This window comes from Streptomyces sp. NPDC051051 (assembly GCF_040682975.1).
GTDB lineage: Bacteria > Actinomycetota > Actinomycetes > Streptomycetales > Streptomycetaceae > Streptomyces.
Genome location: NZ_JBFBCB010000036.1, coordinates 1 through 85,590 on the forward strand (window position 1 = coordinate 1; position 85,590 = coordinate 85,590).

Sequence of the window (85,590 nt, forward strand, 5' to 3'; positions counted from 1 at the left end):
TGGGTTGCTTCCGCCGGGGGGGGGGCGGCCCGATACTGGTTGTATCGGGGCGACCCCGACAACGCGGCGAGCGTGCGTGCCAGGCGTCGCCGGGCAGACGGGGCTTTCGAAACACGCCCTAACGGCTCGTCTCCTTCGAGACCAGGGCCACCGCTTCCGCCACGTCGTCCGTGACGTGGAAGAGGAGGAGGTCCTTCTCCGAGGCCTTGCCCTGGGCGATCAGGGTGTTCTCCAGCCAGTCGACCAGGCCGCCCCAGTACTCCGTGCCGAAGAGGACGATCGGGAAGCGCGTGACCTTCTGGGTCTGGACGAGGGTGAGGGCCTCGAAGAGTTCGTCCAGGGTGCCGAGACCGCCGGGCAGGACGACGAAGCCCTGCGCGTACTTCACGAACATCATCTTGCGGACGAAGAAGTACCGGAAGTTCAGGCCGATGTCGACGTAGGGGTTCAGACCCTGCTCGAAGGGCAGTTCGATGCCGAGGCCCACCGAGACGCCGCCCGCCTCGCTGGCACCCCTGTTGGCCGCCTCCATGGCGCCGGGGCCGCCGCCGGTGATGACCGCCCAGCCGGCCTCGACCAGCGCGCGTCCGAGCCGCACGCCCGCCTCGTACTCGGGGGAGGCCACCGCCGTCCGGGCGGAGCCGAAGACGCTGATGGCGGGGGGGAGTTCGGCGAGGGTGCCGAAGCCCTCGATGAACTCGGACTGGATGCGCAGGACCCGCCAGGGGTCGGTGTGGACCCAGTCGGAGGGCGCGCGCTCGTCCAGCAGCCGCTGGTCGGTGGTGCTCGTCTGCACCTGATCCCGTCGCCGGAGGACCGGTCCCAGGCGCTGTTCCTCCGGTGGCCGCCGCTTGCCCTCCGGGTTGCCTGTAGCCATGTGAACTCCCTCCGCTTGCAGTCGTTCCACCTCAGCGTAGATCTACGCGGGTTACGGGCGGGGGACGTCGGCGTGTCCGCCGCGAAGCGTCCCCGGGCACGGATGCCCCGTGATCACGCGGTCAGCCAGGCCCGCAGCCGCTCCTCCCCTGCCAGGATCTTCGCGGTCTCCACGCGCTCGTCCCGCCTGTGCGCCAAGTGCGGGTTGCCCGGGCCGTAGTTGACGGCGGGGACGCCGAGCGCCGAGAAGCGGGAGACGTCCGTCCAGCCGTACTTGGGCTGCGGGGTGCCGCCCACCGCCTCGATGAAGGCCGCCGCGGCGGGGTGCGAGAGGCCGGGCAGGGCCGCCCCGCTGTGGTCGTCGACGACGAACTCCGCCACCCCGCAGCCGGCGAACACCTCGCGGACGTGGGCGATGGCCTCCTCGGGCGTACGGTCGGGCGCGTAGCGGAAGTTGACGGTCACGACGCACTCGTCGGGGATGACGTTGCCGGCCACTCCGCCGGTGATGCCGACCGCGTTGAGGCCCTCGCGGTACTCCAGGCCGTCGATCACCGGGTGGCGCGGCTCGTACGAGGCGAGGCGGGCCAGGATCGGGGCGGCGGCGTGGATCGCATTGGAGCCCATCCAGCCGCGCGCGGAGTGCGCCCGCTCGCCGGCGGTCTTCAGCAGGACCCGCAGGGTGCCCTGGCAGCCGCCCTCGACCTGGCCGTCGGACGGCTCCAGGAGCACGGCGAAGTCGCCCTCCAGCCACTCCGGGTGCGCCTCGGCGACGTGCCTCAGCCCGTTGAGGTCGGCGGCGACCTCCTCGTTGTCGTAGAAGACGAAGGTCAGGTCGCGGTTGGGCGCGGGGACCGTCGCGGCGATGCGGAGCTGGACGGCGACGCCGGCCTTCATGTCGCAGGTGCCGCAGCCCCACAGGACGCCGTCCGCGTCCAGCCGGGACGGCACGTTGCCGGCGATCGGGACGGTGTCGAGGTGGCCGGCGAGGATCACCCGCTCCGGACGGCCGAGGCGGGTGCGGGCGATCACGTTGTTGCCGTACCGGTCGACGGTGAGGTGCGGCAGCGCGCGCAGGGCCGCCTCGACGGCGTCCGCGAGCGGCTTCTCCGTGCCGCTCTCGGAGGGGAGGTCGACGAGCTGCGCGGTGAGCAGGGCGGCGTCCAGCGTGAGGTCAAGCGGGGTCTCGGCCATGCCGTCGACCCTAACGCGCCGACCGCTCCGCCCGCCCGGACCCACCTTTCCCGGTGGCCTCCCCGGTTTCCGTACTCTCCAGTACCTTGTACGCGTGCCAGAGCCGTCAGCCTCCCCCAAGCGCCGCGGCCGCCTCCTGCGATGCGGGGCGGCCTGCGTGGTCCTGTCCGCCGTCGCGGGTTACGTCGTGGTCCAGTACGTCACCGGTGGCGCCGGAGCCCCAGGGTGCAGAGTGGTTTCCGCGGAGACGGCGGCGGCGTACGAGTTCACACCGGAGCAGGCGGTGAACGCGGCCACCATCGCCGCCGTCGGCACCAACCGGAACATGCCCCGGCGGGCCGTGACCATCGCGCTGGCGACCGCGCTCCAGGAGTCGGCGCTGCGCAACCTCGACCACGGCGACCGGGATTCGCTCGGCCTCTTCCAGCAGCGGCCCTCGCAGGGCTGGGGCAGCGCCCAGGAGGTGACGGACCCGGCCTACGCGGCGAACATCTTCTACGAGCACCTCGCCAAGGTCCCCGACTACACCGAACTGCCGCTCACCGTCGCCGCGCAGCGCGTGCAGCGCAGCGGCTACCCCGAGGCGTACGCCAAGCACGAGCCGGACGCGGCCCTGCTGGCCGCCGCGCTCACCGGGACCTCCGCGGCCTCGCTGACCTGCGACGGCCGCCCGGCCGCCGCGACGGCGGCAGCGACGGCCACCGGTCCGGACGCGGTCCGCGCCGCCCTCGTGCGGGACTTCGGGCGCGACGCGCTCCAGCAGGCGGGCGCCGAGGTGGGCGGCGTGCAGGCGTCCGCCGCCGACGGGGCCCCGCCGGTCGCCGAGACCGGCGGGCGGACCGTGACGCTGCCCGTGGCCGGGCAGACCGCAGCGGACGGGCGCGAGGCCGCCGAGCGCGGCTGGCAGCTCGCGCACTGGGCGGTCGCCAACGCCTCCGCGCTGCGCATCGAGCGCGTCACCTACGCCGGCCGGGAATGGGTCGCCGGGCACACCGGCAGCACCTGGCGGGCCACCGGCTCGACCGAGGCCGCCGGCGCCACGGGCGCGGGCGCGGGCGGCGGCACCGGGAGCGTACGGATCGTCACCGCGCAGTAGTGCGGGCTTACCCCCCGGCGGGTGACACGCGGGGCACCGGACGGCGGGGCGCTCGGGTTTTCGCGCCGTCACCGCCGAGGTCGCCCCACGCCTTGGCACCACTGGGCTCGACGGGTTTTGCGGACTTTCACATCGGGCGGTTTTCGCCCGCTTTTATCCAGATCTGATTATGCGACGCATTGCCAACTCTTTACGTCGGGCGTCCGCAACCTTCGCGGGGTTCGAGCGGTAGTCACTGCGTCCGGGCCCGGACAGATGTCACAGACCGTTCTTGTTCTCTCCCGTCGAAGGAGCATCATGTCCCTCCCCCTGACCCGCAGGATCGCCCGTGCCGCACTGCTCGTCGCCGCGGGAGCTGCTGCCGGTGTCGGTGCGGCCGGCTCCGCCAGCGCTGCCCCCGACCTGCCCGCCACCCCGAACCTCGGCGGCCTGACCGCCCTGGACGGGGCGAGCGTCGGCAACACGGTCGACAGCGCGGCTCAGAACGTCACCGGGACCGCGGGCGAGGCCGGCGGCGAGGCGGTCGAGCAGGCGGTGCCGGTCGCGGGCAAGACCGGTGGCAAGGCCGTGAAGAAGGTGACTCCGGCGGCGCAGAAGGCCGCCGGTCGGGCCGCCGGCTCCGCGGCGGGCTCCGCCGGGGACCTCCTCGGGGACACCACGTCCACGGCCGCCAAGGGTGGGCTGCCGACGGACTCGCTGACGCACGGCGGGCTGCCGGGGGCGGGGACGCTGCCGGCCAAGGGCCTGCCGCTCGGCTGAGCACCGGCTTCCGCGGCGGCGGGGTCCAGGGGTCTCCCCGGGCCCCGCCGCCCGTGTGTGCGGGTGCCCGCCCGGCAGTGGTCCGTTCCGCGGAGCTCGCCGCCCCGGCGGAACGACCGCCCGCGGCGGGGACCGCGTCAGGCCAGCCGTTCCACCGCCGCCCGCACCCGCTCGTCCGTCGCCGTCAGGGCCACGCGTACGTGCCGGGCGCCCGCCGGGCCGTAGAAGTCCCCGGGGGCCACCAGGACGCCCCGCTCCGCCAGCCGGGACACCGTGTCCCAGCAGGACTCGTCCCTCGTGGCCCAGAGGTAGAGGCTGGCCTCGCTGTGGTCGATGCGGAAGCCGTGGGCGAGGAGGGCCTCGCGCAGGAGGGTGCGGCGGGCGGCGTAGCGTTCGCGCTGCTCGCGGACGTGGGCGTCGTCGGAGAGGGCCGCCACGACCGCCGCCTGGGTGGGCGCCGACGTCATCATGCCGCCGTGCTTGCGGATCTCCAGGAGCGGGGCGAGCAACGCCGGGTCACCGGCCAGGAAGGCGGCGCGGTAGCCGGCCAGGTTGGAGCGCTTCGACAGGGAGTGGACCGAGACGATCCCGTCGTAGGAGCCGCCGTTGACGTCCGGGTGGAGGACGGAGACGGGGTCGGCCTCCCAGCCCAGTTCGAGGTAGCACTCGTCGGAGAAGAGCAGGATGCCGTGCTCGCGGGCCCAGGCCACGGTCCGGGTCAGCTCGGTCTTGGACAGGACCCTGCCGGTCGGGTTGGACGGGGAGTTCAGCCAGAGGAGCCTGAGGCCGGTGGGGTCCAGCGCGGTCGGGTCGTCGTAGGCCTCGTACGCGGCGCGGGCCAGGCGGGCGCCGACCTCGTACGTCGGGTACGCCAGGCGCGGGAAGGCGACCCTGTCGCCGGGACCGAGGCCCAGCTGGGTGGGGAGCCAGGCGACCAGTTCCTTGGAGCCGACGATCGGCAGGACGTGTCGGTGGGTGACCCCGCGGGCGCCCAGACGCCGCTCCAGCCAGCCGGTGATCGCGTCCCGCAGCGCCGGGGTGCCCCAGACCGTCGGGTATCCCGGGGAGTCCGCCGCGTCGATCAGCGCCTTCTGGATCAGCTCGGGGACCGGGTCGACCGGGGTGCCGACGGAGAGGTCGACGATCCCGCCGGGGTGCGCCTCGGCCGTCTTCTTGTACGGCTCCAGCTTGTCCCAGGGGAAGGTGGGAAGACGGTCGGAAACTGCGGACACGGTTCTCAGCTCGCTCTCTGACGGATACGGCCCATGACGGTTGCGGCCTGCGGCCGCGGCCTGCGGCGAACACGGCAAACGCCTCGGTCCCGTACGGCGATCAGGGCGATCAGGCCGTACGGGACCGAGGCGGCGCGATGAAGCGGGCCGCTCGCCCGGTTACCCGGCCTGCGGCGGCAGCGCGGCGATGAAGGGGTGGTCGCGCTCGATCAGACCCAGCTTGCTGGCGCCGCCGGGCGAGCCCAGCTCGTCGAAGAACTCGACGTTCGCCTTGTAGTAGTCCTTCCACTCCTCCGGAGTGTCGTCCTCGTAGAAGATCGCCTCGACCGGGCAGACCGGCTCACAGGCACCGCAGTCGACGCATTCGTCCGGGTGGATGTACAAGGACCGCTGGCCCTCGTAGATGCAGTCGACCGGGCACTCCTCGATGCACGCCTTGTCCTTCACGTCGACACAAGGCTGCGCGATGACGTAGGTCACGCTGTCGTTCCTCCTCGATAGGGCGCTGGCGGGCCTCCCCAGGCTCCGCCGCCTGGCGCGCGGGAGCGCGGCGTCGTCGATGCCCGCCCCTAGTATCTCCGTTCTTGGCACTGATCCGAACAGGAGGGGTGGACCGACCTGTGGAAATCTCGGCCGCCGGACGTCTCGAGGTTCGCATCACCGCCGCTGACGTGGGCAAACGTGTCTCCGTGCGGCGCTTGAGCGAGGCTGGAGCCACCGGGGGGAAATTCACCGACACGGTGGGTGTTCTCACATCATGGGACAGCGGTGTGCTGCTGATCACACGGAAGAGTGGCGAGAGCGTCCGCATCGCGGAGTCCTCCCTGGTCGCCGGGAAGGTCGTGCCGGCCGCTCCGGCCCGCCGCCGGGGACCGGCCGCCTCCTACGAGGAACTCGCCCGGGTCTCCGCGCGGGCCTGGCGGCCCGTGGAGAGCGAGCGGCTCGGCGAGTGGGAGCTGCGCGCCGCCTCCGGCTTCACCCGGCGCGCCAACTCCGTGCTGCCGCTGGGCGACCCGGGCCTGCCCCTCGACGGGGCCCTGGACGCCGTACGGCGCTGGTACGGCGAGCGGGGCCTGCCCGCCTACCTGCAGACCGCGACCGGGGCCGAGGGCACCCAGGAGCTGCTGTGCGCCGAGCTGGAGCGGCGCGGGTGGGTGCGTGAGGTGACCGCCGAGCTGTGGACCGGGGCACTGGCGCCGGTCGCCGACCGGGCGGAGGCGGAGGCCGGCCGGGTGGTGCTGGCGCGGGAGGCCGACGAGGCCTGGCTGGCCCGGTACCGGCGCAAGGGGGTCGGCGAGGTGGCGCTGAAGGTGCTGGGGTCGGGGCCGTCGGTGTGGTTCGCGTCCGTGCCGGGCGAGGGGGCTGTTCCCGCGGCCGTCGGGCGGTGTGTCGTGGACGGGCGGTGGGCCGGGTTCGCGGCGGTCGAGGTCGATCCGGCGCAGCGGCGGCGGGGGCTGGCGACGGTCGTCATGGCCGCGCTGGCGCGGCGGGCGCTGGAGGAGGGCGCGTCGGCGGCCTGGCTCCAGGTCGAGGAGGACAACGCGGGAGCGCGGGCGCTGTACGCCGGAACGGGGTTCGGGGCGCATCACGCCTACCACCACTACCGGGAGCCGGAGGCGGGTACGCCGTGACGGGACTCGAGCGCGCGGAGCTGCGGCGCCGGTTCGCCGAGGAGGCGCGGTCCGAGCGGCCCGATCTGTCGCTGCTGTGCCTGCTGGTGGGGGCGGCGGCGGACCCGACGCTGGACGAGGCCGGGCTGGACGGCGCGCAGGTCGACCTGGACTCGCTGGCGGGTCGGGTGCCGTTCCGGCCGGGCGGGCCGCTCGCGTGGGCGGTCGCGCTGCGCGAACTGCTCGGTGAACGGCTCGGTTTCGGCGGCTCCGCGGCGGACTACGAGCGGCTGGAGTCGTCCCTGCTGCATCGGGTGCTGGAGCGGCGGCGGGGGCTGCCCATCCTGCTGTCCGTGGTGTGGATCGAGGTGGCGCGGCGGGCCGGGGCGCCGGTGTACGGCGTCGCCCTGCCGGGGCACTTCGTGGTCGGCTTCGGTCCTTTGCAGGAGCAGGTGCTCGTCGATCCGTTCGACGGGGGCCGGGTGCTGACGGGGCGCGATGCCGAGCTGCTGGTGACGGGGGCGACGGGGGCCCCGCTGGAGCCCTCGATGCTGGAACCGGCCGAGACGCTGGACGTCGTACGGCGGATCCTCGACAACATCCGGGCGTGGGCCGCGCTCCGGCCGGAGCGGTCGGACGTGGCGCTGTGGGCGGTGGAGCTGGGGCTGCTGCTGCCGTCCCACCCCGCCCGGCTGCGGTACGAGCGGGGACAGCTGCTGGTGAGTCGCGGGGAGTTCGTACGGGGGGCGGAGGAGATGGAGGAGTACGCGGCGCTGGTGGAGGTGGTGGACGAGGCGCTGGCGGAGCGGGTCCGGCAGGAGGCCCGGGGAGCGCGGGCCCTGCTGAACTGAGTCCCCGGCCGCCCCCGTTCAGAGCCAGCCCTTCTCCCTCGCCGTGCGCACCGCCTCCGCCCTGTTGCGCACCGCCAGCTTCTGGATCGCCGTCGACAGGTAGTTGCGGACCGTGCCCTGGGACAGGTGCAGGGCCGCCGCCAGCTCGGCGTTGGTGGAGCCGTCCGCCGCTGCCCGGAGCACCTCGCGCTCGCGGTCCGTCAGGGGGTTGGCGCCCTCCGCGAGGGCCGCCGCCGCGAGGGTGGGGTCGATGACGCGTTCGCCGGCCAGGACCTTGCGGACCGCCTGCGCCAGCTGGGCCGCGGGGGCGTCCTTGACGAGGAAGGCGTCGGCGCCCGCCTCCATGGCGCTGCGGAGGTAGCCGGGGCGGCCGAAGGTGGTGAGGACGACCAGTTTCACCGCGGGGAGTTCGCGGTGCAGCAGGGCCGCCGCCTCGATGCCCGTCGCGCCCGGCATCTCGATGTCGAGGAGGGCCACGTCCACGTCGTGGGCCCGCGCCGCCGTGAGCACCTCGTCGCCGCGGGCCACCTGGACGACCACCTCGATGTCGTCCTCCAGGCCCAGCAGGGCGGCGAGCGCCTCGCGGACCATCGACTGGTCCTCGGCGAGGAGGACCTTGATCGTGCGGGTCATGAGCCGGATCCTACGTCGGTCACCGGGACGCGCGCGGTGAGCCGGAAGCCGCTCCTGGAGCCGCCCGCCTCCAGCGTGCCGCCCGTCTTCTCCAGGCGTTCGGTCAGGCCCGTGAGGCCGTTGCCGGGGGTCGCCGCGGGGACCGTGCCGGGGCCGCCGCGGCCGTTGTCCTCCACGGACAGCTCCAGGACGGGTCCGTCGAGGGTCCGGCGGCGCAGCACCTCGACCGTGCAGCGCCGGGCGCCGCTGTGCCGTACGACGTTGGTGACGGCCTCGCGCAGGGCCCAGGCCAGGGCCGACTCGCTGTCCTCGGGGACGCCGTCGAGATCGGGCGGGGAGGGGATCTCGGCGACGATGCCGGCCGCCGTCAACGCGGCTCGTGCTCCCGCCAGTTCGGCGGCGAGGCGCGGGCGGCGGTAGCCGGTGACGGCCTCCCGGACGTCGACCAGGGCCTGGCGGCTGACCTGCTCGATGTCGGCTACCTGCTGGGCGGCCTTGTCGGGGTGGTCGGGGAGCATCCGGCCGGCGAGTTCGCTCTTGAGAGTGATCAGGGAGAGGGAGTGGCCGAGCAGGTCGTGCAGGTCGCGGGCGAGGCGCAGCCGCTCCTCGTTGGCGGCGAGCTGGGCGACGGTGGCGCGGGCCTCGCGCAGCGCGATCGTGGTGCGGACGAGTTCGCGTACACCGGTCATGGCGAAGCCTCCCAGGAGGGCCGGGATGAGCAGTCCGGCCAGGTAGGCCCGGCCGTCCGGCACCGCGAAGGCGATCGCGGCCATCAGCGCGGACGCGGCCGGGATGGTCCAGCGGGCGAGCCGCAGCGGCAGGGCGGCGCCGGACGCGATCGACACGTAGACGAAGAGGACCAGCCACTCGCGGCCCAGGGTGAGCGCGAGGAGCGTGGACTGGGCGGCGAGGACGCCCAGCGAGCCGAGCACCAGGCGGTTGTGTTCGCCGCGGCCGGTGCGGAAGACCAGCACCATGTACCAGACGACGAAGGCGGCGAGGCCGATCCAGCCGAGGACCCGCACACCCGTGCCGTGCCCGCCGTGCAGCAGGTCGGTGACGGGAGCACTCAGGTACACCAACCAGATCCCGGTCCACAGGGACTTGACGACCCGTTGTCTGCGATTCTCCGGGCGCTGCCCGAGGCCGACGCCGCTCACGCCTTCGTGGTGTCCTTCCGGTACAGCCACGCCGCGCCGCCCGTGAACAGGACGAAGAAGGCGGCGAGGACGGCGACGTCCTGGACGTGCGGCGCCCGGTTCTGCTCGATCGCCTGTCCCAGGGCGGCGTAGGCGTGGGTGGGGACCCAGCGGGCGACGTCCTGGAGCCAGCCGGGGAAGGTGGTCGTCGGCATCCACAGGCCGCCGAGGATCGACAGCCCGAAGTAGGTGATCATCGTGATCGGGCGGACCGCGTCCCCGCTCGCGAGGTACCCGAGCGCGACGCCGAGGGCGGCGAAGACGAGGCTGCCCGCCCATATCGCGCCGGTGAGGGCGAACCACTGCCAGGCGTCCAGGCGTACGTCCTTCACCGCCGCGGCGACGACGAAGACCACGACGACGGACGGCAGACTGACGACGGCGGCGCTCGCGGTCTTGGCGAGGACGTACCCGCGGCCCGGCAGCGGGGTCAGCCGCAACTGCCGTACCCAGCCGCTCTGGCGCTCCTTGGCTATGCGTTCGCTGTTGCCCATCAGGACGGCCGTCAGGGCGCCGAAAGAGGCCATGGAGACCATCATGTAGGTCGGCAGGGTCAGGCCGGTGCCGCCGACCTCCGCGGTGGCGTCGGCGCTGCCCGCGATCAGCAGGAAGAGCACCGAGGGGTAGACCACCGAGAAGAACAGGAACTTGCGGTTGCGCAGGGCGCGGACGAGTTCGAGCCTGATCAGGGCGTTCATGCGGTGCGTGCCTCCTCGGCGGCGGTGAGGGCGACGAAGGCCTGCTCCAGGCCGAGGCCAGCGACCTCCAGGTTGCGGGGGTACAGGCCGAGTCCGTACAGCGCGTGGACGGTGGCGTCGGCGTCGGTGGACTGGATGCGGACGGTGCGGCCGGTGACCGTGAGGGCGGTGAGGAACGGCAGCTTCCGCAGGGCGCTCTCGTCGATCCCGCCGGTCGTCGAGGTCGCCGGGGTCTCGCCGTCCAGGTCGAAGGAGACACGACGGGCGCCGGCCTTCGCCTTGATCTCGGCGGCCGTGCCGTCGGCCAGCAGACGGCCGCGGTGCAGCACGACGACGCGGTCGGCGATCGCGTCGGCCTCCTCCAGGTAGTGCGTGGCGAACAGCACCGTGCGGCCCTGGTCCGCCTGTTCGCGCATGGTGTCCCAGAACGCCCGGCGGGTGGTGACGTCCATTCCGGTGGTGGGCTCGTCCAGGACGATCAGGTCGCTGTCGCCGGCGGTGGCGAGGGCGAACCGGACGCGCTGGGCCTGGCCGCCGGAGAGCTTGTCCACCTTGCGGTCGGCGATCCTGGTGATGCCGGCACGGGCCAGGACGTCCGCGGCCCGGTACGGCCGCGGGTGCAGGGCGCAGGCGAGCGCGACCAGTTCGGCGACGGTCACCTCGTCCATCAGTCCGCCGCTCTGGAGCATGGCTCCCACCCGACCGGCGACGATCGCCTCGCGGGGGCTGGTGCCGAACACGCGGACCGTGCCGCTGTCGGCCTGCTTGAGGCCGAGGAGGAGGTCCAGGGTGGTGGACTTGCCTGCTCCGTTGGGCCCCAGCAGCGCCACGGTCTCTCCCGCGTGCAGGGCGAGGCCGAGCCCGTCCACCGCCCGTACGTCCCCGTAGCCCTTGGTCACCCGGTCGAAGGTGACCACCGGTGTTGTCGTCGTCATGCGTCGATCTTCGCCGTCGGGGCGGCGCGGGCGGCAGTGCCGGCCGTCCGGTGTGCCGTATGACAGATGTCATGCGGCAGGCGGTGGGCAGCGGGCGGCGGGCGGCGGGCCGCAGGCACCACGCGACGGGCGGCGGGCCGCAGGCGCCGGGCGGCCCGGCCGGTGAACACCGAGGGCACCCGGCGCGGACGGCGCCGGGTGCCCTCGGGCGGAAGTGCCCGCCGCGCGTCAGCTCGGGTCGGTGTCGATGACCGCGAGCCGGTCCGTCGTGCTCGTCAGGGCCGGGCGCAGGGCGCTGATCACGTCCTGGACCGTGACGGGCGTCTTCTGGCCGGTGCCGCGGGTGATGAGGACACCGTCGAAGGCGCCGCCGTACAGCTCCTCCAGCGCGGCCTCGTCGTAGCTCTCGACGAGTTTGCCGTCGATGGCCTTGACGCCCAGGAACTTCCACAGGGAGTTCTTCGGGCTCATCGGCACGGAGTGCGCGGCGTCGGTCTGGACCGTGACGTTGCCGGACATCGCCGGTTCGGCGAACTCCTTCATCATCCGGTCGACCTCGGCGTCGGGCACCGTCGGCTGCTTCGTCGTCGTCGGGACCTTCACCGCGGTGGGCGTGCCGGTCTCGACCTGGCCGCGGTAGGCCTCCACGACGGCCGTCTGGGCCTTGGCCGCGTCGATGCCCTTGCCGGCCTTGCCGTAGACGGCGACGGCCTTGCCGGACTCGAACTTGATCGTGCCGTCGGTGGCCGAGCCGGAGCCGCTCGCGGCGTTCTTCAGGGCCGCCTGGAGCTTCTCCTCGTCGACCGGCATGACGGGCTCGATCTCGCGGTGCTCGCCGAACAGCGAGCCGATCACCGAGACGGGGTTGTAGTCGCTCTTGGCGGCCGCGTCGACGGTGGACTGCATGTCGAACTGCAGGCCCGCCTGCTCCGGCTTGAGGGTGACGGTGCCGCCGTCCACGGACAGCTTCAGCGCCTGGTTCACCCGGCCCTCGAAGGCGTCGTCGAGCTTCTTGACGGCGTCGTCGCGGGTGCCGCCGCCGATGTCCACGCCGAGCACGGTGGTGCCCTTGGGCACGTCGGAGTGGTTCATCAGCAGTCCGGCTCCGTAGGCGCCGGCCGCGGCGACCACCACCAGGCTGCCGAGCAGGACCAGCTTGCTGCGGCCCTTCTTCTTCTTTTTCTGCTTCGAGCCGGCCGCGGGCGCGTTCTGCGCGACGGGCTCGGGCGCCTGCGGCGGGGTGTGCGGCAGCGGCCCGTCGGGGTGGCCGCCGGGTGCGAACGGTCCGCCCGGCCCGGGGCCCTGACCGGTCGCGGGGACGACCGGGATACCGCTGGTGACGGTCTGTCCGGAGACGTTGTCGTGCCGGCCGTAGCCGCCGGGGCCGGGCTCGGAGAACGGCTGCTGCGGGGTGAGGATCGCGGTGTCGTCGCTGAGGCCGCCGCCGGGGTGGCGGACGGCGGCCGCGGCGGAGCCCGGAGCCGCGCCGGGGGCTCCGCCGTTCATCGGCGGCACCATCGGGCCGTCGCCGGTCACCGGGCCGCCGGTGGGCCCGGCGGGGCCCTGCGGGCCGCCCCGGCCGGCACGGCCGGCGGGGCCTTCCGGTCCGCTGAAGTCGTAGGCGGCACCGGGGCCGCCGGCGTCGGCGGCCGGTCCGCTCGGGCCGGGATAGCCGACCTGGCCGCTCCCGTTCCCGCTCCCGTTTCCGTTTCCGGCGAAGTACGGCAGGTCGTCGCGGCGCGGCTCGGGGCCGCCGCCCTGCGCCGGGCCGCCCTGTATTGGACCACCGCCCTGCGTGGGACCGCCGCCCTGCGTGGGACGGGTGCCGTTGCCGAGGGGACCCGCGGCGAGCGCCTCGGTGACGTCGAAGGAGCCGGTGCCGCCGCCGTGCCCGGGGGCCACCGGACCGCCGGTGGCGCCGGACATGCCGGCGCCGTTGGTGCCGCCGGAACGGGCGGCGCCCGGTGCGCTCGGGGAGCCGGGCGCACCGCCGGGCCGCCCGGCCCCCGGACGCACGCCGCCGGGCGCACCGGCGCCCACGCCGGGCGCGGGCGGGGCGGAGGGGGCGCCGGGACCCGAAGCGGGCGCCGGGTCGCCGCCGTTGGCGGGGCCACTGCCCTGACCGGCCCTGGCGGGACCGGACTTGCGGGGTGCGAACCAGTCGCTGGGCGTCTTCTCCTCGGCCGTCGGCGCGTGGTCGCCGGGTGCCTCGGCGCTGCCGCCGGCTCCCGGCCGTCCGGCGGCCCCCGCCGTGGGGGCGCCGCCCGCGGCGCCGGAGGGGCCCGCGCCCTGCGCGTCGGCACCGCCGTCGTCGCCTGCGTCGTCCGCGTCGTTGACGGGCTTGCGCACGACGACCGGCGGGATGGGCCGCGACCCGGGGATGTTGATCCGGATCCGGGTCGTCAGCGTGGTCTCGGTCTTGCGTTCCTCCGGCCGTGCGGCCGAACGGCCCGCGTCCGGGCCGCCGTCGGACACCATCGGGGTGCCGTAGGGCGGCGTGCCCGAGGGGTATGCGGCTCCGCCGCGCCCGTTGGACCCGTTGGGCCCGGAGGACGGACTGTCAGTTTCACGACTCAAGGCAGGTTCTCCAGGTTGGCTCCGCCGCCCGCCACGACCTCACGGGCAGCTCGGCGGCGCGCACCACCATACTGGCCACTTCTGGCCGGTATCCCATGACCGCCGTCGAAAACGTCACGGGACTCGCACGCCCTTGCCGCGGCGAAGTGGTACGTCACTTGCCAAGTCGGACGCCGTCGCCGACCGGTTGCCGCCCCCAGCCGATGGTGGCGCAGATCACAGCGAGTGCCATGCCGCCGAGCAGGAAGAGGTAGGAACCGCCTCCCGCGCCGAACAGGAAGTCGCCCTCGGGGCGACCGGCGGTGAGCAGGACGACGGTGATCATCCAGCCGACAGCGGGCGCGACGGCCCCGGCCCGGCTGCCGACGGCCCGTGCGCCGCCGAGGAACAACCCGGCGGCGCCCGCGAGCGCGAGCAGCAGCCCGCCGGGGAACCAGCCGGCCTGCAGGAGCGCCCCGGCCAGCGCGGTGAGCGCGCCGAGCAGCAGGAGCCCGAGGTAGGCGGCGATCCGTGCGGCGGGGGGCCGTTGGAGGGGCTGGGCGAGCAGGGAACCGTGGTCGGGCATCAGAGTGCCTCCTCGACACCGGCACCGTCGACACCGGCGAACAGGTCGGTCTCCCGCTCCCGGGGCCGCCGCCCGCGGACGAGTTCGTAGTACTCGGTGGTGAACAGGGGCTGGGCCAGTTCGTTGGAGAGCGCGAAGTGCCTGCCGTCGGGGGCGACCTCGATCTGGGTGGCGTGCGCGCGCATCGCGGCGGCCTTGGCGGTGGCGTACGCGCCGCCGTCGATCTCGGTGGTGATCCGCTCGTCGTCCACGACACCGGGTACGTCCGCCACGGCGGCGCTCCTGTCGAAGGGCAGGCCGGGCAGCTCCTGCCCGAGCCGGGCGAAGGCGGCCTCGGCGACGGAACGCGGGACGCGGTTCCAGTACACCTTGGGCACGCTCCAGCCGGCCCGGTCGGCCAGCTCGACGGCCCGCATGGCGACGCGGTGGGCCTGGATGTGGTCGGGGTGGCCGTAGCCGCCCAGGTCGTCGTAGGTGACGAGGACCTGGGGGCGCAGGGCGAGGATCACCTCGACCAGCGATCCGGCGGCGGCGTCGACGTCGGCCTGCCAGAAGGCGGTGGCGTCGTCGTTGTCGGGCAGGCCCATCATCCCGGAGTCGGTGTACCGCCCGGCGCCGCCGAGCAGCCGGACGTCGCCGACGCCCAGTTCGCCCACGGCGGCGGTGAGTTCGCGCAGGCGCCACTCGCCGAGGGCGGCACCGGTGAGGTGCCGCAGCTGCGGCGGGATGACCTCGCCACGCTCACCGAGGGTGCAGGTGACCAGAGCCACCCGGGCACCCTCGGCCGCGTACCTGGCCATGGTCGCGCCGTTGTTGATCGACTCGTCGTCCGGGTGCGCGTGCACCAGCAGCAGACGCCGGGCTGGCAGTTCCGTCATGGGGCAACCCTACGAGGCGGGCATGCATCCGTGCCGCAGGGGCAGACGCATACACGGACGCAGGGTCACGCCGGTCAGAACTTGATGCTGCCGATCATGCTCGCGACGCTCGTCGTCAGGTCGTTGATCGTCCCCGCCATCGTGGAGGAGGCGAGGTAGAAGCCGAGCAGGATGCAGACAACCGCGTGACCGCCCTTCAGTCCGGACTTCTTGATCAACAAGAAGACGATGATCGCCAGCAGCACCACCGCCGAAATCGAGAGTGCCACGGCGGCTCACCTCCAAGTACCCGGTTACGTGGGGGACGACAAAGCTAGGGAACCTGTAAATCCATACATCAGCCAGCAGGTTCATACCCACACAGCGCTAGTGATCATAACTGTGGGTACGTGCGCATCTCTCGGCGCACAGCCGCACAAGGGGGCGCATGGCCAATATGGTCGGGGCATGACGACCGAGTCCGACTCCTTCCCCCGCCGGCACGCCCGGACCCAGCGGTTCACGCTCGGCGCGCCGCGTTCGTTCACGGTGGCGCCCGACGGCTCCCGTGTCGCGTTCCTGCGCTCCTTCGCCGGTGACGACCGCAGCAACGCGCTGTGGGTCCTCGACCCGGCGGACGGCCGGGAGCGCGTGGTCGCGGACCCGCGCGCCCTCCTCGGCGGCGCCCCGGAGGCCCTCTCGCCCGAGGAACGGGCGCGCCGCGAGCGCAGCCGCGAAGGGGGCGCCGGGATCGTCGGGTACGCCACCGACGCGGCCGTCGAGCTGGCGTCTTTCACCTTGTCGGGGCGGCTCTTCACGGCTGAGCTGCGCGCCGGTACGGCGCGCGGGATCCGCGTTCCCGGGCCGGTGATCGACCCTCGTCCCTCCCCCGACGGGCGGCTCGTCGCGTACGTCGCGCGGGGCGCCCTGCGGGTCGTGGGCGCCGAGGGCGAGGGCGACGTGGCGCTCGCCGAACCGGAGTCGGAGAGGGTTTCGTACGGATTGGCCGAGTTCATCGCGGCGGAGGAGATGGGCCGTTCGCGGGGGTTCTGGTGGGCCCCGGAGTCCGACCGGCTGCTGGTGGCGAGGGTGGACGACACGCCGGTGGAGCGGTGGTGGATCTCCGATCCGGCCCAGCCGAAACGTGACCCACAACACGTCGCGTATCCGGCTGCCGGGACGGCCAACGCCGACGTGCGGTTGTTCGTGCTCGACCTCGATGGGGTGCGCACGGAGGTCGTCTGGGACCGGGCGCGCTACCCCTATCTGGCGCGAGTGCACTGGTCAGCGGCGGGTGCTCCGCTGCTGCTCGTACAGGCGCGCGACCAGCGCAGTCAGCTGTACCTGGCGGTCGACACCACCTCCGGGGCGACCCGGATGGTGCACGCCGACGAAGACCCGATTTGGCTTGATCTTTTCCCCGGAGTGCCCTGCTGGAGCCCCTCCGGGCAGCTGGTGCGCATCGCCGACGAGGGCGGTGCGCGGGTCCTCGCGGTCGGCGAACGTCCGCTGACCGGAGCGCAGTTGCAGGTCCGCGCGGTGCTGGACGTGACGGCCGACGACGTGCTGGTCTCGGCCTCGGCCGGCGAGTCGGCGGAGAGCCCCGAGATCGGCGAGGTGCACGTCTACCGCGTCAACGAACTCGGCGTGGAACGCGTGTCCGACGAGCCCGGCGTGCACTCGGCGGTGCGGGCCGGCGGCGTGACCGTCCTGGTCTCGGCGACCCTGGACCGGCCCGGGAGCCGGGTGCGGGTGCTGCGGAACGGCGACCGGAAGGAAACGAAGGTCTCGCCGACGGGAGGGCGGGCGCCGGCGGTCACGGTCCGGTCGTACGCGGAGGATCCCGGCCTCTCGCCCCGCGTGACACTCACCCAGGGGGGCGCACGGCGAATCCCGTGCGCCGTGCTTATGCCTACGGACTACCCCGGTGACACCTCGCTCCCGGTCCTGCTGGACCCCTACGGCGGCCCGCACGGGGCCAGGGTGCTCGCCGCGCACAACGCCCACCTCACCTCGCAGTGGTTCGCCGACCAGGGGTTCGCGGTGGTCGTCGCCGACGGCCGGGGCACTCCGGGGCGCTCACCTGCCTGGGAGAAGGCGGTCAGGGACGATCTGGCGGCCGTCGTGCTCCAGGACCAGGTCGACGCCCTCCAGGCGCTCGCCGCCGACTTCCCGCTCGATCTGAGCCGGGTCGCCGTCCGCGGCTGGTCCTTCGGCGGTTACCTGGCGGCCCTCGCGGTGCTGCGCCGCCCGGACGTGTTCCACGCGGCGGTGGTCGGCGCCCCGGTCACCGACCTGCGCCTGTACGACACGCACTACCAGGAGCGCTACCTCGGACACCCCGGGCAGCAGCCGGAGGTCTACCGGCGGAACTCACTGGTGGACGACGCGGGACTGGTCGACGCCGCCGAACCGGCCCGCCCGATGATGATCATCCACGGCCTCGCCGACGACAACGTGGTGGTCGCCCACTCCCTGCGGCTCTCCTCGGCCCTGCTCGCCGCCGGCCGCCCGCACGAGGTCCTGCCGCTGGCCGGCGTGACGCACATGACCCCCCAGGAGACGGTCGCCGAGAACCTGCTCCGCCTCCAACTGGACTTCCTGCGGCGCGCTCTGGGGCTGCGCGAGAGCGACTCCCCGCAGAGCGCCGCAACCAGCGATTGAGGAACCACGACGAGGCCCCAGCCGCCTCCGCGAGAGCGGCGCCGGCTCAGGCGCAAAAAACGGGCCGGGAGACATGGCGCTCCCGGCCCGTTCACGGCACCCGCACGGCCGTACGCTGTTCAGCCTGACGCGTCCGTATATCGGAAACGCGTCGGCCAAGTTGCCTGCGTGTTAACGCGATTGCGGCGCAAATGTGCGCCTACGCCCCCTCGCTTCCATGATCTTCGCGGGTTTCCTCGGGCGGCACCACCTGCTTCTCCTCCGCGAAGTGGCAGGCGGAGTCGTGGGCCGCGGGGCCGCCGGTGCGGCGGAACTCCGCCGGGACGGCGAGGGCCGGCACCTCCACGGCGCACCGTTCCCGCGCCTTCCAGCAGCGGGTGCGGAAGCGGCAGCCGGAGGGGATGTTCGTCGGCGAGGGCACGTCCCCGGAGAGGATGATCCGCTCCCGGTGCTCACGCGCCTCCGGGTCCGGCACGGGCACCGCGGAGAGCAGCGCCTGGGTGTACGGGTGGGTGGGGTGGTCGTAGATCTCGGCGTCCCGGCCGGTCTCCACGATCCGTCCGAGGTACATCACCCCGACCCGGTCGGAGATGTGCCGGACGATCGACAGGTCGTGCGCGATGAAGACGTACGAGAGGTCGAACTCGCTCTGGAGACCCGCCAGCAGGTTGATGACCTGTGCCTGCACGGACACGTCGAGCGCGGACACCGGCTCGTCGGCGACGATCACCTCGGGGCGCAGGGCGAGCCCCCGCGCGATGCCGATGCGCTGGCGCTGGCCGCCGGAGAACTGGTGCGGGTAGCGGTTGATGTACTCGGGGTTGAGGCCGACCACGTCCAGCAGGTCCTGGACCTTCCTGCGCCGATCGCCCTTGGGCGCCACCTCGGGATGGATCTCGTACGGCTCCCCGATGATGTCGCCCACCGTCATGCGGGGGTTGAGGGAGGTGTACGGGTCCTGGAAGACCATCTGGATGTTGCGGCGGACCGCCCGCAGGGCCTTCCCCGACAGTTTGGTGATGTCGTCGCCCTTGTAGCGGATCGTCCCGCCCGTCGGCCTCTCCAGGTTGACCAGCATCTTGGCGACCGTGGACTTGCCGCAGCCGGACTCCCCCACGATGCCGAGGGTCTCGCCGCGGCGGAGGGTGAAGTCGACGCCGTCGACGGCCTTGACCGCGCCGACCTGCTTCTTGAAGAGGATGCCCCGGGTGAGCGGGTAGTGCTTGACGAGCCCGGTCACCTCGAGGATCGGCTCGGCCGCCGCGGGGACCGGGGCGGTCGTGTCAGCCGGGGTACTGGCCATGCAGGCACTCCCTCCAGAAGTGGCAGGCGCTGCCGCGCTCCTCGTCCACCTCGTACAGCGGCGGCTCGTCGGTGCGGCACACGTCCTGGGCCATCGGGCAGCGCGGGTGGAAGGCGCAGCCCGGCGGGATGTGCATGAGGTTGGGCGGCAGGCCCTTGATGGCGTACAGCTCCCGGCCCTTCTGGTCCAGGCGCGGGATGGAGTCGAGCAGGCCGCGGGTGTAGGGGTGGGCGGGCGCCTTGTAGATGTCGTGGACGGGCGCCGACTCCACGATCCGGCCCGCGTACATCACGGCGATGCGGTCGGCGACGTCGGCGACCACGCCGAGGTCGTGGGTGATCAGGATGAGCCCCATGCGCAGCTCGCGCTGCAGCTCCGCGAGCAGGTCCATGACCTGGGCCTGGACGGTGACGTCGAGCGCGGTGGTCGGCTCGTCCGCGATGATCAGCGCGGGTTCCAGGGCCATCGCCATCGCGATCATGATGCGCTGGCGCATGCCGCCGGAGAACTGGTGCGGGTACTGCCGGACCCGTTCCTTCGCCGCCGGGATGCGGACCCGGTCCATCAGCTCGACGGCCTTGGCGCGGGCGTCCTTCCTCGACATGCCGCGGTGCACGACGAACATCTCGCCGAGCTGGTCGCCCACGGGGAGCACGGGGTTGAGCGAGGACAGCGCGTCCTGGAAGATCATCGCCATCCCGGCGCCCCGGACCTTGCGGCGCTCCTCCTCCTTGAGGGTCAGCAGGTCCCGGTCCTGGAAGAGGATCTCCCCTCCGGTGATCCGGCCGGGCGGGACGTCCAGGATGCCCATGACGGCCTGGGCGGTGACGGACTTGCCGGAGCCGGACTCCCCCAGCACGGCGAGGGTCTCGCCCGCGTCGACGCCGTAGGTGACGCCGTTGACGGCCTTGGCGATCCCGTCGCGGGTGCGGAACTCCACGTGCAGGTCGCGCACTTCGAGCAGCATCGGGACGTCACCTCAGCTTCGGGTCGAGGGCGTCGCGCACCGCGTCGCCGAGCATGATGAACGCCAGCACGGTGAGCGCCAGGGCGCCGGAGGGCCACAGCAGCGCGTGCGGCGCGTTGCGGATGTACGGCGAGGCGGCGGAGATGTCGATGCCCCAGGAGACGGTCGGCGGCTTCAGGCCGACGCCGAGGTAGGACAGGGTGGCCTCCAGGGCGATGTACGTGCCGAGCGCGATGGTGGCCACGACGATCACGGGGGCGACGGCGTTGGGCGTGATGTGCCGCAGCAGCATGCGGGAGTTGGAGGCGCCGAGCGCCCGCGCGGCCTGGACGTAGTCGTTCTGCTTGGCGGTGATGACCGAGCCGCGGGCGATGCGGGAGATCTGCGGCCAGCCGAGCAGCACCATGAACCCGATGACGGGCCAGACGGTGTTGCTGGTCACCACGGAGAGCAGCACCAGGCCGCCGAGGACGACCGGGATCGCGAAGAAGACGTCGGTGATCCGGGACAGGACGGAGTCCCACGTCCCGCCGAAGAAGCCGGCGAGCCCGCCCAGGACGCTGCCGAACAGGGCGACGCCGAGCGTGGCCAGGACGCCGACCGTGACGGACGTACGGGCGCCGTAGACGGTGCGGGTGTACACGTTGCAGCCCTGGCCGTCGTAGCCGAACGGGGCGCCCTGCTGGGAGCCCTCCTGGGCCTTGGCGAGGTCGCACGTGAGGGGGGAGCCGGAGGCGATCGCCGAGGGCCACAGGGAGATGAAGACCAGGAAGAGGATGACCAGGGCGGAGATGATGAAGACCGGGTTGCGGCGCAGGTCGCGCCAGGCGTCGGACCACAGGGAACGCGCCTTCTCGCCGGGGCCGGTGCCGTCCGGGCCGGGCGCCTTCTCCAGGGTCTCGCCCTCGGAGGTGGCGAGGTCCATCGCGCCGCCCATGCCCGTCGCGGCGACGGCGCCGTCCTCCTCCGGGACGCGGCCCCCGCCGGAGGGAGGGCGGGGCTCCGGCGGCATCGGTTCAGGCATAGCGGATCCTCGGGTCGAGTACGGCGTACAGGAGGTCGACGAGCAGGTTGGCCACCAGGAAGACCAGGACGAGGACGGTCACGAAGCCGACGACGGTCTGGGTGTTCTGGCGGAGGATGCCCTGGTAGAGCTGGAAGCCGACGCCGTGGATGTTGAAGATGCGCTCGGTGACGATCGCGCCGCCCATCAGGGCGCCGATGTCGGTGCCGATGAAGGTGACGACCGGGATGAGCGAGTTGCGCAGCAGGTGGCGGGTCACGACGCGGCGCCTGGGCAGGCCCTTGGCGACGGCCGTACGGACGTAGTCTGACCGCTTGTTCTCCGCGATGGAGGTGCGGGTCAGGCGGGTGACGTAGGCCAGGGAGACGCTCGCCAGCACCAGGCCCGGCACGATCAGCTCGCCGAACGCGGCGTCCGGTGACACCGACGGTTTGATCCAGCCCCACTCGACGCCGAGCAGCAGCTGGAGCAGCAGGCCGGTGACGAAGGTGGGGACGGAGATCACGACGAGGGTGCCGAGCAGGACGCCGGTGTCGACGGGGCGGCCGCGGCGCAGGCCGGTGACGACTCCGAGGGTGATGCCGATGACGATCTCGAAGAGGATCGCGACGATCGTCAGCCGGATGGTGACGGGGAACGCCGAGGCCATCAGCTCGGTGACCGGCTGGCCGTTGAACGCCGTCCCGAAGTCACCGGTGAAGATGTTGCCCAAGTAGGTCAGGTACTGCTGCCAGACCGGCTTGTCGAGGCCGAACTCCTTCTTCAGCTGGGCGGCGGTGGCGGGGTCGCACTGCCGGTCGCCGCAGAGGCCCGCGATGGGGTCGCCCATCACGTTGACCATCAGGAAGATCAGCAGCGTGGCCCCGATGAACACCGGGATCATCTGGAGGAGGCGCCGGATCACGTACCGCCCCATGGCGGGTCAGCTGACCTTGATCTCGTTGTAGACCGGGACGGAGAACGGGTTGAGCTTGACGCCCGAGAGGCGCTCCGAGTAGCCGGCGCTGCCGTTCTGGTACCAGAGCGGGATGGCGGCCATGTTGTCCCGGACGACCTCCTCGGCCTGCTGGAACGTCTCGACGGCCTTGGCGGTGTCGGTCTCGGCGTTGGCCTTGTTCACGAGGTCGTCGAACTCCTTGTTCGACCACTTGCCGTCGTTGGAGGAGGCGTTGGTGTAGTAGAGCGGCTGGAGGAAGTTCTGGATGAGCGGGTAGTCCATCTGCCAGCCCGCCCGGAACGGGCCGGCCATCTTCCGGTCGCCGATCTGGCTGCGGAAGTCGGCGAAGGTGCCGACGGGGTTGCCGACGCAGGCCTTCTCGTTGCCGAGGGCGTTGTTGATGGAGTTGCAGACGGCGTCGACCCACTGCTTGTGGGAGCCGGTGTCCGCGTTGTAGGTGATCTTGACCTGGCCGCCGGGGAGGCCGCCGCCCTCCTGGATGAGCTTCTTGGCCTCGGCCGGGTCGTAGTCGCAGGCGTCCCCGCACAGGCCTTCCTTGAAGCCGCCGTCCGCGCCGAGCACCGGGGAGGTCCAGTCGGTGGCGGGGGTGCGGGTCTTCTGGAAGATCGTCTCGGTGATCTGCTCGCGGTCGATGGCCCGGGACAGGCCGGTGCGGACCTTGTCCGAGCCGCTCTTGTTCCACTTCGGGTCGTAGAACGGGAAGGCGAGGGTCTGGAGGATGCCGGCGGGGGTGTTGAGGTAGCGGTCGCCCAGGTCGTTCTTGACGTTCTTGAGCTGGGCCGCCGGCACGTCGTCGACCAGGTCGAGGTTGCCGGCCAGCAGGTCGGTGTAGGCGGTGTTGTTGTCGGTGTAGACCTTCAGGTCCACGCCGCCGTTCTCCGCCGCGTCGTCGCCGGGGTAGTCCGCCCACTTGCGCAGGCTCATCTGGGAGCCCTTGGTGTAGGAGTCGACGGCGTAGGGCCCGTTGCCGACCGGCTTGGCCAGCCAGCCGGCGTGGTCGGTGAAGAAGGCCTGGGGCAGGGGTGCGTAGGCGGGGTAGCCGAGGACGTCGGGGAAGGTCGAGAACTTCTGGTTGAGCTTGACGGTGAAGGTCTTGTCGTCGACGACCTTCAGCCCCGAGAGGGTCTCGGCGGTCTGCTTGCTCCCGTCCTCGGGGTGCGTCTTGTCGTAGCCCTCGATGTAGCCGAAGAAGTAGGCGTTCTTCTGGTTGTTCTTCAGGCCGGCGCCGTAGTTCCAGGCGTCCACGAAGGACCTGGCGGTGACCTTCTCGCCGTTGCTGAAGGTCCAGCCGTCCTTGATCGTGACGGTGAAGTTCTGCGAGTCCGAGGTCTCGATCTTCTCGGCGAGCATGTCCTCGGCCTTGCCGGTCTCCGGGTCGTACTTCTTCAGGCTCCGGAAGATCATGTCGAGGACCTTGCCGCCCTGCACCTCGTTGGTGTTGGCCGGCTCCAGCGGGTTCTGCGGGTCACCCCACGAGGAGCTGAGCACCGCGCCGGTGTCGCCCCCGCTGTCGCCCCCGCCCCCGCAGGCCGTCGCCGTGAGGGCCGCGGCCGCCGCGCATGCGGCCCACTTGGCGTGCGTGGCTCCACGCATGGATGCCTCCTCTTGACCGCGCCTCACCTGAGCGCTGTGCCGTCGGTGTCGACGTCCGCATCGACCTACTGATTCCTTATCAGCAAATATCAACGCAAAAGGTGCATAACGCACACGGGTGCCACCCGTCCGGGTGCCGAACCCCCGGGAACCGCGGGTCCCGTCGCCACTCTCCCGCAGAAGGTCCCCGGCGTTCGAACCGGCCCGTGGCACCCGCCGCGTCGAGCGGTACGAGCGCCGCTTCCCGCGACCGCTCGGCGGCGCGTCCTGGGCCGACGGGAGGCGCGGGGTGCGGTTCTGCCGCGCGGCCGTGCGCAGCGCCGCGACGACGGCCGTGGTCGCCGGGTTCGCGGTCTCGGTGTGACGTGCCGCGGCGAACAGCGGGCGCGGGATCGGGCGGTCGTGGAGGGGCGCCGTGCGAATGTGCCGGGCGTGTCCGGGTCGACGGCGGTCCGGAGGGCGGGCGCGGTGGCGAGCCCGGCCCGTACGAGGGTGAGCCGGGCGGCGATGCCGGCGGTGACGCAGCGCGTCGCGGGTGTGAAGCCGCCTGGCGGCAGGCGTGCAGGACGGCCTGTCCGTGGTCGACGGCGGCCCGGCGAGGCTGTGCGTCGCCGGTTCCGGCAGCGCGACGGGCCGCCCGTCGGTACGGCCCCGTGCCGCGGATCCCCGTACGGCGGGAACACCGTGGCGCCTGCCACCTGGCGGCGGTGCGCCCGAGCGGGCCGGGCGCCCGGGCGGCCACGGTCGTCGACCTCGGCGTCGAGCAGGCGACCCGCTCTCGAACGGTTGCGGGCCCTGCCGGGTCCTGGCCGGGCAGCGACGGCCACCCGTCTCGTCCGGCACCGCCTGCCGTACCCCCGCCGCCTGTCAGCCGGGACGGCAGGTGCCGCACTCCGCGGCCTTCCAGGAGTTCCGGCACGACGGGCCCGGCACCCACCTGTCCGGACGGCGCACCGGGAGGTGCAGCCGGGTGGCATCGCGCGAGGCGGGCCGGGTACGCGTCGGGGGCGGGAGCGCGGGCTCCCACCCCCTGTCGGTGTCTCGACGCGCGTGGCGGAGCTACTCCTTGGCGGCCGATTCCTCCAGCGCCTTGAGCGCCGGGTCGAGGACGACGTCCTCGTCGCGGGCCTCGGTGGTCGGGTCCTCCGGGAAGTGGCAGGCCGTCAGGTGGCCGGCCCGGTTGCCGGAGAGCTGGACCAGCGGCGGCTCCTCCGTCGCGCACTTGTCCTGCGCCTTCCAGCAACGGGTGCGGAAGCGGCAGCCGGACGGCGGGTGGATCGGCGAGGGCACGTCACCGGAGAGCCGGATCCGCTCCCGGGCGGGACCCTCGTCCTCGATCTCGACCTCGGGGACGGCGGAGAGGAGGGCGTGGGTGTACGGGTGCCGGGGCCGGTTGTAGAGGGAGTCGCGGTCGCCGACCTCGACGATCTTGCCGAGGTACATCACCGCGAGGCGCTGCGAGAAGTGGCGCACGACCGCCAGGTCGTGGGCGATGAAGAGGAAGGCGATGCCCATCTCCTCCTGGACCTTCTGCAGCAGGTTGACCACCTGCGCCTGGATCGACACGTCCAGCGCCGAGACCGGCTCGTCGGCGACGATCAGCTTCGGGTTCAGGGAGAGCGCGCGGGCCACCCCGATGCGCTGCCGCTGACCGCCGGAGAACTCGTGCGGGAAGCGGTTGTAGTGCTCGGGGTTGAGGCCGACCAGCTCCAGCAGCTCCCGGACCTTCTTCTCCCGGCCTCCCGGCGGGTTGATCCCGTTGACCTCCATCGGCGACTTGATGATCGTGCCGACGGTCTGCCGCGGGTTCAGCGAGGAGTACGGGTCCTGGAAGATCATCTGGATCTCGGACCGCACGGGCGCGATCTGCCGCCGGGAGGCGTGCGTGATGTCCTGCCCGGCGTACGTGATCTTCCCGCCGGTCGGTTCCAGCAGCCGGGTGATGAGCCGGCCCGTGGTCGACTTGCCGCAGCCCGACTCGCCGACCAGGCCGACGCTCTCGCCGACGCCGACGGTCAGGTCGACCCCGTCGACGGCCTGGACCGCGCCGACCTTGCGCTTGATCGGGAAGCCGCCGTAGATCGGGAAGTGCTTGGTCAGACCCTCGACCTGCAGCAGCGTCTCGGCGGACGGCGTGTCGGTCGGTCCCTGCTGTGTGGGGAGGGTGAGGTTGTCGCTCATGTCTCGGTTCTCCCTAGCGCAGCCGGGGCTGGATCTTGTCGATGAAGATGGACTGCTTCTGCTCGGCCGTCAGGTGACAGGCGGCCGCGCGTCCTTCGCCCAGCAGCGGACGCTCGTCCGAGCACGCGGTGCCGGGCACCTCGGACCGGAAGGCGCAGCGCGGGTGGAAGGGGCAGCCCGAGGGCGGGTTGAGCAGGCTGGGCGGGTTGCCGGGGATCGGCGTGAGCGCCTCCGAGGTGTCACCGCCCAGACGCGGCATCGAGCTCAGCAGCCCCCAGGTGTACGGGTGCTGCGGGTTGCGCAGCACCTCACGGACGCTGCCGCGCTCGACCGCCCGGCCCGAGTACATCACCAGCAGGTCGTCGGCCATGTGCGAGATGACGCCGAGGTCGTGGGTGATGAAGATGATCGCCGAACCGAACTCCTGCTGGAGGTCCTTGAGCAGGTCGAGGATCTGCGCCTGCACGGTGACGTCCAGGGCGGTGGTCGGCTCGTCGGCGATCAGCAGGTCGGGGTTGCAGACCAGCGCCATGGCGATCATCGCGCGCTGGCGCATACCACCGGAGAACTGGTGCGGATAGTCGTCGACGCGCGTCTTGGGCTGCGGGATGCCGACCTTGGTCAGCATCTCCACGGCCCGGTCCTTCGCCTCCTTCTTGGAGGCGCCCATGTGCTTCATGAACGGCTCGGCGATCTGCCGGCCCACCGTGTAGTACGGCGAGAGCGCGGTGAGCGGGTCCTGGAAGATCATCGCGACCTTGTTGCCGCGCAGCTTCTCCATCTCCCGCTCGGTCGCCGTCACCAGCTCCTTGCCGTCCAGGACGATCTCGCCCTCGACGGTGGAGCTCATGGGGTTGTGCAGACCGAGGACGGTCAGGTTGGTCACGGACTTGCCCGAGCCGGACTCGCCCACGATGCCGAGGGTCTTTCCCCGCTCGACGTCGAAGGAGAGCCCGTCGACCGCCTTGACGATGCCGTCCTCGGTGGAGAACCGCACCCGCAGATCACGGACCGACAGGAAGGCCTCGGGCCCGGTCGGAGCCTGGGCGCCTTCGGACTTGGTCAGTGTGGTCACGGTATTTCTCCTAGGCGAGGCGCACGCGCGGGTCGATGTAGGCGTAGGCGAGGTCCACGATGATGTTCAGGACGAGGATGAAGAACGCCCCGAACAGCATGACGCCCATCGTGAGGGGCAGGTCCTTGGTCAGCGAGGACTCGACCGCGAGACGGCCGATGCCGGCCAGGTCGAAGGTGAACTCGGTGACCACCGCGCCCGCGAGGAGCCCGCTGAGGTCCATACCGATGATGGTGACGATCGGGATCAGCGACCCGCGCCAGGCGTAGCGGAAGAAGACGTATCCGCGCTTCATGCCCTTCGCCCGGGCTGTGCGGACGTGCTCCTCCTGCAACTGCTCGATCATCGTGGAACGCGCCATACGCGTGTACTGCGCCGTGAAGATCGTGGACATCACGAGCCAGGGGATCAGCATGCCCAGGAACCAGTTGCCCGGGTTGTCCGTGAACGGCACGTACCTGGGGTTGTCCATCCAGCCCGTGCTGTAGACGAGGAAGCCGAGGACGATCGGGCCGAGGAAGTAGATCTGGAACGAGCTCAGCACCATGGACGCGCCGCTGACGACCTTGTCGACGACCGTGCCGCGCTTCCAGGCGGCGAGCAGACCCGTACCGAGACCGAACAGCAGGAAGATCACCAGGCCGCCGACGGTCAGCGACAGCGTCAGCGGGAAGCGGTCCATGATGGAGTCCCAGACGAAGTCACCGCTGCTGAAGGAGACACCCAGGCACGGCGCGGGGCAGTGCCCCTGCGGGAAGTCCCGGCCGGTCACGATGCCCACCATGAAGTCCCAGAACTGCGCGGTGATGGGCTTGTCCAGACCGAGGTTCTCGCGGATCACGGCGATGTTCTCGGGGGTGCAGTTCTTGCCGCAGGACAGTTCGGCGAAGTCCTGGGGGATTGTGTAGAACAGGAAGAAGGTGAAGGCGCCGATCAGGAACAGGATCACGACGGCGCCGGTCAGCCTGCGGAGAAGGAACTGAAGCATGGCGGATAGATGCTCTCTTCGAAAAGCGGCGGTCTGAGGGGTACCGACCGCGGGGGTGCGCTCCGCCTGGCGCGCACCCCCGCGGGTCAGCCGAGCTGACCGGTTACGGCTGCTTCAGGAACAGGTCGTTGATGTCGATGTAGCTCGACTCGGTGCTGTAGCGGGCACCGCCGATGTTCGAACCGAAGAGCTGGATCTGCTTGGAGTAGTACACCGGGGCGGCCGGGTTGACCTTCTCCACGATGAGGTGGTGGGCCTTCTCCCAGGTCTTGGCGGCCTCGGCCGGCTGCTCGGTCAGCGCCTTCTGGATGAGGGCGTCGACCTCGGGGTCCTTGATGTGCGAGTAGTTCGAGGCGCCGTCGGCGACCTGGGTGCCGTCATAGACCGGGGTGATGACGGTGGACGGGGAGGACCAGTCCTGGCCCCAGCCGGTCATGTACAGGTCGTACGGGTTGGCCAGCTTGCCGATCTGCTCGTAGAACGAGGCGCGGTCGATCTCCTTGGCCTGGACGTTGAAGCCGATCTTGTTCAGGGCGTCCTTGACGATGACCATCTGGGCCTGGCCGCGGGGGCTGTTGGAGTAGGCGTAGGTGAGCTTCGTGCCCTCCTTGACACCCGCCTCCTTCAGCAGCTCCTTCGCCTTCGCCGGGTCACCGTTCGGCTTCTTCAGCTTGCCGAACGGGTCGTAGCTCGGGTCGAAGCCCGGCAGGGTCGGGGCCATCAGACCGCCGGCGACCTCGCCGCCGTAGCGGCCACCGTCCGCCTGGACCATGGCCTGGCTCGGGAGAGCGTAGGCGATCGCGTCGCGGACCTTCTTGTCCTTCATCCGGTCCAGGTTGAAGGACATCTGCCACACGTAGGGCTGGTAGCCCTGGATCGTGCGCTTCTTGGCGGCGGCGTTGCCGATGACCGTGGAGAGCTGGGCCGGATCCACCGAGTCCGTGAACTGGATGGCGTTCTTGGCGTCGCCCTGGTCGGCGATCAGACGCTTGGTCTGGCTGGCCTGGTCGATCGTGGTGGTGAAGTTGTAGCCGTTGACGTACTGGTGGCGCACCGAGTCCGTCTTCGGGTCCCACTGGTCGTTCTTGACCAGGGTCAGCGACTTGCCGGACTTGTAGTCGGAGATCTTGTACGGGCCGAGCGAGGCGGGGGCCTTGTCGTAGCCCTCCTTCGTGTCCCGCTTCGCCGGCACGATGCCGTAACCGGCCATGGCCAGGGCCTGCGGGAGGTCCGGGCGCGGCTTGTCGAAGTGGAAGACGACCGTCTTCGCGTCCGGGGTCTCCAGGACGGTGTCCGGTAGGTGCTTGCCCTTGTACGGGCCGTCCGGCAGCGCCTTGCGGTAGTCCGCACCCGACAGCCAGTTCTGGAGGTAGGTCGGGCCGTCGAAGATGACCTTCGAGTACAGCCGCTCGACGGTGTGGCGGACGTCGGCGGACGTGATCACGTTGCCCTGGTCGTCCTTGACGCCGTCCTTGAGGGTGTACGTCCAGGTCTTGCCGCCGTCGGTGGACTTGCCGGAGTCGGTGGCGATGTCACCGACGACCGTCAGGTTGCCCTTGTCGTCCTCCTCGTAGTTCGTCAGACCGCGGTGGATCAGGTTGGCGAACTGGCCGGCGTCGCTCACGTAGATCTGACCCGGGTCCATGTGGCTCAGGTCCGACTGCATGTACACGTTGATCGTGCCGCCGGGCTTCGCCCCGGCCACTTCCTCGGCCGGACCCGTGGAGGCCTTCGCGTCACCGTAGGCGACAGGCTTCGACTGCGCGGCGGCGTCGTCCTTGGACTTGGACGTGTCCTTGGCGTTGTTCTTTCCGTTGTCGGAGCAGCCGGTCAGGACCAGCGATCCGGCCACGAGGGCCACGGCTATGGCGCGCGCCTGGCGCGTTCTGATGGGCGTCATCATCCCGATGCACCTGCCTGTCGATAGTTGTCCACGAGTACTGCCTGACGGTCCGGGAGGCCCGGATCGGGGGTGGCAGTCCCCCCACCACCAACGGACGGATCAGCGTCCGGTCTTGGGGTCGAATGCGTCCCGGACGGAGTCTCCGAGAAGGTTGAACGCCAGCACGAAGACCACCATCGCCACGCCCGGGAAGACCATGAACATGGGGTCCTGCTCGTAGACCTTGGAACCGATGGCGAACATACGGCCCCAGTCCGGCGTCGGCTCGACGAAGCCGACACCGACGTACGAGAGGAAGGCGATGGAGAGGATCGTGCTCGGCAGAAGGTAGGTGCCCTGCACCAGGATCGGCGTGACGATGTTGGGCAGGATCTCCTTGCGCACGATGCGCCAGGGAGAGGCGCCCGACACCTTGGCGGCCTCGACGAACTCGCGCTCCCGCAGGGAGAGCACGGAGCTGCGCACCAGACGGGCGATGCCCATCCAGCCGAGGAACCACATCACGAGGATGATGGCGACGGCCCGCAGGTAGGTGGGGGTCTCGTCCCGCGGGGAAACGAACATCGCCGTGACGACGGGCATGAAGGCGATGAAGAACAGCTGGCTCGGGAACGCGAGGAAGAAGTCGGTGACCCGGCCCGTCCAGTAGTCGACCCTGCCGCCGAAGTAGCCGCCCACCATGCCGATGAGCACGCCGGTGACGACGCTGGCCACCGTCACGATCACCGCCATGTACAGCGAGGTGCGCATGCCGTACAGCAGCATGGTCATCACGTCACGGCCGAGCCGGGGTTCGACACCGAACCAGAAATCTCCCGACATGCCGCCGAAGGAACCGGTCGGCATGGCGAAGTCGTCGAGCAGGAAGGGGTAGTCCGGCTCCTGCGCGTACAGCGTGTACGGGTCCTTGCCGTACAGCTTGGAGACGACCGGGGCGAGCGCGGACACGGCGAAGAAGAAAATCACTACGCACGCGGAGACGACACCGGTACGGTCACGCTTGAAGCGCTGCCACATCAACTGGCCGGGAGAACGACCCTCCAGCTTCGCCTCACCCTTGTCGGGCTCAGGTGTCGACTCGAGCTGGGGGTCCAAGGCGATCGCGGGCCCGGAGCCTTCAGCCTTGGCTGGACTGGTCATGTGAGTACTTCCCCCGGGGGGTTGGAGAGTTGAGCGCAGCACAGATACCGGCAGGTTCTGTGGTTTGGGGGAACTTTCGCCAAAGTGTTCAACGCGCGTCAAGGGCGAATGACATAGGGATCTCCCTACCGCCGATATTTTGAGGAAAAATTGCAAAGATCGACACCTGCGCGCGCTTGACAGGTGAGACAATGAACGGTCATTTCGGACATACATTGACTATTTTTTGTTTACATGTCCGAAACGCGTTGGCTGGTTAACCGATAAACGGACGGCCACTCCTGTGACGCGGACAGCGGGCTCACAGGCTTCCCGCCGCGCGTTCCGGCGCACCCTCGCGGACACCCCTCCGGCCTCGCGGAAGCCGGCACCCCACCCCGCCGCACCCCATCCCGCCCCGCCGCGCGGGCACGCCGAAGTCCCGGCCCTCCGCCGAGGAGGTCCGGGACTTCGGCGTCAGGAACGTCAGCCGTGCTTGGCGCGGCTCGCGGTGCGGGCGCGGTCGCGCTGGTCGAGCACGACCTTGCGGATGCGAACCGCCTCCGGGGTCACCTCGACGCACTCGTCGTCGCGGCAGAACTCCAACGACTGCTCCAGCGACAGCTTGCGCGGCGGCACGATCGCCTCGAACGAGTCGGCCGAGGAGGACCGCATGTTCGTGAGCTTCTTCTCCTTCGTGATGTTCACGTCCATGTCGTCGGCGCGCGAGTTCTCGCCGACGATCATGCCCTCGTACACCTCGGTACCGGGCTCGGTGAACAGCACGCCGCGCTCCTGGAGGTTCGTCATCGCGAACGCGGTGACGGCACCGGCGCGGTCGGCGACCAGCGAGCCGTTGTTACGGGTCGTCAGCGTGCCGAACCACGGCTCGTGGCCCTCGTGGATGGAGTGGGCGATGCCCGTGCCGCGCGTGCCCGTCAGGAACTCGGTGCGGAAGCCGATGAGGCCGCGGGAGGGGACCACGAACTCCATGCGGACCCAGCCGGAGCCGTGGTTGGACATGTTGTCCATCCGGCCCTTGCGGACGCCCATGAGCTGCGTGACGGCGCCCATGTGCTCCTCGGGCACGTCGATCGTCATGCGCTCGACCGGCTCGTAGACCTTGCCGTCGACGAGCTTGGTGACGACCTGCGGCTTGCCGATGGTCAGCTCGAAGCCCTCGCGGCGCATCTGCTCGACCAGGATGGCCAGCGCCAGCTCGCCGCGGCCCTGCACCTCCCAGGCGTCGGGGCGCTCGGTGTCCAGGACGCGGAGGCTGACGTTACCGATCAGCTCGCGGTCGAGGCGGTCCTTGACCTGACGGGCGGTCACCTTGCGGTCCTTGACCGCGGCCTTGTTGTCGGCGCCCTTGCCGGTGCCGCCACGGCCGACCAGCGGCGAGGTGTTGGTGCCGATGGTCATCGAGATGGCCGGCTCGTCGACCGTGATGAGCGGCAGCGCGACCGGGTTCTCGGGGTCGGCGAGGGTCTCGCCGATCATGATGTCCGCGATGCCGGCGACGGCGCAGATGTCGCCCGGGCCGGCCTTCTCGGCGGGCTTGCGGGTGAGCGCCTCGGTCATCAGCAGCTCGGTGATGCGCACGTTGGCCATCGTGCCGTCACGCTTGATCCAGGTGACGGTCTGGCCCTTGCGCAGCTCGCCCTGCTCGACGCGCAGCAGCGCGATGCGGCCGAGGAAGTTGTCGGCGTCCAGGTTGGTGACGTGCGCCTGGAGCGGAGCCTCCTCGTCGTACTCCGGAGCCGGGACGTGCGACAGGATCGTGGTGAAGAACGGCTCCAGGTTGTCGCTGTCCTTCGGGACCGTGCCGTCCTCCGGCTTGGTCAGCGAGGCGACGCCGTCCCGCGCGCAGGCGTAGACGATCGGGAACTCGATCTGGTCCTCGTCGGCGTCGAGGTCGAGGAAGAGGTCGTAGGCCTCGTTGACGACCTCGTCGATGCGCGAGTCGGGGCGGTCCGTCTTGTTGATGCACAGGATGACGGGCAGGCGGGCCTGGAGGGCCTTGCGGAGCACGAAGCGGGTCTGCGGCAGCGGGCCCTCGGAGGCGTCCACCAGCAGGACGACGGCGTCGACCATCGACAGACCACGCTCGACCTCACCGCCGAAGTCGGCGTGACCGGGGGTGTCGATGATGTTGATGGTCACGACGTCCCCCCCGTCCTTGGGGTGGTACTTCACCGCCGTGTTCTTGGCGAGGATCGTGATGCCCTTCTCACGCTCCAGGTCGTTCGAGTCCATCATGCGGTCGTCGAGCGACTCTGCGGCGTGCGCGGCGAAGGCGCCGGCCTGCTTGAGCATGGCGTCGACCAGAGTCGTCTTGCCGTGGTCGACGTGGGCGACGATGGCTACGTTGCGAATGTCGTGGCGCGTGGCCATAAAGCGGCGATCTCCCGGAGTGTGAGGGCGGCCCTGCTGCGTACGTCTGTGTTACGCGGGCCCTGCCGGGCTTGACACGCCACGGCCTCACCCCATCGTACGTGGCTCGGCGGGGGACGGCCTCCGCAGGGCCGAACGGTTCATCCGGCGATCACCGCGCGCTCACTTCTGCGAAGGGCTCGCGGAGACCTTCGCGCCCTTCTTCAGGAAGCCCATGTCCTCGTAGACGGGGGTCTGGAAGCCGAAGGCACCGGCGTTGACCACGGTCTTCCGTACGGCCGTGAGCTGGGGGCGCTGGTAGAGGGGAATCGATCCGGCAGCCGCCCAGATGCGGGCGTCGGCCTTGCGGATCAGGGACCGGCCCTCCTTCTCGTCCAGGGTCGAGACCGCCTGGTCGAACAGTTGATCGATCTGGTCGGTGCCGATCCTCGTGTAGTTCTGCTCGACCCTCAGCGACCCGTCGGCGCCCGGCACCGGCTTGGCGTAGATCGGGCGGGCGTCGGTGGCCGGGAAGACGGAGGCGGGCCAGGAGTACAGGGCCAGGTCGTACTCGCCGGAGGCGATGTGGTCCTTGAAGTAGCTCTCGTCGGAGACCTTGGTGGTCTCGGTGCGGATGCCCACCTTCTCCAGCATCCGCGTGATCCGCCCGGCCACCAGGTGCAGGGACTCCGCGCCGGGGCCGGTCGGCAGCACGAACCGCAGGGTGAGCGCCTTGCCGTCCTTGGCCAGCGTCTCGCGCGCGGCACCGGCCGGGGCGGCGGTGCCCCCGGGGGCGTAGGCACCGGGCACGCCGGGCCGGTTGAGGTACTGCTTGCCGTCCTGGACGGGCCGCCTGCCGTGGTCCTCGTGGTCGCGGCGGTGGTCCGCGGGCGCCTTGCCGTCCTGACCGACGATGTACGTGCCCTCGTCGCCGCCCTCGGACTTGTCGTCGCGGTCGGACTCCTTGCCGCCCCCCGACTTCTTCTCGCCCTCGGACCCGGCGGCCTTCTCGCCCTTCTCCCCCTTGTCGACCGGGCCGCCGGCCACCCAGCCGGCGTCCGCGAGCAGCGCCTGCGCCTCCTCGGTGTCCTGGCCGCCGAGGGTGCCGCTGTTGTCGGCGTACGCGGCCTGCCCGGCGAGCGCCAGGTGGCTGCCGACCGGCTCGGCGGGCAGGCCGAGCGGCTTCAGCACCACCTTCGCCAGCTCCTTGCGGTCGATCGCCCTGGCCACCGCCCGGCGCACCCGCTCGTCGGCGAGGGGCCCGTCGGCGCCGTTGAGGGCCAGCTGTGTGTAGGCGGGCTCCAGCGACCTGCGCACCTCGTAGTCGCGCAGCTCCTTCCGCTGCCGTTCCCGGGCGGCGACGGCCCCGCGGAGCTTCTCGCGGGCGTGGACCTCCTCGTCGGACGCGTCCTCGTCGGCGCCGTCGGCGACGGCCCGGGAGCGCAGTGCCTTCGCCGCGGTGCGGCCGGTGCCGGGCCCCGAGAGCGGTCCGGCGGCGCCCGTCGCGCTGTCGATGGCGCGGGCGGCGGCCGGGTCGATCTCGGCCAGGTCGAGATCGCCGTCGGCGAGCCGGGCGGCCCGCTCGTCGTGCGGTACGGCGGTCAGCTCGATCTCGGTGAGCTTGGCGGGCCGGCCCCACCAGCGCGGGTTGCGGGTGAGCCGGATCCGGTCGTTCTCGCGGTCGACCTCCTTGACGGCGAACGGCCCGGCGGTGACCTTCAGCTTGCGCCGCGCCCCGTCGTTGAAGGCGTCGGGGGTGCCCATGACGTCCTTCGGGTACAGCGGGGAGAACAGCGACCGCCAGTCGGCGTAGGGGCGGGCGAAGGTGACCCGGACCTCCAGGTCGTTGGCGCCCCGCTCGATCTTCTCGATGCGGTCGTAGCCGGCGTTGCGGGCGGTCCAGTAGGCGCTGTCCTTGCCGGACAGGGCGCGCCACTGGGCGGCGAAGTCGGCGGCGCCGATCTCGCGGCCGTCGCTCCACACGGCCTGCTGGGCGAGCCGGTACAGGACGACCTGCTTGGGCTCGGTGTCGACGACCTCGGCGGACTCCAGGAAGTCCGGGTTCGGCCGGGGCCGCCCGGTCGCGTCGAGCCGGTACATCGACGGCAGGACGGCCTGGGCGACCCGGGTGGTGGTGGCGTCGGCGTCCGACTGGAAGGCGTTGAAGGTCTCGGGTACGGCGTCCACGGCCCAGCGCAGGGTGCCGCCGTCGGTGATCCGGTCGCGGGCGGCGGGGGCGATGTCCTGGGCCGCCGGAGGCTTGACGGCCTCGTCCTCGGAGGAGCAGCCGGACAGCAGGGAAACCGCGAGCGCGCCCGCGGTGAGGAAGGCGACCGAGCGCATGACCGCGCGGGGTCCGGGGCCGTCGTGGGACATCTCTGCTTACCTCCGGGAGCCGCGGGCGCGATGATCACTTCTGGCGGTATATGGAGCTGATCACATCTATGCGGCCACTGAAGAGGAAAGGATTCGGCAGCGGTCGACGACACGGCGACGGCGGCCGGGAAGCCCACTCGTGCGGCGCAACGCGCCCGGGACGCACCCGAGCGTCCCGGACACTCGGGTGCGTGTTCCTTCGGGTCGGCCGGCGTGCCGCGCGGCGCGCCGGCGCATGACCGTCGCCCCCGGGGCCCCTCGGCCGACGGAGGCGAGGTACGTCCTGTGCGTGCACGGCGAGCCGAGGCCGGTGCGGCGCCGGCGCGACGACCCGCCCCGGTCGGTCGGGCGCCCGGAGCGGCGGACGGGCGGCGGCGGGCTCGACGTGCGCCGCCCGTACGACCCGCCCGTACGACCCGCGCGTACGACCCGCGCGTACGACCCGCGCGTACGACCCGCCGACAGGGTCAGACGGAGGCCCGCAGATACCCCGAGTGCGCCACGCTCCCGAGGAACGTGAACCGGGTGTCGCCGGCCATGTGCTTGTCGAACGCCTCCTTGATGCCGGGCCACTTGGGGTGTCCGAAGTCGTCCAGCACGACGATGCCGCCCGGCGCGACGATCCGCTCGGCCCACTCCAGGTCCGCCGCGACACCGGCGGCGGAGTGGTCGCCGTCGACGACGATCACGCCGTAGGAGCGGTCGGAGACCAGGGCGCGCACCTCGGGGTCCTCGGAGAAGCCCTGCTGGATCCGGGTCGCGGCGCCGGCCGCGCCCGCCAGGGAGAGGTTGGTGCGCACGGCGGCCTCCCGCACCGGGGTGCCCGAGGCGTCGTCCGACATGGTGGCGCCCGGCTGCAACTGCGTGCCGGCGAGCGGGTCGACGATCGTCAGGCGGGGGTCGCGGCCGGCGCGCTCCATCATGCGGACGAGGGCCGCGCCGAACATCCCGTACAGGGTGCCGATCTCCAGCATGTCGTCGTTCGGCGGATCGAGCAGCGGTACCGCGGACAGCTTGCCGACGATGTTCATCGTGCCGCCGGCGATCCGGCCCACGCCGAGCGCCTCCAGGGCGAGGAGCAGCCGGAACGCCTGGGCGGCACTGCGCTCGGCCTCGTCCCGGTTCCCGGTCACCGCGGCCAGCTCGTCGACCAGCTGGTCCAGGTGGGTCGCGGACGGCATGCGCGCCATGCCGCGTCCGGTGCCGTCGAAGAAGAGTTCCAGGGGGCGCTGCCGGTTGCGGAGCGCCTGGAGTTCGTGCCGCATCGCGTCGAGGGAGGCGTCGGCGGTGGCGCGCCCGTTGTCGCGGACGGCGCGGCGCACCTGACGCTCGATGCGCTGGTCGATGAGTTCGGCCACCGGGCGCAGGGCCCGGCGGACGGCCTTACGGGTGAGGAGCGATCGCATCAGAGTGTGGCCCTTACAGGGATGGGAGATGTGGACGCTAGGGCGCTCACAGCCCCCGCACAACCAACGCGGGTGGCCCCGGAGGCGAAGGCCGCATGACGTCCGGGCGACGCTCCGATGGCGTCGCAGGTGGCGCGGCGACGGCCGCGCCCCACGGCACGGCGGCCCGGTCGCCGGCGCCGGGTGTCAGCGCACCCACCCGTCGCGGTACGCTGTCCAGTCCGCCTCCTCGGCCGCGAAGTCCACGTACAGCGCGACCCCGAAGTTCGCGCGGTCGGCGTCCGTGCGGGACAGGCCGAGGCGGACGCCCCGGACTCCGGCGGGGACGGTCTCGGCGTGGTTCCAGTGGCCGAACCGGTTCTCGTGGTAGAAGGGCAGGCCCATCAGCAGGTCGGTGGTGGGCGGGGTGACCTCCAACGCCAAGGAGGTCTGCTGGGCGACGTAGCCGCCGTAGGTGCTCTCCAGCGGCTGGATGGTGTCGTACGACATGACGGCGATCTGGTCGACGCGGCGGGCCACCTCGCCGAAGAACTTCTGCGACCACCACTTCGGGTGGCCGGTGGTCGTGCCCCAGAAGGAGTGGAAGCCGGGCACCGGGTCGATCTGGTGGGCGGCGACGGACAGGGGCGCGTCCTGGGCGGCGGTGACGCGGTGCAGGGCGTCGAGGAGGGTCAGGTAGTTCCGGTCGCCGGAGTGCAGGGGCTCCAGGTCGAAGTGGACCCCGTCGAATCCGGTGGCGAGGATCTCGCGCGTGGACCGTACGACGGCCGCGCGCGTCGCCGTGCGCTCCAGCCGCATGCCGTGCGGGCTCTCGCTGGCGAGCACGTCACCGAGCCAGGCCTGGACCCGGACCTCCGGCATCTCCCGGTGGACGGCGGCGATGAACCAACGGGCGTTCGGGTACGACGACCCGGGAAGCGTCCCGTCGTGCTCCAGGGGCCCGGAGTGGACGTACAGGTCGCGGATGCCGGTGTCCTTCAGACGGTCGGCCAGGGCGGTGACGTAGGCGTCCTTCTTGCGGCCGTCCACCCAGGCGTGGCCGAGCCAGAGGGCGTCCTTGCCGCGGGTGTACGTGCCGTCGGCCGGGTCGCCCGTGTAGTTGACGCGCAGGGCGGCGAGGGCGACGAGGACCGGGAGCACGAGGAGGAGGAGCGGGACGGCCAGGGCGATGCGCACCGTCCGGCGCCTCCGCCGGCGCCGGCGGAGGGCCGCCGCCTCGGCGGCCTCGTCGACCCCGGTGATCGTGTCGGTCTCGGTGGTCGTGTCGGTCTCGGTGGCCTTGTCCGCCTCGGTGGTCGGCGCGTCCGTGTCGGGCGTGGCCTCCGCGTCCGTACCGGTCGAGTGATCCGTCACCTGTTCCCTCTCCGTGTCGCCCGCCCCACGTGCCCGTCCCGGTGCATCCCGGTCGCGTGGCCGCATGGGCGGTCATACGCTCCCGAATGTGACGTCGTCCAAGCTCCGGAGCCGGCCGCGGCGGGCCGGTGCGCGGGTGTCCGTGCGGGTGCTGCACGCCGTGCTGGGCGGAGCGACGGGCATCGTGTGGCTGGTGTTGCCGGGGATGACGACACGAACGGACGTTCCGGTTGCGATCACCCGCCCCGCCGCTTCCACCGCGTCCGGCGTCTCCGCCCCGGCCGCCGCGACCGCGGAGGACGGGACGTCCACCGCCGACCTGGTCCTGCCGCTCGTCGCGGTCGGCGCGGCCGGGGCCCTCGCGGGGTACGGCTACCTGCGCCGCGTCCGCCGCGCCCGCACCCGGACGACCCCGGGCGGCGGCGCCACCCCCTCCCCGCACGCGGAGACCGACGTACCCGACGAACGGGTCCGCGCGGCCCTCGTCGCGGCCGACGACCGCGTCCGCGCCGCCCGCGACGAACTCGGCTTCGTGCGCGAGCTGTTCGGTCCGGAGGCGGTGGCGCCCTTCACCGACGCCCTGCGGGAGGCCGAGACGGAACTGGCGGCGGCCTTCCGGATGCGGCAGCGCCACGACGACGGCGTACCGCGGGACGCGGCGGCCCGGCGGCAGGCGCGGGCCGGGATCGTCGGGCGGTGCGCGGAGGCGGTGCGGCGGCTGGACGCGGCGGCCGACGGCTTCCGGCGGCTGCGGGGGCTGGAGCGGGGAGTGGGTGGGGCGCTGGGGGTCGCGGAGGCACGGTTCCGGGAGCTGACCGGTCGGACGGCGGCGGAGGCGGTCCTCGACGACGTGCGGGCGGCGTACGCGGTCACGGCGAGCGCGTCCGTCGTCGGGTACGTCGAACAGGCCAAGGACCGGCTGGTGTTCGCCACCGTCCGGCTCAACCAGGCCCGTCAGGCGGACGACTCGGGCCGTCCCGGGGAGGCGGCCCGGCACCTGCGCGCCGCCGAGGGCGCCGTCGCCCAGGCCGCCGTCCTCGTCGAGGCGGTGGAACGGACGGCCGCCGAACTGCGGGAGGCGGCCGGCCTGGTCCCGGCCGCGCTGACGGACGCGGAGGCGCGACTGGCCCCGCTGCGGGACACGGCCGGCCCCGGCGACGAGGCCTCCGCCCACCTGCTGCACGCCGACGCGGTCCTGTCCTCCGTGCGCCGGGAACTGACCTCGGACCGACCGCACGATCCCCTCGGCATGCTCCGCCGCATCACGACCGCCACCTCGCGAGCGGCCTCCGGCCGAACCGACGCCCCCACGGGCCCGGTGCCGGCCGGAGGACAACCCGACGCGCCCCCGAAGCCGGCGCCGGGCGCAGGACGTCCCGAGGCGCCCCCGAACCCGTCGTCGGCCCCGGAGCGGGCCGGCGTGGCCGGGGTCGTCGGCCGGCTCGTCGCGCGCAGTGCCACCGCCGCGGCGGACGACTTCGTCGCGACGCACCGGGGGGCGGTCGGCGCCGCCCCCCGTACCCGCCTCGCGGAGGCCCGTCGTCTGCTGGCCGCGGGCGACGGCACGGGGGCCGACGCCCTGGCGCTGGAGGCCCTCGCCCTGGCCGAACAGGACGTGCGGGTCCGGGGCAACCCGTATACCGCGCCACCGTCCGCCCCCGACGCGGCCCGCCCGGCGCCCACGGCCGGTACGGCCGGTACGGCCGGTGCCGTCCTGGGCGGCATCCTCCCCGCCGACGACCCGGAGAACGCCGATCCGGCGGGCTTCGCGGGACGAACGCCCCCGACACCGCCCGGGTAGGGGCGACGCGCCGGGACGGTCCGGCGGGACCGCCCGTCAGAACAGACTCAGCAACGCCTCCGCCGGGTCCGCGAGGCCCGTCTCGCCGCCGGGCAGCGGGAGTTCGAACCAGACCGTCTTGCCCCGGGGGGTACGGCGGGAGCCCCAGGCCGCGGAGAGCAGGCCGACGAGCTGGAGGCCCCGGCCGCCCTCGTCGGTGTCGCGGGCGCGACGGCGGCGCGGCTGGACGAGGCCCGCGTCCCACACCTCGCAGACCAGCGTGCGGTCCAGCAGCAGCCGCAGTCTGATCTCGCCCTCGCCGTAGCGGAGCGCGTTCGTCACGAGTTCGCTGACGAGGAGTTCCGCGGTGTCGACCAGCGGTTCCATGTCCCAGCCGATCAGCTGTCCGCGGGCGTACTCGCGGGCCCGGCCCACGCTGCGCGGCTCGCGCGGCAGGGTCCAGTCGCCGACGGACTCGGCGGGCAGGCCCTGGACGCGGGCCATCAGCAGCGCGATGTCGTCCTCGCCGTGGTGGGTGTCGAGGGTGCTGAGGACGTGGTCGCAGACGTCCTCCAGGGGGCTCGCGGGGTCCGTCAGGGCGCCCACGAAGGCCTGGAGGCCCTCGTCGAGGGGGTGGTCGCGGGATTCGACGAGTCCGTCCGTGTAGAGGGCGAGCAGCGCGCCCTCGGGGAGTTCGACCTCGACCTCCTCGAAGGGCTCCCCGCCGACGCCGAGCGGCATGCCGGGCGGCACGTCGAGCATCAGCGCGGCCTCGCCGGGTTCGACCAGCACGGGCGGCAGATGGCCCGCGTTGGCGAAGGTGCACCTGCGGGTCACCGAGTCGTACACGGCGTACACGCAGGTCGCCAGGTACACCTCGGACAGGTCGGCCTCGCGGGGCCGGCGGGCGGCGCGGGTGGCCTGCTGGACGCCGCCGGGGGCGCCGAGGCCGCGCGCGATCTCGTCCAACGCGGAGAGCACCTCGGCCGGTTCCAGGTCGAGGAGGGCGAGGGTCCGTACGGCGGTGCGGAGTTCTCCCATCGCGACCGCCGCCCGCAGTCCGCGCCCCATCACGTCCCCGACGACCAACGCCGTACGGTGGCCGGGGAGTTCGATGACGTCGAACCAGTCGCCGCCGACCTCGCTGGGGCGGCCCGAGGCGACGCTGCCGGGCAGGTAGCGGCAGGCGATGTCCAGGCCGGAGGCGACCGGGTCGCCCGGCGGCAGCAGCGACCGCTGGAGCATCAGGGCCCGCTCGTGCTCACGCCGGTACAGCCGCGCGTTGTCGATGCAGACCGCCGCCCGCGCCGCCAGTTCCACCGCGAGGTCCCGGTCCCGGTCCCCGAAGGGCTCGCTGCCCTTCGTCCGCGAGAACTGCGCGAGGCCCACGACCGTGTCGTGCGCGACCATCGGAACGGCGAGGGTGGACTGCACGAGGCCGCCCTCCTCGCCGGGGATGGTCCCGGGACGTGCGGTGCGCAGGGCGTCCGCGCAGGGCGAGTTGAACGGGAAGTGGTGGACCGCGCCGACCGCGACGGCCGTACCGCTGCCGGGGAACGGCGCGTCGGACACGGCGGACGAGAAGGCGACGCGGCGCAGTTCGGCGCTGCCGTCGGCGAGGCCGGGCGGGGTCTCGTCGCCGGCGAGGAGCCCCTGGTAGAGGTCGACGGTGGCCAGGTCGCAGAACCCGGGCACGACGACGTCGAGGAGTTCGCGCGCGGTGGTCTCGAGATCGAGGGAGTTCCCTATGCGGGCCCCCGCCTCGTTGAGCAGGGCGAGATTGCGCCGTGCGGCGGCGGCCTCGCGGGCGGCCGCGCGGCGGGCGGTGATGTCGACGCCGAGCCAGGCGACGCCGATCGGCCGGCCGGAACCGCTGTGCACGCGGTACAGGTTGATGGACCAGTGCCGGCGTTCCTCGGAGTCCGGCACGAAGCCCGTGACGTGCATGTCCGTGATGGAGTCGCCGGTCTCCAGCACCCGGCGCAGCACGGCGCTGACCCGCTCTGCCTCGGGCCTCGGCAGATAGTCCTGAACGCCCTTGCCGCGGTGGTCGTCGGGGGTGCCGCCGAAGATGGACGCGAACCGCTCGTTGGCCCGGCGGACCCGCAGTTCGGGGTCGATCAGCAGGAAGCCGAACGGGGATTGACCGAATATGGCCTGCGAGGCGGCCAGGTCGGTCTCGATGCTGCGCAGGGTGCGGACGTCGACGACGATGCAGACGGCGGCCTTCTCGCCCTCCTGGGTGCGCGTCGGCATGACGTACACCTCGGCCAGGCCCTGTTCGCGGCGCGCCCCGTCCCCGGTGGCGGGCAGCCGGAAGGGGACGACACCGGTCCACTCGCGGCCGTCGAGGATCTCGGCCATCTTCCGCTGGCCGCGCTCGCGCTGGCCGGCGTCGATGAACGCGTCGATCGGGTCCATGCCGACGGCCCGGCCGGCGGGGATGCCGAAGATCTGCTCGGCGCGCAGACTCCACTGGTCGACGAGTCCGTCGGGGCCGATCGAGAAGGAGGCGACCTTGATGTAGTCGTAGATGGAGCCGGGCGGACTGCTCTGCCACACCGCGTCACCGGCCGGCGTCTCGCCCTCGCCGTCGGCAGGGGTGCGTCCGGCGTCGCCCGCGCGCGCACCCGCGGTCCTCGCCCTCGCGCCGTCCGACGGGTCCTCGGACTCCGTGGCCTTCGCTGGTATCTCGCTCACGCGAACCGTCCCCTCCAGCTCACCGCGCCCGGCACCGGTCACCGGTTGCGGCTGCCCGCAGTATCCAGCACTACGGCGCCGCACGACACGGTGTTCACGATCACAGCACGGTCCAGGCTTTTTTCGGACCGTCCCGCGACAACACTCCCAGTCTTCTAACCAGCGGACACGTCGTCGAACCACCCCGGACCGCATGGTTCGCCGGACTGGTGTCCGGGCGGTCGCCGGCGGGACCGCGAAAGCCCGGATTCCCGGCCCGGATCGGGCCTCGAAACGGGCCCGGTCCGGGCATCGCTCCCGGCCTCCGGATCCGTGCGGGCGCGTACGTCAGCCGGGGACCGCCAGTTCGAACCACACCGTCTTGCCCGTGCCGCCGGGCCGGCTCCCCCAGCGGCGCGAGGAGGAGGCGACCAGTTGCAGTCCGCGGCCGCTCTCGTCCTCGGGCCGGGCGGCACGCTCGCGGGGCGGGTCCGGCACCGGGTCGGAGACCTCCACGAGCAGCACCTCGGGGAGACCGGCGGGCCGCACCAGGCGGACTCCGATGGGACCGGTGGCGTGCCGCAGGGCGTTCGTCACGAGCTCGCTGACCAGCAGGGCGGCGATGTCACCGAGGCTGTCGAGGCCCCAGCGGCACAACTGCCCCCGTACCGCGGCCCGGGCGGCGCGCACCGCACCGGCTTCCGCGGGGAACGTCCACCCGGCGCAGTCGCCTTCGGTGTCGATCACGCCGATCACTTCCCGGGCCGGCGAAGCACACCCGCATCCGATTAAGGGGCGTCGATGGCGATATACCCGTTATGCGGCACGAAGTACCGCGCAGGACGGCGCAGGGTGGCGCCGAGGGTGCGAGGAGAGCGCGCGGGAGGGAGTGACGACGATGGGGTGACGGTGATGGGGTGCGGGCGGCGACGGAGCGGCGGCGATCAGCGCGGGTCGGCCGCCGTCTCCGGCGGCTCCCCGGCTCCGGCGCCCAGCCGCGCGGCCACCTCCCGTACCGCCGGGAGGTCCTGGTCGAGCCAGTCGACGTCCCAGATCTCCTCCGGCGCGAGCCAGCGCAGGCCGTCGTGGTCCTGGAGGGGGGCGGGAGGGGCGGAGGCGGGCTCCAGACGGGCGGTCCACACCTGCAGGGCGTAGGGCGGCCTCAGCGGCCACTCCCCCGGGACGCGCTCCAGGGCTCTTGCGTCGACGCCGAGTTCCTCGCGCAGTTCGCGGACGAGGGCCTCCTCGGGCCGCTCGCCCGGCTCCACCTTGCCGCCGGGCAGTTCCCAGCGCCCGGAGAGTTCGGGGGGTGCGCTGCGGCGTGCGGCGAGCAGGCGGCCGCCGTCGAGGAGGGCGGCTCCGACCACCACGATCCGTTCCGTCATGCGCGGGAGCCTACGGGAGCGGTCGGGGCGTCGGTTCCGTGCGCCGTTGCCGCGCTAGGCGATGTGTTCGACCCAGTAGAGCTGCTTGTGGCCGCGGCTGTCGAGGCTGTCCGCGATCTTCTGGGCCTCGGCGCGGGTCGCGTACCGGCCGACGCGGTAGCGATTGCCGTTGTCGTCCTGGCGTATGACGAGCCAGGGCAGAGAGACCGTGCCGTCGTTCATCGCGCCCCACGCCCCCTTCTCGCCCCGGCCGGGTCGGATCCCGTCCGTGGCGCGACCCGCGTCCCGCCCTGTGAGGAAACCGCAATCCGCATATGCCCGAGCGTACGCCCAACCTTTACGGAGCGAATACGGCTTTTCACAAACAGGTACGCAACCAGCCAACGCGCAGGGGGCGCACGGGACCGAACGCGCCGCCCGCCCACCGCGATGTCTCCGGTCGGCGCGCTGCCGGGCACCGGCGGTCGACCTGCGGGAACGTGCGAGAACGACCGGATTCCGACGGCCCGCGGACGGCCACGCGGCGGGCCGTTTCCGGGGGCAACTGCCAGGGGGGTGTGCGCTGTCACCGCAGAGGCGTGCGTCACTTCACCCCGCACCCGGGCGGCGCCCGCCGGCACACCGGGACGGGGCGGGCGGCTATCTCACCGGCAGGTGGTAGGAGACCCGGTAGCGGTCGGCGGGGATGACCACGTCCGCCGTCTCGACCGCGCGGCCGGAGGCGTAGTAGGTGCGCTGGACGACCAGGACGACGTGCCCCGGCACGCCGCCCAGGGCGAGGAGTTCCTCCGCGAGGCCGGGACGGGCGCCGACGTCCTCGGTGACGTTGTCCACGACGACGTCGATGGCGCGCATGCGCTCGACCACGCCCATGCCGCCGAGCGGTCCCTCCTCGGGCAGCAGGACGGGCGTGCGGCCGGTGACCGCGAGGGGCTCCCAGGAGGTGGAGAGCATCATCGCCTCACCGGCCTCCCGGAACACGTACTTGGTGCGCATCACGCGGTCGCCGGGCTTGATGCCGAGCCGCTCCGCCACGGCCCGGCCGGCCTCCACCTGCTCACTGCCGGACTGCCAGGTGCCGCGCGCCCGGGCGTCCGCCTGCTCCTGCCGGAACGGGGTCGCGCCGGACTCCGGGCGGTACCCGGAGCGGGCGATCCGGCGCGGCACCGGACGCTCGCGCACGTACGTCCCCGAACCGGAGCGGCCCTCGACCAGGCCCTCCGCCATCAGCACCTTGCGCGCCTCCAGCGCGACGGTGTCGGAGACGCCGTACTCCTCGCGGATGCGGGCCTGGGACGGGAGGCGGGCGTGCGGTGGCAGCGAGCCGTCGACGATCTGCTTGCGGAGATCGCCCGCGACCCGCAGGTACGCAGGCTGCTCACCGAATGTCACTGGCCGCTCCCATCAGATTGTACAGACAGCAACAGCGTGGCAACCATCAGTTGTCCCGTGCAAGCAAAGGCCAGAGAATCACTCGATGTGATGACTTATCCCGGGGAGGGGCTTTACGCAGGCGGTTTCTCCCCGCTATGGACGCGATCACACATCCAGGCCGCCGTCGCTTTCCCCGGTGCTCCCGCCCTCGCCGTCCTCCTCGTACGCGGGCGGCCTGGTGACCAGCCCCAGAGCATTGCGGGCGGTGACGGTCGCGGCGCCGTCGACGTACGAGTAGGCGGTTTCGTAGTGCTCGTAGAAGGTGTCCACGTCGGCCGCGGTCGATGCCGCCGTCCACTCCTTGCCCGCCTTGCCCATCTCCTCGACCAGGGCGGCGACGGGCTCGTCGGCGCCGGTTCGCCAGGTGTGCCCGTCCAGCACCGCGGCCTGCTCGGCGGTCACGTCGGCGACGTCGCCGGCCCAGGCCCTGTTGGCGTCCAGGTCCTCCTCGGCGTAGTCCTCGGGCTCCTCGTAGAGCGCGTCGTCGAGGGCGTTCATCGCCTCGAGGAAGGCCAGTTGGTCGGCGGTCAGGGTCGTGGCGTCGGAGCGCAGCGAGCCGGTCAGCGGGGACCGCTCGTCGGTGTGGGTGAAGACGCAGACGATCTGGCGGTCGCCCCACTCCCAGCTCTCACGGGTGGGCGTGAGGTGGTAGACGTCGATCTCCTCGGTCAGCGCCCAGGTGTCCATCGTGTACTCGGTCTCGAGGGTGTGGCACTCGTCCTCGGCCTCGTCCGCCACGCGGTCGTCGCCCGGGTAACTCCCGCCGGTCAGCGGGACGGTGCCGAACACCTCGCCCTCGTGCTCCCCGGCGCAGTCCACCGTGTCGACGTCGTAGACGTCCCCGCCGACGGAGTCGCCCGGCACGTCGAAGCAGTCGCCTTTGACCAGGGAGAGGCTGGAGTTGCCTCGCGCGCCCTCCTTGAAGCCCTCCCAGAACGAGGAGGCGCCCCCCGTGGCGAGCGCCAGCACCCACAGCGCGAGCCCGAGCGAGGACAGCACGGCCCCGCCGATCGCCATGCCCGAGCCGCGCTCCCCGCGCTTCCTGATCTGCACCAGCGCGACGATCCCGAGCACCAGGCCGACGGCCGGCAGGAAGCACAGCACGCCGAGGACGAGCGCGGCGATCGCGACCCCGTTGACCGGCGCGGGCCGATTGAGGGGCAGGTACCCCTGCCCCCAGACCGCGTACGGCGCCCCCGCGTACGGCCCCTGGGGCGCCTGCGGGCCGTACGGCTGCTGCGGGTACGGGCCCGGCCCCTGCGGCTGCGGAGGCCCGTACGGGTCCTGAGGCTGCTGGGGCCCGGAGGGCGGGGGTATGGACACGAGTACCGTGCTCCTGGATCGGACGGGGCGGGCGGGTCGGGCAGGGCGGGCCGCGCGGGCTGCACGCCGTGATGCAGAACTGACGTACGACTGCGCATGGTAAGCGCGGTGCGGGCGGGGGCGGTACGGGGGTCACGAATACGACGATCCGGGCGGTGAACGCGCTTGCCGCCCGATGACGGCGGCGGCCGGGGACCACCCGGTCTCCCCGGCCGGGCGCGGCTCCGGGCCGAAGGCGCTCGACGGCACCGACACGCCGTCCGTCCGCCGCTCGCCGAACGGAACACGACCGCGGACCAGGTGCCGGACGGCCGGACGCACCCTCGTCCGCCGCTCCCCGGTCGGACGACCCGTCAGAAAGCCCGGCACCGTCCCGGCGGGGGAAACGGCAAAGGGCCGGCTCCCGAAAGAGCCGGCCCCGGTGCCACTTCACCCGCTCACACGTTGAAGCGGGATTCCCCCACAAGGCTCTGACCTGCGGGTATGCGGGCGCATCCCAACACCATCCCAGCACGGGAACCGCGACAAAGTACAAGAAGATTCGGAGCGCCAAGACTACGCACCAACGATGCAGGCTACACAGAACCCCAGCGATGTAATAGTTCCTGTACTAGACTCGCGTCATGAAGTCACCCCGCCCCGGCGGCACGGAGAACATCTCCGTCTCGATGCCTTCGGAACTCCTCGGTGCTCTGCGTACGCGTACCGGCAAGCGCGGCGTGTCCGCGTACGTGACAGCGGCGGTCCGGCATCAGCTGGCGATGGACGGCCTCGCCGAGATCGTGGCCGCCTACGAAGCCGAGCACGAACCGCTGAGCGAGGCCGAGATCCAGGCCGCGCAGCGCGAGTTGTTCGGTGACGCACCGGCGCCGTACGCGTCGAACGACAGCGCCGCATGAAGGAGCCCGCGGCCAGATCCCTGGTTCTGGACTCCCAGGCGTTGTCGCTGCTCCTGCGCAACGACCGCCAGATGGTCACCCGGATCGAGGCCGCTCGGCGCATAGGCGTGCCCGTCCTCGTCTCGGCTCTGACGGTGGTCGAGGCCGTCTACGGCAAGACGGACACCGCCCGGCTGCACTGGATGCTCTCCCGCCTCCAGGTCCAGGACGTCACCCAGGCGGACAGCCTCACCGCCGTGCAACTGCTGAGCGATGCCGGTGGCCTGCACGGCCACAAATACGCCATCGACGCCCTCGTCGCCGCGATGGCGCTCCGCTCCCCAGCGCCCGTGCTCGTGCTGACCTCGGACCGCGACGACTGGTCGAAACTGTGCGGCGACCGTGTACAGATCAAGGACGTCTGACGCCGATGTGGTCGGGGTGCCCCCGCGCCCTGGTGGAGACCCCCAGGAGGGCGACGATATCGGGGCCGGTCCGATGGCGCCGGCTCCGCCAGTGCAGGTGCGGAGCAGCGCGCTCGGACGAGTTGTCCAGCGGACATGTGGCCGGCGGCGCAACCGCCGGGCCTCGCGAGAAGGGCCAGGGTGCGGGAGCGGCTGTGGGGCCGGGGTAGGTCAGTTGCGGTTGGCCGTGTCCGGCCGAGGATGAACTCCGCGTAGATCCGGGTGCACACGACGGTGGCCGCGCAGGTGGGCGGGACCAGCGTCGTCCGTCAGTCGAGCGGGAGGTTACGGAGTGCTCCTTGGATGACCTCGGGCATGGACGGGTGGATCCAGTACTGGCCGCGCGCCACGGAGCCGGCGTCCTGGCCGAGCGACATCGCCTGGATCAGAGGCTGGATCAGAGTAGGCGCCTGCGGGCCGATGACGTGCGCTCCCAACAGCTTCCCGGTGGCGGGGTCGGCCAGCACCTTGGCGAAGCCGGTGGTGTCCTCCATGGCCCAGCCGTAGGCGATGTCGGAGTAGCCGGTACGGCCCACTACGTACGCCGTACCGGCTTCCTCCGCCTCCTGCTCGGTCAACCCGACGGCGGCGATCTGCGGGGAGGAGAACACCGCGTGCGGGACGTAGCGGTGATCGGTGGCGATCAGGTCCTGCGGGTGGAGGACGTTGTGCATCACCGTCTCCGCCTCGGCGTTCGCCACGTGCTTGAGCATCCACTTCGAGGAGACGTCGCCCAGCGCCCACACCCCGGGCACCGAGGTGGCCTGCTGCTCGTCGACCATGATCCGGCCGTCGGGATGCGTGGCCAGACCGCCGGCCGCCGCGTCCACCAGGTCGGAGTTGGGGCGCCGGCCGATCGCCATCAGCACCTCGTCGACCTCGACTTCTTCGGCACCCTGCGGGCCTTCGAGGCTCAGCACGATCCCGTTGTCGCTGCGTCGGGCGCTCACCATCTTGCGTTCCAGGCGGACGTCCCACTGCTGCTTCGCCAGTTCGGTGAAGCGCTGGGCGATCTCCGCGTCCTCGCGGGCCAGAAGCTGGTCGAGCATCTCCACCACGGTGACCTCGACACCGAACGACGAGAACACATGCGCGAGCTCGGTGGCCACGAAGCCGCCGCCCACCACGGCCATCCGGCGCGGCAGCCGCTCCATGGTGCGGACATCGTCGCTGGTACGGAAGCCGACCTCGGTCAGCCCCGGAATCGGCGGCACCACCGGACGGCTGCCCGCCGCCACCACGACCTGGTCGGCGGTGAGTTCGACCGTTCCTTCCGCGGTCTCCACTTCGAGGCGGCGCTCACCGGTGAAGCGGGCGGTGCTCTCGTAGTAGAGGGTGATGTCGGTGCGCTTCTTGTGGCCGTCCAGCCACCAGGCCGACGTGGGGTCGATGTGCCGGTCGAGGCGGTCCATGGCGGCCGTCCAGTCGACACCGCGCAGTTCCAGGTCCACGCCCAGCCGGGCGCCGTGCTGGGCGGCGCGCGCCGTGTCGGCGGTGTGGACCAGCATCTTCGTGGGGACGCAGCCGACGTTGAGGCAGGTGCCCGCGTATTTCCGAAGCGGCCCGACTCCCTTGTCGACGATGGCCACCTTCAGCCCATCGAACCGCTCGTCCAGTACGCCGACGCCCGACCCGGCGCCGATGACGACCAGGTCGAAGTGGCCGCCCGTGGTGGTATTCATATCTGTCCCGTTCGTTGTGTGTCCTGAGGGCGTTTCCGTTCCGGGGACGGGTGGTCAGTTCCGTCCGGCCATGACGCCGCCGTCGACGTCCCAGACCGCGCCGGTGACCCAGTCGGTCTGGTCGGAGAGCAGGAACACCACGGTGGCGGCGATGTCGTCGGGGGTGCCGGTGCGGCCCAGCGGGTGGAAGGAGTTGAAGCCGTCCAGCGCGCTGTCCATCTCGGCCTTCGGAATGAACTCCTCGTAGATCGGAGTGCGCACGACCGCCGGGGCGACGGCGTTGACGCGGATGCCGTACGGTGCCAGCTCCATGCCCAGGTGCTGGGTGAGGGAGTGCAGACCGGCCTTGGCCATGGAGTACGCGGAGGACGGGGTCGCGGCGACGGCCTGGTGGGCCCACATGGAGCCGACGTTGACGATGGAGCCCTTGACGGCGCGCTCGGCCATGCCCGCGGCGACGGTCTGGGTGATGAGGAAGAAGGCCCGGTTGATGGCCTGGTAGCGGTCGTAGTCCTCGGGCGTGTGCTCCAGGAACGGCTTCGGCGCGAACACGCCGGCCGCGTTGACCAGGAGGCTCGCGTCGGCGTGGTCGCGGGACAGCTCGGCGCGCAGGCGCTCGACGGCCTCGGGGTCGTTCAGGTCGGCGGCGAGACCGGTCGCGTTCGGGCTGGCCAGCTCGGCCACGGCCTTCGCCGCGCTGGCGTCGGAGCGGCCGGTGACGACGACGCTGCCGCCGGCGTCCAGGATGTGCCGGGCGATGGCCAGGCCCATGCCGCTGGTGCCGCCGATGACGACGGCCTTCTTGCCGGTGAGGTCGATGGCGGTGCGAGACATGTTGTGCTCCTGATGAAAAAGGTGAGGGTGGTCCACCCGGGCGCCTCTGAAACATTCCCATAACTGGGTAAATCGTCACGAAAGGGCAGAGTGTGCCCTTGGGGGAGAGCGGCCGTGGGACGGAAGGGGGAGAGGGGTGGCGGAAGGGTGGGGGCTGCCGTGGTGGGGTGCGGCGGCCCGTCCGGGACCGTCAGGCGACGTCGTAGATCCGGACCTCGGGGTCGGCGGCCAGCAGCGGCGCCAGGCCGCCGACGACGTCCTGCTTGAACAGGGCGCTGTCGAGGTAGGCGCGGGCCTGGCCGGCGGTGGTGAAGCCGTGCAGCACCTGCACGTCCTCGTCACGTACGAGCAGCTGCTTGGACTCGGCGCCCGGGATGGTGTCGAGGAACGGCTGCTTGTACTTCTGGTACACGCCGGCCGCCGCGACGCGGTTCTCCTCCGCCACCTTCAGCGTGATTTCCAGGTAAGCCATGACGCATCCTTTCCTTCGCGATTACTCGCGGGGATTTCCGTGGGGGTTCGGATGCGCCAAATGTAGGTCGGCGTGGAGGTATCCGGTAGAGGATCATTGGTGATGCGGCTATAACCAACTTGCATCACTCACTGCGGCACCCCGGCGAAGGGCCCACGGCCGGGTCCGAAGGGGCCTCACCATCCGGCTCGGGGACGGGTCCCAGACAGCCGGCGGAGTCGGCGAGGAAGCCGACGAACTGCTCCAGATCGGCGCCGAGCGGATTGCCCCGCCCCCAGACGGCCTCGTAGGAGATCTCCACCGGCGTGCCTCCCCGTACCAGGGGGCGGCAGCTGGCGTGGTCCGGCGTCACCTTGGAGCGGGGCAGCAGGGCGGCGCCGACGCCGAGGCGGGCCCACTCGTCCAGGACCCGGTAGCTGGCGGCCTCACCCGGATAGGTGCGCAGCGGCAGGTCGTTGTCCCGGAAGAGCCGCGTGGTGAACGTGGTCAGGCCGCAACTGTTGGGGACGAGGATGAAGTCGGCGCTGGCGGCGTCGTTCAGCTCCACGGTGCCCTCGGTGCCGGGGGCGACGGCCGGGTCGATCACGACGACGGGCTCGGTGAAGATGGTGCGGTGCCGGTAGGCGGGCATGGGCTCCACCTCGGGCACCAGCAGAACGTCCAGCTCGCCGTCCTTCAGCGCGGTGCGCAACAGGTCCAGGTCGGCCTCGCGCAGTACGAGGTCACGCGGGTGGGACAGGCCGCGGGCCGCGCTGAAGGAGCAGGCCACCAGATCCGCCCCGATCAGGGGCGAGACGCCCATGCGGATCGAGCCCTCGGCGGGGCTGGTGAGCCGCTGTGCCTCAGCAGTGACCGAGTCCAGCGCCTCCAGGGCGCGGTCGATCACCGGCAGCAGGCGTGCGCCGTGTGCCGTGGGCTTGACGCCGCGCGGGGAGCGGTCGAACAGCTTGACGCCGAGCTCCTCCTCCAGGCGGGCCACCCCGTTCGACAGCGCGGGCTGGGTGACTCCGTAGTCGCGCGCCGCGGCGCTGAACGACTTGGTCCGGGACACGGCCTGCGCGTACCGCAGCCCTTCGATGTTCATCGTGACCCCTCTCGGCTAAAGCGTCAGGCTATAGCCATATTCATGATCGTCGTCTACCGGGCGCCGGGCATCCGTTCTACGCTTGGTGAAGCATGCTCCGCCGGATCGCCGGGGCAGGCAATTTCTTCGCTCTGGTTCCGCCCGGTGATTTCACCGTACCGGGGAATTCTGCCGCGGAATCCATCCCGCGGAATCCGTCCCTTCTTCTTCCTGTCAGGAGTGATCGCCGTGTCTCAGGACGACCGCCATGCACACCGTGCCGCTCAGGTGACCGAGTCCGGCGGTCCGGTGCACGTGGCCCCCGTGCAGTCACGCGAGCCGGGCCCGGGCGAGGTCCGCCTGGACGTCAAGGCGTCCGGCATCTGCGGGGCCGACGCAGGCATGGCCGCGAACCCGTCACCCGCCTACGGCTTCCCGGTCATCCCCGGGCATGAGGTGGCCGGAGTCGTCGCCGAGGTGGGCGAAGGAGTGGCGGGCTGGGAGGTCGGTGAACACGCCGGGGTTGGCTGGTTCGGCGGCTCCTGCGGACACTGCACGGCCTGCCGGTCGGGCGACGTGGTCCACTGCGCCGAGCGGCAGATCCCCGGCCTCACCTACGCGGGCGGCTGGTCCACCACCATCACCGTCCCCGCCGCCGCCCTCATCCGCATCCCCGACGGGCTCTCCTTCGAGGAGGCCGCGCCGTTCGGCTGCGCGGGCGTGACCACGTTCAACGCGCTGCACAACAGCGGGGCCGAGCCGGGCGACCTGGTCGCGGTCGTCGGCGTCGGCGGCCTGGGCCACTTCGCGGTCCAGTTCGCCGCGGCCATGGGCTTCGAGACGGTCGCCGTCGGCCGCGGCGAGGACAAGCGGCAGACCGCCCTCGACCTCGGCGCGCACCACTACATCGACGCCTCCGCCGAGGACGCCGGAAAGGCGCTGCGCGCCCTGGGCGGAGCCCGGCTGATCCTGTCCACGGCCTCCAGCAGCAAGCCGCTGGCCGGACTCATCGACGGACTCACCCCGCACGGCCGCCTCACTGTCGTCGGCTTCGACGGCACCCCGCTCGACCTCCCGCTGGACAAGCTCGTGATGCACGCCCGGCACGTCACCGGGCATGTCACCGGCAGTCCGGTCGACACGGAGCAGGCCATGCGTTTCGCCCTGGCCAGCGGGGTGCGCCCGCAGGTGCAGACAGTGCCGCTGGAACAGGCCGCCGAGGCGCTGAAGATCCAGCAGGCCGGGCAGGCCCGTTTCCGCATGGTCCTCACCACGGGTGACTGACCGCCCTTCCCTCCACCACCCACGAGCAGTACCGGGCCGATGTCACCGGCCCTGACAAGGAAGGCGTCCGCGCATGTCGCAGAACACAAGTCGCTCCGTCGTCGTGATCGGCGCGGGCGCGTCCGGCCTCACCGCGGCAGACATCCTCACGCGGGCCGGGCACGACGTCGTCGTCCTGGAGGCGCGCGACCGGACAGGGGGCCGCCTGCTGAGCACGTCGGCCACACCGGGAGGCTCCCTCGATCTCGGGGCCACCTGGTTCTGGGACGACGAGCGGCACGTGCGCACCCTCCTGACCGATGCCGGGCTCGGCAGCTTCTCGCAGCACACCACCGGCGACGCCCTCTACCAGGACGCGGGCGGCGTACAGCGCCTCGCGGGCAACCCGATCGACGCCCGATCCAACCGCTTCACCTCCAGCGCGGCAGCTCTCACCGACGCACTGGCCGCCTCACTGCCCGCCGACACGCTCCGGCTCGGCACCCCGGTCACCGCGATCCGGGCCACCCCGTCCGGCCTGGCCGTGCACACCCCCGACTCCGTCATCGAGGCCGAACACGTCGTCCTCGCCGTGCCGCCCGCTCTCGCCCTGGCCCACATCGACTTCGACGGCCTACTGCCCGCCGACCTCGTCCGCGTAGCCGAGCAGACCCCGGTGTGGATGGGCGCCGTGGTGAAGGTCGTGGCCGAGTACCCCGACGCGTTCTGGCGCGCCGACGGCCTGGCGGGCGCCGCCTTCAGCCGGACCGGCCCGCTGCAGGAGATCCACGACATGTCCGGCCCCGACGGACAGCCGGCCGCGCTGTTCGGCTTCGCCCACGCGAGCACCGCCCGAGGCACCGGCCCCGACTTCCGTACAGCCGTCACCGGGCAGCTGACGCAGCTCTTCGGCCCGCAGGCAGCTCAACCTCTCGCCCTGCACGTCCAGGACTGGAGCGCCGAGCAGTGGACGTCCCCCGCGCAGGTGGCGCAGCTGGCCGACTACTCCCTTTTCAGCCACCGCCTGTACCAGCGTCCGGCCCTGGACGGGCGACTGCACTGGGCCTCCACCGAGACCGCTCGCGGCTACGTCGGCCACATCGAAGGAGCCCTGGCAGGCGGCGAACGCGCCGCCCACGCCGTCCTCCACGCGCTGCCCGACCCGAACCCGCAGCCCGTGACGGCAGCCTCCTCCGCCGCTTGAACACCCTCATCCTCCATCCCGCCCCCGGCCCTACAGAGGTGACCTTGATGCATGAGGTGACAGCCCTCCTGCGCGAGTACGACCGCGCCCGCGCCTACACCGACGACCTGTGGAAGGACCTCACCCCGGACGAGATCATTTGGCGCCCGCACGAGAACTCCAGCGCGATCGGATGGCACCTGGGCCACCAGGCCCACGTCGCCCACTTCATGGTCCGCAACCTCACCGCCGCCGAGCCCAGCCCCGACCCCGAGCTGGACGGGCTGATGGACTCGGCGAACCCGGAGAAGTTCCGCGGCGCACTGTCCACCGTCGAACGGCTCGGCGCGTTCCGCGACACCGTCGCCGAACGCGTCCACGCCCGTATGAACGACATCGCGAGCGGTCGCGTCGGCGCCCCGGACCAGCTGACCGTCGTCGCCCGCCACCTCCTGGTCGCGCTGATCAACCACGAGTACCAGCACGACCAGTGGATCGGCGAAGTCCGTGCCAACGACCTCGGCCACACCCTCCCCACCGACCCGGACACCGACCAGGTCTCCCGCCTGGACGGCTACCTCGTCCTCCACCCGTACGCCTGAGCCACGTCATCGGCCCCAGCGCATCCCACCGAACAACGAGAGATCCAGGAACACAGCATGAGCTTCCACGAGCACACCGACTACAAGCACGCCCGCAACCTCCGCGCCGGTGGCCGGGGGCGGTCAAGGCGTTCATGGAGTTGGACAAGCAGGTCCTGCGCAACCCCGACAACGCCATCCCGTCCAAGTACGCCGAGCTGATGGCCGTTGCCGTGGCCCTGACCACCCAGGGCGCGTACTGCATCGAGATCCACACCAAGGCCGCTCACGAAGTCGGCGCCGTCGAGAAGGAGATCGCGGAGACCACGATGATCGCCGCGGCGCTGCGGGCCGGCGGCGCCTACGCCCACGGCTTCATGGCGATGAAGTTCTTCAACCAGGCCGAGGAAACCCAGTCGGCCCAGGAGGGCTGACCGTCCCGGGAGAGGGGTGCGGGCGCGCCCTTACGACTTCTACGCACAGCTCATGCTCGGGCACACCCTCCAGTGCCTCGGCCGAGACGACGAGGCAGCCGTACACCTGAGAACAGCCGCCGCCATGACAGCCGAATTCGGCTGACGGCCGCACGATCCGCGAAAGATCCTCCTGCCCCGCGCGTCGGCCGCCCGTGCATCCGCACGCCGAAGCCGCGCTTCCGCTGCCCCCACCCGCACCGAGAAACACCACGGCACCCGCCGACTCCGTCGCCCGGCTCACCCTCGCCCTGATGCTGCTCGGCATCGGCTGGAACCTCGGCCTCGTCTCCGACACCTCGATCATCACCGACGCCGTCCTCCTCACCACCCGCGCCAAGACCCAGGGCATGGTCGACGTCTCCATCGCCATCGCCGGTGCCACCGGCGGCCTCACCTCCGGCATGGTCGTCGCCGCCACCGATTACCCCCGACGAACCACCGCATGAACCGCTGAGCGAGGCCGAGATCCAGGCCGCGCAGCGCGAGTTGTTCGGTGACGCACCGGCGCCGTACGCGTCGAACGACAGCGCCGCATGAAGGAGCCCGCGGCCAGATCCCTGGTTCTGGACTCCCAGGCGTTGTCGCTGCTCCTGCGCAACGACCGCCAGATGGTCACCCGGATCGAGGCCGCTCGGCGCATAGGCGTGCCCGTCCTCGTCTCGGCTCTGACGGTGGTCGAGGCCGTCTACGGCAAGACGGACACCGCCCGGCTGCACTGGATGCTCTCCCGCCTCCAGGTCCAGGACGTCACCCAGGCGGACAGCCTCACCGCCGTGCAACTGCTGAGCGATGCCGGTGGCCTGCACGGCCACAAATACGCCATCGACGCCCTCGTCGCCGCGATGGCGCTCCGCTCCCCAGCGCCCGTGCTCGTGCTGACCTCGGACCGCGACGACTGGTCGAAACTGTGCGGCGACCGTGTACAGATCAAGGACGTCTGACGCCGATGTGGTCGGGGTGCCCCCGCGCCCTGCGTGATGCGCGCCTAGACGGCCGGGAACGAAGCGGAGGAAGTCGCCGAGGTCGACTGCCGCCGCTGTCACCAGCGCTTCGAGCGCCTCTGCGATGGCATTCTTCAGCCGTGTCCGCGCGTTCTTCGCCGCCCACGGCATCCACCGGATCGTGCGCGTGGTCACCGACAACGGCGCCAACTACCGCGCTGGAGTCTTCGTGCGCTCAGTAACCGCGGGAGCTTCCCGCCACCAGCGGACCAAGCCCTATACGCCCCGGCACAATGGCAAGGTCGAGCGTTACCAGCGCATCCTTCACCTGGCTTCACGACCCACTCGGCTTGCAGCCCGCTCGCCGAGGCGATCAAGTCGAAGTCGCCGTCGTAGTGCAGGACCATGGCCCGGCGCCGCTTGGCGGTTGCCGCGATGAGGATGTCGGCCAATGACAGCGCCCGGCGAAGGCCGGCATTCACACTGGGTCCTCTTGCAGCTCAGCGCGGTCTTGCCGAGGACACGCAGCGCAACAGGTGTGGCGGTATCGCCGAACGGCCGAGCTGAGTGCCACGGTGAGACGCGGAAAGATCCGTCAGCAGCTCGCCTGACCAGATCTTTCTTGGTGCCGACTACACACGAGGTGATCCGGTCCGAGCTGTGGCGATGGCAGCGGGGAGTACGGCGAGGGAGATGGCGCCGCCGGCGAGGGCGAGGACGGGGTAGTTGGCAGTTGCGACGACGATGCCGGATGCTATGCCGCCGGTGGCGCCGGCGATGGCCAGGGCGACGTCGACCAGGCCCTGGGTTTTGGCGCGGCTGGCAAGGGGGACGGCGTCGGTGACCATCGCGGTGCCGCTGACGAGGCCGAAGTTCCAGCCTGTTCCGAGCAGGATCAGGGCGAGGGCGAGCAGGGCCACGGAGTCGCCTGGCGCGAGGGCGGCCAGGACGCCCGCTGCGAGCAGGGTGAGGCCGGAGGCGGCGGCCATGGTGGTGCGGCCGTAGCGGTCGACGAGCCATCCGGTCAGGGGCGAGGGCAGGTACATGGCGCCGACGTGCAGGGCGATGACGAGGCCGGAGGCTGCGGTGCCATGGCCGTGGGCGTGCATGTGGACGGGGGTCATCGTCATGACGGCGACCATGACGAGCTGGCTGAGGACCATGACCAATACGCCCAGGGCCAGGCTGGGGCTGCGTCGCCCGGTCGGGGTATCGGCGGCGCTGTCCGCGGACTCCTCGCTGGGGAGGGTGCGGGCGAGCAGGAGGGGGTCGGGGCGCAGCCAGAGGAGCAGGACGAGGGCTGCCAGGGCGAAGGCGGTGCTGGAGATGAGGAACAGGCCGGTCAGGCCGGGCAGGCCGAGTGCGTGGGCGAGGTGGCCCGCGGGGGTGGTGAGGTTGGGGCCGAGGACGCCGCCGAGGGTGGTGGCGACCAGGACGGTGGAGACGGCGCGGGCGCGGTGGGCGGGGGCGGCGAGGTCGGCTCCGGCGTAGCGCGCTTGGAGGTTGGCGGCGGTGCCGGCGCCGTAGAGGAACAGACCTGCGAAGAGCAGGGTGGGGCTGTTGATCGCGGCGGCGGCGATGACTCCGGCGCCGCCGACGGCACCGGTCATATATCCGGTGACGAGTCCGGGGCGGCGGCCGCGGTTCTGGGAGATGCGGGCGACGGCGACAGCGGCGAAGGCGGAGCCGGCGGTGAGCAGGGCGCTGGGCAGGCCCGCGAGGGTGGTGGAGTGGAGCATGTCCTGGGCGAGCAGGGCGGCAACGGTGACACCCGCGGCCAGTCCGACACCGCTGAGGATCTGGGAGATCAGCAGGACGGTCAGGACGCGTTTTTGCACCTCGGGTCTCGGGGTGTCCGGGCGTGGTGCGGGAATGGTTGGTGAGGTGGTGGCGGGGTCGGCCGCGTGCTGGGACATCGGTTCTCCGGTACGGGTCACGGGTGAACGCGGTGACGCCGCTGGGTGGGGACGGAAGTGAGCGGGCAAGCCGGCGGGCGCAGGGCAGCCGACAGGGAGCGGCGGCTGCCGGTCGGCTCCGGTTCGGCCGTGTGCGGTGCAGGAGGAGCGAGGAGCGCTCAGGCTGCGGCCAGGGTGCTGGGCGCCAAGTGCTCGGCGAACTGGCCGGTGATCCGGTCCAGTGCGTGCCCTGTCGCGGCATCCAGCGTTGTGGTGCCGTCCGGGGCGGTGGCGACGTGCTGGTCCCAGACGAACCAGCCTTGGGCCACTTGCGCGCCCAGCGAGGTGAGGACGGGGCGCAGGGCGTAGTCGATGGCCAGGACGTGGGCGGGGGTGCCGCCGGTGGCCAGGGGAAGTACGGGTCGGCCGGTGAGCGCGTGCTGGGGCAGCAGGTCGAGGAAGGTCTTGAGGAGGCCGGAGTAGGCGGCCTTGTAGAGGGGGGTGCCGATGACGAGGGCGTCGGCCTCGGCGACCAGGCGCACCGCGCGGGCGATCGCCGGATCCTTGGTGTCGGCGGCGAGCAGCGGGGCTGCGGGCAGCTCGCGCAGGGCGAGGGTGCGGGTGTGGTGGCCGTGGGCGCGGAGGTCGGTGGCGGTGCGTTCGATCAGGCAGGTGGTGCGGGAGGTGGGGGACGGGCTGCCGGAGAGAGCGAGGACGGTGGCCATGAGGGCTCCAGGAGGTGAGGGCGGACCAGGGGTGTACTCCGAAGGGTCGGCCGTGGGCGGGCAGTGGCGGCCGTTCCGTCGGCCGGTCGCGTCCGTGGCCGGGAGAGCGGGCCTCAGTGGGTGGCGGAGTCCGCTGCGTCGGCCCGGGTCGGCATCTCGTAGGCGTCGGCGATGAGTTGGGTGGAGCGGAGCAGGGCCTTGGGCGAGTGGCCCATGGTGGCCAGCATGATTTCGTCGGCGCCGGCGGTGGCCTGCAGGCGGTTGAGTTCCGCGGTCACCTTGTCCGGGGTTCCGTGAAGCACCCTGGCGGTCCAGTCGTCCACGACTTCGCGCTCGGCGTCGGTGTACGGGTAGGACGCGGCCTCTTCGGGGGTGGGGACGAGGTAGGTCTTGTTCTGGAACATGCGCAGCATGCTGTGGGCGAAGGTCTGGGCCTGGAGGCGTGCCTCTTCCTCGTCGTCGGCGGCGAGCACGCCGTAGCTGACCAGGGCGTAGGGCTCGGCAAGCGTCGGGGAGGGCCTGAACTTTTCCCGGTAGAGGTCGAGGGCGGGGACCACGAGGTCCGGGGAGAAGTGGGCGGCGAAGGCGAAGGGCAGCCCGAGGTGGGCGGCGAGCTGGGCCGAGTAGCCGGAGGATCCCAGCAGCCAGGTGGAGGGGCGGCCGGCCGTTGACTGGGCTGCGTTCTCCTTGTCCTGTACCGGTCCGGGCACGGCGTGCACGCGGTCGCCGTAGGGGTGGCCCTCGGGGAAGTCGTCGTCGAGGAAGTTCAGTAGTTCCAGGACCTGTTGGGGGAAGGCGTCGTCGTCTGCTCGTCCTCGCCGCAGGGCGGCGGCGGTGGCCTGGTTGGTGCCCGGGGCGCGGCCCAGGCCGAGGTCGATGCGGCCGGGGGCGAGGGCCTGGAGGAGGCCGTACTGCTCGGCGACGACGAGTGGTGGGTGGTTGGGCAGCATGACGCCGCCTGCGCCGAGTCGCAGCTGCCGAGTGTGCGCGGTCAGCCGGGCCAGGAGTACGGCGGGCGAGGAGGTGGAGACGCCCGGCATGGAGTGATGTTCGGCCACCCAGTAGCGGGTGAAGCCGCGCCGGTCGGAGAACCGGGCCAGCTCGATGCTGCCGGCCAGCGCGTCGGCGGCGGTGTGGCCCCTGCCGGTCAGTGCGGTGTCGAGAACGGAGAGGGGGGCGGGCGCGGAGCCACACGGTATGCCCTGGATCGGGTCGTTCATGGTGGGGGTCCTTCGGTGGTGCGTGAGCGGTTGGTGCGGTGGTCCGCGCGCCGGTGGAGAGCTCGCGGGTAAGCGCGTTGGTGCCGATTTGGCTGTCCGGCGGTCCGGACGCCTCTGAGGGCGTCCGGACGTACTCAGGTCAGCCCAGCTCGACGCGGTCACTCAGCCCGGCGGCGGCGAAGGCGGCGACCAGGAGGTCGCGGCCCTCGGTGAAGTGGGCCCAGCTGTCGAAGTGGACGGGCACGATCCGGCGCGCGCCGAGGATCTGGGCGGCTTCCGCGGCCTGGACGCTGTCGAGGGTGAGCAGCGCGTGGTCGAGGACGGGGGTGCGGACGGCGCCTGCGAACAGGACGGCGGTGTCGATGGGGCCGAAGCGGTCGGCGATCTCCTTGACGAGGCCGAGCTGCGCGTTGTCGCCGCTGACGTAGACCGTGGGCAGGCCGTCTCCGGTCAGTACGAAGCCGACGACCTCGCCCACGACCGGTTCGAGGTCCTCGCGCGCACCGGGGCCGTGCAGAGCGGGCACGCCCGTCACGGTCACGGTGCCCCCGCCGGGACGGTCGAGGTCGAACGTCTCCCAGTCCGCGAGGGCGCGTGCGGTGCCGCCCAGACGGCCCGCGCCGCTAGGGGTGGTGAGGGTGAGGGGCACGTCGGCGAGCAGGGCCCGGCCGGTGCGGTCGAGGTTGTCGTCGTGCTCGTCGTGCGAGAGCAGGACCACGTCGATGCGGCCGATGTCGGCGGGTGTGGCGGAGGCGGGGGCGGTCTTGGTGAGGCCCGAGTCGTACGCGCCGGGGGCATCGAAGGTCGGGTCGGTGAGGAAGCGCAGACCGCCGTACTCGATGAGGGCGGTCGGACCGCCGAAGACGCGTACGGGAACCAGGTCGCTGGGCGCGGGGCTCGCAGTCATGGAAGAGATCACCTCTGAATAAGTCACGGATAGAACTACCTACATCCGTGACAGTAGCCGTTTGTCACGGATGAATGCAAGCTGTACCGTGATGGACATGAAGGAGACCGCGCCCGCCGTAACGGTGCCCGCCGAGGCCGCCAGCCCCGTCCTGCCGCCCGCACCGGGGGCCGAGCAGCATGCCGCGCTGGCCTTCGCCAACAGCGCCATCACGCTGCCCGGCAACCAGTTCGTCGACCTCCTCGGCACACCCGCCGGCGCCAACCAGTGGCTGGTCGATCACGGTCTCGCCCCCGTGGGCGCCGGGCTGCAGGAGGTGTGCGCGGCGCGGATGCGCTCCCTGCGCGATCACGTCAGGGACCTGCTCGCCTCCCACGTGAGCGGAGAGCCCGCACCGGCCGCAGCGCTCACAGCGGTCAACGACGCGCTCACCCGAGTACCCACGGCCTCCCCGCTGAGCTGGGCCCCCGACCAGGGTTTGCACCGCACTCCGCCGCACCCGGTCAACCAGATCGTCGACCAGGCCCTCGGCATCCTGGCCGCCAGCGCCGCCGACCTGCTCACCGGACCCGACGCCGAGCGCCTCACCGCCTGCGGCTCCACCCCCTGCAACCGCTACCTGCTGCGCGCGGGCCGCCGCCACTGGTGCTCGGTCCGCTGCGGCGACCGCGCCCGCGCCGCCCGCGCCCGCCGCCCCCAGCCCGCGACCGACTGAGCCGCACAGGCTCCGCCGCACCCCGAACCGACCTGCCCACGCCAGGGCCCCGACGAGGCGTCGGCCACCCTCAGGCAGGCAACGGCGGGGTAGGTATACCCCTACCCCGCAGCCGTATCCCCCTGACAATAAGGACCGATCACGCCATGACCGCCACATTCACCCTGCTGACCTCCGGCTACGACCTGTTCGACGAGCGAAACGCCGGCATCGACGGCCGTGAGCAGCCGTGGCACATCGCCTCCACCGTCGCCCTGCTGCGCGACGGCGACAAAATCGTCGTCGTCGACCCCGGCATGGTCGCCGACCGCAAGCTGATCCTGGACCCGCTGGCCGCCGAAGGCATGACGCCGGAGCAAGTGACCGACGTGGTCTTCAGCCACCACCACCCCGACCACACCCTCAACGCCGCCCTCTTCCCCAACGCGCGCGCCCACGACATCTGGGCCACCTACGACAACGACCTGTGGACCGACCGGCCCGCCGACGGCTTCCAGATCTCCCCCTCGATCCGACTGATCGAAACCCCGGGACATACCGCTCAGGACATCACCACCGTGGCCGAGACCGACGAAGGAACCGTCGCCCTCACCCATGTCTGGTGGCACCCCCACGGCCCCGCCGAGGACCCCACCTCCCACGACCCCGAGGGCCTGCGCGCCTCGCGCCGCAAGATCCTCGATCTCTCCCCGGTACTGATCGTGCCCGGCCACGGAGCCCCCTTCGTGCCGAGCGAGAACACCCCCGTCTGAGCCCGTATCCGGGCACTCGCCGGGAGCCTTGAAACGTGTAGAAACCAGATCACTCGGCAGGGGTGTGATGAGGTCCGCAGGCGGGGCGGTGTTGGCCAAGTCGGCCCTGGGCGGCCAGGAGATGAGAGAAGCATCGACGGTGTCATAGCTCCCGAAGAGGAGGTCCGTCGCTGCTTCCCGCCCCGGCGTTCTCCACCTTCACCGCCCTGGTCACGGGCCTGATCGCGTAGACAGGACGGTGCACGGTGACGGGGATGCTCGCCGGGGCCGATCTGGCCCGCCCCTGGCCGCACGACCGGGCCCCCTCCTTCTTCTCGCGGGCCGCCTGGGACGCAGAACTGGCCGGCATCGCGCTGTCCCACGTGATCGCCCGCATGTTCCTGGCCGAGGGCGCGCCGCTGCTCGCGGCGGTGGATGACACGCTGTTCAAGCGGGCGGGCAAGAAGGTGTTCGGCGCCTTGTGGCAGCACGACGGCGCCGCGAAGGGACCGCGGCCCGTCGGCTACGGCACCCGCTTCGCTGGGCCTGCTGGTGAACCTGCCGTTCTGAACCTGCCACTCCTGGCCCGGGTGTGCTGCCGGTCATGGGCCGGCTGTGGCGGCCCGGCGGGGAGCGGACGCCGCCTACCACGGCCGGGCCCTGCGCAACCGAGCACCTGCGCCAATTGCCGGTCATGGGCCGATCGGCCGTCGATGCCGGTCCCCTTGATCGCTCGGCCGATGTACGGCCTCGGGGAACATCGGGAGAAGACGTCTGTGCCCCGTGTCACGGACGGTTGCCTGAAACACCTTTGTCCAGTGCGGGAGCAGGCAATTCGTACGCGTCGGCGATGAGTTCGGTGGAGTGGGGGCGCCGACGGCCTCGAGGTCGGCGCTGGTGACGGAGGCGTACAGGGAGTCGGCTCCCTTCGCGGTGGGGATGCGGAAGGAGCGGCCGGTGAACATGCGGAGCATGGCGTGGCCGCGGCGCAGGGCGACGACGGTGGCGCGGTCGGTGCCAGGGGCGAGGCCGAGGCCGATACGGCCGGGGGCGAGGGCGAGGGCCTGGAGCATGCCGAACTGTTCGGCGACGACGAGCGGTGGGTGGTTGGGGAGCATCTGCCGCCGGAGCCCAGCCGGATGCGGTCGGTGTGGGCGCTGACTCGGGCCAGCAGCAGCGCGGGGTGGGAGGTGGACACGCCGGGCATGGAGTGGTGTTCGGCCACCCAGTAGCCGGCGAAGCCGCGCCGATCGGCGAGGCGGGCGAGCTCGATGGAGGTGCCGAGCCCTTCGGCGGCGGTGTAGCCGGTGCCGGTCAGTGTGGTGCTGGAGATGACGGGCCGGGTGGCGGGTCACCCGGCCCGCTGCGGTCGGGCGGGCTGGAGGCGGCTGGGTGGCTCCGGCCTGAGCGGAGGCGGAACGGGTCGCCGGAGGGGCCGACGAAGCGAAGTTCGCATGGCGTCTGGCCCGCTCCGTCCGTGGTTACGCGCCGGATCCGGCCTTGAGCTGCTCGATGGTGTCGAGGAGGTTGTAGTGCGCTCGCTTTTCGATGATCTTCCCGTCCTTGATGGTGAACAGGTTGAACATCGAGAAGCGCACGTGTGCCCCCTGCGGGGGCACGCCGTAGTAGTCGCCGGCCTGGGCTCCTTCGACCACGACGAAGGCGCCGACCCGGTCCGCCTCGGCCACGGAGTGGACGACGGTCAGCCGGATGCCGGGGAAGGCGTCGAGGTGCTTCTTCTCCGCCTCGATGAACCCCGCGGCACCTGGGCGGGGAGTGTCGAGCTGGCCGTAGAAGACGAAGTCCGGGTGGAACATGCCGGTGATCGTGGCGTAGTCCGCCTGCTCAAGAGCCTGATAGAAGCGGCGTACGAGGTCGGTGTTGTTCTCGGTGGACATGACTGCCTCTCTGGTGCGGTGCCGGGCGAGCCGGCTGTGAGGGGGTGTGTTTCGCGGTCCGGTTGCGGGCCCGGCATACGCCCGGGCCCGCAACCGGCAGGGGTTGGGCAGGAGCTTGCGCTTGCGTGACGGCGGCTGCCCGCAGACCGTGGTTGCCGCGCGGACCGGTTGGCTCAGCCGCGCTGGATCCAGTCCCGGTCCAGGCGGTCGTCCAGGCCGGCAGCGGTGAAGGCGGCTTCCAGCTCGTCGCGACCCTCGGTGAAGTGGGCCCAGCTGTCGTGGTGGGCGGGGACGACACGGCGGGCGCCGAGGATCCGGGTGGCCTCAGCGGCCTGGGCGCTGTCCAGAACGATCAGGCCACCCTCGAAGAGCATGGGGAAGCGGGGGGCACCGGCGAACAGGATGGCGGTGTCCACCGGGGCGAAGTGCTCGGCGATCTCCTTGACCGCGTCGAGGGAGGCGTTGTCGCCGCTGACGTAGAGGGTCGGCAGGCCCTGGCCGGTCAGGACGAAGCCGACGACCTGGCCGGCGAACGGCTCGACCTCCTCGCGCGGGCCGGGGCCATGGATGGCGGGGACGCCGGTGACGGTGATCGTGCCGCCGTCAGGGCGGTCCAGCTCGACCGACTCCCAGTCGGCCAGACCCTTGGCCTTCTGCCCGAGGCGCTGTCCGCCGCCGGGAGTGGTGAGGGTGAGCGGGACGTCGGCGAGCAGGGCGCGGCCGGAGCTGTCGAGGTTGTCGGCGTGCTCGTCGTGCGAGAGCAGGACCACGTCGAGGGGGCCGAGGTCGGAAGGGGGGGCGATGGAGGGGGCGGTCTTGGTCAGGGTCGGGCCGGGCGAGGGGTAGTCGCCGGGACCGTCGAAGGTGGGGTCGGTCAAAAAGCGCAGGCCGCCGTACTCAAAGAGGGCGGTGGGACCGCCGAACGTGCGGACCTGGACCTGCTCAGTGCTGTGCTGGGACATGCCCCTCATTTCTCACGTATTAATGCTGCTTTTTCCGTGACGCCAGACTAGGCAGGCGTCACGGAAAAATGCAAGCGATACCATGAGGGCATGAATGAGACCGTGATTGCCGACGCCGCACAAGCCGCCCTACCCCCGGCTCCGGGTGCCGACCGGTACCGCTCCCTGGACTTCGCCGACACCGCCGCGACCCTGCCCGCCGGCCAGAGCTACGACCTGCTCGCCGCCCCCGAATCCGCCATGAACTGGCTCGCGACGCATGACCTGACCGCGCCGGATGTGCAGCTGTACGAGGTGTGCGCGGAGCGGATGCGCACGCTGCGCGGTCACGTGCGGGCCCTGCTTGCCGCGCGCGTCGACGGCACCGCCCCACCCGAGGAGTCCCTGCGGGCCGTCAACGAGGCACTCACGGCCGTACCCACCGCACCCCTGCTCGCCTGGGACGGGGCGCAGGGGCTGCGCCGGGTCCAGGCGCACCCCACCGACCAGGCTGTGAACCACGCGCTCGCGACTATCGCCGCCGACGCCGCCGACCTGCTCACGGGGCCGGACGCCGACCTCCTCGCCGCCTGCGGCTCCGCCCCCTGCGACCGGTTCCTCGTGCGCACCCACGGCCGGCGCCACTGGTGCTCCACCCGGTGCGGGGACCGGGCCCGCGCCGCCCGCGCCTACGCACGCCGCACCCGCAGTCCGGAATGACAAGAGCAAATATCACGGGAAATAGAATGGTTATCCGTGATGTTCTACGAGGTGTCACCGGCCCGTCCCCCCGGCCGGACGAGCACCGAGAGGACACCCGACATGACGAACCTGTTCCCCCCGATCGAGTCGTACGCGAGCGGCATGCTCGACGTCGGCGACGGCAACCTCGTCCACTGGGAGACCTCCGGCAACCCCGACGGCAAGCCCGCCCTCGTCGTCCACGACGGCCCCGGCGCCGGCAGCCGGCCCGACCAGCACCGCCTGTTCGACCCCGAGCGCTACCGGATCGTCCTGTTCGACCAGCGCGGCAGCGGCCGCTCGATCCCGAGCGCCGCCGACCCCGAGACGGCCATGCGGCACAACAAGACCTGGACGCTCGTCGACGACATCGAACGCCTCCGGGAGCACCTCGGCATCGAGCAGTGGCTGCTGTACGGAGAGGGCTGGGGCTCCACCCTTGCCCTCGCCTACGCCGAGTCCCACCCGCAGCGCGTCTGCGAGATCGTCCTCTCCCGCGTCACCACCGGCCGCCGCGCCGAGAGCGACTGGGCCTACCGCGGCCTGAACCGCTTCTTCCCGCGCGAGTGGCAGCAGTTCCTGGCGGCGGCCGACGCCGCGCCGTACGACGATGTCGTCCGCGCCTACGAACGTCTCACCCAGGACGAGGACCCCGCCGTACGCGAGCGCGCGGTCCGCGCCTGGAGCCGCTGGGAGGACACCGTACGGTCCGCCGCCGGCACCCACCTGTCCCGGACCCCGCTCAGCGAGCGCCCCCTCGACGACCAGACCCAGCTGGCACGCACCTCCGCCCGTTACCACACCAGCGGAGCCTGGCTGGGCGAAGGCGTCCTCATCCGCAACGCCGCCAAACTCGCCGGCATCCCCGGCGTCCTCGTCCACGGCCAACACGACCTCGGCAACCCGCCCACCACCGCCTGGGAACTCACACGGGAATGGCCAGACGCCCAACTGCGACTCGTCGACGGACCGGGCGACCCACAGAGCGACGAGTCGATCGCACAAGTACGCGAAGCCCTCACCCGCTTCGCCGAGCGCCGGCGCTGAACACGTGCTCCTCCGTCCTCCGAGCGGCTGCGACATCAGCTCGAGGTCGTTTTCCGACGTCAGTAGCCCGTGTGGTTCCCTGCCCATATCGCGAGGCAAAGCCCAACCCGGAGAACGCCCCCGCCCCACCACATCCCGGGTTTACCCAACTGCGGCAGGGCATCTATTCCACGGCAGCAATCACTGCACCTTGGGAAAGGACAACGTGCAGCGAGATCTCAATGAACGCCAGCAAGCCGTGCTCGACTGGATCACCAACGGATGCCCCGACGGAACCTGGAGCGACACCACCTACAAGGTCAGCGCGCAAGCCCTACAAAACCGAGGGCTCGTCAAGATCACCAAACGCCGGGGATACTGGACCGCCGAACTCACCGACAAAGGGCGGCAATATAGCGGCGGCGAGAACAGCTCCTCCGCAGAAACCAGCAGCCGCACACCCGAAGGCCCCGGTGCGGGCGCAAGAAAGCCGCGTCCGAGAACCACGCCGAAGACCCACGCGATCTACGCCGACCAGCTCCTCGAAGAACTGGCCGCCAACAACGGTTACCTCATAAAGCCCATCGACCCCGGCCCTCACGCCGTGAGTTGGGCGCACCGAGTCAACATCACCCGCAAGTCCGGCAAGATCCCCGCCACCCAAGAGCTCCACGGAAACCGCACCCACCGGGGCTACGAAATCAAACTCATCGACATCCCCGCCTGGCGCCTCGCGGAACTCGCTCCACTCCCCGTGCCCACCCGACTCACCCGCCCCCACGCCATAGTGGCCGCACTCCAAAAGCAGCCCCAGCTCCTGGGATTGACGAAAGCCGTTCAAGGGCGAGCCCTGCGCATCATCCAGGCCCTCATCACCGCCACTCGACTACAGGGCCACGTCGTGGCGCTCGGGCCCACCCGAGGTGCCGTGCCGCCCCACCGGCGCCGCAAAGCCGAGCCCCACTTCACCATCACCGCCCAAGGCGAAAAGGTCGGCTTCCTCGTCCTCCAAGAACCGGACCGCAGCGAACACATCCCCACCGACAAGGAACTCGCCGACGCCAAGAAGCACTCTTGGATGCGCATCCCCCGCTTCGACTACGCCCCATCCGACCGCCTGCGTTTCATCCTCCGCGGCGGAAACCCACACCGCGCCACGGAATGGGCCGACACCGCTGGTCGGCCCCTCGAAGACCAACTCGCCGAGATCGCGCAGGAGATCACGCTCCGCGGAGAAGCCGCCGAACGCCGACGCCGCGCAGACCAGCTGGCCGCCGAAGACAGACGGCGCCGCTGGGAAGCCGCCATGCAAGAAGCCCGCACCGCCTACGCCCACGCCCACGCCCACCGCGTCAAACACCTCGACGAGCAGGCCGAAACCTGGCACCGAGCCATGCGCCTCGCCGTGTACATGACCTCCGTGCGCAGTCACGCCGCAGCGCTCCCGCCCGGCGAGGAGAAGGCCGAGATCGAGGAATGGCTCGCGTTCGCGTCCACGCACCTCCAACGACTCACCGAGACCGCCTCAGCGCCAAAGCTCCCCACGCCACCCAAACCCGGCGCCGCCGAGCTTGAGCCCTTCCTCCACGGCTGGAGTCCGTACCCTCCCCGCTCGTACTGAGCCGCACTGCCGCCCACGAAGAGGGAAAGACCGAATCTTCCCGCCCCCACCCTCACCCTCACCCAGTACCGGTTCGCAGTTCAGCACGGGCGCCTCCCACTCCCGGCACCGATCCAGCACGGTGCAGGTGATGAGGGGTGATGACAGGTGACGAGGGATCAGATTATCCAGCACCTATCCAGCACGGGAAAAAACTAAGGGCCCGACCTCGGAAGGTCGGACCCTCTCTGACCTGCATGTTTGCCAGATCAACGACGTGGTGCTAAGTCACCCGCTAGACATTGAAGCGGAACTCCACCACGTCCCCGTCCTGCATCACGTAGTCCTTGCCCTCCATGCGGGCCTTGCCCTTGGCGCGGGCCTCGGCCACCGAGCCGGTCTCCACCAGGTCGGCGAAGGAGATGACCTCCGCCTTGATGAAGCCCTTCTGGAAGTCGGTGTGGATGACGCCGGCGGCCTCGGGGGCGGTGGCGCCCTTCTTGATCGTCCAGGCGCGGGATTCCTTGGGACCGGCCGTGAGGTAGGTCTGGAGGCCGAGGGTGTCGAAGCCGACGCGGGCGAGGGTGGTCAGGCCCGGTTCCTCGGCGCCGACCGACTCCAGCAGCTCCATGGCGTCCGCCTCGTCGAGTTCGGCGAGGTCCGCCTCCAGCTTGGCGTTGAGGAAGATCGCCTCGGCGGGGGCGACCAGGGCGCGCTGCTCGTCCTTGAAGTCCTCGTCCATCAGCTCGTCCTCGTCGACGTTGAAGACGTAGAGAAAGGGCTTGGTGGTGAGCAGGTGCAGGTCGTGCAGCAGTTCGTTGCGCTCGGTGCCCTGGACGATCCCGTGCGAGAAGAGCGTGTCGCCCTTCTCCAGGATCTCCTTGGCCTCCTCGACGGCCTTCACCTTCGGGCCGATGTCCTTCTTGATGCGCGACTCCTTCTGGAGCCGGGGAAGGACCTTCTCTACGGTCTGGAGGTCGGCGAGGATCAGCTCGGTGTTGATCGTCTCGATGTCGTCCTTCGGCGAGACCTTGCCGTCGACGTGCACGACGTTCTCGTCCTTGAAGGCGCGGATGACCTGGCAGATCGCGTCGGACTCGCGGATGTTCGCCAGGAACTTGTTGCCCAGGCCCTCACCCTCGGACGCGCCGCGCACGATGCCCGCGATGTCGACGAAGTCGACCGTCGCCGGGAGGATCCGCTGCGAGCCGAAGATCTCCGCGAGCTTGGTGAGCCGGGCGTCGGGGACGCCCACGACACCCACGTTCGGCTCGATCGTGGCGAACGGGTAGTTGGCCGCCAGCACGTCGTTCTTGGTCAGGGCGTTGAACAGGGTCGACTTGCCGACATTCGGCAGACCGACGATTCCGATCGTGAGCGACACGTTGCGACTTCCCGTAGTGAGAGGGCCAGGGGGCCAGGGGGCTGGCCGATCCACCAGTTTACGGCGTGCCCGCGCCCGCCCCGGCGGACCTGTCGAACGCTTGGCCAAGGTCGTCCCTCCGGCGTGTCCCGGGCCCGATTCGGCACATAAACCGACCTAGGTTGGACCGGTGGAGCAACACAGGACGCGACCCCCGCAGAACGGAACACGACGCGGCGGCCCGCCCCTGCCGCCACAGACCGGCCGCGGCGGGGCCGGCGACGCCCGCCGCGGCCGGGGGCCGGTGGGCGCCGGCCGGAGGAACGCAACGCGCGGCTCCGATTCCGGTGCGCCGCGCGGGTCAGGTCCCGGTGCGCCGCGCGGCTCGGGTCCCGGTGCGCCGCCCCGGCCCGGCGGTGCGCCGCGGCTCCCGAAACCGGCCCGCGCACCCGCGTCGTTCCCGCCCCCGGCCCGGCAGTTGCAGAATCCCCGGCTCACCGGCCTCGGCACCGGCCTGTTCAGCGTGCTGCTGATGCTGACGCTCGGCTGGCTCGACCTGCTGCTGGGTGCCTCGCAGACGGCGTACGGCGTGCTGTTCCTGCCGGTGTGCGGGCTGTGCGGGCTGTGGGTGCGGCGGGCCGAACTGCTCGCCGCGCCCGTCGTGGTGCCGATCGCCTTCGCCGTGGGCATCCTGCCGCTGGCGAAGGACGGCGACGGGCCGGGCGCCCGGCTGATGGCGCTGGCCACAGCCCTGGCCACCCAGGTGGGCTGGCTGTACGGCGGCACGCTCCTGGCCGCGCTGACCGTGCTGGTGCGCCGGGTGGTCCTGGTGGCCCGGCGACGGGCCGCCGCCCGCCGCTAGGTGTATCGCCCCGGAGGGTTGTTGACACGGCCCGGGGCCGGTCCGGCGGCGGCTCCGGCCCCGGTGTGCGGGGCCGGGCAGGACCGCTAGCGGCTCTCCTTCGCCGCCCGCATCGCCGCGCCGACGATCCCCGCGTTGTTCTGGAGCTGCGCCGGGACGATCTCGGCCTTGATGCCGTCGATGTGGTGCAGGAACTTCTCGGACTTGCGGCTGACGCCGCCGCCGATGATGAACAGCTCGGGCGAGAAGAGCATCTCGACGTGCGCGAGGTACTTCTGGACGCGGTGCGCCCAGTGCTCCCAGGTCAGTTCCTCGTCCTCCCGGGCCTTGCTGGAGGCGCGCTTCTCCGCGTCGTGGCCGTGCAGTTCGAGGTGGCCCAGCTCGGTGTTGGGGACGAGGACCCCGTCCACGAAGACGGCGCTGCCGATGCCGGTGCCGAAGGTGAGGAGGATGACCGTGCCCCGGCGGTCGCGGCCGGCACCGAAGGCGACCTCGGCGACGCCCGCCGCGTCGGCGTCGTTGACCACCGTCACCGGCAGCCCGCCCAGCCGCTCGCCGAACAGGGCGCGTGCGTCCGTGTCGATCCAGCTCTTGTCGACGTTGGCCGCCGTACGGATCGTGGAGCCGCCCGTGACCACGCCGGGGAAGGTCAGGCCGACCGGGCCCGTCCAGCCGAAGTTCTCGATCACCTGCCGCACGCCGTCGGCCACGCCGTCGGGCGTCGCCGGTTGCGGGGTGAGCACCTTGAAGCGCTCCTGGGCGAGGTCGCCCCTGTCCAGGTCCACAGGGGCGCCCTTGATCCCGGATCCACCGATGTCCACGCCGAAGATCTGCATGGCCCCACGGTACGACGGCGGACGGACCGTCACTCGCCCGAGGTCGCCACCGGGCCGCTCCCGCCCCGCCCGGCCACCAGCGCGGCGGCCTCCTCGCGCAGGTCGCGGCGGAGTTCCTTGGGCAGCGAGAAGGTGATGTGCTCGTCGGCGGCCTTCACCAGCTCCACGTCGCCGTAGCCGCGCTCGGCCAGCCAGCCGAGGACCTCGTCGACGAGGACCTCGGGGACGGAGGCGCCGGAGGTGACGCCGACCGTCGTCACCCCTTCCAGCCACGCCTCGTCGATCTCGCTCGCGAAGTCCACCAGGTAGGCCTCGCGGGCACCGGCGAGCTTGGCGACCTCGACGAGCCGCTTGGAGTTCGAGGAGTTGCGCGAGCCGACGACGATCACCAGCTCCGCCTCGGCGCCCATCTGCTTCACCGCGAGCTGACGGTTCTGCGTGGCGTAGCAGATGTCGTCGCTGGGCGGGGAGATGAGCTGCGGGAACTTGTCCTTGAGGGCGTCGACGGTCTCCATCGTCTCGTCGACGGAGAGGGTCGTCTGCGACAGCCAGACGACCTTGGAGGGGTCGCGGACCTCGACCTTGGCGACGTCCCCGGGCCCGTCGACGAGCTGGATGTGGTCGGGGGCCTCGCCGGAGGTGCCGATGACCTCCTCGTGGCCCTCGTGGCCGATCAGCAGGATGTCGTAGTCCTCGGAGGCGAACCGGACGGCTTCCTTGTGGACCTTCGTGACGAGCGGGCAGGTCGCGTCGATGGTGGCCAGCCGGCCGCGCTCGGCCTCCTGGTGGACGACCGGGGCGACGCCGTGTGCCGAGAACATGACGATGTTGCCCGGCGGGACCTCCTCCGTCCGTTCGACGAAGACGGCGCCCTTCTTCTCCAGGGTCTGCACGACGTACTTGTTGTGGACGATCTCGTGCCGGACGTAGACGGGAGCGCCGTACTGCTCCAGGGCTTTCTCGACGGCGATCACGGCGCGGTCCACTCCCGCGCAGTAGCCCCGGGGGGCGGCGAGCAGGACACGGCGGCCAGACGAAGCGGTCATGCGTCCCATCGTAAGGCCGGGTACGACGGCACGGAGATCGCGCACGGGTCCCGGGCCGACGGGGCCGCCGCGTGCGGGGTGTTGTCGGCGCCGGCCACTACCCTCGCGGCATGGCTGTCAATACGTCCGCCGAGGCCCCGATGCCCGTCGGCGAGGTCTCGCGGCTCATCGGCGGGTGGATCGAGCGGCTCGGCGCGGTGTGGGTCGAGGGGCAGATCACCCAGTTGTCGCGGCGCCCCGGCGCGGGTGTCGTGTTCCTGACGCTGCGCGACCCGTCGCGCGACGTCTCCGTGAGCGTGACCTGCTTCCGGCAGGTCTTCGACGCGGTCGCGGACGTCGTCGGCGAGGGCGCCCGCGTCGTCGTGCACGCCAAGCCGGAGTGGTACGCCCCGCGCGGGCAGCTGTCGCTGCGGGCCCTCGAGATACGGCCCGTGGGTGTCGGGGAGCTGCTGGCCCGGCTGGAGCAGCTGAAGAGGTCGCTGGCGGCCGAGGGGCTGTTCGCCGCCGAGCGGAAGAAGCCGCTGCCCTTCCTGCCGCAGCTCATCGGGCTGGTGTGCGGGCGGGCCTCGGCCGCGGAGCGGGACGTGCTGGAGAACGCCCGGCGCCGCTGGCCCGCCGTCCGCTTCGAGGTGCGCAATGTCGCGGTGCAGGGCGTGCACGCCGTGGCACAGGTCGTCCGGGCCGTGCAGGAGCTGGACGACCTGGAGGGCGTGGACGTGATCGTCGTCGCGCGCGGGGGCGGCAGCGTGGAGGATCTGCTGCCGTTCTCCGACGAGCGGCTGGTGCGGGCGGTGGCGGCCTGCCGCACGCCGGTGGTGTCGGCAATCGGGCACGAGCCCGACAACCCGCTGCTGGACCACGTGGCCGACCTGCGGGCCTCCACGCCCACCGACGCGGCGAAGAAGGTGGTGCCGGACGTCGGCGAGGAGCTGGAGCGGGTGCGGATGCTGCGCGGCCGGGCGAGGAGGTGCGTGGAGGCGTTCGTGGAACGCGAGGAGCGCGGGCTGGACCACGCGCTCGGCCGGCCGGCGCTGCAGGATCCGCACCGGATGATCGACGAGCGCGCGGAGCACGTCTCCTCGCTGGTCGACCGCTCGCGGCGGACGCTCGGGCACCTCCTCGACCGCGCCGACTCCGAGCTGGCGCACACGCACGCGCGTGTGGTGGGGCTCTCCCCCGCGGCGACACTGAAGCGGGGGTACGCGGTGCTGCAGAGGGCCGACGGGCACGTGGTCCGGGATCCGGGCGAGGTGGCGGCGGACGAGGTGCTCCGGGCGCGGGTCGCCGCAGGTGAGTTCACGGTTCGAGTCGACGATCAGGGAATGGGTGCATGACGGGCAGGACGGACGAGGCGCTGGGGTACGAGCAGGCGCGCGACGAGCTGATCGAGGTGGTGCGCCGCCTGGAGGCGGGGGGGACGACGCTGGAGAAGTCCCTCGCCCTGTGGGAGCGCGGGGAGGAGCTGGCCAAGGTGTGCCGGCGTTGGCTGGAGGGCGCGCGGGCCCGGCTGGACGCGGCGCTCACCGAGGAGGAGGAAGGAGAGGGGGCCGCGCGGGAGGAGTAGGCGGCGGCGCGGGCCGGGGCGGACGGAGCCGGTCGGTGACACCGGGTGTGAGGCGGGTCACTGACGACCAAGGTTTTGTTGAAAGTTGAATTTCCTTGGCGTACTGTCGAGCCCGTCAACCGGCCCGGCACCGGGCCACCGACGCCCACCCCGAGGAAGATCCCCCATGTCTCTCGTTCTTGACCCCGCCGCCCAGGACCTGCTCTTCCGCGAGGCCCACACCGCCAACACCTTCACCGACGAGCCGGTGACGGAGGAGCAGGTCCAGGCGATCTACGACCTGGTCAAGTTCGGCCCCACCGCCTTCAACCAGACCCCGCTGCGCGTCACCCTGGTCCGTTCCGCCGAGGCCCGCGAGCGCCTCGTGCAGCACATGGCCGAGGGCAACCGGGCCAAGACCGCCACCGCGCCGCTGGTCGCGATCCTCTCCGCGGACAACGAGTTCCACGAGGAGCTGCCGACCCTGTTCCCGGCGTTCCCGCAGGCCAAGGACGTCTTCTTCGCCGAGCGCCCGGCCCGCGAGGGCTCCGCCACGCTGAACTCCGCCCTCCAGGCCGCCTACTTCATCGTCGGCATCCGCGCCGCCGGTCTCGCCGCCGGCCCGATGACCGGCTTCGACGCCGAGGGCATCCGCAAGGAGTTCCTGGACGACGACCACACCCCGCTGATCGTCGTGAACATCGGCAAGCCGGGCGAGGGTGCCTCCTACCCGCGCTCCCCGCGCCTGTCGTACGAGCAGGTCTTCACCACCGTCTGAGGCACGGGGCGCCCCGCCCCGGACGCGACGCCCCCGAGCACGACGAAGGCACCCGGCCGATCCGCCGGGTGCCTTCGTCGTGCTCGGGGTGCGATCAGGGCCTCACGCCAGCTTCAGCGCGCCCGCCATCTGGGCCAGCCGGGCGAACGGCGCCGTACCCGCGACGACCGTGGTGGCGCCGTCGGTGCCCTCCAGCACCAGGGCGTCGTAGCGGCCGCCGGTGTAGCGGGTCCAGGTGCGGCCGCCTATCTCCTCGGTCACCTTCGTCTCGCGGGCGCCCTGGCTCGCGTCGTCGATGAACGGCGCGCGCTCCCGGGTGGACTGCTCCACCGCCACGTACTCCCCGTCGGGAGCGTGGAAGCCGAGGTGCCAGGAGTCGAACTCGGCGCCGTCGAAGCGCACCGAGGTCGCCTTCCAGTCCGAGGACAGCCCCTCGGGCGCGGCCACCGGGTACGAGGCCGCGCGGCGCGCCGTCAGCAGCTCCACGCGGTAGTCGACCCGCTTCACGTCGGGAGCGGCGCTGTCGTCGTGCGGGATGAAGAAGTACATCACCAGACCGGCGACCATGATCAGGCCCAGCGAGAGCACCATGTCCCGGACCGTCTGCGTCTTGCTTTTCGAACCTGCCACGCCCCCTATCGTCGCAGGTGCCGGGTGCGCTCATCCGTGGGGTCCCCTGCTCATTTTGTCGTACTGACGATAGAGTCGAGCCGAACCCTCATCCGGCCGTCGTCGTATCAGAAAGGTGCGCTCCGATGACCGAGCATCATCATCTGCCGTCCGAACTCGATGTCCCCTCCGAGGCCCCGGACCGCAACCTCGCCCTGGAACTGGTCCGGGTGACCGAAGCCGCCGCCATGGCCGCAGGCCGCTGGGTGGGACGCGGCGACAAGAACGGCGCCGACGGCGCCGCGGTGCGCGCGATGCGGACCCTCGTCTCCACCGTCTCGATGAACGGCGTCGTCGTCATCGGCGAGGGCGAGAAGGACGAAGCCCCGATGCTCTTCAACGGCGAGCGCGTCGGTGACGGCACCGGACCCGAGGTCGACATCGCCGTCGACCCCATCGACGGCACCACGCTGACGGCCAAGGGCATGCCGAACGCGATCGCCGTCCTCGCGGCCACCGAGCGCGGCGCCATGTTCGACCCGTCCGCCGTGTTCTACATGGACAAGCTGGTCACCGGCCCCGAAGCCGCCGACTTCGTCGACATCGACGCCCCCGTGTCGGTGAACATCCGCCGGGTCGCCAAGGCCAAGCGGGCCACCCCGGAGGACGTCACCGTCGTCATCCTGGACCGGCCGCGGCACGAGGGGATCATCGACGAGATCCGCCGGACCGGCGCCCGCATCAAGCTGATCTCCGACGGCGACGTCGCCGGTTCCATCCTCGCGCTGCGCGAGGGCACCGGCGTCGACCTGCTCCTCGGCATCGGCGGCACCCCGGAGGGCATCATCTCGGCCTGCGCCGTGAAGTGCCTGGGCGGAACCATCCAGGGCAAGCTGTGGCCGAAGGACGAGGAGGAGCGGCAGCGGGCGGTCGACGCCGGGCACGACCTCGACCGCGTGCTGACCACCGAGGACCTGGTGACCGGGGAGAACGTGTTCTTCGTCGCCACCGGCATCACGGACGGCGAGTTGCTGCGGGGCGTGCGGTACCGGTCCGAGACGGCCGTCACCGATTCGATCGTGATGCGGTCGAAGTCGGGGACGGTGCGCAGGATCGACTCCGAGCACCGGCTGAGCAAGCTGCGGGCCTACAGCGCGATCGACTTCGACCGGGCGAAGTAGCTCCGCCGCCCGCCGGACGGGGCCGCGGGCAGTGGGCGCGTGCGAGCCCGCCGCGGCCGGTCGCGCCCATGCGGCGGAGCCGCGCGCCGATCCGGCCCCGCGCCCCTCGGGGCGCGGCGGCCGCCCCGCCGAAAAGGGCGCCCCCGGTGCGGTGGGGGCGCCCTTTTCCGGCGGGCGTCGTGCCAGGGCATGTCTGACCATTCGCGTCGGATCAGCGCGCGGCGTCTGGTGCGGTGCATCGCAAGGCGGAGGATCACCCGTGTACTGGATGTACTCGGGTGATCCGACAACGCGGCGAGGTGCCGTGCCAGGCGTCGCGCGCCCGGCGGGAATGGTCAGACACGCCCTAACCGGCGGCCGCTATGCGGTCCGCCGGTCTGGCCGCCTTCTTCAGTTCCACGTCCCGGCGACGGCGGCGGGCCAGGACCACTCGGCGTTCCGCCGCGGTCAGGCCGCCCCAGACGCCGTAGGGCTCGGGTTGGAGCAGGGCGTGTTCCCGGCACTCCACCATGACGGGGCAGCGTGCGCAGACCCGCTTGGCCGCCTCCTCGCGGGACAGGCGGGCCGCGGTGGGCTCCTTGGAGGGGGCGAAGAACAGGCCTGCCTCGTCGCGCCGGCACACCGCTTCGGTGTGCCATGGCGCGTCCTGGTCCCTGTCTCGCGCCGGCAGCAGCTGGGCCGGCACGGCAGCGACCTGGGACGAATGCGGCGATTGCAGCACGGTCTACTCCTGACGACGGCTTCGCGAGCGAGAGACGATGCAGCAAGGCCTACCCGCTGTGCGTGCGCCTATGCACTGAGTTGACGGCCGCCGCCGTCGCGGCCGTCAACGGTCCAGGTGCTTGCGCACACTCCCGTCGACCTTGCGGTGGACCCGGCCGAGGATGTCCGCGACGACCCTGCCGCGCCGGGGCCGGGCCTCGACGCTGCCGAGGACGGACCAGCCGTCGACGTAGACGACGGGGGCGCCGGGGTCGGGCGAGTCGAGGGTGTGCACCTCGAAGGTGCCCAGGACGCCGCCGCCGGTGCCGCGCAGCGACACGTTCTCCGGGACGCGGATGTCGACGCTGCCGAAGACCGAGAACGCCTTGATGACGACCTGCTGGTACTCGAAGACCGCCTCGCTCAGGTCGATGTCGATACTGCCGAAGACCGCGTACGCGTGGATACGGCGGCCCGCGCGCCAGCGGCCCCTGCGGACGGCGGAGCTGAAGATCGCGACCAGGCTGTCGTCCGGGTCGACCGGGACGGCTCCGGTCGTCGGGCGGTTGGGGGCCGGGACGGGGGGCGGGGCCGGCCGTCCGTGCGCGGCGGGCAGGTCCCGGATGAACGCGTCCAGTTCGCCGACCGTCTTCGCGGCCAGCACGCCCTCGACGCGCTCGGCGTGCTCGTCGGCGGTGAGACGCCCCTCGGCGAGAGCCTCGCGCAGGATGTCGGCGATGCGGTCGCGGTCGGCGTCCGAGGCGCGCAACTCGCTCACCGCGGCGCGCGGTCGGTGCTGCTTCTCAAGGTCCACGACGGCAGCGTACCCAAACACGATAGATCGCGATAGCCCTCCCCGGCGGCCGGTCGGCGTCGAACTGAGCCTTACCTCACAGGCCCGCCGCGATCGGCAGGTCCTACGCTGGTGGGCGCCGCCAACGGAGGCCGGCCGCGCTGTCTGTCGAGTGAGGAATGGGCGACATGCCTGAGTTCGCGTACACCGATCTGCTCCCCATGGGAGAGGACACCACCCCCTACCGGCTGGTGACCTCCGAGGGTGTCTCCACCTTCGAGGCCGACGGGCGGACGTTCCTCAAGGTGGAGCCGGAGGCGCTGCGCAAGCTCGCCGAGGAGGCCGTCCACGACATCCAGCACTACCTGCGCCCGGCCCACCTCGCGCAGCTGCGCCGGATCATCGACGACCCGGAGGCCTCGGCGAACGACAAGTTCGTCGCCCTGGACCTGCTGAAGAACGCGAACATCGCGGCCGCCGGCGTGCTCCCCATGTGCCAGGACACCGGCACCGCCATCGTCATGGGCAAGCGCGGGCAGAACGTGCTGACCGCCGGCGGCGACGAGGAGGCCCTCAGCCGCGGCATCCACGACGCCTACCTCAACCTCAACCTGCGCTACTCGCAGATGGCTCCCCTCACCATGTGGGAGGAGAAGAACACCGGCTCCAACCTGCCGGCCCAGATCGAGCTGTACGCCACCGACGGCGGCGCCTACAAGTTCCTCTTCATGGCGAAGGGCGGCGGCAGCGCCAACAAGTCCTTCCTCTACCAGGAGACGAAGGCCGTCCTGAACGAGGCCTCCATGATGAAGTTCCTGGAGGAGAAGATCCGCTCCCTCGGTACGGCCGCCTGCCCGCCGTACCACCTGGCGATCGTCGTCGGCGGCACCTCCGCCGAGTACGCGCTCAAGACCGCCAAGTACGCCTCCGCGCACTACCTGGACGAGATCCCCGCCGAGGGCTCGCCGCTCGGGCACGGCTTCCGGGACAAGGAGCTGGAGGAGAAGGTCTTCGAGCTGACGCAGAAGATCGGGATCGGCGCGCAGTTCGGCGGCAAGTACTTCTGCCACGACGTGCGGGTCGTGCGGCTCCCGCGGCACGGGGCCTCGTGCCCCGTCGCGATCGCCGTGTCGTGCTCCGCCGACCGGCAGGCCGTCGCGAAGATCACCGCCGAGGGCGTCTTCCTGGAGCAGCTCGAGACCGACCCGGCGCGGTTCCTGCCGGACACGACCGACGAGCACCTCGAGTCCGACGGCGACGTCGTGCGCATCGACCTCAACCAGCCGATGGACGACATCCTCGCCGAGCTGACGAAGTACCCCGTGAAGACCCGGCTGTCCCTGTCCGGGCCGCTCGTCGTGGCCCGCGACATCGCGCACGCCAAGATCAAGGAACGCCTCGACGCCGGCGAGGAGATGCCGCAGTACCTGAAGGACCACCCGGTGTACTACGCCGGTCCGGCCAAGACGCCCGAGGGCTACGCGTCCGGTTCCTTCGGCCCGACGACGGCCGGCCGCATGGACTCCTACGTCGAGCAGTTCCAGGCCGCCGGCGGCTCCAGGATCATGCTCGCCAAGGGCAACCGCAGCAAGCAGGTCACCGACGCGTGCGGCGCCCACGGCGGCTTCTACCTCGGCTCCATCGGCGGCCCGGCCGCCCGGCTCGCCCAGGACTGCATCAAGAAGGTCGAGGTCGTCGAGTACGAGGAACTCGGCATGGAGGCGGTCTGGAAGATCGAGGTCGAGGACTTCCCGGCGTTCATCGTGGTGGACGACAAGGGCAACGACTTCTTCCAGGATCCGGCTCCGGCGCCGACGTTCACGAGCATTCCGGTGCGGGGGCCGGGACTGGCGTAGGGCCACGGGGGTGGCGGGGTGTTCTCGCCCCCGCCGCCCCTTCCCGACCCGTCCCCGGGGATCGCCGCCCCCGGATCCCCGCTGCCGGCCCTGGAGGGGCCTCGTCCTCGAACGCCGGACGGGCCGGCATGTCCCACCGCCAGGAACAACCCCGCCACCCCGTTCGCTGTACCCCGTATGACCGAATACCGCATCGAGCACGACTCCATGGGCGAAGTCCGCGTCCCGGCGGACGCCAAGTGGCGGGCCCAGACCCAGCGGGCCGTCGAGAACTTCCCCGTCTCGGGGCAGCGCATCGAGCGCGCCCACATCGAGGCGCTGGCCCGGATCAAGGGTGCCGCCGCGAAGGTGAACGCCGAGTTGGGCGTGCTCGACAAGGAGATCGCCCGGGCGATCCAGGAGGCGGCCGCCGAGGTGGCCGAGGGGACGTGGGACGCGCACTTCCCGGTGGACGTGTTCCAGACGGGTTCCGGGACGTCGTCGAACATGAACACCAACGAGGTGGTCGCCACCCTGGCGACCGAACGGCTCGGCCGGGACGTGCACCCGAACGACCACGTGAACGCCTCGCAGTCGTCCAACGACGTCTTCCCGTCGTCGATCCACATCGCCGCCACCGCCGCCGTCACCCACGACCTGATCCCCGCCCTGGAGCATCTGGCCGGCTCCCTGGAGCGCAAGGCGGCGGAGTTCTCCGACGTGGTGAAGTCGGGGCGCACCCACCTCATGGACGCCACGCCCGTGACCCTGGGGCAGGAGTTCGGCGGGTACGCCGCGCAGGTGCGGTACGGCGTCGAGCGGCTGACGGCCTCCCTCCCCCGGCTCGCCGAACTGCCGCTGGGCGGCACGGCGGTGGGGACGGGCATCAACACGCCGCCCGGTTTCTCCGCGGCCGTCATCGAGGAGGTCGCCCGGGTCACCGGGCTGCCGCTGACGGAGGCGCGCGACCACTTCGAGGCGCAGGGCGCGCGCGACGGCATCGTGGAGACCAGCGGGCAGCTCCGGACGATCGCCGTGGGACTGACGAAGATCGCCAACGATCTGCGGTGGATGGCGTCCGGGCCGCGGACCGGGCTGGCGGAGATCTCGCTGCCCGACCTGCAGCCGGGGTCCTCGATCATGCCGGGCAAGGTCAACCCGGTGATCCCGGAGGCGGTGCTGATGGTCGCCGCGCAGGTCGTCGGGAACGACGCCACCGTGGCGACGGCGGGCGCGGCCGGCAACTTCGAGCTGAACGTGATGCTGCCGGTCATCGCCAAGAACGTGCTGGAGTCGGTCCGGCTGCTCGCCAACGTGTCGCGGCTGCTCGCCGACCGCACCGTGGACGGGATCGTCGCCCACCGCGAACGCGCCCGCGAGTACGCCGAGTCGTCGCCGTCCGTCGTCACCCCGCTGAACAAGTACATCGGGTACGAGGAGGCCGCGAAGGTCGCCAAGAAGGCGCTGGCGCAGCGCCGGACGATCCGCGAGACGGTGCTCGACGGCGGGTACGTGGAGCGCGGTGACCTCACGCTCCAGCAGCTCGACGAGGCACTCGATGTCCTGCGGATGACACGCCCGTAACCTTTCGCGGCCGGCGGGAGAACCGTGACGCGTACCGCAGCGTCGTATGCCCATGGCACCTAATATCTGTGCATGGCAGACGGTGGAGCGGTGAGGCGCGTGGGAACGGGTGGGGCGGCGGGCTTCTGGCGGCCCGGGGACCAGATCCTGTGGCGGTACCGGGAGAACGGCGGCGCGGGTGTCCACATCGCCCGCCCCGTCACCGTCGTCCGGGACGACGAGGAGCTGCTCGCCGTGTGGCTGGCCCCCGGCACCCAGTGCGTCAGACCCGTGCTCGCCGACGGCACTCCCCCGCACCAGGAGCCGCTGCGCACGCGCTACACCAAGCCGCGGACGGTGGTGCCGGGCCGCTGGTTCGGCACCGGCGTGCTGAAGCTGGCCCGGCCCGGCGAACCCTGGTCGGTGTGGCTGTTCTGGGAGCCGGGCTGGCGGTTCAAGAACTGGTACGTGAACTTCGAGGAGCCGCTGGTCCGCTGGGACGGCGGGGTGGACTCCGAGGACCACTTCCTGGACCTGTGCGTCTATCCCGACCGCTCCTGGGGCTGGCGCGACGAGGACGAGTTCGCGCAGGCTCAGCAGGACGGGCTGATGGACGTGTCGGTGGCCGAGCGGGTCCGGGAGGCCGGCCGGTCGGCGGTGGAGGTGATCCGTGCCTGGGGCGCACCGTTCGCCGACGGCTGGGAGGACTGGCGCCCGGATCCGTCCTGGACGGTACCGTCGCTGCCGCAGGACTGGCATCGAACGCCTGCGCGCCTGTCCACATGAGACCCTTGATGTGCCCCCGGGCGGCAAACGTAGGATCGTCCTCCGCAAGGGTGCTCCCACCGTAACTCCCGGAGCGGGCGCCAGGTCTGACCGAACGTCACCGAGGGGCGGCAGGACGTGAGCGAGGGGTACGAGGGCAGTACCGGCAGGGGCCGCGGTGGGCCCGCCGGTGGTACAGGAACAGCCTCTGACCACGCGGGAAATCCGTTCCGGGGACACGTGTTCCGGGTATCGGATTCTCTGCGGGACCGACTGCACGCGCGGCGCGCAGCCCCGGACGGACGGATTCGACACGCGTGACGGAGCAGCCCACCTCCTACGAACGCCCTCAGGGCGTGGACCCCACGGACGACCGCGGGGCGCTCCCGCGTACCCAGGAGGCCTCGCCCGGCGCCGCCGCCTTACCGCCCGCCGACCGGGCCCGTACCGACGGCACCCCGGGCACCACGGCGCCGGGCGGCCCGGCGCCCCGCCCCCAGGGGAAGGATCAGGCCGTTTCCGACGCCGAGCACTCACAGCCCGCGGCGGCCGCCGAGCCGGACGCGCACCGGCCGCGCCCCGCGCCCGAGGCCATACCGCTCCAGCCGGGCGCCGAGACGCGCCCGGACGGCCGGGACCGGCGTACCGGACAGGCGCCCGCGACCGGCCGGCAGCCCACACCGATGCGGCGGGACGGCGACCGGCTGCGCTTCGTAGGCGCGGCGACCCGGCGGATCGCCCGCGGTCTGGACCTGGACGAGATCGTGATGGGGCTGTGCCGGGCCACCGTGCCGACCTTCTCCGACGCGATCCTGGTCTATCTGCGCGATCCGCTGCCGGTCGGCGACGAGCGGCCGGTCGCCGACCGGGTGGTGCTGCGGCTGCGGCGCACCGACCGGATCCCCGAGGAGCGCGAGCCCGAGCCCGGGTTCGCGCAGCTCGGTCTGCCGCCCCCCGAGGCGCCGGAGCTGTCCGAACTGTCGGCGGCGATCGCGGAACTGTGCGAGGTGCGTCCGGGCGGGGCCCTCGCCGAGGTGCTGCGGGGGGTGCGTCCGGTGTTCGCGGACACCCCGGCGGCGACCGCCGCGCTGCCCGAACTCCTCGGCCCGGAGAACCGGTTGGACGTTCCGGGCGGCCAGCGGGCGATCCTCGCGCCGCTGCGCGGCCGGCGCCGGGTGATCGGCGCCGCGGTCTTCATCCGCCGTCCCGAACGCATCCCGTTCGACACGGACGACCTGCTGGTGGCCGCGCAGCTCGCCACGCACAGCGCCCTGGGCATCGACAAGGCGGTGCTGTACGACCGTGAGGCGTACATCGCCGACGAGCTCCAGCGCACGATGCTGCCGGAGACTTTGCCGCGGCCCACGGGCGTGCGGCTGGCCTCCCGTTACCTGCCCGCGGCGGAGACCGCGCGGGTGGGCGGCGACTGGTACGACGCGATCCCGCTGCCGGGCAGCCGCGTCGCGCTGGTGGTCGGTGACGTCATGGGGCACTCCATGACCAGCGCCGCCATCATGGGCCAGCTCCGCACGACGGCCCAGACGCTGGCCGGGCTGGACCTGCCCCCGCAGGAGGTCCTGCACCACCTGGACGAGCAGGCCCAGCGTCTCGGCACCGACCGCATGGCGACCTGCCTCTACGCCGTCTACGACCCGGTGTCGCACCGCATCACCATCGCCAACGCCGGCCATCCCCCGCCCATCCTGCTGCACCTGGGCGGCCGGGCCGAGGTGCTGCGGGTGCCGCCGGGCGCCCCGATCGGGGTGGGCGGCGTCGATTTCGAGGCCGTCGAGCTGGACGCGCCCGCCGGTGCCACCCTGCTGCTGTACACCGACGGTCTGGTGGAGTCCCGGCTGCGGGACGTGGCGACCGGCATAGAGCAGCTGCGCGAGAAGCTCGCCGCGACCGCGCAGCTGACCGGCCCCGACCATCCGCCGCCGTTGGAGGCCCTGTGCGACGAGGTCCTCGACATGCTCGGTCCCGGCGACCGGGACGACGACATCGCGCTGCTCGCCGCCCGCTTCGACGGGATCGCGCCCAGTGACGTCGCGTACTGGTTCCTGGAGCCGGAGGACGCGGCTCCGGGGCGGGCCCGGCGCCTCGCCCGGCGGGCGCTGGCCCGCTGGGGCATGGAGGAGATGACGGACTCCGTCGAGCTGCTGGTGAGCGAGGTGGTGACCAACGCGGTGCGGTACGCCACCCGGCCGGTGTCGCTGCGGCTGCTGCGCACCGACGTGCTGCGCTGCGAGGTCGGCGACGACGTGCCGCAGCTGCCCCGGCTGCGGCAGGCCCGTGCCACCGACGAGGGCGGCCGCGGGCTGTACCTGGTGAACCGGCTGGCCCGGCGGTGGGGGGCGACCCGGCTGAGCACCGGGAAGGTGGTCTGGTTCGAGTTGAACCGGGGCTCGTAGGGTGAACGCCTGCGCGGCCGCGGACGGCCGGCCGCGAAATCGCGTACCTCCACCCGCAGACCGTCCGGCCCGACGGTCGCCGTGAGCACCGCGTCCCGGTC

At 71.7% G+C, this 85,590-nt stretch carries 76 protein-coding genes and 5 pseudogenes; 30 read left to right on the forward strand and 51 right to left on the reverse strand.

Translation table 11 applies throughout. The features are described 5' to 3' along the window. Positions 1-118: 118 nt before the first annotated feature. A complete protein-coding gene (locus tag AB0N31_RS24965) occupies positions 119-877 on the reverse strand; it encodes a TIGR00730 family Rossman fold protein (protein WP_366060641.1) in 759 nt (252 codons plus the stop codon). A 113-nt stretch (positions 878-990) separates the two neighbouring features. Next, positions 991-2,070 carry a succinyl-diaminopimelate desuccinylase gene (gene dapE / locus AB0N31_RS24970; protein ID WP_366060642.1) on the reverse strand — a complete coding sequence of 360 codons (1,080 nt, stop codon included), beginning with the start codon at positions 2,068-2,070 and terminating at the stop codon, positions 991-993. Positions 2,071-2,164: 94 nt separating this feature from the next. On the opposite strand from dapE, the gene AB0N31_RS24975 reads away from it, so the two are divergent. Then, complete coding sequence (locus tag AB0N31_RS24975) at positions 2,165-3,166, forward strand: heavy metal transporter (protein WP_366060643.1); 1,002 nt, start codon at positions 2,165-2,167, stop codon at positions 3,164-3,166. Between the two features lie 297 nt (positions 3,167-3,463). After that, entirely contained in the window at positions 3,464-3,925 is a 462-nt protein-coding gene (locus AB0N31_RS24980; RefSeq protein ID WP_366060644.1) for an ATP-binding protein, read from the forward strand. A gap of 137 nt (positions 3,926-4,062) precedes the next feature. Here AB0N31_RS24980 and AB0N31_RS24985 read toward each other — a convergent pair whose 3' ends face one another. Beyond that, entirely contained in the window at positions 4,063-5,157 is a 1,095-nt protein-coding gene (locus AB0N31_RS24985) for a bifunctional succinyldiaminopimelate transaminase/glutamate-prephenate aminotransferase (RefSeq protein WP_366060645.1), read from the reverse strand. 159 nt (positions 5,158-5,316) lie between these two features. Continuing rightward, the gene (gene fdxA, locus AB0N31_RS24990) at positions 5,317-5,637 is read right to left on the reverse strand and encodes a ferredoxin (RefSeq protein WP_130443832.1); all 321 of its coding nucleotides are present in this window, start codon (positions 5,635-5,637) and stop codon (positions 5,317-5,319) included. A gap of 140 nt (positions 5,638-5,777) precedes the next feature. On the opposite strand from fdxA, the gene AB0N31_RS24995 reads away from it, so the two are divergent. Together AB0N31_RS24995 and AB0N31_RS25000 are read left to right on the forward strand one after the other, a co-directional pair. Continuing rightward, positions 5,778-6,788, forward strand: a complete 1,011-nt coding sequence (locus AB0N31_RS24995) for a GNAT family N-acetyltransferase (RefSeq protein ID WP_366060646.1) — start codon at positions 5,778-5,780, stop codon at positions 6,786-6,788. Then, positions 6,785-7,618, forward strand: coding sequence for a transglutaminase-like domain-containing protein (locus AB0N31_RS25000; RefSeq protein WP_366060647.1), 834 nt, complete (start codon positions 6,785-6,787; stop codon positions 7,616-7,618). Before AB0N31_RS24995 ends, AB0N31_RS25000 begins: the two co-directional genes overlap by 4 nt. 18 nt (positions 7,619-7,636) lie before the next feature. Here AB0N31_RS25000 and AB0N31_RS25005 read toward each other — a convergent pair whose 3' ends face one another. The 8 genes from AB0N31_RS25005 to AB0N31_RS25040 all read right to left on the reverse strand — a co-directional run bounded on the left by AB0N31_RS25005 (position 7,637) and on the right by AB0N31_RS25040 (position 15,372). After that, positions 7,637-8,251, reverse strand: coding sequence for a response regulator transcription factor (locus AB0N31_RS25005; protein ID WP_366060648.1), 615 nt, complete (start codon positions 8,249-8,251; stop codon positions 7,637-7,639). Then, the gene (locus tag AB0N31_RS25010) at positions 8,248-9,411 is read right to left on the reverse strand and encodes a sensor histidine kinase (RefSeq protein ID WP_366060649.1); all 1,164 of its coding nucleotides are present in this window, start codon (positions 9,409-9,411) and stop codon (positions 8,248-8,250) included. The genes AB0N31_RS25005 and AB0N31_RS25010 overlap by 4 nt, the downstream gene beginning before the upstream one ends. Next, positions 9,408-10,148, reverse strand: a complete 741-nt coding sequence (locus AB0N31_RS25015; protein WP_366060650.1) for an ABC transporter permease — start codon at positions 10,146-10,148, stop codon at positions 9,408-9,410. The genes AB0N31_RS25010 and AB0N31_RS25015 overlap by 4 nt, the downstream gene beginning before the upstream one ends. Next, positions 10,145-11,083, reverse strand: a complete 939-nt coding sequence (locus AB0N31_RS25020) for an ABC transporter ATP-binding protein (RefSeq protein ID WP_366060651.1) — start codon at positions 11,081-11,083, stop codon at positions 10,145-10,147. Before AB0N31_RS25020 ends, AB0N31_RS25015 begins: the two co-directional genes overlap by 4 nt. A gap of 228 nt (positions 11,084-11,311) precedes the next feature. Then, a complete protein-coding gene (locus tag AB0N31_RS25025; protein ID WP_366060652.1) occupies positions 11,312-13,660 on the reverse strand; it encodes a hypothetical protein in 2,349 nt (782 codons plus the stop codon). A gap of 154 nt (positions 13,661-13,814) precedes the next feature. Continuing rightward, positions 13,815-14,225 (reverse strand): DUF6113 family protein, encoded by a 411-nt coding sequence (locus tag AB0N31_RS25030; protein WP_366060653.1) that lies wholly within the window; start codon positions 14,223-14,225, stop codon positions 13,815-13,817. Beyond that, entirely contained in the window at positions 14,225-15,103 is an 879-nt protein-coding gene (gene mshB, locus AB0N31_RS25035) for an N-acetyl-1-D-myo-inositol-2-amino-2-deoxy-alpha-D-glucopyranoside deacetylase (RefSeq protein WP_366060654.1), read from the reverse strand. Before mshB ends, AB0N31_RS25030 begins: the two co-directional genes overlap by 1 nt. A 74-nt stretch (positions 15,104-15,177) precedes the next feature. Further along, entirely contained in the window at positions 15,178-15,372 is a 195-nt protein-coding gene (locus AB0N31_RS25040) for a hypothetical protein (protein ID WP_030783885.1), read from the reverse strand. Positions 15,373-15,550: 178 nt separating this feature from the next. On the opposite strand from AB0N31_RS25040, the gene AB0N31_RS25045 reads away from it, so the two are divergent. Beyond that, entirely contained in the window at positions 15,551-17,746 is a 2,196-nt protein-coding gene (locus AB0N31_RS25045) for a prolyl oligopeptidase family serine peptidase (RefSeq protein WP_366060655.1), read from the forward strand. A 199-nt stretch (positions 17,747-17,945) separates the two neighbouring features. Here the strand turns inward: AB0N31_RS25045 and AB0N31_RS25050 are convergent, their stop codons facing one another. From AB0N31_RS25050 to AB0N31_RS25115, 14 genes are all read right to left on the reverse strand, one after another. Then, on the reverse strand, positions 17,946-19,049 hold the full coding sequence (locus AB0N31_RS25050) for a dipeptide ABC transporter ATP-binding protein (RefSeq protein WP_366060656.1): 1,104 nt from the start codon (positions 19,047-19,049) through the stop codon (positions 17,946-17,948). Continuing rightward, positions 19,030-20,016 (reverse strand): ABC transporter ATP-binding protein, encoded by a 987-nt coding sequence (locus AB0N31_RS25055; protein ID WP_366060657.1) that lies wholly within the window; start codon positions 20,014-20,016, stop codon positions 19,030-19,032. Before AB0N31_RS25055 ends, AB0N31_RS25050 begins: the two co-directional genes overlap by 20 nt. A 7-nt stretch (positions 20,017-20,023) precedes the next feature. Beyond that, the gene (locus AB0N31_RS25060; protein ID WP_366060717.1) at positions 20,024-21,028 is read right to left on the reverse strand and encodes an ABC transporter permease; all 1,005 of its coding nucleotides are present in this window, start codon (positions 21,026-21,028) and stop codon (positions 20,024-20,026) included. Between the two features lie 4 nt (positions 21,029-21,032). After that, on the reverse strand, positions 21,033-21,956 hold the full coding sequence (locus AB0N31_RS25065; RefSeq protein ID WP_366060658.1) for an ABC transporter permease: 924 nt from the start codon (positions 21,954-21,956) through the stop codon (positions 21,033-21,035). A gap of 6 nt (positions 21,957-21,962) precedes the next feature. Further along, positions 21,963-23,591 carry an ABC transporter substrate-binding protein gene (locus AB0N31_RS25070; RefSeq protein WP_366060659.1) on the reverse strand — a complete coding sequence of 543 codons (1,629 nt, stop codon included), beginning with the start codon at positions 23,589-23,591 and terminating at the stop codon, positions 21,963-21,965. A 1,059-nt stretch (positions 23,592-24,650) separates the two neighbouring features. Further along, positions 24,651-25,772, reverse strand: a complete 1,122-nt coding sequence (locus tag AB0N31_RS25075) for a dipeptide ABC transporter ATP-binding protein (protein ID WP_366060660.1) — start codon at positions 25,770-25,772, stop codon at positions 24,651-24,653. Positions 25,773-25,785: 13 nt separating this feature from the next. Further along, positions 25,786-26,847, reverse strand: a complete 1,062-nt coding sequence (locus AB0N31_RS25080) for an ABC transporter ATP-binding protein (RefSeq protein ID WP_366060661.1) — start codon at positions 26,845-26,847, stop codon at positions 25,786-25,788. Positions 26,848-26,857: 10 nt separating this feature from the next. Further along, a complete protein-coding gene (locus tag AB0N31_RS25085) occupies positions 26,858-27,835 on the reverse strand; it encodes an ABC transporter permease (RefSeq protein WP_366060662.1) in 978 nt (325 codons plus the stop codon). Between the two features lie 103 nt (positions 27,836-27,938). After that, positions 27,939-29,735, reverse strand: a complete 1,797-nt coding sequence (locus tag AB0N31_RS25090; RefSeq protein WP_366060663.1) for an ABC transporter substrate-binding protein — start codon at positions 29,733-29,735, stop codon at positions 27,939-27,941. 102 nt (positions 29,736-29,837) lie between these two features. After that, entirely contained in the window at positions 29,838-30,878 is a 1,041-nt protein-coding gene (locus tag AB0N31_RS25095; RefSeq protein WP_366060664.1) for an ABC transporter permease, read from the reverse strand. 465 nt (positions 30,879-31,343) lie between these two features. Then, the gene (gene typA / locus AB0N31_RS25100) at positions 31,344-33,251 is read right to left on the reverse strand and encodes a translational GTPase TypA (RefSeq protein ID WP_363092453.1); all 1,908 of its coding nucleotides are present in this window, start codon (positions 33,249-33,251) and stop codon (positions 31,344-31,346) included. A gap of 162 nt (positions 33,252-33,413) precedes the next feature. Further along, positions 33,414-35,606 carry an ABC transporter family substrate-binding protein gene (locus AB0N31_RS25105; RefSeq protein ID WP_366060665.1) on the reverse strand — a complete coding sequence of 731 codons (2,193 nt, stop codon included), beginning with the start codon at positions 35,604-35,606 and terminating at the stop codon, positions 33,414-33,416. Positions 35,607-36,073: 467 nt separating this feature from the next. Then, on the reverse strand, positions 36,074-37,012 hold the full coding sequence (locus tag AB0N31_RS25110) for a class I SAM-dependent methyltransferase (protein WP_366060666.1): 939 nt from the start codon (positions 37,010-37,012) through the stop codon (positions 36,074-36,076). 186 nt (positions 37,013-37,198) lie between these two features. After that, positions 37,199-38,365: a hypothetical protein gene (locus AB0N31_RS25115; RefSeq protein ID WP_366060667.1), complete on the reverse strand. Its 1,167-nt coding sequence runs from the start codon at positions 38,363-38,365 to the stop codon at positions 37,199-37,201. Between the two features lie 88 nt (positions 38,366-38,453). Between AB0N31_RS25115 and AB0N31_RS25120 the strand changes: the two genes are divergently transcribed. Then, positions 38,454-40,166 (forward strand): hypothetical protein, encoded by a 1,713-nt coding sequence (locus AB0N31_RS25120; RefSeq protein ID WP_366060668.1) that lies wholly within the window; start codon positions 38,454-38,456, stop codon positions 40,164-40,166. A 36-nt stretch (positions 40,167-40,202) separates the two neighbouring features. Here AB0N31_RS25120 and AB0N31_RS25125 read toward each other — a convergent pair whose 3' ends face one another. The 6 genes from AB0N31_RS25125 to AB0N31_RS25150 all read right to left on the reverse strand — a co-directional run bounded on the left by AB0N31_RS25125 (position 40,203) and on the right by AB0N31_RS25150 (position 46,966). Then, the gene (locus AB0N31_RS25125) at positions 40,203-42,845 is read right to left on the reverse strand and encodes a SpoIIE family protein phosphatase (protein WP_366060669.1); all 2,643 of its coding nucleotides are present in this window, start codon (positions 42,843-42,845) and stop codon (positions 40,203-40,205) included. A gap of 327 nt (positions 42,846-43,172) precedes the next feature. Next, on the reverse strand, positions 43,173-43,580 hold the full coding sequence (locus AB0N31_RS25130; RefSeq protein WP_366060670.1) for an ATP-binding protein: 408 nt from the start codon (positions 43,578-43,580) through the stop codon (positions 43,173-43,175). A gap of 188 nt (positions 43,581-43,768) precedes the next feature. Beyond that, the gene (locus AB0N31_RS25135; protein WP_366060671.1) at positions 43,769-44,209 is read right to left on the reverse strand and encodes an NUDIX domain-containing protein; all 441 of its coding nucleotides are present in this window, start codon (positions 44,207-44,209) and stop codon (positions 43,769-43,771) included. Between the two features lie 54 nt (positions 44,210-44,263). Further along, on the reverse strand, positions 44,264-44,431 hold the full coding sequence (locus tag AB0N31_RS25140) for an SPOR domain-containing protein (protein ID WP_366060672.1): 168 nt from the start codon (positions 44,429-44,431) through the stop codon (positions 44,264-44,266). A 417-nt stretch (positions 44,432-44,848) separates the two neighbouring features. Beyond that, positions 44,849-45,601: a GntR family transcriptional regulator gene (locus AB0N31_RS25145; protein WP_366060673.1), complete on the reverse strand. Its 753-nt coding sequence runs from the start codon at positions 45,599-45,601 to the stop codon at positions 44,849-44,851. A gap of 147 nt (positions 45,602-45,748) precedes the next feature. Continuing rightward, entirely contained in the window at positions 45,749-46,966 is a 1,218-nt protein-coding gene (locus AB0N31_RS25150; RefSeq protein WP_366060674.1) for a DUF4190 domain-containing protein, read from the reverse strand. 623 nt (positions 46,967-47,589) lie between these two features. Between AB0N31_RS25150 and AB0N31_RS25155 the strand changes: the two genes are divergently transcribed. Together AB0N31_RS25155 and AB0N31_RS25160 are read left to right on the forward strand one after the other, a co-directional pair. After that, positions 47,590-47,865 carry a hypothetical protein gene (locus AB0N31_RS25155; RefSeq protein ID WP_366060675.1) on the forward strand — a complete coding sequence of 92 codons (276 nt, stop codon included), beginning with the start codon at positions 47,590-47,592 and terminating at the stop codon, positions 47,863-47,865. Continuing rightward, positions 47,862-48,269 carry a PIN domain-containing protein gene (locus AB0N31_RS25160; RefSeq protein ID WP_366060676.1) on the forward strand — a complete coding sequence of 136 codons (408 nt, stop codon included), beginning with the start codon at positions 47,862-47,864 and terminating at the stop codon, positions 48,267-48,269. The genes AB0N31_RS25155 and AB0N31_RS25160 overlap by 4 nt, the downstream gene beginning before the upstream one ends. Positions 48,270-48,577: 308 nt before the next feature. Here the strand turns inward: AB0N31_RS25160 and AB0N31_RS25165 are convergent, their stop codons facing one another. From AB0N31_RS25165 to AB0N31_RS25180, 4 genes are all read right to left on the reverse strand, one after another. Further along, positions 48,578-49,990, reverse strand: coding sequence for a mycothione reductase (locus tag AB0N31_RS25165; RefSeq protein ID WP_366060677.1), 1,413 nt, complete (start codon positions 49,988-49,990; stop codon positions 48,578-48,580). Between the two features lie 54 nt (positions 49,991-50,044). Beyond that, positions 50,045-50,824, reverse strand: a complete 780-nt coding sequence (locus AB0N31_RS25170; protein ID WP_366060678.1) for an SDR family oxidoreductase — start codon at positions 50,822-50,824, stop codon at positions 50,045-50,047. Positions 50,825-51,014: 190 nt separating this feature from the next. Then, the gene (locus AB0N31_RS25175) at positions 51,015-51,296 is read right to left on the reverse strand and encodes a hypothetical protein (RefSeq protein ID WP_366060680.1); all 282 of its coding nucleotides are present in this window, start codon (positions 51,294-51,296) and stop codon (positions 51,015-51,017) included. Positions 51,297-51,420: 124 nt separating this feature from the next. Continuing rightward, positions 51,421-52,380: a LysR family transcriptional regulator gene (locus tag AB0N31_RS25180; protein ID WP_366060681.1), complete on the reverse strand. Its 960-nt coding sequence runs from the start codon at positions 52,378-52,380 to the stop codon at positions 51,421-51,423. A gap of 228 nt (positions 52,381-52,608) precedes the next feature. On the opposite strand from AB0N31_RS25180, the gene AB0N31_RS25185 reads away from it, so the two are divergent. From AB0N31_RS25185 to AB0N31_RS25215, 7 genes and pseudogenes are all read left to right on the forward strand, one after another. Beyond that, on the forward strand, positions 52,609-53,643 hold the full coding sequence (locus tag AB0N31_RS25185; protein WP_366060683.1) for an alcohol dehydrogenase catalytic domain-containing protein: 1,035 nt from the start codon (positions 52,609-52,611) through the stop codon (positions 53,641-53,643). Positions 53,644-53,716: 73 nt separating this feature from the next. Beyond that, entirely contained in the window at positions 53,717-54,826 is a 1,110-nt protein-coding gene (locus AB0N31_RS25190; protein ID WP_366060684.1) for an FAD-dependent oxidoreductase, read from the forward strand. Between the two features lie 47 nt (positions 54,827-54,873). After that, the gene (locus tag AB0N31_RS25195) at positions 54,874-55,407 is read left to right on the forward strand and encodes a DinB family protein (protein ID WP_366060685.1); all 534 of its coding nucleotides are present in this window, start codon (positions 54,874-54,876) and stop codon (positions 55,405-55,407) included. Positions 55,408-55,541: 134 nt separating this feature from the next. After that, positions 55,542-55,820 (forward strand): carboxymuconolactone decarboxylase family protein, encoded by a 279-nt coding sequence (locus tag AB0N31_RS25200; RefSeq protein WP_366060686.1) that lies wholly within the window; start codon positions 55,542-55,544, stop codon positions 55,818-55,820. A 254-nt stretch (positions 55,821-56,074) separates the two neighbouring features. Further along, a pseudogene (locus AB0N31_RS25205) lies at positions 56,075-56,290 on the forward strand (MFS transporter); the annotation flags it as partial. 105 nt (positions 56,291-56,395) lie between these two features. Next, positions 56,396-56,803 carry a PIN domain-containing protein gene (locus AB0N31_RS25210; RefSeq protein ID WP_366060676.1) on the forward strand — a complete coding sequence of 136 codons (408 nt, stop codon included), beginning with the start codon at positions 56,396-56,398 and terminating at the stop codon, positions 56,801-56,803. Between the two features lie 109 nt (positions 56,804-56,912). Beyond that, positions 56,913-57,125, forward strand: a pseudogene (locus tag AB0N31_RS25215) (IS481 family transposase); the annotation flags it as partial. Between the two features lie 4 nt (positions 57,126-57,129). Here AB0N31_RS25215 and AB0N31_RS25220 read toward each other — a convergent pair. The 5 genes and pseudogenes from AB0N31_RS25220 to AB0N31_RS25240 form a co-directional block, all read right to left on the reverse strand. Next, positions 57,130-57,288 (reverse strand): annotated as a pseudogene (locus AB0N31_RS25220) (PIN domain-containing protein); the annotation flags it as partial. A gap of 147 nt (positions 57,289-57,435) precedes the next feature. Next, the gene (locus AB0N31_RS25225) at positions 57,436-58,719 is read right to left on the reverse strand and encodes an MFS transporter (protein WP_366060687.1); all 1,284 of its coding nucleotides are present in this window, start codon (positions 58,717-58,719) and stop codon (positions 57,436-57,438) included. A 158-nt stretch (positions 58,720-58,877) separates the two neighbouring features. After that, positions 58,878-59,423 (reverse strand): NADPH-dependent FMN reductase, encoded by a 546-nt coding sequence (ssuE, locus tag AB0N31_RS25230; protein WP_366060688.1) that lies wholly within the window; start codon positions 59,421-59,423, stop codon positions 58,878-58,880. Between the two features lie 113 nt (positions 59,424-59,536). Continuing rightward, entirely contained in the window at positions 59,537-60,643 is a 1,107-nt protein-coding gene (locus AB0N31_RS25235) for an LLM class flavin-dependent oxidoreductase (RefSeq protein WP_366060689.1), read from the reverse strand. Positions 60,644-60,782: 139 nt separating this feature from the next. After that, positions 60,783-61,550, reverse strand: coding sequence for an MBL fold metallo-hydrolase (locus AB0N31_RS25240; RefSeq protein WP_366060690.1), 768 nt, complete (start codon positions 61,548-61,550; stop codon positions 60,783-60,785). Between the two features lie 97 nt (positions 61,551-61,647). Here AB0N31_RS25240 and AB0N31_RS25245 point away from each other — a divergent pair, with 97 nt between their 5' ends. From AB0N31_RS25245 to AB0N31_RS25255, 3 genes are all read left to right on the forward strand, one after another. After that, positions 61,648-62,265, forward strand: coding sequence for a CGNR zinc finger domain-containing protein (locus tag AB0N31_RS25245; RefSeq protein ID WP_366060692.1), 618 nt, complete (start codon positions 61,648-61,650; stop codon positions 62,263-62,265). A gap of 146 nt (positions 62,266-62,411) precedes the next feature. Next, on the forward strand, positions 62,412-63,017 hold the full coding sequence (locus AB0N31_RS25250; protein ID WP_366060693.1) for an MBL fold metallo-hydrolase: 606 nt from the start codon (positions 62,412-62,414) through the stop codon (positions 63,015-63,017). A 245-nt stretch (positions 63,018-63,262) separates the two neighbouring features. After that, a complete protein-coding gene (locus tag AB0N31_RS25255; RefSeq protein WP_366060694.1) occupies positions 63,263-63,850 on the forward strand; it encodes a transposase in 588 nt (195 codons plus the stop codon). A gap of 129 nt (positions 63,851-63,979) precedes the next feature. On the opposite strand, the pseudogene AB0N31_RS25260 reads toward AB0N31_RS25255, so the two are convergent. From AB0N31_RS25260 to AB0N31_RS25270, 3 genes and pseudogenes are all read right to left on the reverse strand, one after another. After that, positions 63,980-64,329: pseudogene (locus tag AB0N31_RS25260) on the reverse strand (LLM class flavin-dependent oxidoreductase); the annotation flags it as partial. 148 nt (positions 64,330-64,477) lie between these two features. Continuing rightward, positions 64,478-64,894, reverse strand: coding sequence for an ester cyclase (locus tag AB0N31_RS25265; protein ID WP_366060695.1), 417 nt, complete (start codon positions 64,892-64,894; stop codon positions 64,478-64,480). Positions 64,895-65,067: 173 nt separating this feature from the next. Continuing rightward, a complete protein-coding gene (locus AB0N31_RS25270; RefSeq protein WP_366060696.1) occupies positions 65,068-65,865 on the reverse strand; it encodes an MBL fold metallo-hydrolase in 798 nt (265 codons plus the stop codon). 81 nt (positions 65,866-65,946) lie between these two features. On the opposite strand from AB0N31_RS25270, the gene AB0N31_RS25275 reads away from it, so the two are divergent. From AB0N31_RS25275 to AB0N31_RS25285, 3 genes are all read left to right on the forward strand, one after another. Continuing rightward, the gene (locus AB0N31_RS25275) at positions 65,947-66,555 is read left to right on the forward strand and encodes an ABATE domain-containing protein (protein ID WP_366060697.1); all 609 of its coding nucleotides are present in this window, start codon (positions 65,947-65,949) and stop codon (positions 66,553-66,555) included. 102 nt (positions 66,556-66,657) lie between these two features. Further along, the gene (pip, locus tag AB0N31_RS25280) at positions 66,658-67,623 is read left to right on the forward strand and encodes a prolyl aminopeptidase (protein ID WP_366060699.1); all 966 of its coding nucleotides are present in this window, start codon (positions 66,658-66,660) and stop codon (positions 67,621-67,623) included. A gap of 190 nt (positions 67,624-67,813) precedes the next feature. Further along, positions 67,814-69,223 (forward strand): hypothetical protein, encoded by a 1,410-nt coding sequence (locus AB0N31_RS25285; protein ID WP_366060700.1) that lies wholly within the window; start codon positions 67,814-67,816, stop codon positions 69,221-69,223. 274 nt (positions 69,224-69,497) lie between these two features. Here AB0N31_RS25285 and ychF read toward each other — a convergent pair whose 3' ends face one another. Then, a complete protein-coding gene (ychF, locus tag AB0N31_RS25290; RefSeq protein ID WP_366060701.1) occupies positions 69,498-70,586 on the reverse strand; it encodes a redox-regulated ATPase YchF in 1,089 nt (362 codons plus the stop codon). A gap of 457 nt (positions 70,587-71,043) precedes the next feature. On the opposite strand from ychF, the gene AB0N31_RS25295 reads away from it, so the two are divergent. Then, complete coding sequence (locus AB0N31_RS25295) at positions 71,044-71,427, forward strand: DUF6542 domain-containing protein (protein ID WP_366060703.1); 384 nt, start codon at positions 71,044-71,046, stop codon at positions 71,425-71,427. Between the two features lie 86 nt (positions 71,428-71,513). Here the strand turns inward: AB0N31_RS25295 and ppgK are convergent, their stop codons facing one another. Then, positions 71,514-72,263 carry a polyphosphate--glucose phosphotransferase gene (ppgK, locus tag AB0N31_RS25300; protein WP_366060704.1) on the reverse strand — a complete coding sequence of 250 codons (750 nt, stop codon included), beginning with the start codon at positions 72,261-72,263 and terminating at the stop codon, positions 71,514-71,516. Between the two features lie 29 nt (positions 72,264-72,292). Beyond that, positions 72,293-73,309: a 4-hydroxy-3-methylbut-2-enyl diphosphate reductase gene (locus AB0N31_RS25305; protein ID WP_366060705.1), complete on the reverse strand. Its 1,017-nt coding sequence runs from the start codon at positions 73,307-73,309 to the stop codon at positions 72,293-72,295. A gap of 110 nt (positions 73,310-73,419) precedes the next feature. On the opposite strand from AB0N31_RS25305, the gene xseA reads away from it, so the two are divergent. The 3 genes from xseA (at position 73,420) to AB0N31_RS25320 (ending at position 75,630) form a co-directional block, all read left to right on the forward strand. Next, positions 73,420-74,643 carry an exodeoxyribonuclease VII large subunit gene (gene xseA, locus AB0N31_RS25310; protein WP_366060706.1) on the forward strand — a complete coding sequence of 408 codons (1,224 nt, stop codon included), beginning with the start codon at positions 73,420-73,422 and terminating at the stop codon, positions 74,641-74,643. Beyond that, positions 74,640-74,873 (forward strand): exodeoxyribonuclease VII small subunit, encoded by a 234-nt coding sequence (locus AB0N31_RS25315; protein ID WP_366060707.1) that lies wholly within the window; start codon positions 74,640-74,642, stop codon positions 74,871-74,873. The genes xseA and AB0N31_RS25315 overlap by 4 nt, the downstream gene beginning before the upstream one ends. 166 nt (positions 74,874-75,039) lie before the next feature. Then, the gene (locus AB0N31_RS25320) at positions 75,040-75,630 is read left to right on the forward strand and encodes a malonic semialdehyde reductase (RefSeq protein WP_366060708.1); all 591 of its coding nucleotides are present in this window, start codon (positions 75,040-75,042) and stop codon (positions 75,628-75,630) included. Between the two features lie 102 nt (positions 75,631-75,732). On the opposite strand, the gene AB0N31_RS25325 is transcribed toward AB0N31_RS25320, so the two are convergent. Beyond that, positions 75,733-76,260: a DUF4245 domain-containing protein gene (locus AB0N31_RS25325; protein WP_366060709.1), complete on the reverse strand. Its 528-nt coding sequence runs from the start codon at positions 76,258-76,260 to the stop codon at positions 75,733-75,735. Positions 76,261-76,385: 125 nt separating this feature from the next. On the opposite strand from AB0N31_RS25325, the gene glpX reads away from it, so the two are divergent. After that, positions 76,386-77,420 carry a class II fructose-bisphosphatase gene (gene glpX / locus AB0N31_RS25330; RefSeq protein ID WP_366060710.1) on the forward strand — a complete coding sequence of 345 codons (1,035 nt, stop codon included), beginning with the start codon at positions 76,386-76,388 and terminating at the stop codon, positions 77,418-77,420. Between the two features lie 346 nt (positions 77,421-77,766). Here glpX and AB0N31_RS25335 read toward each other — a convergent pair whose 3' ends face one another. Further along, positions 77,767-78,141 carry a WhiB family transcriptional regulator gene (locus AB0N31_RS25335; protein WP_366060711.1) on the reverse strand — a complete coding sequence of 125 codons (375 nt, stop codon included), beginning with the start codon at positions 78,139-78,141 and terminating at the stop codon, positions 77,767-77,769. 105 nt (positions 78,142-78,246) lie between these two features. Then, on the reverse strand, positions 78,247-78,936 hold the full coding sequence (locus AB0N31_RS25340) for a DUF1707 domain-containing protein (RefSeq protein ID WP_366060712.1): 690 nt from the start codon (positions 78,934-78,936) through the stop codon (positions 78,247-78,249). Positions 78,937-79,103: 167 nt separating this feature from the next. On the opposite strand from AB0N31_RS25340, the gene AB0N31_RS25345 reads away from it, so the two are divergent. From AB0N31_RS25345 to AB0N31_RS25360, 4 genes are all read left to right on the forward strand, one after another. After that, positions 79,104-80,771 (forward strand): fumarate hydratase, encoded by a 1,668-nt coding sequence (locus tag AB0N31_RS25345; protein ID WP_366060713.1) that lies wholly within the window; start codon positions 79,104-79,106, stop codon positions 80,769-80,771. Between the two features lie 177 nt (positions 80,772-80,948). Beyond that, the gene (locus AB0N31_RS25350; RefSeq protein WP_366060714.1) at positions 80,949-82,334 is read left to right on the forward strand and encodes a class II fumarate hydratase; all 1,386 of its coding nucleotides are present in this window, start codon (positions 80,949-80,951) and stop codon (positions 82,332-82,334) included. Positions 82,335-82,406: 72 nt separating this feature from the next. Continuing rightward, on the forward strand, positions 82,407-83,099 hold the full coding sequence (locus AB0N31_RS25355; RefSeq protein WP_366060715.1) for a DUF402 domain-containing protein: 693 nt from the start codon (positions 82,407-82,409) through the stop codon (positions 83,097-83,099). A gap of 296 nt (positions 83,100-83,395) precedes the next feature. Further along, complete coding sequence (locus AB0N31_RS25360; protein WP_366060716.1) at positions 83,396-85,489, forward strand: SpoIIE family protein phosphatase; 2,094 nt, start codon at positions 83,396-83,398, stop codon at positions 85,487-85,489. An 11-nt stretch (positions 85,490-85,500) separates the two neighbouring features. On the opposite strand, the pseudogene AB0N31_RS25365 reads toward AB0N31_RS25360, so the two are convergent. Beyond that, positions 85,501-85,590 (reverse strand): annotated as a pseudogene (locus tag AB0N31_RS25365) (ATP-binding protein); the annotation flags it as partial.

Coding starts and splice junctions, on each gene's coding strand:
- AB0N31_RS24965 (WP_366060641.1), bottom strand. CDS start 877: ATGGCTACAGGCAACCCGGAGGGCAAGCGGCGGCCACCGGAGGAACAG.
- dapE (WP_366060642.1), bottom strand. CDS start 2,070: ATGGCCGAGACCCCGCTTGACCTCACGCTGGACGCCGCCCTGCTCACC.
- AB0N31_RS24980 (WP_366060644.1), top strand. CDS start 3,464: ATGTCCCTCCCCCTGACCCGCAGGATCGCCCGTGCCGCACTGCTCGTC.
- AB0N31_RS25005 (WP_366060648.1), bottom strand. CDS start 8,251: ATGACCCGCACGATCAAGGTCCTCCTCGCCGAGGACCAGTCGATGGTC.
- AB0N31_RS25015 (WP_366060650.1), bottom strand. CDS start 10,148: ATGAACGCCCTGATCAGGCTCGAACTCGTCCGCGCCCTGCGCAACCGC.
- AB0N31_RS25020 (WP_366060651.1), bottom strand. CDS start 11,083: ATGACGACGACAACACCGGTGGTCACCTTCGACCGGGTGACCAAGGGC.
- AB0N31_RS25030 (WP_366060653.1), bottom strand. CDS start 14,225: ATGCCCGACCACGGTTCCCTGCTCGCCCAGCCCCTCCAACGGCCCCCC.
- mshB (WP_366060654.1), bottom strand. CDS start 15,103: ATGACGGAACTGCCAGCCCGGCGTCTGCTGCTGGTGCACGCGCACCCG.
- AB0N31_RS25045 (WP_366060655.1), top strand. CDS start 15,551: ATGACGACCGAGTCCGACTCCTTCCCCCGCCGGCACGCCCGGACCCAG.
- AB0N31_RS25050 (WP_366060656.1), bottom strand. CDS start 19,049: ATGGCCAGTACCCCGGCTGACACGACCGCCCCGGTCCCCGCGGCGGCC.
- AB0N31_RS25055 (WP_366060657.1), bottom strand. CDS start 20,016: ATGCTGCTCGAAGTGCGCGACCTGCACGTGGAGTTCCGCACCCGCGAC.
- AB0N31_RS25060 (WP_366060717.1), bottom strand. CDS start 21,028: ATGCCGCCGGAGCCCCGCCCTCCCTCCGGCGGGGGCCGCGTCCCGGAG.
- AB0N31_RS25065 (WP_366060658.1), bottom strand. CDS start 21,956: ATGGGGCGGTACGTGATCCGGCGCCTCCTCCAGATGATCCCGGTGTTC.
- AB0N31_RS25070 (WP_366060659.1), bottom strand. CDS start 23,591: ATGCGTGGAGCCACGCACGCCAAGTGGGCCGCATGCGCGGCGGCCGCG.
- AB0N31_RS25075 (WP_366060660.1), bottom strand. CDS start 25,772: ATGAGCGACAACCTCACCCTCCCCACACAGCAGGGACCGACCGACACG.
- AB0N31_RS25085 (WP_366060662.1), bottom strand. CDS start 27,835: ATGCTTCAGTTCCTTCTCCGCAGGCTGACCGGCGCCGTCGTGATCCTG.
- AB0N31_RS25090 (WP_366060663.1), bottom strand. CDS start 29,735: ATGACGCCCATCAGAACGCGCCAGGCGCGCGCCATAGCCGTGGCCCTC.
- AB0N31_RS25095 (WP_366060664.1), bottom strand. CDS start 30,878: ATGACCAGTCCAGCCAAGGCTGAAGGCTCCGGGCCCGCGATCGCCTTG.
- typA (WP_363092453.1), bottom strand. CDS start 33,251: ATGGCCACGCGCCACGACATTCGCAACGTAGCCATCGTCGCCCACGTC.
- AB0N31_RS25105 (WP_366060665.1), bottom strand. CDS start 35,606: ATGTCCCACGACGGCCCCGGACCCCGCGCGGTCATGCGCTCGGTCGCC.
- AB0N31_RS25110 (WP_366060666.1), bottom strand. CDS start 37,012: ATGCGATCGCTCCTCACCCGTAAGGCCGTCCGCCGGGCCCTGCGCCCG.
- AB0N31_RS25135 (WP_366060671.1), bottom strand. CDS start 44,209: ATGACGGAACGGATCGTGGTGGTCGGAGCCGCCCTCCTCGACGGCGGC.
- AB0N31_RS25140 (WP_366060672.1), bottom strand. CDS start 44,431: ATGAACGACGGCACGGTCTCTCTGCCCTGGCTCGTCATACGCCAGGAC.
- AB0N31_RS25155 (WP_366060675.1), top strand. CDS start 47,590: ATGAAGTCACCCCGCCCCGGCGGCACGGAGAACATCTCCGTCTCGATG.
- AB0N31_RS25160 (WP_366060676.1), top strand. CDS start 47,862: ATGAAGGAGCCCGCGGCCAGATCCCTGGTTCTGGACTCCCAGGCGTTG.
- AB0N31_RS25165 (WP_366060677.1), bottom strand. CDS start 49,990: ATGAATACCACCACGGGCGGCCACTTCGACCTGGTCGTCATCGGCGCC.
- AB0N31_RS25170 (WP_366060678.1), bottom strand. CDS start 50,824: ATGTCTCGCACCGCCATCGACCTCACCGGCAAGAAGGCCGTCGTCATC.
- AB0N31_RS25175 (WP_366060680.1), bottom strand. CDS start 51,296: ATGGCTTACCTGGAAATCACGCTGAAGGTGGCGGAGGAGAACCGCGTC.
- AB0N31_RS25180 (WP_366060681.1), bottom strand. CDS start 52,380: ATGAACATCGAAGGGCTGCGGTACGCGCAGGCCGTGTCCCGGACCAAG.
- AB0N31_RS25190 (WP_366060684.1), top strand. CDS start 53,717: ATGTCGCAGAACACAAGTCGCTCCGTCGTCGTGATCGGCGCGGGCGCG.
- AB0N31_RS25195 (WP_366060685.1), top strand. CDS start 54,874: ATGCATGAGGTGACAGCCCTCCTGCGCGAGTACGACCGCGCCCGCGCC.
- AB0N31_RS25200 (WP_366060686.1), top strand. CDS start 55,542: ATGGAGTTGGACAAGCAGGTCCTGCGCAACCCCGACAACGCCATCCCG.
- AB0N31_RS25210 (WP_366060676.1), top strand. CDS start 56,396: ATGAAGGAGCCCGCGGCCAGATCCCTGGTTCTGGACTCCCAGGCGTTG.
- AB0N31_RS25225 (WP_366060687.1), bottom strand. CDS start 58,719: ATGTCCCAGCACGCGGCCGACCCCGCCACCACCTCACCAACCATTCCC.
- ssuE (WP_366060688.1), bottom strand. CDS start 59,423: ATGGCCACCGTCCTCGCTCTCTCCGGCAGCCCGTCCCCCACCTCCCGC.
- AB0N31_RS25235 (WP_366060689.1), bottom strand. CDS start 60,643: ATGAACGACCCGATCCAGGGCATACCGTGTGGCTCCGCGCCCGCCCCC.
- AB0N31_RS25240 (WP_366060690.1), bottom strand. CDS start 61,550: ATGACTGCGAGCCCCGCGCCCAGCGACCTGGTTCCCGTACGCGTCTTC.
- AB0N31_RS25245 (WP_366060692.1), top strand. CDS start 61,648: ATGAAGGAGACCGCGCCCGCCGTAACGGTGCCCGCCGAGGCCGCCAGC.
- AB0N31_RS25250 (WP_366060693.1), top strand. CDS start 62,412: ATGACCGCCACATTCACCCTGCTGACCTCCGGCTACGACCTGTTCGAC.
- AB0N31_RS25265 (WP_366060695.1), bottom strand. CDS start 64,894: ATGTCCACCGAGAACAACACCGACCTCGTACGCCGCTTCTATCAGGCT.
- AB0N31_RS25270 (WP_366060696.1), bottom strand. CDS start 65,865: ATGAGGGGCATGTCCCAGCACAGCACTGAGCAGGTCCAGGTCCGCACG.
- AB0N31_RS25275 (WP_366060697.1), top strand. CDS start 65,947: ATGAATGAGACCGTGATTGCCGACGCCGCACAAGCCGCCCTACCCCCG.
- pip (WP_366060699.1), top strand. CDS start 66,658: ATGACGAACCTGTTCCCCCCGATCGAGTCGTACGCGAGCGGCATGCTC.
- ppgK (WP_366060704.1), bottom strand. CDS start 72,263: ATGCAGATCTTCGGCGTGGACATCGGTGGATCCGGGATCAAGGGCGCC.
- AB0N31_RS25305 (WP_366060705.1), bottom strand. CDS start 73,309: ATGACCGCTTCGTCTGGCCGCCGTGTCCTGCTCGCCGCCCCCCGGGGC.
- xseA (WP_366060706.1), top strand. CDS start 73,420: ATGGCTGTCAATACGTCCGCCGAGGCCCCGATGCCCGTCGGCGAGGTC.
- AB0N31_RS25315 (WP_366060707.1), top strand. CDS start 74,640: ATGACGGGCAGGACGGACGAGGCGCTGGGGTACGAGCAGGCGCGCGAC.
- AB0N31_RS25320 (WP_366060708.1), top strand. CDS start 75,040: ATGTCTCTCGTTCTTGACCCCGCCGCCCAGGACCTGCTCTTCCGCGAG.
- glpX (WP_366060710.1), top strand. CDS start 76,386: ATGACCGAGCATCATCATCTGCCGTCCGAACTCGATGTCCCCTCCGAG.
- AB0N31_RS25345 (WP_366060713.1), top strand. CDS start 79,104: ATGCCTGAGTTCGCGTACACCGATCTGCTCCCCATGGGAGAGGACACC.
- AB0N31_RS25350 (WP_366060714.1), top strand. CDS start 80,949: ATGACCGAATACCGCATCGAGCACGACTCCATGGGCGAAGTCCGCGTC.
- AB0N31_RS25355 (WP_366060715.1), top strand. CDS start 82,407: ATGGCAGACGGTGGAGCGGTGAGGCGCGTGGGAACGGGTGGGGCGGCG.